Origin of the sequence: Nesiotobacter zosterae (assembly GCF_033843645.1) — a bacterium.
Classification (GTDB): Bacteria; Pseudomonadota; Alphaproteobacteria; order Rhizobiales; family Stappiaceae; genus Pseudovibrio; species Pseudovibrio zosterae.
In genome coordinates, this window is sequence record NZ_JAWXVZ010000004.1 from 285,330 (window position 1) to 399,952 (window position 114,623).

Below are 114,623 nucleotides of genomic sequence, written 5' to 3' on the forward strand. Positions count from 1 at the left end.
AATGCTGAGCTGTTACGAGCCGCCTCCGCTGAAGTGCGGGATAAGCTCGCCAGCTTCAAAGGTGTGAGCAATGTGCGCGACACATTCAACTCTGGCCAGCCGGAACTGCGCCTGCGCCTGAAGCCGGAAGCACGGCATCTCGGGTTCTCTTCGGAGCGCCTCGCCAGCCAGATTGGCTATGCCTTCGGCGGGGGTGAAGCACAGCGCATTCAACGGGGCACTTCAGAAGTGCGTGTGGTGGTGCGTTCCGTTCTGGAAGCCCGCAACACCATTGAGGACCTTCTGCAGCTGCGCCTCAAGAGTGCCGACGGCACATGGATTCCGCTGCAGGCTGTGGCAGATGTGGAAGCCCGCTACGTCAACAACGAAATCACCCGGCGCAATTCCTCTCAGGTCTCGCTGATCTCGGCGGATGTAAACCGTGAAGTGGTGCCCCCGGAAGAACTCGGGCAAGCGCTGTTCGGCGCGTTTGCTGAGGAGATCGAGGCCAAATATCCGGGCGTTGAACTGAAGCAAAGCGGTGAGCTGGAAGACATCGGAGAAATGAAAGGCGGGTTGCTGCGTGCCTTCATCATCGCCGGGCTTCTCATCTACATCTTGATTGCAGTGCCGCTGAAATCCTACTGGAAACCCTTGCTCATCATGTCGGTGGTGCCCTTTGGTTTCGTTGGTGCGGTCATTGGTCATGGCATCATGGACCTGCCGTTCTCGCTGCTGTCGTTCTTCGGTGTTCTGGCTCTGATCGGGGTGGTCGTGAATGACTCCCTAGTGATGATGACGTTCTATCTCCAATCCCGAGAGGAGGGCATGTCTCACAAGGATGCCACGTTCCGCTGTGGGGTAGACCGGTTTCAGGCAATCTTCCTGACCACAGCCACGACGGTGGTTGGCCTGATCCCGCTCATGAGCGAAACCTCAGAGCAAGCACGCTACCTTATCCCAGCGGCTGTTTCTTTGGCCTATGGCGAAATCTTTGCCACGCTGATCACCTTGATCCTGATCCCGGTTCTTCTTTCCATTGGAGAAGACATACGCCGCCTGATCTGGGGCAAGACCAAAGAGCCATCCTTTCCGGCTGTCGAGCCTGGAACACTGGAGACACCTTCAAGCGTTCCTCATGCGCAACATGAGCGCGCCGACCCCATAGACGCGTGAATCCCGTGCATCGCGCAGCAATATTTTGCAGTGCGATGCACAAATCTCAGGAAAACACAGAATATGAACTCTTGGCGTGTTGTGTCAGGACATATGCTACCCTAGGTGTTACGCTGGCGAATTAATTAGAGTTTTAGGAAATTATGAGCCTACACCGTCCAGTGACCAGCGTTATTCCAAAGTACCGGGCTTTTCTTGGCATCGATGATCAGATGCTTGAAACAGCTCGCTCGCTTTGGTCTGAACTTGAGCCGGCACTGGAACCGCTCCTCTCCGAATTCCACAACAAGACCGATAAAGTGCAGGGCCTCGGCGAACGCACCGCGGCCCGACGCCCGGCTTTGATCCGCAAACAAAAAGCACATATTGCCCTTCTCTTGAATGGAAAGCTGGACGAGGCCTATGTTGCTTCAACCATGCGTACGGCGCTGGCTCACCGAGAAGAGGGCCTGCCTCTGGCATGGTACATCAACTCCCACGTGGTGATCGGAGAGATGATCTGCAAACACGTTGCCGCTTGCCATGAGGGGGATCCGGTAAGGGCGAGGGCGGCTGAAGACGCCATTTGCAAGCTGGTCTCACTGGACATCGCTGTCGCTTCCTCCGCCTATGAAGCTGTGCTGCTGGATTAAACGAGGCACCTAGCGCACCAAAATCTTGTTGCTGAAGTTTTCCACATCTATGAATTGCGCAGATTTCAGCTCAAGTTGCGCACTCTACATGGCGCCATCCTAGTCAACTCAAGCGGCAACAGGTTCTATTCAAAGGCTTTTCTGAGAGCTACTTGATCAATTCTCCTATGAACCCACGAGAGTTTTCCCGCTGGCGTTGCTGATCAATGCATTAATTTAGAGTTCGCTTAAGCATGCATCATCCTTATCAGCTTGTTTCGTAGAGTTAGGTTTGCTAGTCAATTCTTAGTTGTGGCGTTGTTTATGTTAGCGAGAGATGGACCTTTACTCGGACCTAGACAGTATTGTTCCCGATTATCGTCGTTTCCTCGGCATTACTGAGGGCGATTTGACTGTTCTGTTGTCCATTTGGCCTCACATTGCGCCAGAGCTGGACGATGTTCTGGTGGCGTTTCACGACCGCACGAGTTTGATTGACGGTCTTGGCGATTACACCTACGCCGAACGCAGCGCTCTGATAGACAAGCAAAAAAGAAACATCACCATGCTGTTCACGAGCCGGCTTGGTGAAGACTATGTGCGCTCGACCATGCGCATGGCGATCAGCTATCGCGTGCGAGATTTGCCATTTGGTTGGTACATCGCAGGCTCCGCCGTATTTTCCGAACTGATCAGAGCAAAAATCCTCGGCGCAGCGGGGCTCGATAACGCGCTCAAGTTTCAAGCGCAGGAGGCCGTTCTGAAGCTCGTTGCGCTTGACACAGCACTGGCTGCGTCTGCTTACAACGCTGCCCTCCTGGACTAATCCCATCGCAAGCGCATAAAAAAGGCCCCCAAGAATGGGAGCCTTTTCACTTTATGGGCCATGTTGTGCGTCAGGCGGTACGGATCGCCTGCACAAAGTCGCTCACCGTATTCTGCAGGTTGGCGGACTTGGCAGAAAGGTCATTAGCGGCAGAAAGAACCCGCTGCGCGTTTTCTTCGGTCTCAGAAGCGCCTTGCGTCACCAGAACGGTGCTTTCGGACACTTCCTGCGTACCCTTGGCCGCTTCGCTGACGTTATGAGCGATTTCCTGCGTGGCTGCACCCTGCTGATCAACAGCTGCGGAAATTTCGGAGGAGATGGCGTTGATTTCGCTGATCACCGAACCAATTCCGCGGATTGCCGTTGCCGCTTCATTGGAGACAGTCTGCATGGAGTTGATCTGACCTGCGATCTCTTCCGTTGCCTTGGAGGTCTGGTCGGCGAGGGACTTCACTTCAGAAGCCACAACCGCAAACCCTTTACCCATTTCACCGGCACGGGCCGCCTCAATGGTGGCATTCAGCGCCAACAGGTTGGTCTGTTCAGCAATATCGCTGATGAGACCCACGATCTGACTGATGCGGTCCGTTGTTGTGACAAGGCTTTGAACGGTCCCGTCCGTTTGCGTCGCTGCACCAGCTGCGCGCTCTGCAATTTCGCGAGACTTGTTCACCTGGCGTGCAATCTCGGAGATCGACGCTGCCAGCTCTTCCGAGGCGGCTGCCACGGAACGCACGTTGGTTGAGGCTTCTTCAGAGGCCGCTGCCACTGTCGCGGCACTGCGAGCACTGGATTCAGCCGTCATGTTCAGGTGAGAGGCTGTGCCTTCCAGATCCCCGGAAGACCGGCCGATTGTTTCAAGCACTTCACTTACGCTGCCATCGAAATCCAGAATAAGCTGGTTCACGCGTTCGACACGGCGCTGCTTTGCAGCTTCTTCCTCAGCCTGCTGTGCAGCAAGCTGTTCTTTTTCAATTGCATTTTGCTTGAAGATCAGAACCGCATCAGCCATTGCGCCGATCTCATCCTTGCGTCCAACACCTGCGATCTCAACCGCGTTGTTGCCATGCGCAAGACTTCCCATGGCGCCGGTAATGTCGCGGATTGGCTTTGCAACCATCTTTGTCAAGAACACGCCGAGAACCACAACCATGACCAGAGCTGCCAGCACCACCGCGATCGAAGCAGAGATGCGGAACTGGGTGAGGTTAGCGTAGGCAACGTCACGGTCCATGGACAGCGCCACATACCAGTCAACCGGCAAGCCATCAATGGCGCGGAAGGTGACCAGCGAGGTGCCCTCGCCGTCCTCGACCTCAGAAATCTCATTGGAGATACGCGGCGCACCCTTAGGGTAAGCCTCATTCAATGTCTTGGCGATCAGGCGGCTATCGGAATGAACAAGGATTTTGCCAGAGTTTGAAACGAGGAAAGCGTGGCCCGCCCCGTTAAGGTCGGTCTGTTGCAACATGCTCACCAGACGGCCAATGTCAAAGTCAGCGCCTGCCACACCCATCAGTCCGCGGCTTCCGCGCACTGGGGAAGCGACGGAAATGATGAGTTCCTGAGAGGAAGCATCTACATAAGGATCCGTAAGGACCGCTGAACCCTTGCGAGCGGCATCCTTGTACCAAGGGCGCACGCGTGGATCGTAATCGGCGGGCATGTCTGAAGCCGGCCAGATGTGAAACTTCCCGGTTTCTTCACCGATATAGGAAGCCTGAAAGTTCTCCTCCATGAATCTGTGCTGGAGCACAGAACCCACATTCTCATTGGCAGGCACTTTTCCGGCGGTCTCGGCCACCGCATCAATCAGCATGATGCGGCCCTGAAGCCAGTTGTTAATGCTGTTCGCCGTTGTCTGCCCCACGTTATCCATGAAGCTTGACACTTCCTTTTTGATGGAACTGCTTTGCAACGCATCATTGTAGAGCGCGAAAGCGGCAAAAACGAAGAAAACGGCCGCGGCGGCAACCAATAGAGCTTTCGTCATGATGCTGTCGAGCAGCTTGACGGAAGCCGTTTGCTGAGAATGTGAAGATGTCATTTTAGGCCCGGATTTTCAGTGATCGAATTGCCCCTAGGGTAGCGATGCAAACCCTAACCAAACATTTATGGGTTATTTTTATTCACCATAATGGCAGGGGTTTTCCCGCATGTCGTGCGGGAAGTGGCCTGATAACCGTTAAAGTAAGCAATTTTGACATGAAAATGATAGAAAAAGTCGTTCCAGAACAGAAATTCTTCGGCGGCGCAAATCAAATTCGGGATTTACTGGTCGATTATTGCGAGGATTCGTTTCATCTTTCCAAGGGTAAGCATTGACCAAAAAGAAGGGCCCGCACCGTGATGCGAGCCCGAGACTTAAATCAAGTCATGTATAGCGTGAGTTAGGCAGAACGGATTGATTGGACGAAGTGTTCCACTGTTTCACGCAGCGTGTCGGACTTGCCGGAAAGGTCATGCGCCGCAGTCAGAACTCGTGACGCGTTGTGCTTGGTATCGGAGGCACCCTGCTTCACCAAGACAGTGCTTTCGGAGACTTCCTGGGTACCCTTCGCCGCTTCACTGACGTTATGTGCAATCTCCTGTGTGGCACTGCCCTGCTGGTCGACAGCTGCAGAGATTTCAGAAGAAATGGCATTGATCTCGTTAATGACGCTCCCGATGTCACGGATCGCTGTTGCCGCTTCATTGGAGACCGACTGCATGGAGTTGATCTGACCTGCGATTTCCTCGGTCGCCTTGGAGGTCTGATCGGCAAGCGACTTGACCTCGGAAGCCACGACCGCAAAGCCTTTACCCATTTCACCCGCGCGCGCGGCCTCGATCGTTGCGTTCAATGCAAGAAGGTTGGTTTGCTCTGCGATATCGCTGATCAAGCCAACGATCTGACTGATGCGGTCCGTCGTCGCCACAAGGCTTTGAACGGTGTTGTCTGTTTCAGCAGCCGCGCCGGATGCACGCTCTGCTATTTCGCGGGACTTGTTCACCTGACGGGCGATCTCGGAAATGGAAGCTGCCAGCTCCTCTGATGCCGCAGCGACCGAGCGCACATTTGTTGACGCTTCTTCAGAAGCTGCCGCAACAGTGGCCGCGTTCTCGCTTCCAGCGTCCGCCGTGGAGGTGAGGTGGGTTGCCGTGCTCTCAAGCTCGGAAGAGGAGGAGGTGATGGTCCCCAGAACATCGCCCACTGCTCGGTCAAACTCGCAGATCAGCTCGTCAACGCGCTCCATCCGGCGGCGTTTGGCTTCTTCCTCTTCAGCCTGCAGCAGGCGCATTTCTTCCTGCTCAATGGCATTTTGCTTGAAGATAAGCACTGCTGACGCCATTTCGCCGATCTCATCCTTGCGATCCGTACCAGACACATCAACACCGTGGTTACCCATGGCGAGGATGGACATGGCCTCGGTGATCTTGCGCAGCGGCTTGGCAACAATCTTGGTCAGACAGAAGCCCAGCACGACAATCATCAGCAACGCCGCAAGACCGGTGGCAATGGCTGCAGACATGCGGAAACGCGTCAGGTTTGCAAATGCCACATCCTTGTTCAAGGACAACGCGACATACCACTTGACCGGAAGGCCAGAAATTTCCCGGAAGGTAATCAGCGCGGTATGGTCGCCTTCAACAACCTCAGAAATCTTTGCGGAGATGGCAGGCGCGCCCTCCGGGTAGATATCCGTCAGGGATTTGTCCATGAACTCACGGTTGCTGTGAACCAAGACCTTGCCGGTTTCAGAAACAAGATAGGCATGGCCCGCACCGTTCAGGTTGGCCTGCTGGAGCATCTCAACGAGTTCGTTGATTGTAAAATCGCTGCCGACAACACCCGCAAGGCGGCCTTCATGGGTGCTTGGCGCGGCAACGGACAGTGTGAGTTCGCCATTTGCAGTCGCCACATAGGGTTCGGTTAGAACCGCTCCGCCTGCACGAACCGCATCCTTGTACCATGGGCGGGTGCGGGGATCGAAGCCATCCGGCACCGGGCCTTTCGGCCACATGTGAAATTGTCCATCCTGCGTGCCCATGTAAGAGAACTCGAAGTTCTCGGTCATGAAGTCACGCTTCAATGCGGTGACAGGATCCTCACCCTCTTCCAGGTTGGCGGCAATTTCAGCCACCGCCGAGGTCAACATGATGCGGCCTTGCAGCCAATTGTTGATGCTGTTTGCAGTGGTGTTGCCAACGCTGTCCAGATAGTTGGAAACTTCTTTGCTGATTGAATCGCTCTGCAACGCATCGTTGTAGTAGGCAAAGCCAGCGAAAACCACAAACACGGCACCAATTGCAACAATCAGTACCTTGGTCATGATGCTATTGAGTATGCTGATGGATGATCTCGCTGAAAGATGTGCTCGTGACATGGATCGAACTCGATTTCTTGTGTAACTGGTACAACCTAATATATCTATATGCCACCTATTGAAAGTATAGATTAGTTAATATTTCCAATATCCCCCAACTGTTCTTCACAATGCATAGTATTTTAAAATATAACTAACATTGATATATCCATAAGAACGTTAAATGATAGACCTAAAACTATATGTATAGACACTTATAAATGTCGTCATCTACGACAGTGACACACCCCAAAGCCCCTTAACGACCGAGTACCAACACCAAAAACACGAAGTGACACGTACGTGTGAGGACGGACCAAGCCCGAACGAGAACAATCAGCACTCTCGCACAATCACCTAAGCCTCTGACATTTCATCTCAAAAAACGTCATCAAAAGTTCACTTGAACCCTAGAGGTAAACGTTTACCTTCGCCCCTCGAGATTAACGAGGATGACTGTCCACCATGGCCGGTTCAACGACCATCAAAGATGTTGCACAACACGCAGGTGTTTCTGTTGCCACCGTCTCGCGTTTGCTGAATGGCAAAGGCAAAGGGCGTGTGAGCACTGAAGTTGCCGCTAAGGTGCATGCCGCAGTGGAAGCTCTTGGCTATCGGCCCTCTGCGGCCGGTCGGTCGTTAAAAACCCGCCAAACGCGCAATATCGGCATCCTAATTCCCTCGCTTTCCAACCCTGTCTTCGCTGAAATCTTCGCAGGGGTGAACGATCATGCCCGCCGTGAAGGCTACACCTTGCTCGCAACCGTTTCCGAGTATGACAGGGAGCTGGAGCTGGACGGCATACAGACATTCCTGAACCATCAGGTGGACGCCGCAATCCTGACCGTGACCAACCCGTCCCAATGCGAAGGCTTGGCGCTGTTGAAAGCCGCAAAAGTACCCTCAGTGCTGGTGTTCAATCAGGAAAACGATGCAACACGCGATGCCATGCCGCTGGTGACCGTTGACAATGAGCAGGTTGGCCGGGATGTGGCAAAGAAGCTGATCGCCTTGGGGCACAAGTCCATGGCCATGATCGCCGGTCACTTTTCCGCGTCAGACCGTAGCCGCGCACGCCGCATGGGCTTTGAGCGCGCACTGACGGAAGCAGGCTTGCCGCACCCAAAGGTGTGCGAAGTGGATTTCGTAAGCGCCGAAGTAGCCAGCGCGCTGGACAGTCTGCATGTGGGCTCCACCACTGGCCCGACCGCGCTGTTTTGCTCCAATGACCTTCTTGCCATTGCTGTGATGAAGGAGCTGCGCCGCCGCAGCGTCCGCGTTCCCGGCGATGTCTCTGTAATCGGGGTGGATGGCATTGCCATCGGCTCCCTCATGTCTCCCACTCTCGCATCCATAACCCAGCCGTCGCGAGAGATGGGTGAAAAGGCTGCTGCCCTCGTGCTCAGCCAGTTGAAAGGGGAGGCCTGTGCTGCAACGCAGTTGCTTGCCCACGACTATCAAGAGGGCGAGTCGGTGGGGCCGGCTGCAACCAAGTCCCCACCATCGTCCTCAGACCCATTGCAACCAAAAGCATGAACAGGGGTACTGTTATGTTTTCGAAGGTACTGAAGTCCGTCGCGCTCGGCGCAACTCTCATGGTTAGTGCGCCTTTCGCTTCAGCGCAAGCGGCAGACGCGATTTGCTACAATTGTCCTCCTCAATGGGCAGACTGGGCAGGCCAGCTGAAGAACATCGAGAAAGAACTCGGGTATGTTCTGCCACACGACAACAAGAACTCCGGCCAAACCCTTTCCCAGCTGCTGGCTGAAAAGGACAACCCGGTCGCAGACATTGCCTACTATGGCGTGTCATTTGGCATTCAGGCCGGTGAAAAGGGCGTCGTTGAGGCTTACAAGCCAGCGCATTTCGACGAAATTCCGGAAGGCCTGAAGGATCCGGAAGGCCGTTGGTTCACCATTCACTCTGGCACTCTGGGCTTCTTCGTGAACAAGGACGCTCTGGGCGGGGCACCAGTCCCAACCTCATGGGCCGATCTTCTCAAGGAAGAGTACCGCGGCATGGTGGGTTACCTTGACCCAACCTCCGCATTTGTCGGCTATGCTGGCGCAGTTGCCGTGAACCGCGCCATGGGCGGCGATTTCGACAACTGGCAGCCGGGCATCAACTGGTTCAAGGAACTGGGTGAAAACGACCCGATCGTTCCAAAGCAAACCTCCTATGCCCGCGTCCTGTCCGGCGAAATCCCGATCCTGCTGGACTACGACTTCAACGCCTACCGCGCAAAGTACACTGACGAAGCCAATGTTGAGTTCGTCATTCCAGCGGAAGGCACCGTTGTGGTTCCCTATGTGATGAGCTTGGTCAAGAACTCTCCGAACCCGGAAAAGGGCAAGGAAATCCTTGATTTCATCATGTCAGACAAGGGTCAGGCTGTTTGGGCAAACGCGTTCCTGCGCCCAGTGCGCGCCTCTGCAATGTCTGAGGAAGCGGCTGCCAAGTTCCTGCCAGAAGCAGAATACGCCCGCGCCAAGCCAGTGGACTACGCCAAAATGGCGACAGCCCAGGAAGCTTTTAAAGAGGCCTATCTGAACGAAGTACGCTAATCCGTACTTCGTCTCCCCCTTCAGGGTCTCCCACCCATCGGCTCTGAAGGGGCTTTCATAACGCGCTACAAACGCGCGCAGCCCATCCCAACTCTCTGGACCTATCCAATGAAACACTCCTCGCTTTCAATGGGGCTTTTGCTGCTTCCGGCGAGCATTCTGGTTCTGGCGTTCTTTGCGCTGCCCATGGTGCAACTGGTGATCACCGGTGCCAGCGGAGAAGAGGGGCTGGCCGCCTATTGGAGCATCCTGACCGTGCCGCGCCACCGCGAAGCGCTGATTGCAACGCTGGTGCTCTCCCTCGTGGTGACACTGACCGCGCTGGTCATTTCCACCATCGTGGGCGTGTTCTTGGTACGCAACAAGTTTCCAGGGTCCAATCTGCTTGTGTCCTTGCTGACCTTCCCGCTGGCGTTTCCCGGTGTCGTCATCGGCTTTCTCATCATCATGCTCGCGGGCCGTCAGGGCCTCATCGGCACGGTGAGCCAAGCGGTGACCGGCAGCAAGCTGGTGTTTGCCTACTCCATGACCGGCCTGTTCCTCGGCTATCTGTACTTCTCGATCCCACGGGTGATCTTGACCGTTATGGCGGCAGCCGAGAAGCTCGACATATCGCTGGAAGAAGCCGCGCGTTCTCTGGGCGCGAGCCAGTGGCGTGTCATCAAAGATGTGCTTCTGCCCGCTTTGAAACCCGGACTGATTGCTTCAGGCGCCATCTGCTTTGCCACTTCCGTTGGCGCGTTTGGCACGGCTTTCACACTTGCAACCAAAATCGATGTGCTGGCGATGACCATCTATACCGAGTTCACGCTTGGCGCGAACATGGCAAGTGCCGCCAGCCTTTCCGTTGTGCTCGGGCTGATCACGTGGGCCGCGTTGTTCATTGCGCGTTCGCTCTCCGGCAACAACGTTGCCGCAGCGGGGTAGGGACCATGCAACGCAAGACACTGTTTTATTCCGCGCTCGCGCTTACCCTTCTCACCGTGGCCTTTCTGGTGGTGCCGGTAATCATGTCCGTCATGGCGGGCCTGACAAAGAACTTCTTTCTCGGCATCAAAAGCGGCCTGACACTGGAATGGGTCGTGCAGGTCTGGGACCTCTATCAGGACACCATCTGGCGCTCCATGGGCATCGCGCTGGCATGCCTCATCATCACGCTGGTGGCAGGTGTTCCAGCCGCCTATGCATTGGCTCTTTCCAAAAGCCGTTGGGCGCGCATCTTTGAGGAAACGCTAATCCTGCCCGTTGCCATTCCCGGCCTTGCGATCGCACTGGCGCTGATTCAGACCTATGGCGGCTTTCGCGAATTCCGCATGAGCTGGGCGTTCATTCTGGTGGGCCATGTGCTTTACACCCTGCCGTTCATGGTACGCTCCGTGCTGGCAGTGCTGTCCTCCATTCCGCTCCATGAGTATGAGGAGGCCGCTGCAAGTTTGGGGGCAGCCAAACGCCGCCGCTTCTTTGACATTGTGGTACCCAATGCCATGCCGGGCATTTTGGCGGGCAGCTTGATGGTGGTGACACTGTCCATTGGCGAGTTCAACCTCTCGTGGATGCTTCACACGCCGCTGACCAAGACCTTGCCGGTGGGGCTGGCAGACTCCTATGCCTCCATGCGGCTGGAAGTGGCCAGCGCGTACACCCTTGTCTTCTTCATCATGATCGTGCCGCTCTTGATCGCCATGCAGAAATTTGGCGAGACGGGCCGCGCACGTAAGTCAGCCCGCCGCTGACGCTGAGTTTCAAAGGATCTTTTCATCATGACGATGACCCAGACTGGCTCCGGCAGCACCGAAATTTCCTTGATGAACTGCGCAAAGAGCTTTGGCGGCCAACAGGTCCTCAAGCCTGTTACGCTTACGATTGAGGCCGGTGAAACGCTGGTGTTGCTTGGCCCTTCCGGGTGCGGCAAGACCACATTGCTGCGCATCATTTCCGGCTTGGAAAGCCCGGATAACGGAAGCGCGGTGCTGTTCAACGGTGAGGATGTAACCCGTCTGCCAATCGAAAAGCGCCACGTGGGCATGGTGTTCCAATCCTACGCGCTGTTTCCCAACATGACCGTGCGCCAAAACGTGGGGTACGGCCTGACAACGGGGCAGGGCAACGAACGTCTTTCAAAAGCCGAGCGGGACACCCGTGTTGAGGACATGCTCAAGATGATGCGCATCCATGAGCTGGCGGACCGCTCCATTGATCAACTTTCAGGGGGACAGCGCCAGCGTGTGGCGCTTGCGCGCGCCATCGCGCCCCGTCCCCGTGTGTTGCTGCTGGATGAGCCACTGACCGCGCTGGATGCCACCTTGCGTGATGACCTGCGCATGGAAATCAACGCCCTTTTGCGCAGCCTCGGCATTACCGCCATCTACGTGACCCATGACCAAGCAGAGGCCATGGCCCTTGGCGACCGGATCGTGGTGATGAGCAAAGGCACCATCGAACAGATCGGCTCGCCGGAGGAAATCTACCACCAGCCCGTGAACATGTTCGTTGCAACCTTCATCGGCGCAACCAATGCGCTCTCCGGCAAGTGGACGCGAGAGGGATTTGTTCCAGATGGACAAGAGAAGCCTGTGGCCGCGCCGCGGTCTTCCGCGTTTGGCGGCAATACCCTTTGTTTCCGGCCGGAAACCATTGAGCGGATTGACGAGAGCCACAATGCAGAAGGCAGCCTGGAGGGCACCGTGAAAACGGCAGCATTCCTCGGTTCCTGCCACAGGGTTGTGGTGGAAATGCCCGGCGGGCAGCGCCTCACGCTTGAAGGGGCATGGGCGAGTGCGCCAGAGCCGGGTGACGTGTTCAAGTTCAAAATTGACGAGGGCGGTGTACTGCCCGTTTGGAGTACAAACCAATGATCATTGCGCAGCTTACCGACCTTCACATCAAGGCGGAGGGCCGTCTTGCCTACGGACACGTGGATACGCTCGGGGCACTGGCAAGGGCAGTCGACCATCTCAACGCCTTCCAACCGGCAATCGACCTTGTGGTTGTGAGTGGGGACTTGGGTGACTACGGCACGCGTGAAGAATATGCGGTCCTGCGCAAGGAGCTTGACCGTCTGTCGATGCCCTACCATGTGATCCCCGGCAATCATGACGACTACCGCGTCATGCGCGAGGCGTTTTCCGATCACGACTACCTGTCACAACAGGGCGCACTGACGTTCTCCATTGAGCGGGAAGGCCTTCGGATCATTGGCCTCGACAGCTCGGTTCCCGGCAAGTCCGAGGGTCACTTTGGTGCAGATAAACAGGCATGGCTGAAAGCCGAACTTAAGGCCCACGAAGACCAGCCGACACTGATCTTCATTCACCATCCGCCGTTTGAAACCGGCATCAAGCACATGGATCGCATCATGCTGCAAAATGCTGACGAGGACTTCTGGCCGCTGTTCCGCGATCAGGTGCAAGTGCTTCACATCGCGTGCGGGCACGTTCACCGCAACATCGATTCCATGAAGAACGGCATTCCGGTAAGCATCGGTTCATGTGTTGCGCATATCGTTACGCTGGATCTGGATCCTGAGGGCGCTTCCTCCTTCACCATGGATCCGCCAAGCCTGCGACTGTTTTATTGGAATAACGATACGCTGGTGTCTCATCAGAGTTTCATCGGCAACTTTTCCGGGCCTCACCCCTTTTTCGGCCCGGATGGTAAGCTGATCGACTGATCTGTCGACTGGCTGACCTCCAGAGAGGGGCGGGCGTAGCGCGCCCCTCGACCCTTGCTTTCCGAAAGCTAACGCAGCGCTTCCTCCCAAATTGGCTGTTGCAGCTTGAGTTCGGCCTCCATGAACTCACGGAAAACCCGAACACGTGCCGGGGTATGGCCCGTGCTTGTCTGCACTGCATAGATGTTCCAGTCGGGTAGCAGCTCGACCTCTGGCAGGACCACACGCAGCGCGCCCTGCTTTAGCGCCACATGCGCATGCCAAAGGGACAAGGCCGCAACACCGAAACCATCCAGCGCAGCGGCGGAAAACGCCTCTCCGATGTTTGACTTGAAACGTCCACTGACACGCACGTTCTCCTCACGCCCGTCCGGGTGACGGAACCGCCAACTGTTTTTGTAGCCATCCACCAAACACTCATGCACGCTCAAGTCTGCAGGAGTTGAAATCGGCAGGTGCTTTTCAAGATAACAGGGCGAGGCCACAAGAACGCGCCGACAGGGGGCAAGCTTTTTGGCGAGGAGCTGAGAGTCTCGAAGCACCCCGATACGCAAGGCCAGATCGAACCCGCCCTCAACCATGTCCAAGACCGTATCACTGAGGTTCAACTCCAGCTCAAGTTTCGGATGCAAGTCCATAAAGCGGCGCAGATGCGGCATGATATAGAGCCGTCCAAACGTTGCGGAGGAGGTGACCCGCAAGGTGCCGGAGACCTCCGCTTCGCCAGATAGCTCGGAATACGCTTCATCCATACTGGCGACGATATTCGTGGCGTGTCGCAAAAAGGCCTCGCCATCGGGCGTTAGCGAAACGGAACGCGTGCTTCGGTTCAAAAGGCGGGTGCCCAGAACATTCTCAAGCGCTTTTATACGCTGCGTCGCCGAGGTTGGAGAGAGCCGGAACTCCCGGCCCGCAGCACCAATCTGACCCAATGCCGCGATGCGCGTGAAGAGTTGAATAGATTTCAGATCGAAACTCATTATTTGGAATTTCCAAATTCTTTTTGCGCAACAAGCAATATTGTTTCGATTTTGCCAACCTCTTATGTTCCGGTCAACATCAATCGTGTGCTGCAAGCGAGGCAGTAAGTAATTGTCTCTAAAAGGCTTTGAGGCCTCGCTGTGGCCGCACACCAGAAAAAGGAATGACCTGTGACTGTTCCAGCCATCTCGCGCGAGGCCCTCATCGAAGCCATGACGTTTCGCCATGCAACCAAGGTTTTCGATCCGGCACGACACATTTCAGAGGAAGACTTCAACACCATTTTGGAGGCCGCACGGTTGTCTCCAAGTTCCTTCGGCTTCGAACCTTGGCAGATCCTTGTCATCGACACGCCTGAGCAACGTGAAAAGCTGCGGGAGTTCTCTTGGGGGGCGAATGGCAAGTTCAATGGTTCTACCGGTCAGCTTGGCACCGCAAGCCGCTTTATGGTGATCCTGACCCACACCGAAAAGCAAATGCGCCATGACAGTGACTACCTGCAGACTTTCATGCGTGATATCAAGCAGCTTCCAGAAGATGCTTTGGCGTTCCGCACGACCGCCTACAAGACGTTCCAGGTGAGCGACTTCAAGATTACATCGCCAGAACAAATCAGCGACTGGGCTGGAAAGCAGGCCTATATCGCCCTTGCCAACATGATGACTGCGGCTGCGCTGCTTGGTATCGACTCCTGCCCAATTGAAGGGTTTGACATGGACGAAGCAAACCGAGTGGCACGAGAAGACTATGGTGTAGACACCGACAAATACCGGGTTTGCGTGATGGCCGCCTTCGGATACCGCGCTTCCGAACCGTCCGTCGAAAAGACACGCCGCCCGATGGCGCAGATTGTGCGCACAATCTAACTCATTGGGATAAATATAATATCGGGACGGTATACATTCGCATTCACACGTAGGCCACTTCCCTTGCCCCAATAAGTTGCTGGTTTATCGTAGAGGGAGAGTCGTCTCCCTCCTTTTTAGTCGGCTTTGTTAGCTGGGATAAGAGCGCCAGCACTGTTTTCTGGGTTGCCTGTTTTGGAGGTCAGTAATGGGGCCCAAGCCAACGAAAGATGAATTATGTCGGAAAAAATCATTATTGTTGCCGAAATCATTTCCAAACCAGGTGAAATCGAAAACCTGAAGGCAGAAGTTCTCAAGCTCATCGAACCTTCGCGCGCGGAACCTGGCAACATTTCCTATGAACTTCATCGCGACCTAGAAGATGACAATAAGCTTGTCATGATCGAACAGTTCAAAGACGAAGAAGCTTTCCAAAAGCACGCAGCCTCTGAGCACTTCCAGTCGTTCGGTGAGAGTGCGAAGCCATACCTGGCGGGCGTGAACATCAAGAAGCTCAACCGCCTCGCATAAGCTCCCGGCTTCCAGAGAGCAGGAAACCTCCAGCCGCTAAACGGCGGCTCGGAGGTTTTGTTATTACCAGTTACTCCGCCACCTGCCCCTTGTGCAGCTTTAGCGGAAACAGAAAACATGTGGTTGTGGCGTGTGCGTAGAGCTTGCCATCCTCAACCCCATGCAGGTAGCCCTCGGCTGTTGCCATTTGCCGTCCTGAATGGATCACTTTGCCCTGAGCGCGCAATTTGCCAGTGCTCGGCAATATGGCGCGGGTGTAGTTGAGGTTCAGCTGTGCGGTGGTGTAGCCAATGCCTTTTGGCAGCGACGTGTGAACGGCAATACCCACGACCGTATCCAAGATGGTGGCGGCAAATCCGCCATGCACAAACCCCATTGGATTAAGCAGGAAGTCCGCAGGATAGGCCTCTACAATGGCACTGCCTTCTTCCAGCGCGAAGGGCAGGGACATGTTGACCGTCTGCGCAATGGGGGGCGGGGCGCCGATTTCGCCTGCGGCGAGGGCGCGCATGTACTCCAGCCCGCTCATGTTCATGGCCGCTTCAATGTTGAACTTGGCCACCGCGTATTCATAGCTGCGGCTCTTGGTTGTCAGCGTGTCGTTGTTGTCCATTGCATCCTCCTGTTTCGTGGAGGAACCTATGGACGGAACCGCAGCCAGACAATTGCGCCTTTAGACCGGTCACGCCGAGGGATCGCGCAAAGCCGTGCGAAGCTCCGCCTGTAGCAGCTCCACGAAGCTTTTTGCCGCAACCGAGACGTAACGCCCCGGCGGATGAATGGCCCAGATGCTCATGTTTGTTGTTACTGGGTACGTCGGGAGCACCTGTACCAAAGTGCCGGACGCCAACTCCTCGCGAATGCTCCATTTGGAGCGAAGAGCGATGCCAAGGCCATTGACGGCAGCAAACTTGTCGATTTCGGCGCTGTCTGTGCGCAGCGTTCCTGACACCAGGATGATCCTTGGTCCATCTGCGGTCTCCAGTGTCCATTTGTTCTGACCGGCAAAAACCATACAGTTGTGGTCCTTCAGGTCCTCGGGCGTTTGCGGTGCCCCATATCTTTCAAGATAAGCCGGAGAGGCCACCAACACGGAGACATTGTCACCCAGCTTGCGTCCGCGATAGCTGCTATCGGGAATGTTGCCAATGCGAATAGCGAGATCAACCCCCCTCGCAGCGTAGTCTTCCACGTGATCGGAAAGAGACAGGTCCAGCGCCGCTTTCGGATAACGGGTCAAGAACGCCTCGATAACAGCTGGCAGAAACAGGCGCCCGAAGAATGACGGCGCCGTAACCCGCAAAGATCCTGTTGGCTCCTGCGAGCGCGTTCCAACGCTGTGCCGGGCTTCCTCGTATGCCTCCAGCAGCACCTTTGCCCGTTCCAGAAACTGACGCCCCTCATCGGTGAGTGACAGGCTCCGCGTGGTTCTGGTGGCAAGCGTACAGGACAAAGTACGCTCCAGGCGCGCAAGACGCTCACTTGCCAGATTAGGCGTAATGCCAAGCGCCTCGCCCGCTGCGGAAACAGAGCCCAGCTCCGCTATGCGTTCAAAGAGTGCAACATCTTCGATTTTCATTTTCCGATAAATCCGATAAGTGTTTCCTCCACACTCCTGCTTTTTTTGATAAATGCAAGTGCTAGTGTGCAACCGACAAATCAGTCCTCACCGAGTAAGGAAAGACAAAGATGGCGACAACGGCAATCGTTTATCACAGCGGCTATGGCCATACCCAGCGTCAGGCAGAAGCAGTACGCGACGGCGCACAGAGCGTACCGGGCGCTGAGGTGCTGTTCTTCCATACAGACGAGTTCGAAGGTGAAGGCGCAGATGCGGCTTGGGCGGCACTTGATAAGGCTGACGCTATCATCTTTGGCGCGCCAACCTACATGGGCTCAGCCTCTGCGCAGATGAAAGTCTTCATGGACAAGACCTCCGGTGCATGGATGGAGCAGCGTTGGGCCAACAAGCTGGCCGCTGGCTTCACCAACTCCGGTTCAATGTCCGGCGACAAGCTCAACACCCTGATCGGTTTCTCGCTGCTGGCAGCTCAGCATGGCATGATCTGGGTGAACCTCAACCTGATGCCGGGCAACAACAGCTCTCAAGGCTCTGAAAGCGACCTGAACCGCGTTGGTGGTTTCATCGGTGCCATGGCGCAGTCCAACGTGGACCAAGGCGCAGATGCCATGAGCGAAGCGGATCTGGCCACAGCCAAGCACCTTGGCCAGCGCGTTGCCACAATGGCGGCGAAGCTTCGCTGAACCGGGTAGGTGGTTCCCCCCACTTGTTCGAGTGTGGGTACAGGACCGACATCTTGGATGACACGTGCATTCATGCATTGCCAAAGAGAAGGCCCGCGTTTCCGCGGGTCTTTGCTGTTTACCGCCAAGACCGATTTGAACCATCAGGATTTAAGCGATGACCAACAAGACAATTGAGCAGATGATGAGCCGCCGCTCCGTGCGCGCCTTTACTGGCGAAGCGGTCAAGCAGGACGATCTCAACCTGATCCTGAAAGCGGGCCAGCAGGCTCCAACCTCCATCAACGGCCAGCAAATCTCGCTTGTTGTGACGCAGGACAAGGAGACCATCAAAAAGATCGCTGAGATCGCAGGTGGCCAGCCGCAAGTTGCGGGCGCAGATGTGTTCATCACGGTTGTGATGGATTATGTAAGGCCGGGCTTTGCGACCTATCTGGCCGGCGAGGAAATTGTCATTGAGAAGTCCGCCGAAGGCCTGCTTGTGGGTGCCGTTGACGCTGGCATCATGACCAACGCCTTGCAAACAGCTGCCGAAAGCCTCGGCTATGGCTCCACTGCAATTGGCGGCATTCGCCGAGCACCGGAAGCCATGATTGAGCTGCTTGGCCTGCCTCAGCGCACTTTCCCGATCAACGGCCTGACGCTCGGCGTACCAGACAAGGCAAAGCTCTCCGGCGTGAAGCCGCGCGTTCCATTGGAGAGTTTCGCCATGTTTGAAAAGTATGACGCGCAGAAGGTCGCCGACGGCGTCAAGCGTTATGAGGCAACTTTGCAGGAATGGTGGAACGAACAAGGCCTGCCGGAAATGCCAAGCTATTCCGCCTCTACCGCGGGGTATTACAAGAGCATTTACTTCCCGAAAGTGGCGCCGGTTTTAAGGTCACAAGGCTTCGATATGGAGCGGCCTGAATGGATGCCTGAAAGCGACGTCTTCGACGGATAGTCCAATCCGCCGTCACCCTAAAAACAAAGCCCTCCGTCTCTGCAAAGAACGGAGGGCTTTCGGGTTCAGCTGGCCTCAACTTCCTCTTTGGCGGAGAGCGCGTTCAGCAAAGCAAGCACGTCCCCTGCGCTGAACTTGTCCTTGGCTTCTTCAAGAGCCGCACAGAGCGCTTTTTCGTAGTCAACCCTTGCCTCTGAAAGACGCTTGCGCCCCCGGTTCGTGAGAACAGTATAGATGCCGCGCTTGTCGTCAGGGCACAGGTCTCTCACCGTATAGCCATTGTTCTCAAGTCGCCCGACCAGACGGGTGACGGAACTCTGGTTCAATCCCAGAAGGCCAGCCAATTCTTGCATACGCAGTTCAGAATCCTTGGCGACCTCCAAGAACTTAAGGGCACGAAACTCCGAGAGTCCGATGTTGTGTTTGCGCTGCATATCCTTGGCGACAAAGCTTTCGACAAAATCAACCAGGTAAATCAACCGCTCCCATGCGGCACTCTGGAGGGACATGGTATTGCTCGCTTCCTGCGCATCGATTCATTTAGACTTTTTATATATGCACATGCAAATGAATAAGGAAAGAGGCAGAGCGCGTTGCGAAGAAATTACGAGGGTTCATCAATTCCCCAAACGCGCAATGCCGACCATAATATGACTTCGGAAAAACAAAGAGTTATGCGCCCAGCAGGCCAGAAACCATGACCGGGCGCAGAATTACTTTAAGCAGGTTCACCCGAACAGGCGTCCGTATCCCGTCACCGCTGGCTTTTCTGAAAGCGCGGAGAGCGTATCCCAGAACAGCACCTGGTTTGCAGAAGTCATGGTGACATTGAGGTTCTTTTCGACGGCATCGATAATCCCCACAGCGCGCTGGCCATTGCCAGCAACGAATACGGTATCGACATCGTTTTCTGCGACCACTTTGGCAACCCAATCATAAAGCCCGGCAGGGGTGATATGCGGCTGTCCGCTCGGCAAACCACAAGGCCCATGGTAAGCAACAGGAACGCCAGCCTTCTCAAAATAATCCGCCCCCTCTTGGGACAGCGCATCATCAAACCAGGGTGGATTGATCAAAGCCAACCGTTTGGTCCCAAGCTTCTGAAAGGCCTTGGCCGCAGCACTGCAGGTTGTTGTAGTGGGGATGCCGCGCAGAACCGGCTTCAAGCGCTCAAGCAACGCGACCTCGCCGTCCGGCCCGTGTTTGTAGGCAGAACTTGTAAAGGCAAGGCCGATGGCGTCCAGCGGGGAAGTGGCGAGGGACGCAACCGCCTCATCCAGATGCGGCGGCGCAGTGAAAGCTTCAACCGGCTGGTGAGCAATCTTCTCGTCCATGACACCACCGGCACGCATGGCAGAAAAGTGCACGCGCCCGCCGTGAATAGACACCTCGCCGCCCGCCATTGCGCCGAACTCGGCTTCAGGCCCCACATCCGCGTGAGGTACAATCACGCCAATGCGGGCAGGGGCGCTCCATCCATCAGCCTTCCATTGCTTTTCAAGTACAGCGTCCATCAGTGCAGACCTCCATTAGAACCGCATGAAGCTGGATTTTGCCAACCACATGCGGAAGGGTTCAAAACCATTTTCCACTTCGTGAAGTTGCGGGCGCATGGCCCAATGCTCTGTTGGCACAGCGAAAATTTCGTAGGAGCGCGAGTAGTTGAAACCACCTTGTGCAGCGCCGTCTCTGTCCACCGCATAGACAATGCGTGAGACACCGGAATAGAGCGCAGCCATGTAACACAGGGCACATGGCTCACCGGAGGCGATCAAGGTCAAACCACTCAGACTGGGGTGCTGACGGTGCTTGCACGCGTTTCGGATGGCCACAACCTCTGCATGAGCGGTCGGGTCATGGTCTTCGGAGACACGGTTGACGCCGCTGCCATAGACCTTGCCGTTTTGGTCGGCAATCAGCGCTGTGAACGGAATGCCACCCTTTTCGACATGCTCGATAGACATGTCCACCGCCTGCTGAACCAGACTGTTAATGACGTCGTGTTCTGTTTTTGAGGGCATGAGTACTGCGCTCCCTGATAGTCTTTCGGAATTGGTGGGAGGGGAGACAAGGCTGGCACCGGGCATTCACCCCCGCGGCGAACACATGACTGAAGCTCGCTAAGAACCTGTTCATGCGTTAACCGCGAGGACCAGTGCCCAAGAATGGCATCAAGCACCGAAACGACGCCAGCCTTCGATCCCGGTTGACTTAGCCGTTAAGCTGTTTGCTGTCTGCCAGCTTGAGCCAAACAACGCCGCCGATGATCACAGCAAGCCATACACCCTGGTAAAAGGTCAGGGTCTGGTCCAGCAGGATGCTGCCGAAGACCGCCGCACCGATGGCGCCGATACCTGCCCAAACGGCGTAGCCAATACCAACATCGATCTGCTTCAACGCCACACTCAGGAAGTAGAGCGTGAGCAGGAAGAAGATGACCGCAGAGATCGACCAGCTCAGCACCGTGAAGGCCTGGCTTCCGCCAACGCTCAAAGCGTACCCAATCTCAAAAAGGCCTGCGAGGAGCAGAGCCAGCCATGCCTTACCGTGACTTTCGGTTGCTTCATTGCGTTCTGTTGTTGCCGACATTTTAAATTCCTTCTCTTGAAACTTGAGGTTTGTGGGCTGAAAGCGGCCGCTTATGCCGCGCCCGTCAGACGCAGACCGACAACCCCGCCAACCACCAGGAGGATGCCTAGGGCTTTCTGCCAATTGAGACGCTGATTGAAGAACAAAGCGCCCAGGATCACGATCCCGACCCCGGATACGGAAGTCCAGATTGCGTAACCGACACCAACGTCGAAGGTGAGGAGCGCGAGGCTGAGGAAGAACGTGGCAATTGCACCAGCTACAAGAGTTGCCGCGGTCCATTTGACGTTTGTGAAACCTTTTGCATTACCTGCTGAAATCGCAACAGCGATTTCGAAGATCACTGCAACACCAAGATAAAACCAGCTCATGACATACCTTTCTATGCTTTTGACTGAGTGAGGGGAGTGGTTGAGTTTTGGGCAGTTGCCTTCAACAGCCCGGCTTCTTGAAGGGCAGCGCGCAGTTCGCCCTCCGACGGAACGCCTTGCAGGCGCCTGTCTCCGATGAAAATGGTTGGAACAGCCGAGATGTTTGCTTGCTCCTTGGCCTGTTCCAATGCCTTGCGATGGGTAAACGCATAGGTGCCCTTGTCGAGAGCTTCGCGCAGCTCCGCACCATCCAAGCCGACTTCTTCGCCTAGCCGAACAATGACTTCGATGTCGCCAATGTCCTGCTCTTCTTGAAAGAAGGCCCGCAAGAACCGATTGGAGTAGGCCTCGCCAAGGCCCTTTTCCTGCGCCAGCTGGAAACCCTCGAACGCTTTTTGCGTGCGTGGTTGAGGAGAAATTTGCGGAAGCTTGATCGGCACACCGAGTTCCTCAGCCATGGGGTAGACCGAGCGCTCCCATACGGTGGGCAGGTATGGATCCTCGACCCGGAGCGTTGGCACCGGATCGGGACGCAGCTCATAGGGCCGCCATTCGATAGGCACATCGTGACCGTCGATGACACGTCGAATGACCGTCTCAGCCAGGAGGCAATACGGGCACACATAGTCGGTGTAGACGACAATGCTGTTTGATGGGTCACCGGTGTTTTTGTTGTACATGCAAATATATCCTCAAAAAAATTTGTGATCAGGCAGCCCGGAACTCACGCTCCTTCGGCACTGATCCCTTGCCTGTCACCATCAAGGGGTGCTGGGACTGAACCAGACACACAAGTTCCGAGTGCTTGGGGTTAGAGAAACGTGTCGGCTCTCCAAGGTATTCCATGGACCGACCCTTGGTATGCGGCTGATGGACCGCATCGCTGAAACCGTCGAATTCGAGCGGTTCAATCTTGTAGAGCTTGCAAAGCAAGCTATTGAAAACAGGTGCAGTCTTCAGCCATTGACCGTCTACTTTCACCTCATTGTACCAATGCAGAAACACCTTGCCGCCGACCAATTTTTCCAGGCTTGGTGTGGTGATGTGGTTCTGAACCTTAGAGGCCACAACACGGCACGGCACACTGGCGGCACGGCAACATGCAGCATACAAAATGGCCTTGTGCAAACAGAAGCCACGCCCGGCATTGATGATGCCGGAGGCCTTCAAGCCGTCTTTGCTGATGTCCGTTCCAAACACCTCGTAGAAGATGCCATCGCGGATCTTGTAGTACAGCGTGACTGCCACGGACCGGTCGGAATGATCTTTCCGACCGAGTGCATGCTTCACGTAGTTCTGAACCCCAGGGTCGAGATAATCAAGAACCTCGCCGGGCTGGCACTCGACACCGAGAAAACTAAAGTCAGTGTCCAAACCAAAATGGTTCAGAGCAACGGACGGGTCTTGATTGGAGTGGATGTGCGACGTGCTCATGCTCTGATCCCCATCATGGCTGCAATTCGGGAGCGCTGAATGTCGTTTGTTCCGGAGTAAATCGGACCGGCCAGAGCATTGCACACCTCAGCGCCAAGTCCGTTTTCCGCCAGAAAGCCATAGCCACCGAACACATGGACCGCGTCAATGGCCGTGGACAGGGCGCTTTCGCTCACATAGACCTTTGCAATCGCAACATCGGTCGTCACGTCTTTGTTCTGGCTGACCTTTTCCGCTACGTGCAGGATCCAGTTGCGGCTCATTTCGTAGCGCATTTTCATCTCTACGATCTTGTTGGCCACAGACTGGAAGGCCCCGATGGACGTGCCAAATTGCTCGCGGGTGTTGGCATAGCGAACACACCGGTCAATTCGGCGCTTCATTTCGCCGACATTCATCATGAAGGAATAGAGGATCTCACGCTTCATGACATAGCTCAGGATCAGGAAACCTGCGCCTTCGCGGCCAATGAGATTGGCTGCCGGAATGCGGCAGTCATCCAGTGTCAGCTCGCTGAGGGGAGAAGAAATCAGACCAACCTTCTTCATGGTTGGCCCAACCTTCACGCCCTTAGTGGTTGTTGGCACAAGAAAAGCGGAAATGCCGCCTGCCTTGCTGTCACTGGTCTTGGCGTAAACCACGATCACGTCGGCGATCGGGCCGTTTGTTACGAATGCCTTGTGGCCATTCAAGACGTACTCATCTCCATGCTTGGCAGCCGTTGCCTGCATGGAAACAGCATCAGACCCGGCACCAGGCTCACTGATGGCGTGCGCACCGATCAACCGCCCGGCGGAAAGATCAGCCAGATAACGGGCCTTGAGATCCTCGCTACCGAACTGTTCCAGCGCTGAAATTGTGCTGGCCAGATGGGTCGCAACGGTGAAGTTGAGGCCGGAATCCTGAGAAACCTCTCCCAGTGTTTCGCAAAGGGTCAGCATGCCCTTCAAACGATCGTTAAGGGAAAAGGCTTGATCTACAGCCGCTTCGAAGAACCCGGCATCGGAGACTGCCTGCCACTTGGACCGGGGAAATTCTGTCTCGGACGGCGCGCCCTCATTGATTGAGGGGTCGAGCTTACGAAGAGCTGAAACCAGCTCTTCGAAGCGCGCAGAAGGATTAGTTGAGAGCATGACGCTCGCACTCCTTTTGGCTTAGTAGCGGGAGAACCCTTCTGGGTCGAGCTTATGTCGTTCATCGCCGTTCAACGGCGGGTTGAAGACACTCACGAGGTGCATGTCTTCGCCTTCGTTCGCGACGAGAATATGCGGGTCATGTTCATCGAGCGCATAGATGTCGCCAGGCTCGATGTTGAAGACAATACTGCGATCCTTGCTATAGACCTTGCCACTACCGGAAATGCAGTAGCAGGCTTCCAGATGACGCTCATACTGCAAGCGAGACTCTGAACCAGCATTTACAACAGTGTGGGCAACAGTGAAGCCCATGTTGTCCTTCTTAGTAATCAGACGGTGACTAGATCCATTACCCCAGTTAACGCCCTCAAGTTCATCTTTCTTGCGGTAGAACATTACTCTATCCTCCTAATAGATATCTGGTTAAAACTAGGCGACTGCTTTCTGTTCATGCTTCAGAATGAAGTCGTCTATGGCCTTCACACTCAAAAAATCCTCCGGTGCAAGGTCCATTTCGTTGATCGGCAGTGAGAAAGTCTCTCCCAGCCATGCAATCAGGCGTACCAACGCCAGACTGTCCAAAACACCCGAGGCCAACAGGTCATAGTCCTCAGGGATTTCATCGGCAGAGACATCTGTGGTCAGTTCGCTACAGATGAAGCTGCGAATTTCATGGGAATAAGTCATGAAGTTGTTTCTCCGGCTTCCTGGAAGAACCCGGCAAGTGACTTGCGGTCTGGCTTGCCTGTTGAGGTTCTCGCGAGTGGATCACTTGTAATTTTGTAAAGGGAAGGTATCGCTGAGCGTGGAATGTGCTCGGCACAATAGCTGCGCAGTGTAAGGCTGTTCAGCTTTGCACCAGGGGAGACCTGCACCACAGCAGCCAGCTTTGTGCCTGCAGCGGCGTCAGGTAGAGGGATCACGGCAGCCGCCTCCACATCCGGATGGGAGGTAAGGGCGATCTCGACATCGACAATGTTGGTGCGGACGCCGCGAACTTTCACAATAAAATCGCTACGGCCTTCAAGGTAAATCAGGCCATTTTTCTTCATGCGCACAAGATCTCCGGTCTTGTAGAACGTCTGAGCAACGCCCTCTACAACACGGGTCAGGAACGCATCTTCGGTTTTTACAGGATCTGTGTATCCTGTTGCCTGAAACGGCGTGGAAACAAGCAGTTCACCGCGTGCGATATCGTCTGACTCTGGCTCATCCGTCGGCTCGACCAGAATTTTCACATGAGGGAGCGGCATGCCAACCGGCATCATCTCAAGGTCTGTCAGCTCCTCAGCATTGCAAGAAAAGATCAGGCTGTCGTTGGTTTCGGTGGCCCCATAAACATTGCGGAAGATCGCCTCCGGAAACATATGGGCCAGCTGTAGGCGCTGTTCTTTGGAGAACTTCTCGCCGGTCATGATGACGTTCTTGACGAAGGGTGCCTTTAAAGCCGCGCTGCCATCTGTCTCCGCCAGCATTCGATAAAGCAGCGGGACACCTTCGATCAGTTCCGGCTCATGCTTGGAAACCAGCGCCCGCAGATACGCCCCATCTGCACCTTTTGCAGGATCGGCCAGGACCGAGCAGGCCCCAATGGAGAGCGGGGTCCAGATTTCAAGCAGGGCGAGATCGAAGTTCAGCGGAGCGTAGCTAAAGACCTTGCTGTTCTGCACTAAGGAGAACTGTTGTTTCGCCCAAGCGAAGAAACTCTTCAACGCGTTTGCGGGAAGCATCACACCTTTAGGTACGCCAGTGCTGCCCGAGGTGGTAAGTATCAAAGCGCAGTTGTCGGTGCTTTTGGTGAAGCCCTTGCCACGCACTTCCTTCAGAATCTCGATGGTTCCGTGCGCATCAACGCCGATCTGCGCGAAGATCGCTGCATCTTCAAAGACCTTGTCGCATGCTTTGTCACCAAGACCTGCGGGCACAATCATAACCGGATGGCCGTGGTGCCAGAGCGCCAGAATCAAGGCGAGTGAGCGGGCGCTTTTTTCTGCAAACAAAGCAACACGGGAGCCGGAGGGCAGCGGGAGGTTTTCGACCTGATGGCAGAAGGCACCATGCAACTCCAATAGGTCAAGATATCGTACCTCGCCCTCATCGGTATGCAACGCCACCGCTTCTCTAACCTTCTGAAACTCCTCCAAGAAACCTTGGCTCAATGTCTCGCAGACCATAGCACGTCGTTCTCTCTGTCTCGTGGGGCAACTCCTGCCCGATTGCTTGCGCATACAAGTATATTTGCTGACCCCTGTCAACATGCATGTGCAAGCATTTTTATGAACTTTCGATGGCAAGGCGTGCTCGAAATAAGGCCTAAAGCTGCGGGGTACACACAACAAGGCGGCAGGAACAGGCGCTAACCTATTGAAAATGCGTAATATGCGTTTTCACGCCCGCTAGGCATCCCTGAATTTTCGTAGAACTAATGATATGCGTGAATCTACGTGCCACCCAAATCTTGCATGCATTAGACACTTAAGCATCTGAATATACGTGTAACCACGCCGCGCGCATGTCTGAGAGCTATGCAAGGCGTGCGCCGAACCTTGGGAGAACGGCATAAAAAAGGGACCGCGCTCGTGTACTCGACACAAACACGGTCCCTGCTCAATTGGTAGGGGTAGCTTGGATCTCATGCTGTTACGGGAATCAAACCTCTGATTCTCGATTAGCAAGACGGCCGGAAGGGCAGGTGGCGTTGCCAATCACGCCCCTCAGGCCCATTGGGGCATTCGTTTTTCGGGCGACAGCCGCAATCTGAATACCAAAGCGGATCATAGTCCCGACGCTTCAACATTCGGTCCGGAGATCCGGAACGCAGGCGAGAAAGCGTGCCAATGAAGCTTGAAAAGCTGGCGTTACGAAACATAGCTCACAACCTCAAACTCGATTTCGTCATCATCATGAAAATAGAAGCGGCGCCCCGGCTCATAGTCCCCGTGATTGTGGGTTTTGATGCCATCAGCCAGAATGCGCTTTTCCGTTGCATCCAGGTCGTCAACCACGATGGCAACGTGGTTCAGGCCACCACGGGTGATGTAAGTGTCTTGTCCAGGCAGCTGATCCACACCGGGCTTTGCGTAGAGTGCGACGTAGCTGTTTTCATTGCCAACGTGCACCGCATAGCCTTTGTCTTTGGCAGGACCGGACCATCGCACATGCCAGCCAAACCATTTGGTCAGTCTTTCAGCGGTTGCATCCGGATTGGTGACGGTGAAGTTTACGTGTTCCAAAAAGCTTGTTGTCATCTCGTTTCCTCGGGGTTTGACAGCAGATGACATCCTGTTTAATTCCTCAAGTTAAGTTGAGGTCAAGGACTTTTTTGGGGGGTGCTGTGAAGACTGCAAGGAGCCCGGATCTGCTGACGATTGGCGAGTTGGCAGATAGAACCGGCCTGTCCGTTTCCGCCATCCGGTTTTACGAATCCAAGGGACTTGTGACGCCAGCGCGCAACGCAGGCGGTCAACGCCGTTTCATGCGCGCCGATATCCGGCGTCTATCGCTCGTGCTTGTTGCGCAGGAGTTCGGTTTTACGATTGCCGAGATCTGCGAACAGATGGCGGGTCTTCCCACAGGGCGCGCGCCCACAAAGAAGGACTGGAGCAAACTCAGCACGCAATTTCGACGCCACCTTGATGAACGCATTGCAAAAATGACCCGACTTCGCGACAAGCTCGACAGCTGCATTGGCTGCGGGTGTCTGTCGCTGCAGTCCTGTAAACTTTACAATGCGGGTGACGCTGCCGCCGCCTATGGTCGTGGCCCGCGCTACATCATTGGCGACAAGCCCATTGTCACAGAACGCAAGGATACAACCAAGGCATGACGAGCCTCTCTCAAAACCGGCGTATCATCCGCCCAGTTACGCTTCACGACTATGAAGAGGTCGTCGATCTCTATTTACAGCTGACGGAAGGCCGCCCCGTTGCTTCAGGAGCAGAAGGTCGTACCCACTTCGAAAAGCTGCTCGCGCATCCGGGAACGGTGATCTTCGGCGCGGAAGTTGATCGCCACATCCGATCCATGGCAACGCTGCATCTCTTGCCCAACATGACCTCCCTTGGCAGGCCTTACGCGCTGGTTGAGAACGTGGTCACTCATGAGGCATACCGCGGGATCGGACTGGGCAGGGCTGTCTTGGAAGCCTTGATCGCGGCCGCGTGGGCAGAAGGCGCCTACAAGATCATGTTGCTTACCGGCAAGCTGCGGACGGCCGTTCAGTTCTATGAAAAGATCGGATTTTCCGCTGACCAGAAGCACGGCATGGTTCTGCGCCGCGATTGAAGGAGTGGGGCCCACGTTAAAAGCCCGGTTCCATACATTAACAAGAACCGGGCTTGTAAGATTGCTTAAACCTGCAAGGCAGGCCGCAGACGCGAGAGCGCGTCCTCCATCATTTGCGGACTTGCGGCAGTAAGCAGCATGCCCTCAGACATGGTTGGACGATACCGCTCGCCCGTAATCAACTGCGCCGCGCCTCCCGCTTCTTCAACAATAAGCGCCCCCGCTGCGTGGTCCCATGGCTTCAGGTTGGCAGCCAGGCAGAAGCCAATTCGGCCTTGCGATACCAACCGATACTCGTGACAGGAACACCGCAGGGAGTTAAGGCGGTTGAACTCCGACAAACGGGCTCCGACGGCCAGACGCTGGTCAGGCGACAGCAGGTACAAGGGCACCATGCCAGTAAGAAGACCCGCCCCCTCAAGGCTGGAGATCTTTCTGGTATGACCCGCTGCTGTTTGAAACCGGCTGCCAGCACCTTTTTCCGCACAAATCCAGTCATCCAGAACTGGGTCATAGAGCAGGCCGAATACCGTCTCACCCTTGAACGTAACGGCGATAATAACGCCGAAGGTCGCAAGGCCATTGGCGTAATTCCAGGTCCCGTCAACGGGATCGACAATCACGCAAATGTCCTCACGGTCAATCAGGGAGAGCCGGGAAGGATCATCGGAGACCGCTTCCTCACCCACCACAGCAGCACTCGGCAACAGGCGGCCCACAGCCTCAGTCAGGCGCTCTTCAGAGCGTTTGTCAGCGATGGTCACCAGATCATCGGGCGCAGTCTTGCTGTCGATCTGCGTGGTTTCCAAGTTCCGAAAGCGCGGCATGATCTCTTCACGAGCGATCTGCCGCACTTCGTTGATCAGCGCTTCATAAAAGGCTGGTGTCAGCTTCATCAAGCTACTTTCGCCAGTTGGGAGCGGTAAGCCTGAAGGGCTTCCGGCTCGTCGGTTTGAATAACACTCACACCTGCGTCCATGAGACGGCCCCATACGGCTGCAGGTTCTTGCGCACCCAATGTGTCCGTCAGGCCGCAACAGGCAACACCATCCAGCGTGTTAACCCAGACAGCCAGTCCCGCCTCACGAAAGCGATCCGCCCGTGAGGCAATGGTGTTCAGGTCATCAAACTTGGTTTCAACGATGGAAGCACCCGTTTCAGCAAGCAAATCAATGAGTACGTCCACATTGTGCGCTTCAAAGCGTGTCATTGGCATGACCATGACCCCATTGGCCTGTTGCAGCTCCAGCAGGAGTGACGCTTGCTCGGCGGTCTGCACCTTCACCTTCAAGTCCACATGCTCGCTCATGCCATAGTCTGAGACGAGCCGGGACGCATCGGTAAGATCGCGGCCGATCTTCACGTCGATGTCGAGATAGACACGGTCCTTGGCCGCTTCCAGAGCTTCCCCAAGTGTCGGGATCAGGTGCTCCGTGAAGGGTTGATTTTCACCACCATCGCGCGCCTTGAGACGCAGCTCTTTCAGCTCCGCGATGGTCAGGCTTTCAGCAGGCACATCCTTGCCGGCCATACGCTCCAGAGTGTCATCGTGGCAAATGAACAGAACATCATCACGAGAGCGGCGCACGTCGATCTCCACGATTTCATAGCCTGCTTCAGCCGCGTTGAGGATCGACTGGACGGAGTTCTCTGGTGCGTTGTGCCACGCGCCCCGGTGGGCCACGATGGTTGGGGTAGCACGGACGCCGCGGATAAAGTCGCGATAAGGTTTCATCTGAATATCCTTTTGTTCTTGATTGGCTTAGTCGCTGCGCAGAGCGTCGCCCGTGGCGGCGTCGAAAAAGTGCAGCTTGTCTTCTGGGATGGTGATATGAACCCATTCACCACCGCGAATGGGTTCGCCCAATTGGGTTGCAAGGCGCAGGGTCTGACCGTTCTCCATCTCCACCACCATGGTGCTGTGGGAGCCAAGATCTTCCCTGTAGGCCACGTGCACTGGAATGCCGCTTTCCGTAACCTTGATGTGCTCCGGCCGAATGCCGACTGTCACATCTCCGCTGATTTCAGTTGCCGCAAGGCGCACACCACCCACGCTCACCGCACCGTTCGAGGCTTGAGCCTCAATAAGGTTCATAGGAGGGGAGCCTATGAACCCCGCGACAAAGGTATTGGCAGGCTTGTGGTAGATGTTGTGCGGGGTGTCAAACTGCTGAATGCGGCCGTGATTGAGGATCAGAATGCGGTCAGCCAGCGTCATGGCCTCAACCTGATCATGGGTTACGAAAACGCTGGTTGCGCCAATGCGGCGGTGCAGGGACGACAGTTCCATGCGCATGTCGTGACGCAACTTGGCATCCAGATTTGACAGCGGTTCATCGAACAGAAGCACCTGCGGTTCACGCACGATCGCGCGGGCAATCGCAACACGCTGGCGCTGTCCGCCGGAAAGCTCTGAAGGTCGGCGATCAAGGTAGTCACCCAGATTCACGACGTTTGCAGCCGCCTGAATCCGGCTGGTGCGCTCATCCTTTGGCACACCAGCAACCTTCAGCGCGTAGCCAATGTTGTCTGCTACGCTCATGTGCGGGTAGAGGGCATAGTTTTGGAAAACCATGGCAAGGCCACGGTCCTTGGGCGGGATGTCTTGCACCTCGCGCGACCCGATCATGATCTTGCCACCGGAGACTTTCTCAAGACCGGCGATCATGTTGAGCAAAGTGGACTTCCCACATCCGGACGGACCGAGAATTACCGTGAACTCGCCAGATGCAAGGTCGGCAGTGAGGCCCGGAATGACCGGCGTTTTGCTGTAGGTCTTTTGCAAATCGACCAGATGAATGCCTGCGGCATGGGCTAAAGCGGTCATGATTATTTCTCCGAGAGAACCAGCCCGCGCACAATGAGGCGCTGGGTCAGGGCGATCAGAACGAGCGGGATGGCGGTGACCATGATGGCGCCGGCCATTTGCAACGGGAAGTTGGGGATCTCGTCTTCTCCCATGCCGCTATCCAATGCGGTGAGGCCCACCACAGCGGTCTGCATGTCGGGAGAGGAGATGGAGACCAGTGGCCACATGTAGGCAACCCACCCACCAATAAAGAGATAGATGAACAGGCTGAGCAGCGGTCCCTTGCTGAGCGGCAAAAGAATGTCCACCATGAAGCGCAGAGGGCTCGCCCCATCCAGAGTGGCCGCCTTTGCGAGATCCACCGGAAGGGTCTTGAAGTACTGCACCATGATCAGCGTGCCAGTCCCTTGCGCCATCAGTGGGATCGCAGCACCGGCGTAGGTATTGAGCAGGTTGAGCTGCAAATCCAGTGGCGCTCCGAAAAGAGTTTCCCAGGCACCACCCAGATTGGCCACCGCGTTGATGGGCATGGCAACGTTGGCCGCGACCTGATAGGCCGGGATCACCATGAGATCGAGCGGCAGCATGATGGAGGCGAGCACCGCAGCATAAATGAAGATGCTGTAGCGCGGTGCAAAGAACACCACCGCGTAGGCCGTGGTGAATGCCAGAAAGCAACGCCCGAATGCGGAAACGAAAGCCACCACGAAACTGTTGAAGGTCTGCCGTGGCAGGAGCGTGAGTTCCCAGACTTGCTGGAGGTTTTCAAAAAAGTGGGTCCCAGGCACCAGCGAAAAGTTGTTGCGCAGGAAGTCGCCATAACTTTGCGTTGCCGTGATGACCACGAAGACAAGAGGTGCCAGAACAAAGGCACAGCCAGCCAGAAGAAGCAGTGTCGCCGTGGTGTTGATGGAGCGGGTATCTTCAATCATCTTTCGTACTTCACCCGTTTTTCGACGACCAGATACTGGAACGCGGTGACGGCAGCGACGACGATCATCAGCATCGCTGTTTGTGTGGCTGCACCGGACAGGTCGTAAGCTTTGAAACCATCCACGTAGATCTTGTAGACAAGCAGATTGGTGGCGCCGCCAGGGCCGCCTTGGCTCATTGTGTCGATCAGTGCGAACGAGCCAGACAGACTGTCAGCAATTTCCAGCACCACCACGATGAAGAGCTGCGGGGTTAGCAATGGCAGCTGAATGTCAAACAATCGCCGCCATGGACCCGCCCCATCAATGGCTGCCGCTTTGTGAAGCGTGTCTGGAATGGATTGCAGTCCGGTAAGCAGGATGATGAAGGTGAACGGGATCGCATTCCAGATGTTGGCGATGTAGATCATGATCCACGTATGCACCGGGTTGATGCGCGGGTTCCAAAACCCCGGAAACATCTCGTTCAGCGGCGCAAGAATGCCCATGAACGGGTTGAAGATGAACAGAAAGATGACACCGATGGAGGCAGCAGCAACGGCCTTCGGCCAGATCAGGACGTTGCGCGCCAACGGCGACATGCGAATGCCGCGATCGGCAGCAAGTGCAAGGACCAGAGCACAAATGATGGAGGTGGAGGACGCCACAACCATGTAGGTCAGCGTGCGCCAAAGCGATGTCCAGAATTCCGGATCGCTCAGGACACGCTCAAAGTTCTGCCAGCCCACGAACTGGGAGCCGCCACCAAAGGGGCGCTCCAAATGAAACGACCAGAAGAACGCCAGAAACACCGGCAGATAGAAGAAGAAAAACAACACCACAAGCTGCGGACTAGCCAGCCAGAGCGGAAGCCATTTGTTTCTGTAAAAGCGGTTTGACATGGAAGTCGGCCTTTAACGGGAAAAGGGGGCCGGATGCACCGGCCCGCCATGGTTCGCGTGATTGGGGAGTTAAGGCAGTTCAACGCCGCGGTAGGTCTGTTCGAAGCGACGCAGCAGGGCATCACCACGGGCCTTGGCTGCATCGAGGGCCGCCTGCATGGTCTGGCCGCCGTTAAAGGCCTTTTGGGTTTCTTCCATGAAGATGTCGCGGAACTGCACGTAGAAGCCAAGTCGCAGGCCACGGCTGTTCGCGTCACCCGGCTGGTTCAAGGAGCTCACGCCCATTTCAGCGGTTGCAAACTCTTTCATGTCCGCCTTGCCGCTTTCCTTAAGCTTGGTCAGCGCTGACTGGGTGACAGGCATGTAACCGGTCATGCGGGTGAACTCGATCTGCACGTCATCCTGGCGCAGGTAGTTCAGGAACGCTTTTGCAGCTTCCAGCTTTTCGCCTTCGTGGCCCTTCATGACCCACAAGGACGCGCCACCAATAAGGGTGTTGCGGCGCTCAACGCCTTCATACATTGGCGCCATTGCGATCTCGACCTTGTCGCCCAGAGCTTCAAAGGCAGAACGGTAAGAACCGGTAGAAGCTTCCATCATGGCGCATTCGCCCTGATTGAAGGCAACGTTGTACTTGCCTGCCTTGGTGTCCTGATTGAGCTTAAGGAGGCCTTCTTCGCGCCACTGGGCAAGGTTGTTCAGATGGTCAGCAACCGGGCCTTCGTTGAAGATGTATTCGGCATCCAGACCGCCGTAACCGTTGTTGTTGGAAGCAATTGGCGCACCGTGACGGGCAGAGAACTGCTCCAGAACGCGCCATGGATGCGCATCTGTGGTTACAGGGCATTCGTGACCGGCTTCCTTCAGCTTGCGCGCCGCTTCGACCATTGCCTCATAGGTGGCCGGCACTTCGGTAACACCAACTTCGCCCAGTTGCTCCATGTTGGCATAGAAGATCAGCGTGGAGCCGTTGTATGGCTGGGAGAACAGCTCACCCGCGGAGGTCTCGTAGTAGGAGCGTGCACCCGTCAGATAGTCGCCCCAATTGACGTCTGGCATGATGTCCTGAACTGGAACCACAGCATCTGAAAGCATCAGATCCAGCGTGCCCGCATCAAAGAACTGAATGAGAACCGGGTGCTTGCCAGAACGGTAGGCCGCGATCGCCTTCTGCATACCGGCTTCATAACCACCCTGACCGATGCAGTTTGCAGTGTGTTCTTCCTGAGACGCGTTGAACGCATCGCAAGCGGCCTGAATTGCAGTTTCTACAGAACCGGTGTTGCCGTACCAGAATTCGAACTGCGCAGCGTTAACCGCTGTGGCTGCAGTGGAAAGCATCAACGCGGATGCTGCGATCTTCAAGAGTTTCATTTGCGCCCCCAAATTGTTTGGACCAGAAGTGAATTGGCGCGGCAGTTATCACAGTTTCGGTGTGACAACATAATGACACATAAAGTGTGGTAATAAGCTCCAACTTAAGAAAACTCATGGGAAACAGGCGACAACCCGGAAAGATAAATCTTTCATGACGTCATTTCCACACCTATGCTGTGATAATGGTACATCTGTCCTACACTCCACGTCATTTGATTCGAGCCCCATTTCTAAGAGGGGGCCGCAATGCCGACGTCGCCTCTCGGAATGAGCGTCATCTGCTTTCGGAAATTCACCGCAAGCCGGGGCTGGCGCGGGCGGAGCTGATCAGCCACCTAGACCTGACCCAGCAATCGGTGCATCGGCTGGTCGAAACGTTGGCAGAGCGTGGCCTATTGAGGATCGGCGATCCGGTTCCACCAAAGGGGCGAGGGCAGCCGAGCCCGGCCGTGTTCCTCAATCCGGATTACGCCTACACCCTCGGTATCTCCGTGAACACGGACAAGGCGGGTGTCTGCCTTATGGACTTCGCCGGAGGCCATGACACCCTAACCATCGATATCGAAGGCCTGAACAGAGAACCTGCACTGGACCGAATAGAAGAGGCCGTCGCCAAGCTGATTACGTCCTCTGGTCGTTCGGAAGACAAACTCTTTGGTGTTGGCTTTGCAATTGCGGGCTATCACGTTACCGGGACACAGTATAATGCGCCGCTGCCTTTGCAGGATTGGTCCCTCATCGAGCTGGGCCCCTTGCTTTCCGGCCGCTTCAAAGCGCCGGTCTGGCTCGAAAATGGGGCTAACGCAGCTGCAATCTGCGAAAATCTCATGGGGGTGGGACGGCACATCTCCGACTTCGCCTACCTGTCATTCAACTATGGCTTCGGCGGCGGCGTCGTCGTCAACGGCAAACTCATGCGCGGCGCTCATGGCAACGCCGGTGAATTCAGCGGCATGTTCGATGATGAAAACAACTACAAACGGCCGGCACTTGAACTGCTGATCCGACGCCTGAATGAGAAGGGCGTCTCCATTACCTCTGTTGACCGATTGAAACGCGAGTTCAATCCAGATTGGCCAGGGGTTGCCGAGTGGATTGAGGAAGTGGTGCCGAACTACAACCTCATGATGAACGCCATCTGCGCCATTGTTGATCCGCAGGCCATCGTCTTTGGGGGCGAAATACCCCGCGCTTTGGCCGAGGCTTTCATCGCCCGAACCCAGTGGTTCAGTCGTCCCAGATATGGCGTGCCAAGGGTGGTAGCCAAACCGATCATCTCTGAAATAGAACGGGATGCATCAGCAATCGGCGCAGCGGCATTGCCGTTTACCTCGGAGTTTTTCCGCGGCAGTTAGATTATCGGCAACGCTGCCGCTCATTGCAGCGTGGATGGAGCTGTTTGGCTCCGCGAGCGGCAACGTTGCCTTCTCACGAGAAAGAAAACCGGGAGGAGGCCCGACGAGAATGGGCCTGGGACTTTAAGGTTTTCCTTCTCGTTTCCCTGATGCAGGTGTTTGACAGCAGCTCAAAGATCGCTTTCGCGCGCATGTACAGGCTCGACTTCCTCAGTCACCAAGGAAGCGCGCCCGCAGAACCCACGACGGCGGCGCATTCTGCGGCAATGACCGTTGTCCTCGTCCTCGATGAGCCCTGTTCCTTCGAGAATCTCGACCTCTCCACCCTCAATTTTGAGCGCAAGCCCCTCTGTCAACGCGGTCGCCACCGTCGTGCGCGCGTGCGAGACGAGGCGCGAAAAGGTCGGGCGGGAAATACCCATCAGCTCGGCGGCCGTTGCTTGCTCCAGACCTTCCGCATCAGCGAGCCTCAAGGCTTCCAAGCCATCTTCTGGCAGCACAACAGCTCTCAGCTCTCGCATCGGGATGCCTTGCGGCTTGTAAAAGCGGACGCGGGTTTCTTCCTGGATGCGGCGCATCTTTCTTGGACGTGGCATTGTTGGCACTCCGTGTAATGAACTTATGTTCACTATAATAACCAGACCCTGAGTCGCGCAAGGATAATGAACATAGGTTCATTACATAGGCCCGCGCGGCAGGAACTTGCCCTTGGCCCACGCGAGGACCTCCCCAGTCTCACTGCGAACTTCAGCAACAAGCAGGTGAAGATTACGGCGCTGCCCTTCACGTTTGGCGCGCACGCTAAGGTTGCCCTCAACGGGGACCGGCTTGACATAGCGCACTTGAAGCTCAGCGGTGACGGCCTCCACGCCCTCAAAAAAAAGCAGCTGCGCCATTGCACCGTCCAACAAGGTTGCAATCACACCGCCATGAACCTGACCGGCATAGCCTTGCACTTTGGTACTCGGCCTGAACGGGGCTGAGACGGTCCCGTCTGAACTGGCAGAAAAACGCAGCGCTAAACCGTTCTCGACATTTTGTCCGCACACGCAGCACCCGCTGTGGGAACTCGGTGTATTGATGAATGCAGGATGGGACATGGTGCACGCTCTCTTGATTTGTTTATCGGAGCGCTGGACACGAAAAAAGGGCCCAACGCTGGGTTAGGCCCTAACTTTAGATCGCAAGAGTCAAGCGTGCCATGATTTAGAACATATGTTCATAATTACCATAGACAGCAAGCGTGTATTGTTGGTTCAGTGCGCCACCCGAGAGCCACTAACTATGTCGGCGACATACGGATCACCCGCTCTGGGGAGTGGCGCGGAAAGTTGTATAAGCGTCAAGCTGCTGCGGCTTCCTCGCGCTTCATCTTCTGGTGCTCATCTTCAACAAGACCGATTTTCCAATAGCCCGAGATGTAAGTATCCTTAGCAGGAAGGCTTTTTTCTTTCAGCAAAAACTCTCGAAAACCCTTGATCACACTATGCTCACCCGCAATGCAGGTCTGGATCGGACCGTCGGGCCAGCTGATTGACTTCAGAAGATCAAGCTGCGCGGTTGACGGTTTGTGCGGATCCGTATTGATGAGCCAGCGAACATCGAAGCCTTCGGGAATATCAATCGCCTGCTTGTCGTCCTCCGACATCACTTCGAAAATGGCGATGCCTTTCGCGTCCCGTGGCATGGCTTCAAGAGCCGCCGCCGCAACGGGCAGGGCGCTCATGTCCGCCGCGACAATGTAGTAGCGGGCGTAAAACAGAGACATCTTCACGGGCCCCGGTCCCATCAACATGAGATAGTCGCCCGGCTTGGCAGCCTGCGCCCAACGTGTGGCCGGCCCTTCATCACCGTGGGCAACGAAATCGATATCAAGTTCCTGCGCTTCTTCACGAAAATGGCGGATGGTGTAGGTACGCACAGGGAAGGTGCCTTTCTTCGGCGGTCCCTCTTCAAAATGCGAGAGAAACTCCGCTTTGCTCCCCATGCCCTCTGGAAAAACAAGTTTGCAATTTGCCCCTTCCCGACCCTTCGGAAAGTCCTTGAGGCCGCCACCAATGAACGTGACGCGGATCATGTTCTTGGTCAGGTATCGAGCAGACTTGACCGTCAGCAAGCGGGGTCCACGTTTTTCAGAGGGCTGGGGCGCAGGCGCGCTGGGGGTTGGTGCCATTGTCGTGGCTCCTTTCTCCGGCATTGTTCTTTCGGTTTTCTGGAATATGCCTAATAAGTTGAATTTAAAACTCATGTTTATTCCCAAGTACGCAGAAACGCAATACCCCATAGAAAGTTAGCCCGTCCAAGTTGCAGCAGTGAATGTCCGTTGTCCTCTCTCTTAGGCCTTGGGGCGAAAGGGCTCGGGCTGGGTCTCTGCGCTCGCGCGGAAAAAAGAAAACCCGGCGGAAGACGCCTCCCGCCGGGTTTCAATCTTTTTCATTTGCGTCAGAGCCTAGAGGTCTTCACGGGCCAGCGCATGTGCAGGAATTGCTGAGGTTTCCATCTGCACCATGCCGTTGCCTTCTACATAGACCCAGTTGCGATCGATGCTGGTGGCCAGATATTTGTCCATGTCCGGATGTTCCACTTCGTCCTGCTTGAAACGCGGCAGAACCCAAGCTTTCATCAGGAGGTAGTAAAGCCCAAAGCCAACCGGGAAGCCCACCAGATAGGAGTAATCGATGAAGGCCACCGCCAGCACACCGCCTACAGCCCATGCAATCAGACCCGCCGGGTTCCAGCCGCCAAAGTAGCGGAATTGACCTTCTTCTTCAAAAAGATCCGGCACATTCAAGCGGCGGCGGCGGATGACAAAGTAATCGCAGATCATGATGCCGCCGAGCGAAGCCAGCATTCCGCCGTAGAAGCTGAGGTAGGTGAAGAGGTGATCAAGGATCAACCACGGCATGGCGATGGTGCCCACGATGGCCGCCAAAACCAGACCCATGAAGTAGTTGATCCACGGCGCGCCTGCGTTGATGAAGGTCAGCGCGGCCGGAATAAGGTTCGCACTGGTGTTGGTGGACCATTGCGCCAAGACGACCATCACCAGCAGCACCACAAGAGTGAAACCCGCCCCTTGGCTCTGGATCACGGCGATTGGGTTCCAATCTCCGGCAGCGATAAAGGAAATAGCGCCGATAAAGGCGATCCACACCTGCACCACAGGAAGCGCGAGAAACTGCGCGGCGAAGATGTTCTTGTTGCGCTTGAAGAAGTTCTTGGTACCGCTCTCAACCTTGATGAAGCGCGTGATGTTAGGGATATCGACCGCTAGGGACGACCAGAACGCCATGTTTGCCACCAAAAGCGCGACCACTGACATTTCCGCGTCACCCACGAACGTCCAGATGTCCTTGCCACTTGCCGTCGCCAGGTTGTCCAGCGTGAAGTACATCCATGCGGAGATTGCGAGGATGGCAGGCGCGGCAATCTTGGCCAGAAGCTCAACCGCGCGAATGCCCATGGCGGTGTTTGCCACCTGAAGCACCGCAAACCCGATGTACCACGGCACCCAGTTATCAAAGCCGGTCATGTGCGCAAAGATGCCGTTTAGAGCCAGCGCACCGAGGTAGGTCTGGATGCCGAACCAGATCGCCGCCACCACGCCGCGTGTGATGGAGGGGATGTGGGTGCCAACCGTACCAAACGGCGCACGCAAGTAAACCGCGAAGGAGATACCATGCTCTGTGCCGATGTCTGCGGTCATGGCCATGACAACACCGAGAAGCACATTGGCCGCGAAAATGGTGATCAGAACAGTGGAGAGCGGGAGGCCAGCTACGCCGCCTGCGCCAAGCTGGAAGGTGGCGATGATCACCGCCATGGAAATCCAGAGGCCGATGTATCCTTTGTTGGAAATGGCGCGTTGATTGAGCCAAACGGGAAGGATTGCCTGTTCAAGTAGGCGTGACTTGCCATACGAAGTCTCATTCAGAACTTCGGTTTGCGCCATAATTCTGTTCCTCAGCAGTATAAAATTGTCTAGTGCAGAGAATAAAATAGCCGGCACCAGTAATGCCTAAGCATTACTTGGATATGTGCACGAAAAAGCGCAGCACTGGCCATTGCCAGTAACTACACTAGACGCACATGTGGACCCGATCCGGCCCGACTAAATTTTGCTGCTGAAGTCAGCTCTTTAACCTGATCTTCAAAAACGCGCAAGTACCCACATGAGATATTTTAAAGAACTTGAACTTGGCTGTTCGCCCCGCGACAATCATCTACCGGCAAGCCAAAGAGAACGTTGGGGCAGATCTCATGGAACAGCCATGACCGAGGCGGCGCAGCTTAGCCACTTAACAAAGCCAAATAGCAAGTCAGCGCCTCGGGAGGGGAATCGAACCCGTTTTTACGTGCCGCTCAACCAGCCTCTTGAAAAGCAGGATCAAGTTTGATTTCTCCGCTTCTTACCCGCTCCACCACCACCCCTTCAGCCCAGGTTTTGAGCGCAGTGATAAGCGGCACAAGTTCCTCTCCCTTGGGTGTGAGGGTGTATTCAACCCGAAGCGGCATTTCATCATAGAGCTTGCGGGTCAGCAGACCGTCACTCTCAAGGTTTTTCAGCGACTGTGTCAGCATTTTTTTTGAGACGCCCTCGATCCGGCGATGCAAGGCACCAAAGCGCACAGGGCCCTCGGCCAAAGCCACGATGATGAGCATGGTCCATTTCTCGCCAATTCGGGTCAGAAGACCTCTGGACGGACAATGCGCCACAAAAGCGTCGGCTGCCGGATTTTCAGGTTCTTGCATGGTTACCCCAAGGTACCTAGTTGACTGTAGAGACTCAAGCTTCCACCTTGCAACCAATCTCTCATCAAGTAAAGAGGATGGCCTGATGACAACACCAGAGCGTATCGTGTTTTCGGTCGAAGGAGTGAAGGTGGTTGGGGATCTCCACCTTCCCGAAGGCAATGGTCCTTTTCCCTCTGTAGTCGTTGCGGGGCCCATGACATCCGTCAAGGAACAGGTCACCGGCACGTATGCCCGCGCTCTTGCCGCACACGGTTTTGCCGCGCTGGCAATCGATCACCGTCATTATGGTGAGAGCGGTGGGGAGCCCCGCCAATGGGAATACTATCCGCACAAACTGGCCGATCTCGTTGAAGCGGTGGCGTGGCTGAAAGCAGATGCACGCGTGAACGCAAACAGGATTGGGGCGGTTGGCATCTGTCTTGGTGCGGGCTACGCATTACAAGCTCTTGCAGGCCATCCGGATGTGAACGCCATCGCAGCGGTCGCAGGTTACTACCGGGATGTACCAGCCATGCAGGCGGCTGACCCAGAGGGTTTTGCCGCACGTGTGGCGCAGGGAAAAGCGGCGCGTGAGCATTATGAAAAGACCGGTGAGGTCGAACTCATCCCTGCCGTCGCACTGGAGGGAGACGCGGCAATGCTGCTTCAGTCAACCTATGACTACTATGCAGGCCGCGCCAAGCACCCAAACTACCGAAACGAGTTCGCCGTCATGTCGCGTGAGGCGTTCCTTCAGTTCGATGTGCAGTCGGCAGCGCCCAAGGTGAAACAGCCTTTCTTGATGCTGCATGGCCCAAATGCGCTCAATCCCTTGTGGGCAGAGAAGTTTTTCGACAACGTGCAGGCCCCAAAGGACCGGGCCTTCCTCACCTCAAAGGGACAGACGGACATCTATGATGACCCGAAGATCGTAGGCCCGGCCTCGGCGCACATCGCCCAATTTCTGGAGGAGAACCTATAGGGGCTGCACGTTTTCTGTAGAGACACCAAACGAAAACGGCGCGCTCGAAGGCGCGCCGGTTGGTCTTGTGCCGATTGTGGAGCTTACACCGCGTTACGCCAGCGCCTCTTTGAGGAGTTCAGCCACCGCAGCTGAAGACTGAGGGTTCTGACCGGTAATCAAGTTCCCGTCTCGCACCGCCTTGGGCGTCCAGTCATCAGAACGCTGGTGGATAGCGCCAAGTTCTATGAGCCGGGTTTCCAGCAAGAACGGTACATTCTTGGTCGCACCTGCGGCCTCTTCTTCGCTGTTGGTGAAGGCAGCCAATGTACGTCCCTTGACAAACGGCAGGCCGTTTTCGTCCCGCATTCCGCCAAACACCGCGGGCGCATGGCAGACACTGGACACCACTTTACCTGCCTTGTCGAACGCGAAGATCAAATCATGAAGCTTCTTGTTGAACGGCATGTCGAACACAGTGCCATGGCCGCCCGGCATATAGATCGCATCAAATTCCTCCGCAGAGAACGCCTCAAAGCTTGGCGTGTTCTCAAGCTTCGCAATCGCAGCCGCCCATGCTTCTTTTTGCTCTTCAGAAGGCGCACTGTTCGGATCCACTGGCACTTGCCCGCCAACGACAGATGAGACTGTTACATCGTGCCCCGCAGTTGTCAGCGCCATGTAGGGCACGGCAAATTCCTCCAGCCACAGGCCGGTTGGCGTACCATCAAGCATGAAAGGGTTGCTGGTCAGGACAAACAGGATTTTACTCATGGGGTATCTCCTTAAATAGGTGCGGGTGAGCGTGTTCTGTAAGTGGAGATAAGCCCGCCCTTTGTATTTCTCAAATTTATCCTAGTTATTCTAGATATTCATGATAGGAATATCTTATGCGATATGACCTGAACGCCATGAGAACATTCGTTACTCTGCTTGAGGAGCGCAGCGTGAGCCGTGCTGCGGAACGACTTGGGATCACGCAACCAGCGCTCAGCAACAGTTTGGCACGCCTGCGCGAGCTTCTTCAGGACCCCTTGTTCGTTCGCGAGCGTTATGGCATGCGGCCAACAGAGAAGGCGGAGACCATTGGTCCTGTCATCGCTGAGGCACTGCGCCAGATTGATGGCGTAGTACAAGCGCAGCAGGACTTCGACCCACTTAGCGCCCACCGGCATTTCGTTATCGCGGCCAACAGCTACGTCGAATTCATCCTGATACCCGACCTCATGGCCCGCCTCAGAGAGCTGGCACCACACATCTCGATCCGGGTCATTCCTTTCGGAGCCAGCATATCCGAAAGTGGCTTGATGTCCGGAGACACGGCCTTTGCCTTGGGACGGATGGTAGACCCGCCAGACAATCTGGTGGTGCACCGCTTGTTTGAGGATGGCCTCCATTGCGTTGTGCGGGCAGACCTGCCGGGCATAGGAGACAGGCTGACCAAGCAACACTATGAGAACCTCAAGCATGTGAACGTGTTGCCGCCCGGCACATTGAAGGCAGGGTTGTTTCAAGTGCTGGATCGGGAAGGTTTGCACCGCGACCTTGCGGCGTCCCTTACCCACTTTCTGTCCGTGCCAGATCTCATTGCGGCAACGGATTACTGCGCGACCCTGCCGGACCGGGTATGCGAGCGACTCAAGAGCGATCCGAGACTGAAGATTGTCGCCCCGCCGGTGGACCTTGGACGGTTTCCGGTCGAGCTGGCCTGGCACAGCCGCTACCGCAGCGATCCCGCCCACCGGTGGCTGCGCCGATTGATCACAAAAACCTTTGGAGAACTCTAAAATCGCGGTATTTGCACTGAGAGATATCTGCTGGTTTTTAGGGGGTAAAGCGGCTAGGACAAAGATATCTCAGAGATACTTCTCCCATTCTCGAGAAGCTCACGACTAAGAAGGGGCTGTCTATGAGCATTCTGTCGATCCAATCTCACGTGGCTTTTGGCCATGTTGGAAATGCCGCTGCGGTGTTCCCGCTCCAGCTGATGGGGCAAGACACCTGGCCAATTCATACGGTTCAGTTCTCCAACCACACGGGCTACGGCGCATGGACCGGACGCGTGTTTGATGGTGAAATGATCCGCGAACTCGTTGATGGCATTGAAGCGCGTGGAGCGCTGCCAAAATGTGATGCCATTCTCTCCGGTTACATGGGCGGCGCACCGATCGTGGAAGCGGTCGTTGACACCGTTTCGCGCGTGCGGGCCGTGAGCCCAGAAGCAATTTACTGCTGCGATCCCGTGATGGGGGATGTGGGCCGAGGCATCTTTGTTCAGGAAGGCATTCCTGACCTGATCATCAACAAAGCCATCCCGCAAGCCGATATCATCACGCCAAACCTGTTCGAGCTTGAACTGGCTTCAGGACGCACCGTGAAGACCTTGGCAGATGCTCTGGAAGCAGCCCACGCGCTGCGCGCACGCGGGCCAAAGGTTGTGGTTGTTTCGTCCCTGCTGGTTGAAGAAACCGCAGACGACAGCATCAACGTTCTGGTTGTTTCCGGCGAGGGTGCTTGGATGGTGAAGACACCAATCCTTCCATTGCCAATCGCGCCAAACGGCGCTGGCGACATGTTGAGCTCTCTGTTTTTGGGCAATACGTTGCGCGGCTACAGCCCGGATGAAGCGCTGAGCCGCACTGTGTCCGCGCTCTATCAGGTGCTCAAAACCACCTTGGAAGAAGGCACCCGCGAGCTGCAGATTGTCAAAACCGGCTTCAAGCTGCTTGAGCCCGACACCTTGTTCAAGGCTGAGAAGGTCGCCTGATCCAGCCAAACGGCACATGACGCAAGGCGGGCAGGGGAGCGCTTTCCTGCCCGCCTTTTTGTTAGTACTCTACGCCTTTGAAGTTGTAGTGCACCAACGGATCCGCGCCGGGCGACAGGGCCGCACTTGGGGTGTAGATCGTGCCATGGTGTGACGTGCGACGCTCAAGATCTTCGGCCAAGTTATGCGCAAACCGCGTGTCGGCGGCCTTTTCACCGCACACAGACAAAATCACTTTGTTCTTCCGGTAGCCCATATCCATGAGCATGCTCGCCACATGATGCGGCTGAAGGTTCGGGCCGGGCACTGACGCATTGGGCCGACCAATCTCATGGCCATCTCCGTAGCCAGCAAACGCAATGCACTGATCCATGTCAGTGGTCATTTGGGGCGGGCTCTCCATGGGAAGCCACTGTCCATTTTCCGGATCATAAATGGCGTAGCCCTTTTCGCTGTGCACCTTGTAGGAGTAAACGGCTTCAGCCCGCGGCTTGTGTGACATGCCAAGTGTTTCGGTCGCTGCACCAATAATGCTTGGGTCATTTGCAACTACCACAATAAAATTACCCATGGGGCCCTCCAGATTTTTGTTGGCATCTGGAGGGACGAAAAAAGGCACCCGCTTGTGACCGATGTCATGCCAGCAGGGTTAACCAGTCGTTCTCAATAGGGCCTTGACGTGATGAGAAAGGCTTCCACTACGAAGCAACAAAGCCTCTAGATCATTCAAATCGCAGCGGCATTTAAGCACAAACTTGTGACCAGCCTCCACACCGATTTTTAAAACCATACCGAGCAAACCTGCCGTACAGGGTCACGTCAATTACATAACCACTTGGAGGTTAGCCCCATGAAGTTTCTAAAGGTCACCGCAGCCGCCGCACTGCTTTCTGCTTCTGTTGCATCCACCGCCCTTGCTGCCAACATCGTTGACACTGCCAAGAGCGCTGGTCAGTTTAACACTCTGCTCGCCGCTGCAACGGCCGCCGGTCTGGTAGAAACCCTGTCCGGTCCGGGCCCCTTCACTGTGTTCGCCCCAACCGATGAAGCATTTGCCGCGTTGCCGGATGGCACCGTAGAAAGCCTGCTTCAGCCAGAAAACAAAGATCAGCTTGTCGCCGTGCTGACCTACCACGTCGTGGCGGGGAAGGTTATGTCCACTGATCTTCAGGACGATATGACCGCAACGACCGTGCAGGGTAGTGATATCACCATCGATTTGGACAACGGCCCAATGGTAAACGATGCAAAGGTCGTTTCCGCAGATATCGAAGCGGATAACGGTGTCATCCACGTCATCGACAAGGTGATCTTGCCGAAATAAAGGTCTGGCTCAATCCAGACCGATCCGGCCAGCCGCTAACAGCGGCTGGCTTTTTATGTTTTCGCCCCGGCCTCTACAACACTTCGACAAGGCCTTGGTTCAGTTAGACGAAAACCACCAACGGCCTCAATGCTGCAGGGCCGCAATCGCTAGGACTGCAGCTTCTCTTTGAAAAACGCCAATGTGCGCTTCCATGCCAACTCTGCTGCCTTCTCATCATAGCGCGCCTCAGAAGTGTCGTTGTTGAAGGCATGGTTGACGCCCTCATACATGTAAATGGTGAAGTCCTTGCCGTGATCGGTCAACGCACTGCGGAAGTCCTCAATGCCCGCGTTAATGCGGTCGTCGAGCCCTGCGTAGTGCAGCAAGAGCGCGGCGGAGATCTGCGGCACCAGTGTTGTGTCTGGTTGCCTACCATAATAGGAGACCGCTGCTTTGAGCTCCGGCGAAACCACGGCGAGATTGTTCACCAGATAGCCACCCCAGCAAAAACCAATAGCCCCAACCGCGCCGGTGCTGTCCGCTCTGATGCCGAGATAGGCCACGGCTTCCTCTGCATTTTGCAAGGTCTGCTGCGCATCAAGAGCACGGATCTTTTGCCGGGCTTCATCCTCGTCCTCCGGCGTGCCGCCAACAGGAGAGAGGAAGTCTACCGCCATTGCCATGTAGCCCGCGATCGCAAGGCGGCGGGCGACATCTCTTAAGTGCTCATTCAAACCCCGGTTTTCATGTATTACGAGAATGGCGGGCAGCTTGTCCGTGTTGCCTGCCGGGCGCACCAGATAGCCCTCAACCTTGCTGGTTGCCCCCTGAAAACGCACTGTTTCACTCGATATGCGACTGTCGTCCGGGGCAACGAGAGCAGCCTGAGCCCTGTTTGCCTGTAACAAAGGCACAATAGCTGCAGCAGCTGCGCTGGAACCGGCGAACTTGTTCAACCGCCTCAGGAAACCACGCCGATCCAAAGTAAGATGAGTGTACTCGTCATAAGCCTTTATCATCTCTTGAGTAATCACAGGGCGGTTGTTTGGTGAGGTCTTGGACATGACAGGCTCCGAGAAGGGCGCTTGGCGCACTCGTTTTCTTGGGAGCTTAATGGGTCATTCCGTTAGGTCAACGGATATGATCACGCTCCTGCTGCTGAGGTTAACAAGATCATCAGCAAAAGGCACCGGCACCGATTTTCCCCTCCCTAAGTGCCATTGGTTAATTACGCCTAGTGCCACGCTGCGGGCCATTTCACCCAGAGGTCGGCCCCTGTGAATCCGACTAATACTTGCATCAGGTTTATTCACGACTTGGTGCCATCACATGCTTTTCGACTTTACTTTAGTGACTGCTGTGCGCCTGCATGATGGGAACCCCTGGGTCGCAGAGCGGCTGCGCAGAATTGGCCGCTATTACACCGCTTTGCCGCCAGTCATTGTTGTAGATTTCGGTTCTGAAGAGCAGTTCGCTACAACGATCCAAGACATCTGCAAGGAGCATGATTTCCAATATGTTCATGTTCCAGATCATGGCGTCTTTTCTTTGGCGCAGGCTCGAAATGCTGCCGTCGAGCACGTAAAAACTCCCTTGATCTTTTTTACTGATCCGGACTTCTTTTTGTTCCGCAATAGCTTTGAACGCCTGCAAGGGCTTTCGAAGGATCTTCACCTTTGCGAAAACATGGACCGCATCATCAACTTGCCTGCCTATCATTTATCAAAGGCAACGACAGAGGCCTTTGATAAAGCCGAAGAAAGTGATGCATTCTTGAACAAACTGGCGTTCAACGGCCTCTTTGAAAAGTTCGGCGGTTCATTCGAGTTCATTGCACCCTATTCAAACATCTTTTTGATCCATAAGGACTACCTGAAGCTGGTGGGCGGATGGAACGCGGTCTTTCGTGGCCACGGCTCTGAAGACTTCGACTTTCTATTGCGTGCCATGCTGTTAACAGGCGACATCCCTCTTGCAAATGAACCGGGCTTTCATGGCTATGGTCCAACAAAGGGGCGTTTTTTCCATACGCGCGCTTACAGGGGATACCGCAGGATGCTTGAGGTCCTGAGCCTTCCCGCAGAATTCAGCGGCCTCAAGGCGTTTCACCTTTGGCACGATAGAAATAAATCAGATCAATGGTTTCGACAGAATGACTGGAAGCGCGACAACCTCACCCGTGTGATGGAACCTTACCTGCAGGATCGCCGAAAGCTCTTGGAGCAGGACTTCCTTCCCACCTCATACAAGCCCTCGGTGCTTTGCATCATCAAGGATCCAGCCCACTACGAGTACCACCTGCCGCTCAAAAGCGCTGGCTACAAGTTGATCACCATGGGTGACTTTAGTGACACAAACTTGAAATGGGCGACCAAGCTTATCAAGAGCCGCGCTATCGACGCGCTGGCAATCTACAATCCCTACATGAAAAGCCATTCGAGAGCCAAACCATTGTTTGACCTTGCAAAACAACTTGGCCTTGAAACGTTGGTAATCGAAAGAGGTGCGCTTCCAAGCACAATCTACTACGCTGACGACATTTGCTATGCATCAGAAGATTTCTCCAAGGCCCGCTTTAAAGCTTACGAAGCAACGCCGGAACACCTGAGTGGCGCGAAGCAGTACATGGCTCAACTTCGAAAGGGAGCAGACACTCTGGAGGCGAACGCAACTTATGCGGCGACCCTTTCCAAGTATCCGCCACGCACTTGGAAAGGAAAACCCACTTGCTTCATCCCACTTCAACTGGAAGACGACACTGCAGTTACGCTTTTCAACGAAGGTTTTGAGAGCTATCAGAGTTTCCTTGACCAACTGCCCCAGCTTTGCAATCGGCATAGAGATACAACATTTGTCATCAAGCCTCACCCCTTGTCGAAACAAAGCACTCGGTTCGAGGCGCCAAACGTCGTTTGGGCGGATCAGGAAGACAACATTCACTGCCTTCTCGAGCTGGCTCAGGCTGTGATCTGTTACAACTCGGGCGTAGGCTTGCTGGCGCTGTTACACGGCAAGCCCACCATCACTATCGGAAACGCCTTCTACAACCTTGTTCCAAACGCGCTCGTTGCATCTTCCACGCAACATGCATTCGAACTGGCGAGCAACAGACCTACGCCACCGCACCAGCCAGATCTCGAAAAACTGTGCGCATGGTTCCTGTACCAACGGTACAGCAGATTTACAGCAGAGGATGTGATCAAGGAAACCAGTTCAAGGAAGATCCATCACTACAAGCGTATCCGGGTAACAGAACTGGCACTCTCCGGAAGTCGGCACACTCTCCCGTGGCAGGGCGAGGCACCGAGCTATGAGGCCTTCAGCTATGGCGGCGCGCGCGTGGGTATGCTTCATGAGGAACCGCAGCCCTTTGGAAAGCGGAGGGCCGAAGCCTCCCTCAAGAGCGCCAAGCACAAAACCGAGTTGGCAGTGGTTTCTCTGTTCTGGAATGAGGCGCAAGTTGAAAAGTACCTGACCGACCGCAAGGCATTTTTCGAGCAAGGCTCAAACAGTCTCGCCAGCAGATTGTGCTCGGCGTACATCAAGCTCTTTCCAGGTTGACCCAAAAGCAAAAAGGCGCCCCGGATGAGGCGCCTTCTTAAAACTCAGCTCAGTAAACCCGAGGGGTCTTACTTGGCCATGCCCTTGATGCGTTCGATCAGGTCTGCAAGCTGATCAGACTTTGCAGCCAGCTCTTCGTGCATTGGCAGAACTGCTTCAATGAACGGACCCTTTTCAACTTCGATGAACTTCACACCCAGCTCGTCCTGAGCGATCTGCGCCATCTTCTTGGTCTGCTCGTTGTAGATGTCGCGGTGGTAAGCCATCATTTCCTTACCAGCTTCCTGCAGTGCTGCCTGCTGATCTTCAGGCAGAGTGTCCCAAACCTGAGAGGAGATCATCAGCACACCTGGGATCATGGTGTGTTCGTCCTGAGAGTAGACTTTAGCTACTTCACCGTGACGTACGTCAACCAGAGCCTGCGGGTTGTTTTCAGCACCATCTACGACGCCCTGCTGCAGTGCGGAGTACAGCTCACCAAATGCGATTGGCGTAGGTGCACCACCGAGCAGTTCAACCATCTGAATAGCGGATGGGGAAGGCTGCACGCGGATCTTCATGCCCTTCAGATCTGCAGGTGTTCTGATTTCCTTGTTCGCATAGAACGAACGGGAACCATCCACCATGAATGCCAGGCCGATGAAGCCCTTGTCCTTGGATGCCATGAAGATTTCATCGGCAACGTCAGACATCAGAACGTCAAAGTAGTGTGGCTCGGACTCGAAGATGTAAGGCAGGTTCATGACGCCGTATGTAGGCTCGAAAGCTTCCATTTCAGCAGCGTTGGAACGAGCCATGTCGAGAAGGCCGTTCTGCACCAGTTCAACGGACTCACGCTGAGTGCCGAGCTGGGCGTTAGGGAAGATGCGCATCTTCAGTGCGCCGTCGGTCTTTTCTTCGACCAGGTCAGCCATGTACTCGAGAGAAATGTGAGCAGGGTTCTCTGTAGGCAGGTTGTGGCTTACACGCAGCGTCTTTGCGTCAGCGGTAGTCGCGCCAACCATCACGACTGAGGTCAGAAGCGCGCCGAGAAGATGTGTCTTGCGGAACATTAAATATTTCTCCCGTTGTATTCGTGGCCATCTGGCTCAGGGTACAGACGATCACCCTCGTTTACCCCAAGTGAGAATCGACTGCATGGGAGGAGATATCAAACCTTTTGCCCCATTTGGTCAACCTATTTTGATGCGCCTTAGTGTTATCACCTAATATTTCAAGGTGGGTCTCGCATGCGGAAAAACTGAATAATTCACTACAAAATCAGCATTTTTCAGCGCATACGTTATCTGACTGCCTTACCATACAAGAAAGGCCAGTCATTAATATTGGACAACCACTTGATGAATGCGCGTGGAACTAGCGTCATGCACCCATCTCTTTCAAAAGGATATGTCCAAATTCTGCACGGGTTGTGACACCTGCAAATTTCTCTTCGATCTAGCTTAACAGAATGCCTCAGCTACTGACTAGCTTGGGAAGCTTTAGCATTGATGCGCTGAAGCAAGTCCGCCATCTGCTCGGACCGCCCAGCAAGCTCCTCATACATGGGCTGCACGGCCTCGATGAACGCCTCCTTGTTGACCGAAACAAACTCAACACCAAGCTCAGTCCTAGCTTCTTCGATCACCTTTTCCGTCTGCGCATTATATAAGTCGCGATGATAATCCATCATTTCGCGCGCAGCTTGCCTCAGCGCCTCTTGCTGATCTTCGGGCAACGTGTCCCAAACGCGCGTTGAGATCATCAACACACCCGGAATCATGGTGTGCTCATCCTGCGAATAGACTTTGGCAACCTCCCCATGGCGCACCTCAATCAGCGCCCGCGGGTTGTTCTCGGCACCGTCAACCAGTCCGGTTTGAAGGGCAGAATACAGCTCACCGAACGAGATCGGCGTAGGTGTCCCGCCCAACAGCTCGACCATCTGAATGGAAGAGGGCGCGGGTTGCACGCGAATCCGCATACCTTCAAGATCTTTCGGAGAGTTGATCGGGGTATTGGCATAAAATGAGCGGGAACCATCCACCATAAAGGCGAGGCCAATAAAGCCCTTCCCTCTTGATGCCTCAAGGATCCCATCGGCGATATCGCTTGTCAGCACATCATAATAGTGCTGTTCACTCTCAAAGACGTAAGGCAGGTTCATGACCGCGTATGCAGGTTCAAACGCTTCCATTTCTGCGGCGTTGGAGCGGGCCATATCAAGTAACCCCTCCTGCATCAACAAAACGGTTTCCTTCTGCGTACCAAGCTCCCCCTCTGGAAAAACCCGAATGCGCAGATCACCATCCGTGAGCTCCTTTACGCGATCAGCCAAAAATTCCAGGGAGACATGCGCAGGATTCGCCGTAGGCAAATTGTGGCTCAGCCGCAACAATTTGGTGTTGGCCGCCACTGAAGAGGCAACCAGACAACTTGAGATGACAAACGAGAGAAGAAAGGGGGTCGCTCGCATTCTTTTTGTTTCTCCCAAGGGGATTTTAGCGCACACACCAGATTTACGCGTTTTTTGCTTGATGATCCACCCAAACCTCACGCAAGGTATATCAGCTTTATACCAAACGGGGCGTATCGGCCAAAAGGGCAAATAGGTCGACCAAAATTGCAATCTAAGTGTTCTTGCGGGCTGCCTTTGGGGGGCAAAGTCGCTAGCATTGCGGCAATTCAGTCGAAGTTGAAGGGCAAATTCGACGACAATCCGGGCACTGGCGCGCAGGTTGAACCCTCCCGATAATTGGCGGACCAATTGTAGCGACACTGCTGAACCCTTCAGTGACAGATGGATGATCGAAATGAAATCACTATCGAATATTGTTAATCGCTTACTCAGCACAGTTACGGTTTTCGTTTTTGCTGTGCTTGTTGTTTGTGTTGTGTGGCAGGTTGTGTCGCGCTTTATCCTTGGTCAGCCCAGCACGGTGACCGATGAGATGGCGCGGTTCATGTTCATGTGGATTGGTTTGATTGGTGCGGCGTATACGCTTGGCCAGCGCCGCCACCTTGCCATTGACCTTTTGACCGGCTCTCTTGTCGGGCGCACCAAGCTGCTGTCCGACCTGTTCATCACCCTGGCCATTGCCGTGTTCGCCATCACCATCATGCTGTATGGCGGCTCCAATCTGGTCACAAAGACCCTCGCCACCGGCCAGCTGTCTCCGGCCCTGCGCATCCCCATGGGCTACATCTACGCAGCCATTCCGTTCTCCGGAGCCGTGATCCTGTTTTACTGCGTGGAATTCGCAATCGGTCTGATCAACGGCACCGGCACCGGGCCAAACGATCAACCCGTCGAAGACGCCGCTGAATAGCAGAGAGTTAGAGAGATCCCCATGGAACTGCAAAGCGCACTTATCCTGTTTGGCGTATTCGCCGTGCTGGTGACCTTCGGCGTGCCGATTTCCTTTGCCATCGGCTTGGCAACCGTCACCTGCATCACCGTTCTCATGTCCTTCGACCAAGCCGTGTTCGTGGTGGCACAGCGCATGGCCACCGGTCTGGACAGCTTCACCCTTCTGGCCATTCCGTTCTTCATTCTGGCTGGCAACGTCATGAACCGGGGCGGCATCGCAGCCCGCATGATCGAGCTTGCCAAGGTTCTGGGCGGCCGCCTGCCGGGCGCACTGGCCCACTGTAACGTGCTGGCCAACATGCTGTTTGGCGCCATCTCCGGTTCGGCCGTGGCATCGGCTGCTGCGGTCGGCGGCATCATGTCCCCGCTGCAGAAAAAGGAAGGCTACGACCCGGCTTATTCCGCAGCCGTCAACGCCGCTTCTTGCCCAACCGGCATGCTCATTCCGCCATCCTCCACCTTGATCGTCTACTCCCTGATCTCAGGCGGCACCTCTGTGGCCACCCTGTTTGTGGCGGGCTACATTCCCGGCATTCTCATGGGGCTTGGCGTGATGGTCGTGGCCGGCATCATTGCCGCCAAACGCGGCTATCCCATCATCCCCATGCCGCCCATGAAGGAAGTGCTCTACAAGACCCTCGACGCCATCTTGCCCCTGATGCTCATTGTCATCATCATGGGCGGCATCATCGGCGGCATCTTCACCGCAACGGAAGCCTCCGCGGTGGCCGTGGTCTACTCGCTCGTACTTGCGGTGTTCATCTACCGGGAAGTGAAAATCACCGATCTGCCAAGCGTGATCCTGGAATCGGCCATCACCTCTTCCATCGTGCTGCTGCTGATCGGCTGTTCCATCGGCATGTCCTGGGCCATGGCGTTCTCCGACATTCCTTACGCCATCGCCGATGCGCTGGCCAATGTCTCCCAGAACCCGCTGATCATCATGCTGGTCATCAACCTGTGCCTGCTGGTCATCGGCACCTTCATGGACATGACCCCAGCACTCTTGATCTTCACGCCAATCTTCCTGCCGGTGGCAACCGAGCTCGGCATGGACCCGGTCCACTTCGGCATCATGATGACCTACAACCTGTGTATCGGCATCATCACGCCGCCGGTGGGCAGCGCCCTGTTCATCTCATGCTCCGTGGGCAAGGTCGCCATCAAGGACATCATCAAGCCGATGCTCCCGTTCTACGTGGCCGTGATTTCAATCCTCATGCTCGTCACATTCGTCCCGGAAATCAGCCTGTTCCTGCCACGGGTAATCCTCGGATACGGAGGGTAAAAAAATGAAAGCACTGAAGCACTGGTCTCCTCTCTCCACCGATGGCAACCGCGTCGACCTTGAAGTCGACGGCCGCCACCTGTTCTCCATCTTTGTTCTGGAAGACGACGTTGTCCGCGTCCTGCTTCAGAACAACAAGGAACTGCGTCAGGGCCGCACCTGGTCCATTCAGCCCCACGGGACAACCGTTCCGTGGGAGGGACGGTCACGGCTTTCAACTGAAGGCTTCTCGCTTCCGCAGTTCAAACAGGAAGTGAGCGACGACAAACTGGTCATCGAAACCGCCAAACTTCGCGTCACTGTGGTGACACCGCTCGCACTGATCTGGGATGCGAAGGACGAAAACGGCGAGTGGATCAACATCGCAGCGGACCGTCCAACGCATGCATACATGCTTGGCCTGCGCGATAACAAAAACTCCCACTTCCTGCGCCGGCACAAGAGTGACCGGTACTACGGACTGGGAGAAAAAGCAGGCAATCTGCAACGGAACGGTCGTCGCTATGAAATGCGCAACCTCGACGCCATGGGGTATGACGCTGAGACAACAGATCCGCTCTACAAGCACCTGCCCTTCACCATAACCAAGAGTGAAAGCGGCATCGCCTACGGTGTGTTCTACGACAATCTGGCCACATGCTGGTTCGATCTCGGCAACGAGCTAGACAACTACCATGTCGCTTACCGCGCCTACCGCTGTGAAGACGGGGATCTGGACTACTACTTCACCCTCGGTCCGACCATTAAAGAGGTCACAAAGGCGCAAGTGCGTCTGACCGGTAAGACAGCATTCCCACCGAAGTGGTCTTTGGGCTATTCCGGCTCGACCATGTCTTACACCGACGCTCCCAATGCGCAGGAGCAACTTGAAGGCTTTATCGATCTGGTCGAAGAGCACGCTATTCCATGCGACAGCTTCCAGCTCTCCTCCGGCTATACTTCCATCGGCAACCTGCGCTACGTCTTCAACTGGAACTACGACAAGATCCCTGATCCAAAGGGAATGACCGACAAGTTCCTCAAGGCGGGCATAAATCTGGCGGCCAATATCAAGCCATGCCTGCTGACCAGCCATCCAGCCTACGAGGATCTGGCCAAGCGGGGCCTGTTCATCAAGGACAGTGAAGCCGACCAGCCCGAAATCTCTCTCTATTGGGACTCTGACGGCTCGCATCTGGACTTCACCAAACAGGAAACCATTGATTGGTGGAAACAGAACGTCACCGATCAATTGTTGGCGCGTGGCATTGGATCCACCTGGAACGACAACAACGAGTATGAAATCTGGGACTTCAAGGCGCAATGCGATGGATTTGGCGAACCAATAGACGTTGGCCTTATTCGCCCGCTGTTCTCCTTGCTCATGATGCGTGCATCAGAAGAAGCTCAGTTGGAGTTTGCGCCAGCAGAACGTCCATACCTGATCTCAAGAAGCGGGTGCCCAGGCCTTCAGCGCCACGTTCAAACGTGGACCGGCGACAACCGCACCGCCTGGAACAATCTGAAGTACAACGTGAAAATGGGCCTCGGCCTGTCCATGTCAGGCATCTACAACATCGGCCATGATGTTGGTGGCTTTTCTGGCGACCGCCCGGATCCGGAACTGTTTGTGCGCTGGGTTCAGAACGGTGTCATGCATCCGCGCTTCACCATTCACTCCTGGAACGACGACCATACGGTGAACGAAGCTTGGATGTATCCGGAAGTCACGCCGATGATCCGTGCGGCCATGCAGCTACGTCAGCAACTCCTGCCCTACTTCTACACCCTGCTATGGCGCGCCCACGTAAATGATGAACCCATGATCCGACCTACTTTGATGGATCATGAAGACGACACCAACACCTTTGCGGAGAATGATGACTTCATGCTCGGCGACGACATTCTGGTGGCTTCTGTCGTCGAAGAAAGAGCGCGCACCCGTGAAGTTTACCTGCCAAACAATGGTACTGGTTGGTATGAGTTTGACACTGGTATCTACCACGCCGGTGGTCAAACCATAACAGTTGACGCCCCTCTTGAGCGTCTGCCACTGTTTGTCCGCGCAGGAACGGTAATTCCGCTGGCAAACGCATTTGCCAAGAACACAACAGAATGCCACGTGGAAGAGCTGGCCGTATTCCCGTTCCAGGGAACTGGCACACGCACCACAACCGTCTTTGAAGACGATGGCATCAGCCATCAATGGGAACAGGGAGAGCACTCCACTCTCGAAATACATTTGACCGGAAAATCATCCGGCAATGAGCTCGTCGTGAAACGGTCGGGCACCCTCGAGCCCGGCGAACGACAGATCACAGTCAGTGTTGCAGGACTTGGCACCAATGGATTGGATATTCCCCTGTCAATGAACGGGGAAACTTTGCCAAGCGCATCCATGGCTTTTGCCCTCAGCGAATTTTAAAGGTTGATCACCAATGGGAACAGAATTCAAAGCTCTCGATTTGAACACGCTACCAAGCAGTGTCGAACGGCCAGCCTATGACCGCTCCAAGCTGAAGGCACGCGTTGCACACATTGGCTTTGGCGCCTTTGCCCGGGCTCACATTGCAATGCACCTGCATGAAACACTCGTTGCCAGTGGCGACGACTGGGGCATGCGAGTGATTGAACTGTTCGGCACACCGGACTTGTTCAACATGCTGGACGAAAATCAACGCCTCTACACACTTGTTGAGACCAGCGACGAAGGCAAATCCACCCGCCTTCTTGGCGCTGTGTGCGAAACTCAGCACGTTGCGCGGGATGGCATTCAGGCCATCATCGATGGTCTCGCAGAAGAAGACCTCAAAGTGATCTCAATGACGATCACGGAGAAAGGCTACTGCGTCAAGAATGAGCATCTGGACACGGACAACCCGATGATCCAGCATGACCTTGAAAACCTCAGCACCCCGAAGACCGCAATCGGCCTTATCGTTGCAGCTCTCGCTAAACGGCGCGAACTGGGAATTGGGGCAGTCACCGTGATGTCCTGCGATAACCTGCCCCACAACGGGCATTTGACCAGCATTGCCGTTCAGGAATTTGCAGCCAAAGTGGATCCGGACCTCGCCACCTGGGTGAAGGAAAACGTCTCCTTCCCGTCCACAATGGTCGACCGCATCGTACCGGCGCTGACAGATGAGTCCTGCGATATCGTCCGCGCAGAGCTAGGCGGTCAGGCTGACCCGAACTGCATCGTTTGCGAACCGTTCCGCCAGTGGGTCATTGAAGACAACTTCAAGGTTGGCCGCCCGAAATGGGAGCTGGCCGGAGCGCAGCTTGTTGCCGATGTTGAGCCGTTTGAAGAAATGAAGCTGCGTACGCTGAATGGATCGCACTCCTTCTTGGCCTACCTTGGCTTCCTCGCTGGTAAGGAAACCATTGCCGATTGCGCGGCAGATCCTGTGTTCTATGCAGAAGCTCGCAAACTCATGGTTGATGAACAGCGCCCAACCCTGAACGTACCGGGTGATGTGGACCTTGTTGCGTATGCAGACATGCTCTTGAAGCGTTACTCCAACTCTCAACTGAAGCACCGCACCTGGCAGATTGCAGCAGACGGCACCCAGAAAATGCCTCAGCGCTGGTTGAACTCAGTCCGCTATCACCTTCAGCATGGAACAGATCATCGCCACCTGATCCTCGGCATCGGCGGCTGGATGAACTACATCAAAGGCAAGCGGGGTGAGGAAACCTTTGAGGTCGTGGACCCAATGAAAGATGTCCTCGCCGAGATCGTGTCAAAATATGGCGACGATCGCGAAGCGTATGTGAATGCCCTTCTGGCACTGGATGCAGTCTTCCCGGCTGATCTTGTGGCCAACGAGCAGTTCACTCAATCTGTCCACGCAGCCTATGCTGAAGTAGCTGACAAGGGCGCAGGTCAAGCCGTCGCCGACCTTGCCAACTAGACAGGTCCCAATCATCAGGACCTCTGCGACCGGCCACGATTTGCTACAGGCGACAGATCGGGCCGGTCAGCTTCCTTCATCACACATTCAAGATGCAGGCCGCCGCCGTATCTTAAGAAAATAGAAGGCCAGATCGTTATGCAGCCATTCCTAGGAAAAGACTTCCTGCTTGAAACAGAAGCGGCTCAGAAGCTTTATCATGAATATGCGGCAGACATGCCGATCGTTGACTACCATAACCACCTCGACCCGAAGGCGATTGCCGAGAACCAGCAGTTTGAAGATATTGGCAGCACCTGGCTTGCAGGGGATCACTACAAGTGGCGTGCCATGCGTTGGGCCGGTGTGAATGAGCGCTTCATCACAGGAACCGAAACAACGTTTCGCGACAAGTTCAATGCCTATGCTGAGGTGATGCCAAAGTTTATTGGCAACCCGCTTTATCACTGGTCCCATTTGGAAATGTACCGCTACTTCGGCCTCGAAGGCACGGTTCTGTCTTCAAAGACGGCTGACCATGTTTGGGAGGCTTGTAACGCCAAATTGGCCAAGCCGGAGTTCGGCGCGCGCGGCCTTCTGGAAATGCAGAAGGTAGTCATGCTCGGCACCACGGACGACCCGGCTGACGACCTGCGTTATCACAAGCAGATCGCCGAGGACGCCAACATTTCCATGAAGGTGCGTCCAACCTTCCGCCCAGACAACGCATTCAAGATCAACAAGCCAGCTTTCCCGGGTTATATCGAACGCCTCGGCGGTGTTGTAGGTTTCGAAATCTCTTCCTACGAGAAGCTTCTTGAAGCACTCAAGCTGCGTCTTGATCATTTCGATGCGCACGGCTGCCGCGCCGCAGACCATGGCCTCGATTGCATGTTGTTCTCGCCAGTTCCAGGTTCCGCCGAGTTGGAGCGTATTTTCAAGCTCGGCCTCGATGCTGAGAGCCTGAACCTTGACGACATCACCGCATTCCAGTCTGCCGTGCAGGTGTTCCTTGGCAAGGAATACGCCAGACGCGGTTGGGTAATGCAGATCCACGTGGGGGCAACTCGCAACAATCGCACCCGCCTGTTCAGGGCACTTGGTCCAGATGTAGGCGTTGATGGCATCGATGACCGCGAGCTGGCAAATCCACTGAACCAGTTCCTTGACACACTGGATCAGGAAGACCTGCTGCCACGCACCGTCCTGTACAGCCTAGACCCAACCAAGAACGAAGTTGTCGTTACGACCGCAGGCAATTTCCAGGATGGCTCTATCGGCGGCAAGGTACAGGCAGGCACAGGCTGGTGGCACAATGACCAGCTCGACGGCATGGAACGCCAGATGACACAGCTGGCACAGATGGGTCTTCTCTCCCAGTTCTTGGGCATGTTGACTGACAGCCGCTCGTTCCTGTCTTTCCCGCGCCACGAATACTTCCGTCGTCTACTCTGTAAGATGGTGGGAGAATGGATGGCAAAGGGCCATATTCCTGCTGATTTTGATCTGGCAGGCGGCATCATTCAGGACATTTGCTACCGCAACGCAGCTAAGTGGTTCCTCGAAGATTAAGACTTGGATGCATTGGTAATAAGAAGCCCCGCAGAAATTCTGCGGGGCTTTGTTTTTCAAGAAGCATAAATCTTGTCAACGAGTGCGCCATGCTTATCAAGCACACCAGCGCGCCTTACTTTCATGGTCGCAGTTAGCTCGCCAGCATTGATTGACAGGCCATCTCGAATAATCTGGAAACCTCTGATCTGTTCCGCACGGCCCACAGAAGCATTTACCCGCTCAATCCCTTGACTGAGCGTCTCATGCAACTCTGGGGAGTCCAGGACCTTGTCAGAGGCAATTCCACGCGCCTCTGCAAACTCTGCGAGCGCCTGAGGATCCAACGACAGGAGTGCGCCCAAATAGTTTCGGTTGTTGCCAACAACGACAGAATACTCAATCAACGAGATACCACCGAGGAGCCCTTCAAGCTTGGCCGGGGCAATGTTCTTGCCACCTGACGTAACAATGATGTCTTTCTTGCGCCCTGTGATGAACAGATAACCATCACTATCGATATACCCAATGTCGCCGGTTCTCAGCCACCCATCATCAAAGACCTCATCGGTCGCCTCAGGATCGTGGGAGTAGCCCGTAAAATTTGCACCGCCCCGGCAAAGGATTTCACCATCCTCGGCGATCTTCACTTCCATGCCTTCGATTGGCTTGCCGACAGAACCTATGCGCGTGTTTTCCGGAGAATTGAAGGTTGTCGCACCGCAGGTCTCCGACATTCCGTAGACCACACGCAACACGACGCCAAGTCCCAGAAAGAACCGCTGAACCTCAACAGGAAGTGGCGCACCGCCGCTGATAATGATGTGCTGCTGATCAAATCCGATGGTGCGCTGAACCTTGTCTATAACCAATGCCTTCGCAATCTTTGCCTTGAAATCAAGCAGAGGCCCGGTTGCACGTCCCTCAATGCGGCGCTCGTACCATTCTCTCATGGTGCTCAACGACCACAATGCCAGCCTCTTCTTGAACCCTTCGGCCTGATCCAGACGCTCCTGGATCTTGACCATCATCTTCTCATAGACACGCGGGACGCCAAAGAAGATGGAGGGTCTGACTTCTCTAAGGTCTTCTGGCACCTGAGGGATTGAGCGCGCAAAGTACACCCGATAACCGTGATCGCTGTGCTGGATGATCGTACCCACCTGCTCCGCAACATGGGCCAACGGCAAATAGCAGAGATAGCGATCTTCATTTGTCATGCGCTGGACTGAGGTCAGGCCGTTTGACTCCTCCCGCAAGGCTCGGTGGCTAAGTTGCACAGCCTTGGGTTTTCCAGTGGTGCCTGACGTATAAATCTGCAGCGCGATATCTTCGGGCTCAATACGAGCGAGACGCCGCTGACGCTCTTCTTCCAGCTCCCCTAACGGGGCGCCGAGCTCCATGAAGCTCTGCCAGTCGAGCTCCAAGTCGGAAGCTGGTGAACCGTTAAGGCGCACTATTCGGCGCAGGTGCGGAAAGTCCTGCAAATGCTCCTCAAGTTGCGCCAGCTGCGCCTCATCTTCCACCACCAGAACCCGGCCCTCGCTGTGGCGCAGGATGTAGCGCACTTCATCGAGGGAAGCTGTCCAGTAGATGCCCGTGGGCGCGGCGCCAATCATCATCGCCGCGAGATCTGTAATCGCCCATTCCGGCCGGTTATAGCTCAGGATGCAAACCGTATCTCCGGGCCTAACCCCACTGGCAATCAGGGCTCTCGCCGCCTGACATACTTCTTCAGCATAGCCGGTCCAGCTTGTGGGTTCCCACACTTGGGTGCCGCGAACATAGTACGCAGGATCGGAGCCCAATCTTTTAGCTGTGTTCAGGAATGCTACCGGAATGGAGACAAAGCCATCCGTGGCGCTTGTCGCTGCGCCGTTCGGACGTGAGATGCTCATACATACTCTTTCTTTATTGTTTTAAAATGCTGATATTCCAGCTCATTGCCCTTCAAATGGGGTCAGCAGATGGCAAAGCCCATAAGCACTAACAAGTAATTTTATTCATTCTTAAGCAGCTGATCCCAACAGAGCCAGACCGGCCTGCGTTACATCTGACGAGGAGCCGTCAATCCGCGCTTCATAGCAGGCAACATTTTGTAGCTGCTGCACATAGCTACGTACTTCAGGCCCTTCGCCGGGGCTTAAGAAGGTGCCATCGGTTTTTTGAAGAAATGGACTGCTTTCCACCATCAGTGAATTGATAAGGCCAGGCCGAGCCAACGGATTGATGCGGCGAAGCTCAATATCCTGCTCACCCCCGTCCGTTCTTGTCGACATGACCAAAGCCGTCAGCGGCACTTCACTGGTCGACGTGACCAAAAGCTCGTGGGCTTTATCTGCTGTCCGGTTCTTTTTCTTTGCCTTTTTGTGCTTGTTCTCGCCATCCATCGAAGGCGTGATGCAGCAGGAATCCGCCGCCTGCGCAAGCGCCCGCAGACCTGGTTTCCCTGTAAGCAACATGCTGTGCTCTGTCATCAGCTGGGCGCGTGGATCTGCGAGCATGGCCTTGATCAGATTGTTTGCCCCAGACCAGTCCGGGCCAGCAATTGCCAAGGCTCGATCTCCAATCCGAATACAGGTCGCATCGCAAATAACGCCGCCGTCGAGCAAAAAGGCGTTTGCGAACTGCTGGCACACAAACTTCTCAATGTCATCCAGATGCGCCGAACAAGCACCACGGACAACACAAGACTTGCGGTTTTGCAGAAAGAAAAGGCCGCTGGAGCCGTCCAAGATCACTCGCGTCTTCCTGAAATCGCGAAAACGCAGGCTCTCCTGTTGCGTCTGATCCCATCGCCGAAGGGAGAACGGCAGTTCAGGCGCCTCGCCTTCAAAGATGACAATCTCCTGAAGCTCGTCAAGCGACGTGATTGAAGGATCAATCAGATTACGCAGCCGAACCTTTAGCTCATCAAGAACGGACTGGTTGTTTGATAGAAGCTTGAAAGACTTGCCCGATCGGCTGACGATCAACACCTCCTCAAGGAGTTGCTTGTTTTCAACCATGAGCTTACGGATATCGCGCAGTTTCATCATTGCGCTTCCACCTTTTTTCAATCTATCTCGAGATTAAATCGAGATTGAACTGCGTAAGTCGCCCCTATAGCAAGCTATCATCGAGATTCCTAGCAGGCTATCGAAGAGCGTTGCAAAATGGAGTTTCGCCGAGCGCTACCTGCCACATCAGAAATTGCTAGAGCGCTGTAATAGAGCTAAAACGGCACCAAGCCACCATCTAAGCCTAGGAAATACATGCAGATTACCCGCCAGCTGACGATCCCGGATCCAGTCCGCATCAGCCGCTACCAGCGCCTTCCCGAGCTAGGCCCAAACCTGCTGTTCTTCAGCGGAGGCACTGCTCTGAATGGTATTTCCCGTGTTTTAAAGCACTTTACCCACAACAGTGCACACCTGATCACGCCGTTTGACAGCGGAGGCAGCTCGGCCACACTGCGTCAAGCCTTTGACATGCCGGCGATTGGTGATGTGCGCAGCCGCCTCATGGCATTGGCAGATGAAAGCTTGCTGGGACATCCTGAAGTCTATCAGCTGTTCTCACACCGCTTTCCGAAAACCGCCACGCAGAACACCTTACGCCATGAGTTGGCTGGACTGGTCGGCGGAAGTCATCCGCTCATCACCGCCATTCCCATGCCCATGCGCGGCCTCATTCAAAACCAACTGCAATACTTTGCAGTCGCTATGCCAGCAGATTTCGACCTGCATGGCGCAAGCATCGGAAACCTGATCCTTGCAGGCGGGTACTTGAACAACAACCGTGAGCTTGATCCCATTCTTTTCCTTTTCTCCAAGCTCGTGAATACGTTAGGCCACGTCACGGTTACCACAAATGAGAAACTTCATCTGGCAGCCCGCCTTTCCGACCACTCGGTCGTCGTAGGACAGCACGCGATGACTGGTAAAGAGGTAGAGCCCCTTACCAGCCGCATTGAGGAGATTTTTCTCACGACCTCGCTTGAAAGCACCGATCCAGTCGACGTGCCGTTCCCACTGCGACGGCAAGCTCTGGTCCGTCAAGCTGATCTCATCTGCTACCCACCCGGCAGCTTTTACAGCTCCCTCATGGCGAACCTCTTACCGAAAGGTGTCGGGCGCACCATAGCGGAAAACGGCAACCCAAAGGTCTACATCCCGAGCCTTGGAACCGACCCGGAGCTAAACGGGATCTCCGCCAATGAAGCTCTCTTGCGCCTGATCGATCAGTTAAAACGTGACGCGGGCGCTGATACGCCGACAAAGCAACTTCTGAACTTCGTATTGGCAGACGAAAGCTTTGCAGCGAACTTTGACTTGGACTTGATGGAGAAGCACGAACTGAAACTTATCAGCGCACCGTTGACCTCTCAGTCGAACGCATCCAAGTACGATCCGCAAAAACTCGTAGATTTCCTTCTCTCTCTGACATAACGATACGGCAATCTACATATAATCTTTAGTTGCACAAAACTTGACCAACCAAAGGCGGAGCATAACAATCGGCGACTCAACTGACTGAATCGGAAAGCTTCAATTGCCAAACTGACCTATCCCTTTTCTCAAAACAACCTATCCCATTGCCATACCCACTTTCACTTAGGCGCTGACATTTGTGAAAAAAGCCCATAAAAATTATTAGCTTCCGCCCTCTAATCAATTCGACATTTCTTAAATGACTAATTTTTGGTCACTTCAGCGCCGAAAGACACTTTAGTTTCCAATCCCTTGAGATATCACAGAATCCACTCGTAGCTACGCGCAACCGACGCAGTATTTTCATCCATTGTGAACGGATAGCTTCGATTTCTCGCCCAACGGAACTTCCAAGAAAACAAACGCCTTGACGGTAATCCGAGGACTAAGCTTACGTATTCGTAAGAATGTACTTGTCCACGGCAAGATGAATTGGAAAACCATGTCCAGGCTTAAATTTCCCACCGCATTCACGATTTTGTTCGGGCTAATCATTGCCGTCGCAGTCGCCACGTGGGTTGTTCCCGCGGGGCAGTATGACCGAGTGATGAACGACGCATTAGGCAAGGAAGTACCGGTCCCCGGGACTTACCAAACAGTTGAGTCTAACCCGCAGGGTATTGTTGATGTATTCATGGCACCCATTGCAGGTTTGTATGACCCAGTTTCCTACAGCGCTAACGCAATTGACGTTGCGGTTTTCGTACTGGTTATTGGCGGATTCCTTATGGTTGTCACCAGAACCGGAGCCATTGATGCAGGTATTGCTCGCGTGATGTCCGCCCTCAAGGGCCGCGAAAACTTGATGATACCAATTTTGATGGCATTCTTCGCTGCAGGTGGCACCATCTACGGAATGGCCGAGGAGAGCCTTGCTTTCTACGCCCTAATCATCCCTGTTATGATCCGGGCGGGCTATGACTCAGTGACAGGCGTTGCAGTAATCATGCTTGGTGCCGGCATCGGAACCTTAGGCTCTACTATCAATCCATTTGCCACTGTAATCGCTTCCAATGCGGCAGGTGTACCGTTTACGGATGGTATCGTATTGCGCTTCATCATCTTGGCTGCTGGCTGGGCAATGTGTGTAGCCTGGGTCATGCGCTACGCTGCCAAGGTGAAAGCAAACCCCGATGCATCCGTAGTAGCGGATCTGCGCGAAGAACATCGCCAGCACTTCCTGCAAAACTCCAACATTGACGAAATTCCGGAATTCACCCGCACCCACGCAATCATCATGACTGTGTTTGCGCTTGTTTTTGCTGCCCTGATTTACGGCGTGGCAGCGCTAGGCTGGTGGATGGGCGAGATGTCCGCTCTGTTTCTGGCAGCCTCCATTCTGGTGGGCATTATTGCTCGCATGGGAGAAGCGGAGTTCGTCGACAATTTCATTGATGGTGCCCGGGATCTCCTTGGCGTCGCATTGATTATCGGTGTGGCCCGCGGAATCGTGGTGATCATGGACGCAGGTTCCATCACAGACACGATCCTGTTCTGGTCTGAGCAGGCTGTCAGCGGCCTCAGCCAAATCGCATTCATCAATGTAATGTTCTGGCTAGAGTTGGTGCTGTCTTTCTTCGTGCCCTCCTCTTCAGGTCTCGCTGTGTTGTCCATGCCCATCATGGCACCTTTGGCCAGCTTCTCAGATGTGTCAGCCTCCCTCGTGGTCACGGCGTTCCAGTCTGCGAGCGGCCTGCTCAACCTGATCAACCCTACCTTTGCAGTCGTGATGGGTGGTCTGGCCATTGGCCGTGTCCCCTACGACAAGTGGCTGCGGTTTGCCATCCCACTCGTCCTCTTGCTCTTCGTCATGATCAGCATTGCTCTAAGTGTAAGCGTGTAGGACGGCACCGCCCCAAGAAACCAAAAGCAACAAGGGTATGGCCTATGAAACTCTCCGGAATAAGAACCATTTTAGACCGAAGCATCAATGACTGGACCGTACCACACGAACAACTTCCTCTGACCCACTGTGCGGTCAGAGGAGCCACCACCGGGCAGATGTGGCCTGAAACCTGGACGCAGATCCATGGCAGCTATCAACTGGCCAGTTCCCCAGTGCAATCCACGTCAACGCCAGCAACCCCTTCAAGCTATGGAGTGTAAATGATGTCCAAGTTCGGCGTACATTCAGAGGTCGGTAAGCTTCGAGAAGTAATGGTCTGTCGCCCGGGCCTTGCCCACATGCGCCTGACACCCGGCAACTGCCACGAGCTTCTGTTCGATGACGTGCTCTGGGTCAGAGAGGCCCAAAAGCACCACTACGATTTTCGCCTTCGCATGGAAGAGCGCGGCGTCAATGTCCTCGAAATGCATACATTGCTTGAGGAAACCCTCAATGACCACGATGCCCGCAGGTGGATACTGGACCGCAGGATCACGCCCACCCGCGTTGGAGCAGGCATGGCCGAAGACCTGCACAGCTGGTTGATGGAACAACCCTCCAAGTTTCTGGCGGAACACTTGATCGGCGGCATCACAAGGGGAGAGCTGGGCTTCGAACCAAAGGGCGTTTTTGGCCGCTCACTAGAGCCCCAGGACTTCGTTATTCCGCCATTACCAAACACCTTGTTTACCCGTGACACCTCCTGCTGGATTTACAACGGCGTCACAGTAAATCCCATGTACTGGCCCGCCCGGCGCAATGAAACCCTCCTCACAACGGCGATCTATCGCTTCCATTCTCATTTCAAGGGCAAGGTGAACATCTGGTGGGGCAATCCGGACCAAGATTTCCACGAGAGCACCGTGGAAGGCGGCGACGTGATGCCAATCGGGAACGGCGTGGTCCTGATCGGCATGGGAGAACGCACCACACCACAAGCGGTGGGCCAAGTCGCACGGTCTTTGTTCGACAACAAGGCAGCAGAGCGTGTGATCGCCTGTCAGATGCCGAAGAGCCGCGCTGCCATGCACCTCGACACGGTCTTCACTCTGATCGACCGGGATAAAGCCACCGCCTATCAGTCTGTCTGTGATGAAATCAAATGCTACTCAATTCGACCAGAAGGCAAGAATGGCTATGTCGATTATCGCCAAGAGAAGGGCCATCTGTTTGATGTTGTTGGAGATGCACTAGGAATTAAGAAACTAACTGTGGTCACGACAGGTGGTAACGCGTACGATCAAGAACGAGAACAATGGGATGACGGCAACAATGTTGTGTGTATCGAGCCGGGCGTTGTTGTTGGTTACCGACGCAACACCCACACAAATTCGAAGCTTCAGCGGGCCGGTGTCGAAGTTATCGGCATTGAAGGCTCTGAACTTGGCCGCGGCCGCGGGGGCGGGCACTGCATGACCTGCCCAATCATTCGCGACCCTATCAGCATGTAGTCATCAGAAAGATTAATCGAGTAATACGGAGAGCAAAAGCATGGCTTTCAACCTCAAAGGCCGGAGCTACCTTAAAATCAAGGACTTCACACAGCGCGAAATGCTGTACCTCCTCGATCTGGCCCGAGACCTCAAGCGCGCCAAATACACGGGCAATGAAGTGCAGCGCATGAAGGGCAAGAATATCTGTCTGATCTTCGAAAAGACTTCCACCCGAACCCGCTGCGCGTTTGAAGTTGCCGCACACGATCAGGGGGCCAATGTTACCTATCTTGATCCATCAGGATCTCAGATCGGTCACAAGGAGTCCATGAAGGACACCGCTCGAGTTCTGGGGCGTATGTATGACGCCATTCAATTCCGTGGCAAGTCTCAAACAGCAGTTGAAGAGCTGGCAGAGTTTGCTGGTGTGCCGGTCTATAATGGTTTGACCGATGAGTGGCACCCAACCCAGATGTTGGCTGACTTCTTGACCATGATGGAGCACACCGAGAAGCCCAGGAGTGAAATCTCCTACGCCTATCTTGGCGACGCCCGCAACAACATGGGGCACTCCCTGCTTATGCTGGGTGCGTTGATGGGCTGCGATGTCCGGATCGTGGCTCCCAAAGAGCTGCAACCAGATCCATCCATCGTGGAGTTTGCTCGTCAGACCGCTGAAAAATACGGCTCCCGTGTGATGGTCACTGATGACGTAAAAACTGGCACGGAAGGCGTGGATTTCATCCACACTGACGTGTGGCTTTCCATGGGAGAGTCTGCCGAGATATGGGAAAGCCGCATCAGGCTGCTGAGAGACTACCAAGTCAACAAGGCAGTCATAGAAGGCACAGGCAATCCGTACACAAAGTTCATGCATTGCCTACCTGCGTTCCACAACCGCGAAACCAAGGTTGGTGAGGAGATTTTCCAGAAGTTCGGCCTTCCGGCAATGGAAGTCACCGAGGAAGTTTTCGAGTCTGATCGCAATATCGCTTTCGAACAAGCCGAAAACCGCATGCACACCATCAAGGCCGTTATGGTCGCCACGATTGGAAGCTAAAAATGCGTATTGTCATAGCGCTTGGCGGAAATGCATTGCTTCGCAGAGGCGAAGCAATGACCGCCGAAAACCAGAGAAAAAACGCGCGTATCGCAGCTGAGGCACTTGCTCCATTGAACAACGGCCATGAACTGGTCGTCACCCATGGCAACGGTCCTCAGGTAGGCCTCTTGGCCCTGCAAGGCGCTGCCTACAAGGATGTCGAGACTTACCCTCTCGACGTCTTGGGTGCCGAAACGGTGGGGATGATTGGCTACATGATCGAACAGGAGCTTGGCAACGTGCTTCCTTTCGAAAAGCCGTTTGCCACCATCCTGACTCAGGTTGAGGTTGATCCCAAAGATCCTGCCTTTCAGGACCCAACGAAGTACATTGGGCCGATCTATTCCAAAGAAGAAGCCGACAAACTGGCCGCTGAAAAAGGCTGGGCTCTTAAACAAGATGGTGATAGCTGGCGCCGTGTCGTCCCCTCTCCACTGCCAAAACGAATTTTCGAGCTGCGCCCGATTAAATGGATGTTGGAACGGGGCGTGCTGGTGATTGCAGCGGGCGGCGGCGGCATTCCGACCATGTACGATGAAAACAACAAGCTCATTGGCGTGGAGTGCGTCATCGACAAGGATCGAGCTTCCGGTCTGCTTGCCAAGGAGATTGATGCCGATGCCTTTGTCATGGCGACAGATGCAGACGCTGTCTACCTCGACTGGGGAACGCCCGAACAGCGCGCCATAAAGTCTGCAACTCCGGAAGAACTAGACAAGTATGGATTTGCTGCGGGGTCGATGGGACCCAAGGTAGAAGCCGCCCAGACTTTTGTTCGCCTCACTGGGAAAAAAGCCGTCATCTGTACGTTGAACCAAGTGGCGCAAGCCATCGCGGGAGAGGCAGGAACCACCGTGGCCAACGATGCTGGCCCCATGAAGTTCCACTGATAGATTTGAGGTCCCGACCTCTTCGCGAGGTTGGGGCCTTCCAAATCAAGTCTCCCCAAAACAGCTCGGACCTCCGATGAAGCTACTCCCGGCATCACCGGAACCTCTTCATCTTTGGCTCAAGCGTATCGAGGGCTATCGAGAATTTTGACACAAGCTATACTGGCAAATATGAAGCGCACCGTCAGAGACCTGAAGCATTGGTCTGCTTGTGCATGAACTACAACCTCACGTCTATCGCTTACCTCATGGAATGGTAGACAAAGCCGCGCGTCGGTATGGGAGATAAGAGATGGATGGTTTGCTCTGGATTCCGATGAGCGAGGGCGCAGTTGATAAGCTGGCACCCATCATGCAGCACGCCTACCCACACCTTCCGGATGAGACGGTCGCCTTTCATGAGAAACGGGCTCTATATCCCAACGGATGCTTCGTTCTCGTTCGCGAGCAAGAGCCAGACGTCGTTCTGGGATACGTGATTGCGCATCCATGGCGTCTCAACGACATTCCGCCGCTCAATGAAACTTTCGGCAAGCTGCCCGGCGGAAGTGATGTGCTGTATCTCCACGACGTTGCGCTTCTTGCGCAGGTGCAAGGCGTTGGTGCCGCGCACGCCATTCTTCATAAGCTCGACAGCCTCGCCGCAGAAGAAGGCTTCAAGCAGATCGCCATTACGGCAATCCCCCAAGCGATCTCCTACTGGCAGAAAAAAGGCTTCGAAGAGGTACATGTCCCTCAGTTGGAAGAAAAGCTTCTGAAGTACGGCATGGGCTCCAAATACATGCTTCATACAGTAAATGGAGAGGCACCTGCGGAAGAAGCCGACTAGATAACCGTGGCACGCTCCTTCACAGGCTCCATACAAACGAAAGTCGACGTTTGCGCGACGTGTGGCATCGCGGAGATCTTCTCACCAAGCACTTGCCGATAACTTGCAATATCCTTGGTGCGGACCTTGAGCAGATAGTCGAAGCTGCTGGCGATCATATGGCATTGTTCGATTTCCTTGATACCACGCGCCGCTCGATTAAATGCTTCAAGCGACTGCGAGCGCGTATCGCTTAGCTTGACCTGCACAAACGCGATGTGGCCCGCCGACACCTTGCTCGGATCAATCTCTGCACGATAGCCCAGAATATACCCCTTTTCTTCAAGTCGCTTCATCCGCAACTGGCAAGGGGTCTTGGACAACCCGACCCGCTTTGCCAGCTCCGTAACGGTGATACGCCCGTCATCTTGAAGCACCGTAAGGATTTTCCGATCAAAGCTATCCAATTCGCCCAAAACACTCTCCCAGACTCACCGAAAGACCTAGTGATAGCACGTAATCTGGTCTAATTTCTTCTAATCATACAAATTCGAGGAGATACGACCAAGAGCCTTTTGATAGTATGCAAGCAAATACAAAGTCGATCATGAATTGGAGAGTATGATGGTCGCAACAATGCAGAAGCAAAACATCCGCACCGCCATTCGAAACGCTTATCTGGCAGATGAAGAAACCTGCGTGAGGGCGCTCGCAGCCTCCATCAAGCTGGATGAGACAGAGCGTCAAGCCATATCGCTGGAAGCAACAAGGCTCGTGCGCGAATTGCGGAGTACCACCTCACCAACCATGATGGAGAGCTTCCTCGGTCAGTATGGCCTGTCCACACAGGAAGGTATCGCGCTCATGTGTCTTGCAGAAGCATTGTTGCGTGTGCCAGACACAGACACCATTGATGAGCTGATCGCAGATAAAATCACACCCAGCAAATGGGGTGAACATCTGGGGCGCTCGACCTCGTCTCTCGTAAACGCCTCAACATGGGCCTTGCTGCTTACAGGCAAGGTGCTGTCTTCAGACAATCAAGGCATAGCTGGCGCGCTCCATGGCATGGTAAAGCGGCTCGGCGAACCGGTTGTACGAAAAGCCGTTTCGCAGGCGATGAAAGAACTTGGTCGCCAGTTTGTTCTTGGCCGTTCAATTGAAGAAGCCCGCAAAAACGCCCGAACCTATGAAGACAAGGGCTTCACTTATTCCTATGACATGCTAGGTGAAGCAGCTCTGACTGAAGAGGATGCAAAGCGCTATCACAAGGCCTACGCCGACGCCATTGGAGAGATCGCAAAGGCTTGCACCTCCTCAGAAATCCGCGAAAACCCCGGCATTTCAGTCAAGCTCTCAGCCCTTCATCCGCGATATGAGTTTGCCAAGAAAACGCGCGTTCTGCAGGAGCTAGTGCCCCGAACTTTGTCGCTTGCCAAACTCGCGCGCGATGCGGGTATGGGCTTTAACATCGATGCAGAAGAAGCAGATCGGTTGGACCTATCCCTTGATGTAATTGAGCAAGTGCTATCAGATCCAGCACTTGAAGGCTGGGATGGCTTCGGCGTCGTGGTGCAGGCCTTCGGACAACGCTGCGGTCTCGTGATCGATTGGCTCTACGAGCTCGCTACAAAACATGACCGTAAGATCATGGTGCGACTGGTGAAAGGAGCCTATTGGGATTCGGAGATCAAGCGCGCGCAAACGATGGGTCTTGAGGGCTTCCCGGTCTTCACTCGCAAGAACAACACCGACATATCCTACGCTGCTTGCGCACAAAAGCTGCTCGCAATGACGGATCGGATTTACCCGCAGTTTGCAACCCACAACGCCCATAGCGTGGCCACCATTTTGGAAATGTCCAAGGCCTTGCCAAAGTCGTCCTTCGAGTTTCAACGGCTACATGGAATGGGTGAGGCGCTCCACGACATTACCATGCAGGCGCACGACACCCGCTGCCGCATCTATGCTCCCGTCGGTGCGCACAAAGACCTGCTGGCATATCTGGTTCGCCGCCTCCTGGAGAACGGTGCAAACTCGTCCTTCGTCAATCAGATCCGCAATGAGGCCATCTCGCCAGAAACCATTGCAGAGGACCCGATTGAGCACTTCGAAACCACCAGTTTGCCTATATACAATGATCGCATCGCCACTGCTCCGCGCCTTTTTGGCCCGCACCGCAAGAACTCACGTGGTTGGGACCTCAGTGATCCTTTGGCAATGGATGAATACCTCATTGAACTTAATGACTTCAAAGACAAACGATGGACCTGTGAGCCCCTTATCGCTGCGCCAGTAGAAGGAACCAGCCCCAAGGACATTCTGAACCCCGCCGACCTCACAGATGTGGTGGGCACCGTTCGCAACGCTTCAGCCAACGATATCTCCAAGGCTCTCACAGCCGCAGAAGCCGGAGCGCAAGAGTGGGCTGCCTTGCCCGTTGCCAAGCGTGCAGAATTGCTCAACAAAACCGCAAACCTCTATGAAGAACATGCCTATGAAATCTTTGCCGTTCTGACCCGTGAAGCAGGCAAGAGCTACATGGACGCAATCAACGAATTGCGAGAAGCAGTAGATTTTGCCCGCTACTACGCCCAGGAAGCACTGCGCCTTGAGGAAGAGCGAGGCAAGATCGCGGCTCGTGGGATCATCTCCTGCATCTCTCCATGGAACTTCCCGCTTGCGATTTTCTCAGGGCAAGTTTTCGCGGCTCTTGCCGCCGGTAATGCGGTCCTAGCAAAACCGGCAGCACCCACACCTCTGATTGCCGCAGTGGGTGTACGCCTCATGCATGAGGCAGGCATTCCGAAGGCAGCCGTTCAGCTGCTCCCGGGTGGTGGCTCCGATGTTGGAGCCGCACTCACAAAGGACCCACGCATCTCGGGTGTTTCCTTCACTGGCTCCACGGCAACGGCGCAAACCATCAACAAAGCCATGGCGCAAAACCTGTCTCCAGCCGCACCACTGATTGCTGAAACCGGCGGCCTTAATGCGATGATCGTCGATTCAACCGCACTTCCTGAACAAGCCATCCGAGACATCATCACCTCAAGCTTCCAGAGCGCTGGCCAACGTTGTTCCGCACTGCGCATGCTTTATGTTCAAGAGGATGTCGCAGACCGCTTCCTCACCATGCTGTTCGGTGCTATGGATGAACTGGAACTTGGAAACCCTTGGTCTTTGAGTGTTGACGTTGGGCCTGTCATAGACGTTCCGTCGCAGAATAAAATTGAAGCGCACTGCGCCAAGTGGGCCGAGAAAGGCCGCGTTCTGAAGACCCTGAAGAAACCTGAGGGCGGATACTTTGTCTCCCCAACGGTTATCAAGCTTACAGGCATTGAAGAGCTGGAAGAAGAAATCTTCGGCCCGGTTCTGCATGTGGCTACCTTCAAGGCCGATCAGGTCGATAAAGTCATCAACGACATCAACGGAAAGGGCTTCGGCCTCACCTTCGGCCTTCACACCAGAATTGATAGCCGCGTTCAGCACATTGTGGACCGGGTAAAAACAGGCAACATTTATGTGAACCGCAACCAGATTGGTGCCATTGTGGGCTCTCAGCCCTTCGGTGGCGAAGGCCTGTCGGGAACCGGTCCTAAAGCTGGCGGACCACACTATGTGGCACGCCTCGTTGAGCCAAAACTTGCAGCAATCCGGCTTAGAGAGGAGTTACCGATTGTTGGCAGCGCCTCTCTGCAACAAATGCTGAATGAGATTGGTCAAAGAACCTGGACCGATCCGGACCGCTTCAACAAACTTGCGGCTGCATTTCCTGCACATCGTGAGCTGATTGATGAAGCCGAAATGACCCAAGTCTTCATCATGCCGGGGCCAACGGGTGAAACCAACAAACTCTCCAGCGCGCCGCGTGGCACTATCCTGTGTCTGGGCCCTGATCGAGAAGCCTTGGAAGAACAGGCCATCTGCGCCCTCGCGTCAGGCAATGCGGTCGTATTGGTAGGTGAGTTGGCATCAGAGCTTTCAGCAGAGCTAACAAGACTTGGTGCGCCCTCGGCTGCACTCGATGGCCACCTCTCTGCGGCATCGCTTAGCAAAGTGGAGCACGTTCACGCTGTAGCCAGCTTCGCAGAGCTTGCTGAACTCAAGGAGATGCGCAATGCCCTTGCCGAGCGCGACGGTGCCCTGCTCCCGCTGATCTGTGAGCGCGGTCAACCCGAACGCTACGCCCTTGAGAGGCACTTGTGCGTTGATACCACAGCGGCAGGAGGCAACGCTTCACTACTCGCTGCGGCTGAAAGCTAATTCACGCCCCCGTTTTCTGGAAATGGCGCCTAACGAGGTGCCATTTCTTTATGGCCACACTTTCACTTGAAGCTCCACCCTACCAAGTATGAGTGGTATCCCTTAGCTCTTCTGCTAGGCTGCGAAACCAACACAAGGTGCAATCCTAGGACACACTGCGCCTCGACAGAAACCACCTCATCTTCTCTAGGGACAAGAAATGGCTGATTATTCAAGGTTCATGCGACAGGCCAACCTCATTGGCGGCGAATGGGTAAGTGCCGACGATGGCGCTACAATCGCAGTAGAAAATCCAGCAACCGGCGAAGTGATTGGTCATGTCCCCAAGTGTGGTGCCGCAGAGACGTATCGCGCCATTGCAGCTGCCCAGCGCGCGTTTGAGAGCTACCGCGAAACCACAGCCAATGAACGTTCAGTCATGCTGCGCCATCTGCATGATGCGCTGATGGATCATCAGCAATCCCTTGCAGAGCTATTGACGACAGAACAAGGCAAACCTCTCGCAGAGGCGAAGGGCGAGATCGCCATCGGCGCCGCCTATGTCCTTTGGTACGCAGAAGAGATCCGCCGAACCTATGGCGAGATTGTTCCCTCTCCTGTCCAAGATCGCCGTCTGCTGGTAACAAAGCACCCAACAGGTGTGGTGGGGGCCATCACTCCCTGGAACTTCCCAAGCTCCATGCTCGCGCGCAAGCTTGGTCCAACACTGGCCGCGGGCTGCACGGTGGTGGTCAAGCCGGCCACAGTAACCCCATACTCTGCGCTTGCATGGGGTGTTTTGGCGGAAGATGCTGGCTTCCCCGCTGGTGCAGTCAACATTCTCACCGGCTCGGCTCGCGAGATTGGTGGCGAGATCATGTCCAACCCACTGGTGAAAAAGGTCACCTTCACCGGCTCTACGGAGGTGGGAAAGACCCTTATTCGTCAGTCCGCTGACACGGTGAAGAAGATTTCCATGGAGCTGGGAGGCAACGCACCATTCATTGTCTTTGATGATGCGGATGTAGATCGGGCAGTTGAAGGGGCGATTGCGTCCAAGTTCCGCAATTCAGGCCAAACCTGTGTTTGCACCAACCGCTTCTATGTTCAAGAAGGCATTTATGACGCCTTCCTTGCCAAACTGAAGGCGGCAACGGAGGCATTAAAGGTTGGCAACGGGCTTGAAGACGGCACACAACAAGGCCCGCTCATAGACACAGCTGCCATTTCCAAGATGGAAGACCTGATGAAAGATGCCGAGGCAAAAGGTGGCAGAGTGGTAACGGGTGGCAAGCGCCATGCTCTTGGAGGCCAGTTCTATGCGCCTACCATCATTGCGGAGGCGAACGACATCATGCAACTCACCAGGGAAGAAATCTTCGGCCCGATTGCACCGATTTTCAAATTCAACACGGAAGAAGAGGTTATCGCTAGAGCTAATGACACAGAGTTCGGACTTGCAGCCTACGCCTATACTCAGGATCTTGGCCGCGCCTTCCGTCTTAATGAAAAGCTTGAGTACGGTCTGATCGGGATCAACGAGGGGATCATCACCACGGTTGAAGCGCCATTCGGCGGTCTGAAAGAAAGCGGCCTTGGCAAAGAGGGCGGACATCAGGGAATTGATGACTATCTGGACACCAAATATACCGCCATCGGTGGCTTGAACCTCTAACAGAAACAGGGGCGCCCTCCCGACGTCCCCCAGCCTCTCCTCCCCATCCGGGGAGTTTTCCTAGACGATAACGTTGCTATCCGAGTTACCGTCGTCGACGGCCACAGTAACGCTACCCGGAGTGCCTCCGCCAAAGGCGTCAATGGTGACCACATTGATGAAGTTTGCTCCATTTGTGTTGCCATCAACATCAACGCTCAGCTGACCAGTTGAGCTGTCAAAGTTCACATAATCGCTGACACTGCCAGACACATCGAAGAGACCTGTCAGATCGACCACATCGCCTTCGCCTGAGTTATAGTCAGCGATAGTGTCCATGGCATCAACCGTCGAAATCACGAAGGTATCTGCGCCAGATCCACCTTCAAGCAAGTCGGAGCCTGCGCCGCCCTCCAGCCGGTCATTTCCCGCATCGCCACGCAGTACATCGGAGAAGTCCGAGCCAACAGCAAAGTCGTCTCCTGACCCTAGCTGGCCCTCAAACCCACGCGATGCCTGCGACAGGTCCAGCAGGTCCTGCCCACCTGAAAGCTCAAAGGCATCAATGCCTTGGTAATCCCGTGTACCATCCACAATCACAACATCGTTGTCATCAGTACCCGAAGCTACGTCGTAGACATTGGAAGTGCCATCCGCATCAGCAAGCAGATCTCCGGTCACCCCCGTTGTCACCTCAGCATCCGTACCACTATCCGTCAGTTGGATTGTATTGAGGTTGCTTACATTGATGGAACCGGTTGCCGCTGTCATTGCAGGCACACCAGCGTCATCCGTCACGTCAAAGGTTAGTGGCAATGCACCGGTATAACCTTCGTTGACGGTAACTTCCCAAGTACCCGGCGTGGTGCCTGCCTTGATTGAACCATCCGAAGATGTCAGCTGCACGTTTGAGACCGACAAGTTGTTGCCATCGGGATCCGTGGCTGTAGAAAGAAGATCCGCTTCCGTGATGATGAACATCTCTTGTCCGGGCTCGTCCAGCACCACAGACGGCACATCTGGCTGGGCATTCACATTGAAGCCGAAGTTGAAGATAGAGCCCTTCCCTTCGCTGCTGGTACCCTGCGCCTGCGCCGTGATGTCTCCGAAGAAGTCAGAGGGCAACGTCACCGCAAGGGCGGTAAGAGCCGCGATGAATGTCGCCTCATTCGCGAAGCTGGACCGGGAGACCGTCAAGGTATCCCCGTTCAACGAGCCGGAGTTGAAGCTCGCCCCTGCTGGCAGGCCGGAGAAGACAATCTCCACTTGGTCCAGCGTTTCCTGATCAGGACCGACAGCGTCGGTAATCCCGGCCATTACATCAATTGGGACAACGGTTGGAGAGCCGTCCTGCGCCGCATCCGAAACGGCCACGCTCAGGCTCACGTCCGCAGAGGGCTCCACGCTGATGGTTGAGTTCGAACTCTCAGACCCCTCAGAGGTTGTCACAGTGGTTACCATCTGAATAGGCGAGTTCACACCTGGCGCAGTTCCCGTGGAATAGTCTTGCGGGAAGGTGAGCGAGAGGGCATTGGCCTCCGCAACCGAGCCGGTCCATTCAAGCCCCGCAACATCCAGCGCACCGCCATTGGCCGTTGTGCCCGTGGGCAATCGATCGAACGTAATGGAGACTGTGTCTGGTGTGTTCGCATCGCCCTCCGAACCATCTGCATCCGTTATGGCTGCAGTAATGCCGAGAGCAATGGTCACACCAGCACCATCCGCGTCTTCGGTGCCGCTCACGTCTTGTGTCACAAGGTCAATGTCTTCCTCAGGGGTAATCGTCACCACAAGATCAGCCACCGCAGATTCCTCTGTGGCGTTCGCGGCAGTCTGGTCTGCAACCGTTGGCTCCGATGATACTGAGACAACTTTCAACGTCACCTGACCGGAGTTGTCCGGTCCGGGCAAGAACTCCACGTCGCCAATATCAGCGGCGGGAATCCTCGCCTCTGAAGGCCCGGTTGCCACAGCAACACCATTAACGAGGATCTGAGCGCCATTTGGAACGTCACGAATGACGTACTCGGCAATCACCTCATGAGGATCGGTGACAGCACCGGAGATGCTCAAAGCCACCGCCGTATCCTCGGTTGTTGAGGCATCAGAAACTTCCACTGTCGGCACGTCCGCATCTGGAACCACCTTGAACAGGAAGTCTGCTTCACCAGAGTTTGTATCACCGTTGCTCAGCTCCAGCGTATTCACATGCAAGGTCAAACGAACTTGATCCGGCAAATTTGGGTCGAGCGCATCTGGTGTCCGCGCATGTTGGTCGGCAAGTCCGATTTTCAATCCAGCAAATTCTGCAGGCGTCAACGTATAGCTGCGCAGCCCGTCAGGCCCCAGGCCATTGTCGATACCTGCAGATACAGTGAGATAATCGGGGACACCTAGCAGTGTTACGCTGTAGACCTCAGACCCATCCTGATCCGGCGTCATGGCAGTCACCACGGAAGACAACATGGAATCCATGTCTTCCAGCGTCTCCACCACTGGCAGCAGGTCGCCGTTGTCTGTGTCCGTCGGCAAGTTCGGATCAAAGTCGATCTGCCCTGCATCTGCAACCGCCTCAACGTGAATGGTTCCAGTGCGTGTGGTGGATGCGGTATCCCCGTTCGGCTCCACGGAAGTCGCCGTGATACTGATGGGGAAGTCGCCGTGCAGTTCAGCCGTGGGCTTGAAGAACAGCCCATTCAAATCCGCAAGCGGCACATCATAGGTCAACACGCCACCGGCATTGCTGCTCGGCGTCAGCGGGTTGCCAGCACTATCTGCAATCACACCATCTGTAGTGTTGATCTGGATTTGCGCTGTGGTGCCCAGCGTTTCGCCCGGATCAACCAATGCGACAGTAGCGCTTATGGAGATCAAAGTGTCCTCATTGCCGCTAGTCCCGTGCACTGTCACTTTGGGTGCATCGGCAACTGGCTCAACATAGACGTCGGTCGTCTGTGCAACACTATTTGAGAAGCCGCATTTCACGTTGAGCGACAACGAGGTGTGAGAGATTTCATCAACCCCGTCAAACGGCGTATTTGCGCTGGAAACATGTTCCGGCAATTGCAGCGAGAACACGGTAGCATCAGTTACGGCGTCTGTATTGATCACGAACGTGCCGGTCACTGGATTATACACCACTGCCGCCGGATCACTGGCCGTCAGTGTCGCGCCATTCGGAGTTCCATCCAGCGTGATGGAAGTCTCTCCAGGCAAGCTGCCCCAGTCTCCGCCATAATTGTTCAGCTGCAGAGTAAAGGTAAGTGCTTGATCTTCCACACCAGAGAGCGGAGACATGCCATCCACAGCATCCACCAGGGTCACATCCGGCACCGGTGGCAAGTTGTTGATGTCACAGCCATCACCGCCACCTCCAGAGGTTACGTCTTCAACGTGGACGTAGAAGTCGGCCTCGGCCACGGCAACACCATGAAGCAGCGCCGCATCGCCAAGCGAAATGCCGCCCGGAATGCTCTCATCATTTTCAACGACGATTGCTGTAAGAGTGAACTTGTAGTCTGTGTCTGCATTGACGTTAGACGGCACGAACTCCAGGTTGCCGATGTCAGCAGCCGAAACAATCACTGCACCAGAGCCGGTATCAATGCCATTCTGGAATGTGACAGAAGGTGTGCCGGTGCTGATGCCACCGCCACTTGGTACATCCGCAAGAGCATCGCCAGTTATGACGAAGTAGAGGTTCTCAGAGCCGTCATAGTTGATCCCGTCAGGCAGGATTTCGGTCATCATCCCGCCGAGGCGCGTTGCATTTCCCGCTGCCCCGCCCTTTGCCGTATCAAGCAGGAAGGCACCACTATCATCGCCGACATAAGCTTCGGCCTCTCCGCCCGCTGGCACGGTAATCGTCGGCGTGTCTGCAACGCCCTTCACGTTGAAGGTAAGTGTTCCCGTTTCCGTCTTTGTTGGGCCAGTCGGATCAGTCGCCTCACGCACCTCATAGGAGATACCAAGAGTGAAGTCCTCGTTGCTGTCCTTAGGCGGCACAACCACGAAGTTACCAATCTGATCTGACGGGATGATCAACTCGCCGTCGCCGTTCAGAAAGATCTCCGTTGAAGCCCCACCAGACGGATCATCCAGGAAGAACCGCGCCTCCTCGCCTACCGAGTTGGGTATTCCGGTCCCAAGCGTGATGACAACGTCGCCCGTCAGTTCTTCTGGAGACTGGTCGCTTTTGTCAATCAAGTTGCCATCAAGGTTCGGGTTGAACCGTTGATCTTCCTTGATGTTGAAGGTCTGATTTGGATTGCCACCATCAACAGACGGTGTCACTTCGATGATCAACGGCGTGTCCGCATTCTGCCCAGCCTCGCCGTCATTAAACTCGCGGGTGGTCACACGCGCTTCAATGGTTGTGGACCCGTCCGCACTGCGAACTGGAAGACCTGTTGCAGGATCAGCGGTCAAGACTCCTGAAAAATGGGTGGGAACACCAGAAAGAACTGCCGTTTGCCACTGGCCACTCTCAAGTGTCCAAGAGGTTGTGCCGTTTGTATTATCAACGGATGTGAGCTTGGCCGGAACAAGGTTCCCGCCAGCGTCGGTGTAAAAGACCACCATTCCCTTTGGAATACCATTTATAACAACGGCTTCAATTGTTTCCGATCCATCCATATCTGGATTTGTTGGAGCGAGCGGTATCGGCATAAAGCCACCGGCAGCATCCACTGTGTTCTCCGCCACCGGTGGCGGATCCGGCAACACCGAAGGATCGTTCACTGCCTCCACATCAATATCGACAGTTACAGATACTTGCCGCACATCCTGCACGCTGCCGGCAGTATTGCGGGAGTCAACGACAGTCATCTCAACGCCGATGTCACCAAAGAACCCGCTGCTGTCCTGCCCAGGCAAAGCATCAGCTGCATCAGCGTCTCGATCATCGTGGGCGAGCGGTGTTAGCGTTAGGGTCCCGTTGAATGAGGTTACCCCATCGACAAATGTCAAAATGAGATTGCCCGTGGTTTCATCATAAAACGCCTGCTGGATCTTGGAGGCTTCAGGACCCAAAATGCTCGGATCAACAATGCCATTTGATTGATATGGAAACCAACCATTGGGAATGCAGACCACAGTGATGACGGAGATTTCTTCCGAACCATCCGTATCTGGCGTACTTGCAGCGATCTGCAGATCTACACTGGAGTCCTCGTTAATCTCCACTATTGGTGTCTTGTCTCCAGGTTGCACCACAACATTGGAATCCGGGTCATTTTCCGGAGTGGTCACAAACCCATCTGACGGCGGCACAAGTGTCACCGTCAATTCAGCTTCCGCTTTTGGCTGCACGGTTACTTGTGTACTGAACGGCTCCACCAAGGTGTTGTCGGATGTATCGTATTCGTTATCGCCGCTTTGAGTGACCGGGGTATCCGTCTCCTTGACCTCAACAGTACCTGAGATGTCAAAAACACCACTGAAATTCTGCGGATAGGAAATACGAAGGTTCTGCACAAACCCTTGGAACTGGGCGTCAGAAACCCCGTCAGGCTGCGTTATCTCATAGGTTGCCGAGGTCGAATTGCTGCTGATCAAGGCGATATCGCCTCGGTTTGATGAAGCGCTAGAGAACAGGGAAACGTCGTTGCCAAGATTGAAGCTATCGCTTGCGGTCTCAGCCAACGCAATAGTTACGGCTATGGTGCCATAGCTCTCAGAGCCATCTGTATCCCCAAGGCGCAAACGATTGAAGCGCAAGCGCGACTGACCGACCGAGTTGAGATCCTCATTGGTTCTTTGATCGCTCACGCGAATGTCGGGATCATCAATCACCGCATCGACGTCAACCTCCACCGTATCACTAGCTGTTTCAGAGTCGGAGGGAAGGCCACTTGCGGTATCAATCGACGTCACCGTCGCCGTCATATCACCGCCCATCAACGTACTGACATCCAGATCCGTATCGCCAGAAGGCTTCATGGTCAGACTACCCGACCAAGTCTGAAGGCCCGGCTTCAAGGTGATGGTCAGATCTCCCGTTGCACTTTTGTAAGTGGCGCTCTGAACATCGCTGCCACCAGAGACAAAAGCGCCGGAAGCAACGGCATCGCCATTTGAGAGGGCGACCCAGCCGTCCGGTACGTTTGAGATAACAATGGTACTGAGGTTTTCAGATCCATCTTGATCAGGCGTTTGCGCACTGATGCTCACGGTGAACGGCGTATCTTCCTTGGCAATCACCACATCACCAGCGGTATCGACAGCTGTCACGCTCATGGTGATTGTTGGCTCGGCAATCGGCAACACATTCACCTTGAATGTAGCCGTATCACTGCCTTCATTCGAGTTGGCAGTCACTTCCCCGCCAATTACACCGGAAAAGTGCTCCGGCAGATCCGTGATGGTGAGTGCGGTATACTCCGCAAGCGTTCCTGTCCATACGCCCGTGTTTCCATCGTAGCTGCCAGCATTAAAGCTTGCTGTATTGGGCAAACCAGAGAATGTGATAGAGACCGGTTCAACCAACTGCTCGGAAAAGTCGCTATCCGTAATGGCAAGACCCAGATTCAAGGCGATCGGTCCACTGTCCTCATCGACAGTCTTGTCCTGCGCAGTGATGGCGATATCTTCCGTTGCTGCGATATCAATTGTGGAGTTGACAGTAACTTGGCCTTCTGGTGTCGCCACGGTGGTGGAGACTGCGATGACCGTCTCTGCCGTTCCAACAGGAGAACTTTCGGTTGAGAAGTCTTCAGGGAAGGTGAGCGCCAGCTGGTTGGCCTCGGCCACACTGCCGGTCCAGCTCAGCCCTGCCACATCCAGCGTGCCCCCATTGGCTGTGGTGCCGTCGGGCAGCCGGTCAAAGGTGATCGTGACCGTGTCAGGCGTATTGGCATCGCCTTCCGACAAGTCGGCATCGGTAATGGCAGCGGCAAGGCCAAGGTCGACCGTAACCCCTGCCCCATCACCATCTTCCGTGCCAGTTACATCTTGCGCGGACAACTCGATATCCGGCTCGAAGTTGACCAGAATGCCGAACGGTGCAGAAGCCGTCCCGCCTTCATCCGTGTTGGCAGTAAACGTGCCGCTGATCGAGGTCTGCGGGTTCTCGGTCGAGAAGTCCGCTGGCAGCGACAGCACCAGATTGGCAAGGCCGCTGGCTGGCCCAGTGTAGGTCAGCGTACCGCCGGAGATGTTGGCGGTAGAGAATGTTGTGCCGCCATCGGTTGAGAACTGCGCCCCATCGGGCAGATCGGTGATCTCGAAACTGACGGTGGTCAGGCTTTCAGAGCCATCGGCATCGGTTGCCTGAGCCGTAAAGTAATCCCCCAGCGAGACAAGCAGCGGGGCTGTGCCCGTGTCGGTCTCACTCAGAACAATGGTGGGCGCGCCGGAGGACTGATCGACCTGATCCGTATAGCCAACCGCAACATCACCTTCAAAGGTGAGCGACAAGGTGATGGGCTCGGTTGGGCCGGTCCCCTCATTGGAGGTGGCCGTTACCGTGCCTTGCAACACCGGGCCCGGGTTCTGGGTGGAAAAGTCAATCGGCAAGGTGATCTCAAGCGCGGCAAACTCTGCGGGTGTGCCGGTGAAGGTGAAATCACCATTCCCATCAAGCGAACCTGCGGACACACTTGTCCCCGGAGGCAGGTCTGAGAACGTGACGGTGATGCTCTCGATCACCTCCGAGCCATCTCCATCGCTCTGGGTGACGCTGATGTAGTCAACCGGTTTGAACGGAACCGGGGCGTCGGTCTCGGAAAGCGCAATCGGCTGCACATCGATATCAATGTCAGAAGCTTCCTTGACAGTGATGGTAGAGGTCACCGTCTCCTTGCCTTCCGGCGTGGTCACCGTTGTGGTCACCATGATCGGATCCGTGCCCCCCGACCCGCTCTCGGTTGAGAAGTCTTCAGGGAAGGTGAGCGCCAGCTGGTTGGCTTCAGCCACACTGCCGGTCCAGCTCAGCCCTGCCACATCCAGCGTGCCCCCATTGGCCGTGGTGCCATCGGGCAGCCGGTCAAAGGTGATCGTGACCGTGTCGGGCGTATTGGCATCTCCCTCCGACAGGTCCGCATCGGTGATGGCGGAAGAAATCCCCAAATCAACGGTCACACCAACGCCATCACCATCTTCCGTGCCAGTTACATCTTGCGCGGACAACTCGATATCCGGCTCGAAGTTGACCAGAATGCCGAACGGCGCAGAAGCCGTCCCGCCCTCATCCGTTTTGGCTGTAAACGTGCCACTGATCGAAGTCTGCGGGTTCTCGGTCGAGAAGTCCGCTGGCAGCGACAGCACCAGATTGGCAAGGCCGCTGGCAGGGCCTATATAGGTCAGCGTGCCGCCGGAGATGTTAGCCGTAGAGAACGTTGTGCCGCCATCGGTTGAGAACTGCGCCCCATCGGGCAGATCGGTGATCTCGAAGCTGACGGTGGTCAGGCTTTCAGAGCCATCGGCATCCGTGGCTTGCGCCGTAAAGTAGTCGCCCAACGAGACAAGCAGCGGGTCAGTGCCCGTGTCGGTCTCACTCAGAACAATGGTGGGCGCGCCGGAGGACTGATCGACCTGATCCGTATAGCCAACCGCAACATCACCTTCAAAATCAACGGCAAGCGTCACAGGTGTGACCGTGAAGCCTTCATTGCTCGTCGCGGTCAGACTACCCTTCAAGTCCGGACCTGGGTTTTGCGTTGAAAAGTCAGTCGGCAGCGTGATCTCAAGCGCGGCAAACTCTGCGGGCGTGCCAGTAAAGGTCAATGTACCAGAGCTATCAATCACGCCTGCGGAGGCCGTCGTGCCCGAGGGCAAATCATTCAGCACCAATGTCAGGCTCTGAACTTCCTCTGATCCATCCGCATCGCTGACGGTGATCTGAATGAAATCTGCAGGCTTGACCGCTAGTGGCGCGTCTGTTTCCGTAGCCCTGATTGTATTGGCCGTTACATCGATGTCCTGCGTTGGGGCAATGGTAATGGCGAAATCAGAACTCTCGCTACCCTCCGGTGTGGTTACAGTGCTGGTCACAGCAATGGGCGTTTCAGGTGTGCCATCCGGCGAACTCTCGGTCGAGAAATCCGGCGGGAATGTCAAACTTAACGCATTGGCTTCGTTTACCGATCCAGTCCAAGTCAGATTGCCAACATCAAGTGTACCGGCATTGGCAGTTGTTCCAGCAGGAAGTCGGTCAAAGGTCAAGACAACCGTATTTGGGGTATCATTGTCTCCTTCAGATCCATCCTGATCAGAAATGTCCGCGGTGATCGCCAGCGCAATCGTCACACCCACATCACCCGGTCCATCAGCATCCTCAACACCGCTCACGTCCTTGGTAGACAGATCAATGTCCTCGGACGCCTGAATCTTGATTGTCGAGTTTACTGTTTCTTGACCTTCGGGCGTCGTTACCGTTGTGGTTACCTTGATAGGCTCTCCCGGTGCAAAGTCCCCTTTGACCAGCTGAACACTATCAATAAAGCCACCATAAGTATCATTCTCGCTGGCAAGCTCCCTGAACTCAAGACGATCGAGACCAGCTTCACCTGTCACCTTGAAAGTATGCGTGACCCATTCCGGTCCCTGCGCTTCCAACGTCGCGATCTTCTGATTGTTCCAGTAGACCTCTATGGTTTCAGTTCCGCCACGACGCGCCGCAATATCGACGCTAAGCAGGTATGTCTCACCGGTTTCCGCAGACACATCCTGAAAGAGCGTGTCCACTGCGCGCTCAGCATCAAGCTCTGCATACTGCTCACCCTCTGAAGCCACGCGCCCCTGATAGCGATCCTGAATTTCGATACGTGTACCGCCCCAACCAGGTACGCTGTTTCCACTCGGATACGATCCCCAATAGCCCTGTGGCAGATCGGGGTCTTCAAAACTGCCATTGACGATTAGATTGCTACCAGTGGGCGTAAAGACTTCGCTCTCGGTTGAGAAGTCTTTGGGGAAGGTGAGCGCCAGCTGATTGGCCTCGGCCACACTGCCGGTCCAGCTCAGCCCTGCCACATCCAGCGTGCCCACATTGGCTGTGGTGCCATCGGGCAGCCGGTCAAAGGTGATGGTCACCGTGTCAGGCGTATTGGCATCTCCTTCCGACAAGTCCGCATCGGTGATGGCGGCAGAAATGCCCAAATCTACGGTCACACCAACGCCGTCGCCATCTTCCGGCTCGCAAACGTCTGGTGCAGATAGGATGATATCTGGCTCGAAGTTGACCAGAATGCCGAACGGCGCAGAAGCCGTCCCGCCCTCATCCGTTTTGGCTGTAAACGTGCCACTGATCGAAGTCTGCGGGTTCTCGGTCGAGAAGTCCGCTGGCAGCGACAGCACCAGATTGGCAAGGCCGCTGGCAGGACCTGTATAGGTCAGCGTGCCGCCGGAGATGTTGGCGGTAGAGAATGTTGTGCCGCCATCGGTTGAGAACTGCGCCCCATCGGGCAGATCGGTGATCTCGAAGCTGACGGTGGTCAGGCTTTCAGAGCCATCGGCATCCGTTGCCTGAGCCGTAAAGTAATCCCCCAACGAGACAAGCAGCGGGTCTGTGCCCGTGTCGGTCTCACTCAGAACGATGGTGGGCGCACCTGAGGACTGATCAACCTGATCCGTATAGCCAACCGCAACATCACCTTCAAAGGTGAGCGACAAGGTGATGGGCTCGGTTGGGCCGGTCCCCTCATTGGAGGAGGCCGTTACCGTGCCTTGCAACACCGGGCCCGGGTTCTGGGTGGAAAAGTCAGTCGGCAAGGTGATCTCAAGCGCGGCAAACTCTGCGGGCGTGCCGGTGAAGGTGAAATTACCATTCCCATCCAGCGAACCTGCGGACACACTTGTCCCCGGAGGCAGGTCTGAGAACGTGACGGTGATGCTCTCGATCACCTCCGAGCCATCGGCATCGCTCTGGGTGACGCTGATGTAGTCAACCGGTTTGAACGGAACCGGGGCGTCGGTCTCGGAAAGCGCAATCGGCTGCACATCGATATCAATGTCAGAAGCTTCCTTGACAGTGATGGTAGAGGTCACCGTCTCCTTGCCTTCCGGCGTGGTCACCGTTGTGGTCACCAAGATCGGATCCGTGCCCCCCGACCCGCTCTCGGTTGAGAAGTCTTCAGGGAAGGTGAGCGCCAGCTGGTTGGCTTCAGCCACACTGCCGGTCCAACTCAGCCCTGCCACGTCCAGCGTGCCCCCATTGGCCGTGGTGCCATCGGGCAGCCGGTCAAAGGTGATCGTGACCGTGTCAGGCGTGTTGGCATCGCCTTCCGACAGGTCCGCATCGGTGATGGCAGCGGCAAGGCCAAGGTCGACCGTAACCCCTGCCCCATCACCATCTTCCGTGCCAGTTACATCTTGCGCGGACAACTCGATATCCGGCTCGAAGTTGACCAGAATGCCGAACGGCGCAGAAGCCGTCCCGCCCTCATCCGTGTTGGCTGTAAACGTGCCGCTGATCGAGGTCTGCGGGTTCTCGGTCGAGAAGTCCGCTGGCAGCGACAGCACCAGATTGGCAAGGCCGCTGGCAGGCCCGGTATAGGTCAGCGTGCCGCCGGAGATGTTGGCGGTAGAGAATGTAGTGCCGCCATCGGTTGAGAACTGCGCCCCATCGGGCAGATCGGTGATCTCGAAACTGACGGTGGTCAGGCTTTCAGAGCCATCGGCATCGGTTGCCTGAGCCGTAAAGTAATCCCCCAGCGAGACAAGCAGCGGGTCTGTGCCCGTGTCGGTCTCACTCAGAACAATGGTGGGCGCGCCGGAGGACTGATCGACCTGATCCGTATAGCCAACCGCAACATCGCCTTCAAAGGCGAGCGACAAGGTGATGGGTTCGGTTGGGCCGGTCCCCTCATTGGAGGAGGCCGTTACCGTGCCTTGCAACACCGGGCCCGGGTTCTGGGTGGAAAAGTCAGTCGGCAGCGTGATCTCAAGCGCGGCAAACTCTGCGGGCGTGCCGGTGAAGGTGAAATCACCATTCCCATCAAGCGAGCCTGCGGACACACTTGTCCCTGGAGGCAGGTCTGAGAACGTGACGGTGATGCTCTCGATCACCTCAGAGCCATCGGCATCGCTCTGGGTGACGTTGATGGAGTCCGCCGGTTTAAACGGCACCGGAGCATCAGTTTCTGCAAGCGCAATCGGCTGGGTGTCGATATCAATGTCAGAAGCTTCCTTGACAGTGATGGTAGAGGTCACTGTCTCCTTGCCTTCCGGCGTTGTGACCATGGTGGTCACCAAGATCGGGTCCGTGCCCCCCGACCCGCTCTCGGTTGAGAAGTCTTCAGGGAAGGTGAGCGCCAGCTGGTTGGCCTCGGTCACACTGCCGGTCCAGCTCAGCCCTGCCACATCCAGCGTGCCCCCATTGGCCGTGGTGCCATCGGGCAGCCGGTCAAAGGTGATCGTGACCGTGTCAGGCGTATTGGCATCTCCCTCCGACAGGTCCGCATCGGTGATCGCAGCGGCAATGCCAAGGTCGACCGTAACCCCTGCCCCATCACCATCTTCCGTGCCAGTTACATCTTGCGCGGACAACTCGATATCCGGCTCGAAGTTGACCAGAATGCCGAACGGCGCAGAAGCCGTCCCGCCTTCATCCGTGTTGGCGGTAAATGTGCCACTGATCGAAGTCTGCGGGTTCTCGGTCGAGAAGTCCGCTGGCAGCGACAGCACCAGATTGGCAAGGCCGCTGGCTGGCCCGGTATAGGTCAGCGTGCCGCCGGAGATGTTGGCGGTGGAGAATGTTGCGCCGCCATCTGTTGAGAACTGCGCCCCATCGGGCAGATCGGTGATCTCGAAACTGACGGTGGTCAGGCTTTCAGAGCCATCGGCATCCGTTGCCTGGGCCGTAAAGTAATCCCCCAGCGAGATGAGCAGCGGATCCGTTCCCGTGTCCGTCTCACCCAGAACAATGGTGGGCGCACCGGAGGACTGATCGACCTGATCCGTATAGCCAACCGCAACATCGCCTTCAAAGGCGAGCGACAAGGTGATGGGCTCGGTTGGACCGGTCCCCTCATTGGAGGAGGCCGTTACCGTGCCTTGCAACACCGGGCCCGGGTTCTGGGTGGAAAAGTCAGTCGGCAGCGTGATCTCAAGCGCGGCAAACTCTGCGGGCGTGCCGGTGAAGGTGAAATCACCATTCCCATCAAGCGAGCCTGCGGACACACTTGTCCCTGGAGGCAGGTCTGAGAACGTGACGGTGATGCTCTCGATCACCTCCGAGCCGTCGGCATCGCTCTGGGTGACGCTGATGTAGTCAACCGGTTTGAACGGAACCGGGGCGTCGGTTTCGGAAAGCGCAATCGGCTGGGTGTCGATTTCGATATCAGGGGTTGGGTCAATGACAATATCGAAATTGCCACTTTCACTTGCCCCGTCACCTGTGACTGTAACTTCGGCCTCGATTGTACCGGAGTAGTCCGGCGGGAAATAAACCTCAAGTTCATTTGCCTCTGTAAGCGACCCAGTCCACACCCCACCCGGTGCAAGCGTTCCGCCGTTCACAGTGGCACCAGCCGGCATGTCCACAAATACGATTGTGACAGATGCACCGCCACGGCTCACAGATAGATTAAGCCCTAGATTGACGGTGGCGCCGCTATCCCCTGGCCCATCCTGATCCTCGAAGGCCCCCACCACAGATGGGAACCCAGAGCCGTCGTCAAATCCGAGAAAAATGTCTGGCGGATCCAAGTCGTCTCCGTCCGCCAGCTCCCGGTCTTCTATTTCGGGAAAAGCCAACTCGGTTGGCGGCAGGAGCGGGGAAATGGGAAAGCCCGGACTAATCTCTGGAATTACAAGGCTGAAATTACCACCGGACGATGCTTCCGTGGCCTGCTCCTCTACAGCAATAGCGCCAGTTTCCACGTTTCCATCGGCATCTTCGGAGGGAGGCAACAGCACCACGTTGATGGGCGTCTCACCAACAAAAAACTGTGGTTGCCCCAAGGCGCCGTCTTTCAAAATAAGCACAGTCCCGTCCGGTTGACGGAACAAGAGATCGTCACCAAGCCGAATGCCGTCAGCAATCGAAGCTGTTAGGGGCACACGAAAAACACCGTTCTCCGGCAGGACCCAATCTCTAGGGCTCTGATCATCTCCCTGAAGCTGCACAGTCTGGCCGCTCGGAAACTGTATAATCTGAAGACGAGCAGCAGCATCTAGACCACCACCTAAAGTAGATCCTGAAAGTTGGGATGTTTGCGAGGTCTCTTGGCCTGCTTGGGCTGAATTTCGTTCCACCATATTCTTCTTCTTTTCGTGAAATCACTATTCATTTTTCTATATGATAGAAACATAAACCAAAAACGAACAACAGACACAATAGTATAAACTTTCATGGTTAACATATTTTAATTATTAACTATAGGTAATTTGGAATTGAAGGCCATTTCAATACTCTAAAGACGAAGCGCCTTCCTCTTAGTAACAAGCGCGCTCAGACATCCAAAATCACTCATGCCGAGGCTTCCCCTCCCCCTGCACACTCTAAAAAATGAGAATAGTTGTTAAAATGTTTCCACAAAGGCTAAAGTATATATGGCATTACCTGAGGTAACTGATCGTATTGTAAAGTCACACAGATGTTTGCACTGTGTTTGGTACCTTTACGACTTGCCCGCCCTCTCATGATGGCGGGCTTTTTTCTTATATGCGGCATATGCATTTTAGGTAATTACATGGAACGGCGCTCAGGCAGCCGCCCGTCGTCATACTGACACATTTGAAGCAAACTGCCCTGAGCACCCATCATTACCCACCAAAGGTCTGAGTTGGCAGTATGTCAGTTCCCCGCCAAACTTGAGCCAACTTGGTTCTGGGAGGAACGCACCATGGCACTCATTACACCGCTCTCCGCATGGCGTGAGGAGGAGCATGCGCTGTTTGCAGACAGCGTCGGCAAGTTCTTTGATAGCGAATTAGTTCCAAATATTGAGAGATGGAACGCAGAAGGCATCGTAGAGCGCAGCTTTTGGAACAAAGCTGGCGAAGCAGGCATAATGGGTGGCGCCATTCCTGAAGCCTATGGAGGCTTTGGCGGCGGTATCGCCTTCGACGCCATCACCGTCTATGAGCAGGCAGCCCGCAGTGATTTTGGCTGGGGTTTCGGCATTCAATCCATCGTCATGCACTATGTTGTCGCCTATGGAACCGAAGAGCAGAAGAAACGCTGGCTGCCGAAATTGGTCAGCGGCGAGATGGTGGGCGCCATTGCCATGACCGAACCCGGGGCCGGGTCAGACTTACAAGCTGTCCGCACTACAGCTGAAAAAGACGGCAACGGTTATCTGATCAATGGCTCCAAGATCTTCATAACCAATGGCCAATCTGCAGACCTGATTGTCATCGTCGCAAAGACAGACAAGTCTCAAGGGGCGCGTGGTGTCTCATTGATCTGCCTGGAAACGGAGGGGGCCGAAGGGTTTCGTAAAGGGCGCAATCTCAAGAAGCTGGGCATGAAAAGCAACGATACAGCCGAGCTGTTTTTTGAAGATGTGAAAGTCCCTGCCGATCACTTGTTGGGCCCAGAAGAAGGCCAAGGCTTCTATCAGCTCATGAAGCAACTTCCATGGGAGCGCCTCATGATCGGCATTACGGCCCTTGGCGCCATTGACTTCGCTTTGGCGGAGACGATCCGCTATGTGCAAGACCGCAAGGTGTTCGGCAAACGCGTCATGGATATGCAAAACACCCGCTTCAAGCTTGCTGAAATGAAAACAAAGGCAGAGATGCTTCGCGCTTTCATAAACAACGGGCTTACCCTTCTAGAGCAAGGCAAGCTGGATGCGGCCAGCGCGTCCATGGCCAAATATTGGGGCTCAGAAATTCAAAATGAAATCATCAGCGAATGCCTTCAGCTGCATGGTGGCTATGGATACATGATGGAGTACCCGATCGCGCGAATGTATGCCGATGCGCGTGTTCAAATGATCTATGGCGGCTCCAACGAAATCATGAAGGAGCTTATCGCGAGGTCCATGGATGAGTAAGCTTGCGGCACAAGGCGCGGGCCCACTGGCCGGAGTTCGTGTCGTGGAGATCGCGGGACTGGGACCAACGCCCTATGCTGCCATGATCCTTGCGGATATGGGGGCAGAGGTCACTCGAATTGAAAGGCCTGGGGCAACACACCTTGTCCCACAATCACCCGACTTCTTGAACCGATCGCGTGACTTCGTGGAACTGGACTTGAAGGAACCCGAAGCACTGCACCTTGCAAAGGAACTGATCGCAAAAGCCGATGTGCTCATTGAGGGCTTAAGGCCGGGTGTGATGGAGAAAAATGGCCTCGGCCCAGAAGTTGCCCTCGCGCTGAATCCGAGGATTATCTATGGCCGCATGACAGGTTGGGGACAGAGCGGCCCACTTGCCAAAACTGCGGGCCACGATATCAATTACATTGCGCTGACCGGCGCATTGCATGCCATTGGCTCTGAAGATGCCCCCACTGTTCCTCTAAACCTCCTCGGAGACTTTGGCGGCGGGAGCCTATTTCTGGTCACAGGCATTCTGGCCGCCCTATTCCACGCGGCCAGAACTGGCGAAGGCCAGGTGGTTGACGCCGCGATTACAGACGGCACCCTACATCTGCTCACCCTTCAGCATTCGCTCATGCATTCTGGGCTTTGGCGAGATAGGCGAGCTACAAACATTCTGGATGGAACCGCCCCGTTTTACACCACCTATGAATGCGCAGATGGCGAGTACATTGCCGTAGGCTGTCTGGAGCCTCACTTTTACGCCCTGTTCATTGAAGGGCTTGGCCTCGACATCAATGAACTCCCCCCTCAGATGAATTCCAAAGAATGGCCAAAGCTGCGCCAACACTTCGCCCAGCGCATCAAGGCACACAGCAGGGACCATTGGGAGCGGGTTTTTGCAGGAACGGATGCATGCGTCACACCTGTCCTGTCATTAACCGAAGCCAAGGCCCATCCTCACAATAAAGAGAGGCGCGCTTTTGCAGAGATAGATGATATCGAGCAACCGGCCCCTGCTCCACGACTTTCAAAGACGCAAAGCTCAATAAGGGGCAATGCACCGGAGCAACCTGTATCGGCGGAGAAGGTCCTTGCACGCTGGAGCCAACCGCCAGCGGCAAGCACTATGTCAGCCAGAACAATGAGTGCTGACTGACGCCTGTGATGCTACATTTCATCGAAATCGATCAGAACGTCCTTGGTTAACGGACGCGCTTGGCAGGTCAAAACAAAGCCCGCCTCCACTTCCCAGGGCTCAAGCGAGTAATTGTTTGCCATCTCCACTTCACCTTTCACCACCTTGGCACGACAGGTGCAGCACATTCCGCCTTTACAGGAGAACGGCAACTCCAGACCTTGCCGGTGAGCGGCGTCAATCACACTCAGGTCAGTTTCGTTCATTGTGAAAGAACGCTGCGCGCCATCCAGGATGACCGCAATTTCAACGCCACCTTCGGCGACGCTATTAGCCTTGGCGGAGGGAGACTTGGCAGTGGTGCTGCCATCAGCGGGGGTAAACAGCTCGAAACGTATCTTGTCTGGGGAGACGCCATGCCCCTCTAGAAGCTTTCGTCCGGTTTCGATCATGTCTCCTGGACCGCAAAGATAAAAGGCATCCGTATTTTCAAGATCCACCAGATTTCGCTCGATGAACTGCCGAATGCGTTCCCCATCCAAGCGGCCATGGAGCAAGTCAATGTCCTGCCCTTCTCGGCTCAAAACATGGGTAAGGGTGAAGCGCCCCAGATAACGGTCCTTCAGATCTTCCAGTTCTTCGCGGAACAGAACACTTGCACTTTCTTTGTTACCATAAAACAACGTGAAGCTGCTTTCAGGCTCGCGCTGCAAACTAGTCTTGATAATGGATAAAATCGGCGTAATGCCTGAACCAGCAGCAAAAGCCACATAGTTCCGGCCCTCTGCGCCATCCACTTCGGCAGTAAACCGCCCCTCAGGTGCCATCACCTCAAGGCTCATGCCCGCCTTCAACTGGTCATTGGCGAAGGTTGAGAACGTACCGCCTTCCACTTTCTTCACCGCAACGCGGATCTCATCGTCGTCAAGGCCAGAACAAATGGAATAGCTGCGGCGCGTGTCTTCCCCATCAACGACCGTGCGCAAGGTCAGGTATTGACCGGGCTTGAAGGTGTATTCGTCCTTCAGCGCCTTCGGAATATCGAAAAGGATGGAAACGGCCTCTGGGGTCTCTCTTCGCACATCCTTAACATTAAGCGTATGAAACCGGGACATGGCCCCTCCTCCCTCACAAACACTTGAAATAGTCAAAGGGTTCCAAGCACTTGGTGCAGCGATAAAGCGCCTTGCACGGTGTGGAACCAAACTCGCTCACCCGCTCCGTTTCGTTGGCACCGCAATGCGGGCATTGAACCGCCGTCTCACCGAACAACGCTCTCTTGGAGTTGGAGCGCTTTTCTGGAGGGGCAATCCCATAGGCCCTCAGCTTGTCGCGCCCTTCTTCGGTGAGCCAATCAGTCGTCCACGGTGGACTAAGCACGGTCTCCACCCGCGCTGCTGCAAACCCTGCTTCCTGAAGAGCCTTGAGAACTTCATGTTCGATCATGCGCGTTGCAGGGCAACCGGAGTAAGTTGGCGTAACAAGAGCGACCGGCGCTCCATCCGCTTCAACACGAACCTCCCGCAAGATGCCCAGATCGGCAACAGTGACAACAGGAACTTCTGGATCCGGAACTTGCGCCGCAGCCTCCCAGGCTTTGCGACGAATAGCCTCCCGGTCCATTGCAACAACACGTCCCATGGCACTCACCAAGTCATGCCAGGATAGGTACGCTGCATGTATTGCAGCTCGGCCAAGATATGCCCCAGATGTTCAGTGTGTTCGCCGGAACGCCCACCTGTCTGCATCCAATTGACCTTTGGCATTTCAAGACCGGCGTCCGTCAGGATGCTGTTCACTTCTGCTTCCCACTGCGGACGCAAGGCCGCGAGATCAACACCAACACCCGCCTCCGCCATTTCCGTGGCAAGGGCGTCCATCTCAAATAACTCGCCTGTATAAATGGCGAACTCATCCAGCGCATCCACCATTCGTTCCCGGCTTTCGGCCGTACCTTGCCCAAGACGGATCACCCATTCGGCCGAGTGGCGAACGTGATAATCCACTTCCTTGACCGCTTTGGCTGCGATGGCTCGAATAGTTTCATCGCTGGACTTGAGCAGGCCGTTCCAAAGCAGATCCATGAACACGGAATAAAAGAATTGGCGCGTGATAGTATGCGCGAAGTCACCATTGGGACGCTCGACGATCAACGCATTCACGTAATCGTTCTCATAACGCAAGAATGCTAGCTGATCTTCATCGCGGCCCAGCCCTTCGACCTCACCGGCGTAGGTGTAGAGTGAGCGCGCCTGGCCCAATAGGTCTAGCGCAATGTTTGCCAGCGCCAGATCCTCTTCCAGCGTAGGCGCATGACCACACCATTCGCCAAGACGCTGCGACAAGATTTGCTGATCATCTCCCAGACGCAGCAGGTAATTCAACAAGGACTTTTTATCTACCATGCTGCACCTCACATATTCCCGACTTCCTCGGGGATCTCGTAGAAGGTTGGGTGTCGATAGATCTTCGATGCTGTTGGCTCGAACATCATGTCCTTGTCTACCGGATCAGATGCGACGATCTGGTCTGAGCGAACCACCCAAAGGCTTTGCCCTTCTCCCCTGCGCGTATAGACATCGCGGGCCGCCTGCAGAGCCATTTCCGCATCCGCTGCATGAATTGACCCTGCATGTTTATGGCTGAGGCCATTCCGTGCACGGATGAAAACCTCCCAAAGTGGCGTTGGCTTTTCTGACATGAAATCATCTCCCAGTTATTATTCAGCTGCGGTCTTGGCAGCCTCAGCTGCAGCAGCCCGTTTCTCGGCAAAAGCGAGAGCTGCCTCGCGCACCCAAGCGCCCTCCCGGTGCGCTTTGCGGCGGGCCTTCATTCGGTCCCGGTTACAAATCCCATCGCCTTTCACGACACGCCAGAACTCATCCCAATCGATATCGCTGTAGTCGTAGCCTTGCTTTTCCTCATTCCACTTGAGGTTAGGATCTGGCACCTTCAGCCCAAGATAGCCGGCCTGCGGCACCGTCGCGTTCACGAACTTGTCGCGCAAACTGTCGTTGGAGAACCGCTTGATCTTCCAGTGCATGGACTGATCTGAATGGGTGGATTCACTATCATGCGGCCCGAACATCATAAGGGCCGGCCACCAAATTCGATTGATCGCCTCTTGCGCCAGCTGCTTTTGCTCATCTGTGCCACGGCACAGCGTAAGCAGGATCTCGTAGCCCTGCCGCTGATGAAAGCTCTCTTCTTTACAAATCCGGATCATGGCACGCGAATACGGCCCATAGGAGCACCGACACAACGCGATCTGGTTCATGATTGCCGCACCATCGACAAGCCAGCCGATTGCACCGATATCCGCCCACGTTAGGGCTGGATAGTTGAAAATCGACGAGTATTTGGCAGCTCCTGTGAGCAGCTGATCAGTCAGCTCTTCACGGCTTACACCCAGAGTTTCGGCTGCCGAGTAAAGGTAAAGGCCGTGCCCACCCTCATCCTGCACTTTCGCCAACAACGCGGCTTTCCGCCGCAAAGTTGGGGCTCGCGTAATCCAGTTCCCCTCAGGCAACATGCCGACGATCTCGGAATGAGCGTGCTGAGAAATCTGACGGATCAGTGTTCGTCGATAACCCTCTGGCATCGGATCATTAGGTTCGATCTTCTGCTCGGCATCTATGCGTTTCTGAAAAGCTTCCAGAAACGCTTCGTCCTCAACAGTCGAGCCATCGGCTCCAATCAGACCTTGCGAATACATGGCGTCCCTCCCGCTTGTACCAAGCTCATAGGGATAATCATGTATTACAAAAACCAGACGGTCAATTAATTTTTCGCAACATATTAACTTTCAAGGACGCGAAATCGATTTCCTGCGCGGTCACTCGCATTTGCCAAAGTGCCGTTGGGGCCTTCAGCAACAGTAGAGAGCCACTCATCACTTGAAACAGCGAGCGCCGAATAGCAATTGGCAACCAGACGACGCGCCTCGTCGCCTATCCACTTGTCTCCGATAACATCTGCGGGGAGCATGGGATCTCGCAGCACCAAACGCCTGAAGTCATGGATCAGCAAGGTTCGTGCTGCCATAGCGGAAAGTGGTGTGAGCTGTTCACCGGCTTTCAGTGTTTCATGGAGCGGACCATACACATCCATAAAGCGGCTGTAGTCCTCCTCCAGCTCATCAAGACTCCAGGCAACAACACCCAAAGCTTCTGCGTTGGAGGGCGCTTCAAGGCGGCTTGTGAAGATGAAATCCCCCTGTTCGAGAGTGGGAACTGGCAAGCCCTCAGACACTTCCGGGCGGATGAACACTGTTGGTGCCACAGCTCCGAAGCCACAAGCCTTCAGCTGTCTCCGCCTTGCATCCCGCCCCTCACCGGCAGCCTCCGAAACGATCAGGATCGTCCACGAACCTTCCCACTTTCGGTCAAGCGGCGCGTAGATGCGTATGCTGGCCCGTTCGAACTCAGCACGCCCCGCCTCAGCCAATCGATAAAAGCTTTTGCGCCCGGAGCGCTCTCGGGACACCCAACCATCCTGCGCAAGGCGCGACATGGCAGCACGTACAGAACCCGCTTCGATTTGAAGCCTCTCGCAGATCTCAAGCAGCGAACCCAGCCAAACCTCGCCGCCACGCGGCAGCACAGCATCACCAAAAATGGTGATGATAATAGACCAAACCCGAAGGCGTTCGCGGCGATGCAGATGGGAAATCAGGTCCTCAAGGACAGGCTCAACGGGCAGCTCAGGCATACTCAGAGGCATCTCCGACCGGGCAGACAATGGACGGCCACGGCTCAAATCATGGATTCGTTTGGAGCAGCCTAGAGGGAACGTGCACCTGCAACAATAATCTGCGTAACAATTACAGCGTAGTCTTCACGACTTACAGGACCATTCGGCCGGAACCACATGTAGTGCCAGTTCAACATTCCGAACAGCGACATGGTCACAGGCTTCAACAGCACGTCATCTGCATCGGCAAACCGCGGATTGATCCCGCGAATGGCATCGGCAAACACCACTACAAGACGTCGCTCAAGCGCCTTGATGCTCTCCTGTTCCTCCGGACCAAGAAACTTCAGTGCATTGAGCTGCACCTTGTGCTCGTTGTCGGCATCCTGATAGCCGAGCAGCAAAGCAATGCAGAGTCCCTTGAGGCGCTCCTCTGCGCCAGCCGTCGGCGCATCTGCCTCCTCAACGCGCTCGCACAAGTCTTCAAGGTGCCCTCTGATCACATCGTAAAGGAGGGCATCCTTGTTCTTGTAGTAGTGGTAGAGCAAGGCCTTGGACATCCCGCAAGCCGCAGCGAGTGAAGACATTGATGATCGGTCATAACCTTCTGCAGCAAACATGCTCGCAGCGGTAGTCAGGATCAATTCACGCTTCTGGTCGTAGTCAACCGCTTTGGTACGGGCCACTGGCTTCCATCCTTTTTCTGGAGATTGGCGACTTGCTAGCCGGTCAGGCGTTTATCGTCAACACGTTTGGCCTTTCCTACCGACCGTTCCATTGCACCTGGATCAAGCACCCTCACCTTCACAGAGATGCCGATCACGCTCTTCACATGGTGCCCAAGCTCCCGCACGCTTTGTTCGCGCGCCTCAGCTCCCGCAGAGTCAGGAAGCGCTTCGCAGAAGACGATCATCGTGTCCATTCGCCCATCACGTACCAGTTCAATGCGGTAGTGCGGAGAAAGCCCGGAGCACTTTAGAACCTGCTCTTCAATCTGCGTTGGGAACACGTTCACCCCCCGCACAATCATCATGTCGTCAGAACGCCCGGTCACTTTCTCCATACGGCGCATGGAGCGAGCTGTACCAGGCAGCAAGCGCGTCAGGTCACGCGTACGATAGCGAATGATCGGAAATGCTTCTTTGGTGAGGGAGGTAAACACAAGCTCACCTTTTTCTCCGTCTGGCAGCACTTGACCCGTCTCAGGGTCAATCACCTCGGGATAGAAATGGTCCTCCCAAATATGAAGACCGTCTTTAGTCTCGACACATTCGTTTGCGACCCCCGGCCCCATAACCTCAGAGAGACCGTAGATGTCGACAGCGTGCATGTCGAACGCATCCTCGATCTCCTTCCGCATGGCATTTGTCCATGGCTCGGCCCCAAAGATGCCTACCTTCATTGAGCTTTCACGGGGGTCTATACCGGCATGCCGAAACTCATCCAGAATGGAAAGCATGTAGGACGGTGTTACCATGATGATGTCAGGACGGAAGTCCTGCATCAAGGTTACCTGACGCTCTGTCATCCCCCCGGAAACCGGCACAACGGTGCAGCCCAGCGCCTCAGCTCCATAATGTGCTCCAAGCCCGCCCGTGAACAGTCCATACCCGTAGGCCACATGCACCATGTCCCCAGCACGCCCACCGGAAGCGCGAATTGAACGCGCCACAACGGATGCCCAGGTATCAATGTCCTTTCGAGTATATCCGACCACGGTTGGCCTGCCCGTCGTGCCAGAAGAGGCATGCACGCGTGCCAATTTTTCTTTTGGCACGGAGAACATCCCGAATGGGTAGTTCTCACGAAGGTCCGACTTCACCGTGAACGGGAACTTTGCAAGATCAGAGAGCTGCAGCAAATCCTCCGGATGCACACCCGCATCGTTAAAAGACTTCCGATAAAATGGCGAGTTGTTATAGGCATGCGCCAGAGACCATTTCAGACGCTCCAGTTGAACGGACGCAATTTCATCACGGGATGCGGTTTCTATCGGCTCCAGATCACCTGGCCTTGGGGACAGGTCTAACATCGTGTTTCCTCCTCATCACGGCCCGGCGGCATCCTTGCCCTCCCATGCCAGGCACTGTTTTCTTTGTTCTTGAAACCGTTCAGACGCGCTCAAGCATCAAGGCAATGCCCTGCCCTACGCCAATGCACATGGTGCACAGCGCTCGGCGCGCACCGCGCAGGTGCATCTCTGTAGCTGCAGTCAGAGCCAGTCGCGCACCAGACATGCCAAGCGGATGGCCCAACGCAATGGCACCACCATTTGGGTTCACGTGTTCCGCATCGTCTGGCAAGCCAAGGCGCCTCAGCGTCGCCAAAGCCTGAGCGGCAAAAGCTTCATTCAACTCAATCAGGTCTACATCTGAAATGGAACGCCCGAGGCGCGTGAGCAGCTTTTCAGTAGCCGGGGCTGGGCCTATACCCATGATACGAGGTTCAACACCGGCAGTTGCCAACCCGGAAATCCGCGCCAAGGGCTTCAAGCCATAACGCTCCACCGCCGCCTCAGATGCCACGATCACCGCCGCCGCGCCATCGTTTACCCCAGAAGCATTGCCCGCTGTAACAGAGCCACCCATACGAAACGGCGTTGGTAGCGAAGCAAGTTTCTCAATCGTTGTTTCTCTTGGGTGCTCATCCCTATCAACAACGATGGGCGCTCCTTTGCGTTGAGGAATTTCTATCGCTGTGATTTCCTGCCTCAAGCGTCCGGACGCCTGAGCTGCCGAAGCGCGCTGCTGGCTTCTAAAAGCGAACGCGTCCTGATCTGCACGGCTGATGTTAAAATCCTCGGCGACGTTCTCAGCAGTCTCCGGCATGGAGTCGATGCCATATTGGGTCTGCATGAGCTTGTTCACGAACCGCCACCCAATGGTGGTGTCATACACTTCGTTTGCGCGAGAATAGGCGGTTTCAGCTTTCGGCATAACAAAGGGCGCACGAGACATGCTCTCCACCCCACCGGCCAGCATGACGTCAGCTTCACCCGCCTTGATAGAGCGCGCTGCCAACCCAATTGCGTCCATACCAGATCCGCAAAGGCGATTAATCGTTGTACCGGGAACAGAGATCGGCAACCCGGCAAGTAATGCCCCCATGCGGGCGACATTTCTGTTGTCCTCGCCCGCCTGATTGGCACACCCCATAATGACGTCTTCGACGGCTTCACCCGGGAGGCCGGAAGCCTTCTCCATCACAGCGCGTATCACACGGGCCAGCATGTCATCAGGGCGAATAGGCGCCAATGCGCCCCCATATCTGCCAATCGCGGTGCGAGTGCCTTCGCATATGTATGCGTGAATGGTCATGCCTCTGGTCCCTCTGGTAAATGTGTGCCGCGCACTTGCCTCGAATGACCGCGAAACTCCGCAATCAAACTGCCGTCCTCTTTGGTAACCCGGATGTCGTAGATGCCATTGCGGCCAAAACGGGTCACTTCCTCGGCCGTGGCGACCAGCATGTCGCCTTCAAATGCAGGGGCGACAAAAGTAATCGAGCAATGTTGCGCAACAACGCGGGGGTTGTAGCTGTTGCAGGCGAAGGCGAAGGCACTGTCCGCAAGCGCGAAAATGAACCCACCATGGGCAGTAGCATGCCCATTGCACATCGCTTTGGTCACTTGCATGGAGATCCGCGCATGCCCGGCGGCCACATGCTCCAGTGACATACCCAACTGCTGCGACGCTTCATCATCCGCCCACATGGACTGGGCACAAGCGCCAGCCAGTTCGTCAGGCGTCATGTCGCTCGGCCGTTTACCTAACTCAGCGGACATGTCATTCCCTCCCGGAAAAGTTCGGGGCGCGCTTTTGCAAGAAGGCGCTCACACCCTCAGCGTAATCCGCGGATCGCCCCAGTCGGCGCTGGTAGTCGCGCTCCAAATCAAGCTGTTCATCCAGCGAGTTGGTCGCCGCCGCCTGCACCGCCATTTTGGTCATGGCCAATCCAAGCGTTGGCCCAACCGCAAAACTTTCCACCATGGCGAGGGCCTCATCCATCAGGTTCTCATCCTCAACAGCACGCCAGATGAGCCCCCACTGCTCTGCGGTCTCCGCCATCAACGGCGCCCCAGTCAGCATCAGAGCCTTTGACCGAGCCTCTCCAATGAGCTGTGTCATTGTCCAGGTCCCGCCGGAATCAGGCACAAGACCGATTTTTGAGAACGCTTGGATAAAGCGGGCGGATTTCGCTGCCAGAACCACATCGCACGCAAGAGCAATGTTTGCGCCGGCACCGGCTGCGACGCCATTTACGGCGCACACGACAGGTTTTTGAAGCGAACGGATCAGCCGAATGAGAGGATTGTAGAAGGTCTCCAGCGTCTCTCCCAAATCAACGCCATCCTCCATCTTTGTCGGGTCTCGATCGCCGAGGTCTTGTCCTGCGCAGAAACCGCGACCAGCGCCTGTCAACAAAACCGCTCTGACGGCACCGTCCTCTCCCGCCTCTTTCATGGCGACGAAAAGTGCCCGATGCTGTTCATCGTTGAAGGCGTTCAACTTGTCTGGCCGGTTCAGGGTTATCACCGTGAAACCCTGCTTCTTTTCGACCAGTACCGGTTCCTCTGCCATTGCCTGTCCCTCCCGAGTCTTAATCGCAACACCGCGGAAACACTTAGCTTTCGCTATTCAAATCGTTCGTTTTTTGCAATCAATATAAAATTATCTTGCATAATCCGTCCGGTCGGTCAATCATAACCGAAGAACGTGAGACAAATAATTTTGATCCATCGCTGCTACTCATTGCAATTTTTACGAGCGGTCGGATCGTATGGGAGAGATAGATGAGTGAGTATTTCAAGACCCATCAGGAAACCCTGACCGCCGCCTGTGACGCGCTGCGCAAACGTGACTTCTGGTCGGCCTATCCGGAATCACCGAGCCCTCGCGTTTATGGGGAGACTGCAAAGGACGACGGAGAAGTTGCCTTCAAGGACCTCTTGGGAAAAACCTTTTCAATTGAGGGACATCCGGGCACAGACACAGTTGGCAAAGAGGTGTCCCCCTATGGTCTGGCGTTAGATATCAAGTACCCGTCGGCCACCGTTGACGAGTTGATCCTGGCCTCGAAGGCCGCAGGAAAAGCTTGGCGTAAAGCCACAATCGAAGCGCGAGTTGGCGTCTGCCTTGAAATCCTGCACCGCATCAATCGTCGCTCTTTCGAGATGGCCAATGCAGTGATGCATACAACCGGCCAAGCTTTCATGATGGCGTTTCAAGCGGGAGGCCCGCACGCGCAGGACCGTGGTCTGGAAGCGGTTGCCTACGCCTTCGATGAAATGACGAAGACACCGGGCTCGGCAACTTGGACCAAACCGCAGGGCAAACACGACCCGATTGTCATGGAAAAATCCTTCCGGGTAATACCAAGAGGCATTGCGCTCACCATTGGCTGTGCGACTTTCCCAACCTGGAATGGCTACCCAGGCATCTTTGCCAGCCTTGCAACTGGCAACACGGTCATTGTCAAGCCACATCCGATGGCAATCCTGCCGCTAGCGCTTACAATCAAGATCGGCCGCGAGGTTTTGGCAGAGGCAGGCTTCGACCCGAACGTGCTGCTGCTGGCTGCAGATGAGCCCGGCGCAGAAAAAACCAAGGACTTGGTTACCAACGCGGACATCAACATCATCGACTTCACAGGCTCCAACGCGTTTGGCAAGTGGGTTCGCGACAACGCCCCGGAAAACACGCAGGTCTACACCGAGGAAGCCGGCGTCAACTCCATCGTTGTGTCCTCGACAGATAACTTCAAGGGTATGTGCTCCAACATCGGCTTCTCCCTCTCTCTGTACAGTGGTCAGATGTGCACAGCGCCGCAGGCGATTTGGGTGCCACGAGACGGAATTGAAACGGATCAGGGACACAAGTCCTTTGAGCAGGTAGCTGAAGGCATCAAGATCTCCGTCGACAAGCTGCTGGGCGATCCCGCCCGTGCTGCCGGAATTTGCGGTGCCATTGTTAATCCCGCAACGCTGGAGCGCGTCAAGCAAAGCGAAGGTTTGGGTGAGGTGGTACGTCCATCCACCAGCATAGAGGGTCTTGAAGAGGCGCGCACAGCAACGCCGATGATCCTCAAGGTCGATGCAGCTCACTCTGAGGCCCATCTGGAAGAACGGTTTGGCCCAATCAGCTTCGTTGTTGCGGTCGACGACACCCAAGATGGAATTGAGCGTGCAGCCAATGCTGCAAAGACAAAAGGCGCCATCACCGCCGGCATCTACGCCACCGACGAAAGCGTTCTTGATGAAGCCGCAGACGCGTTTGCCGATGCGGGCGTCGGCTTGTCCTGCAACCTGACAGGTAGCGTTTTCGTCAACCAGAATGCGGCTTTCAGCGACTATCACGTGAGCGGGGCCAATCCTGCGGGGAATGCCTGTCTCACAGATTCCGCATTCGTGGCCAATCGCTTCCGCATCACTGCGGTACGCCGCCACAAGGCTGCCTAACGCAGCAGGAACGACATCACCCCTCGCCGTCTAGGCGAGGGTCCATTGGAATTCATGTTAGTTTTGGGAGGAATGACATGAAACTGAAAGAGGTCTTCAAGACGACCACGCTGGCCGCAGCAACCGCTGCTATGACCACACTCGCAACCCCAGCCTTCGCCGAGATCCTGATCGGCTCAACCCTTGCCATCACCGGACGCGCTTCGTTCTTGGGCGATCCGGAGGCCAAGACACTTGCCATGCTGGTGGACGAGGTAAACGCAGCAGGCGGTGTCAACGGCGAACCAATCAAGCTGATCCAGTATGATGATGGCGGTGACCCCAACAAGGCCCGGACCTTTGCAACTCGGTTGGTAGAAGATGACGAAGTTGTCGCCGTCATTGGCGGCACCACCTCTGGCGCCACCATGGCCATGATCCCGATTTTCGAGGAAAACGAGATCCCATTTATTTCTCTTGCAGGTGCTGTCGCAATTATTGACCCTGTAAAGAAATGGGTTTTCAAGACCCCGCACACAGATCGCATGGCCTGCGAAAAAATCTTTACCGACATGCAGGCCAACGGCATCAGTAAGATTGGCATGATTTCCGGTACCGGCGGCTTTGGCAAGTCCATGCGCGGCCAATGCCTTGATGTTGCAGGTAATTACCAAATCGAAGTGGTAGCCGATGAAACCTATGGCCCGTCAGATTCCGACATGACACCGCAGCTGACGAACATCAAGAACGCAGAAGGCATTCAGGCCGTGGTCAATCCCGGATTTGGTCAAGGCCCGGCCATTGTAACGCGCAACTATCGCCAGCTCGGCATTGACCTGCCGCTCTACCAGTCACACGGTGTCGCATCCAAGAGCTTCATTGAACTGGCGGGCGACGCTGCAGAGGGCGTTCGTCTGCCAGCGGCCGCTCTGCTCGTCGCATCGGATCTCGCAGATGATGATCCACAAAAGCCGGTCGTCACCGGATACATCGAAGCTTATGAAGCCGCGACCGGTGAACCAGTATCCACCTTCGGCGGGCATGCATACGACGCCTTCAAAATGCTTGTTGCCGCAATGGAGACTGCAGGCTCTTCTGATCCTGAAGCGGTCCGGGACGCCTTGGAGAACACCCGTGGCTTCGTTGGCACTGGCGGCGTGGTCAACATGTCCGCAGAAGACCACCTTGGCCTTGATCTTTCCGCATTCAAGATGCTGGAGATCCGCGATGGCAACTGGACCATCGTTGAGTAAATGCGCAAGCAGCGGAGGGTTTCGGCCTTCCGCCGCTCGCTGCGACGCATGAATGCTTCGGTAAATTCAAAACTTTGAAAAGGCTTGGGCGACATGTCCGAATTGCTGCAGTTCGTGTTCTCAGGGCTGACGGTCGGCGCAGTTTATGCGCTCGTCGCTCTCGGCTTCACGATCATCTACAACGCCTCTGAGGTTGTGAACTTCTCACAAGGGGAGTTCGTGATGCTTGGTGGAATGTTGACCGTCTTCATTTTTGAGGCAGGCCTGCCCCTGTGGGGCGCTGCCTTTCTCGCCATCTTCATCACTGCACTCGTTGGAGTTTTCTTGAACAAGCTGGCCATCGAGCCAGCTCGCGGTGCATCCGTCGTTAACTTGATTATCATCACAATCGGCGCATCCATCTTCCTGCGCGGCCTCGCTCAGATCATTTTCGATAAGCAGCTGCACCGCTATCCATCCTTCTCAGGGGATGACCCGCTCCACATTGCGGGCGCAACGCTGCTTCCCCAGAGCATCTGGGTCATGTTTGGTGCCGCCTTTGTTTTTGCGGGCCTCTATGCCTTCTTCACAAGAACCCTCACCGGCAAAGCCATCCTTGCAACGGCCAACAACCGCCTCGCCGCGCGTCTGGTGGGCATCAATACCAATTTCATCATGGCACTAAGCTTCGGCCTGTCCGCTGCAGTTGGGGCTACAGCGGGGGTTCTTGTCACCCCGATCACGCTCACCAGCTACGACATCGGCGTTATGCTGGCTTTGAAAGGTTTCGCGGCTGCCATGCTCGGCGGCATGGGCAATCCCTTCGGAGCGCTGGTCGGAGGCTTGCTCATTGGCCTCATTGAGGCAACGACAGCCGGGTACCTGACCTCAGAGTACAAGGACGCAGCTGCCTTTATTGTGATCCTGCTAACCTTATTCGTCATGCCGCAAGGCCTGTTCGGTGCAAAATCCATGGAGCGGGTGGAAACATGACAGCCTATCTGCCACCGCGGGTGCGTGCACTCATCATTCTGACGATCCTGATCGCACTGGCACCCATGTTGTTCCCCTCATCGTTCTACTATCGGGTGGGCACACTCATCTTCATCAACTCCATCGCTGTCATAGGCCTCGTCATCCTCATCGGTTATGCGGGCCAGATCAGCTTGGGTCACGCCGGGTTTTCAGGAATAGGGGCATATGCCTGCGCCTTGGGGCCAGTCCATTTAGGCCTCCACCCCTTCGCAAGCCTTTTTCTAGGTGCTGTTGTTTCAGCATTGCTTGCGTGGTTTGTCGGCCGCCCCATCTTGCGCCTCAAAGGGCATTATCTGGCAGTCGCGACACTCGGGCTTGGAATGCTCATATCCATGGTCCTGACCAACGAAACTCAACTCACCGGCGGACCTGATGGCATGGCCGTTGAAGGCCTCGGTCTGGCCAAGGCTGTCAGAGAAACGCTCGGTTTCAAGGTAAAGACCTCAGTTGTATGGTACTGGTTCGGAGGGGGGATGCTGCTCATTGGGGCATGGCTCGCCTTGAACCTTTACAACAGCCCTACCGGTCGTGTGCTACGTTCTCTACACGACTCCGAGATTGCCGCCAAAACCGTTGGCGCGGATGTGGCCAGATACAAACTTGTCGCTTTCGTGATCTCGGCAGCATACGCCTCTGTAGCAGGTTCCCTTTTGGCGCTGTTCAATCGGTTCATCACCCCAGATATTGCAAGCTTCCTGCATTCCGTAGAGCTGGTCACCATGACGGTCTTAGGCGGCGCGGGTTCGGTGCTGGGTGGCATCGCCGGGGCAACCTTGCTCACCGCCCTGCCGCAAGTGCTCACCATGTTCCATGAGTACGAGCATGTCATGCTTGGGTTGATCATGATGCTGGTCATGATCTTCATGCGCGACGGCCTGTTGCCCACCCTGCGCAAACTCATGCTCCGGAGGGCAATTCCATGACCCTTTTGAGCGTTAGAGGCCTTGGCATCGATTTTGGCGGCATAACCGCTGTAAACGCGCTCGACTTCGACGTGCAGCCCGGCGAAATCGTCTCCATCATCGGTCCAAATGGCGCAGGCAAGACCACCCTGTTCAACATGATCTCCGGCATCTACCAGCCCAGCCGAGGGCACGTCGTGCTGGAAGGTCGGGACGTCACGGACATGGAGCCGCACAAGCTGGCCGAACGAGGCATGTCGCGCACCTTCCAGAACCTCCAGAGCTTTGATCAGATGACCGCCCTGGAGAACGTTATGGTCGGATGTCACATGTCGGAGCGCAGCCCCATCTGGGCGGATCTTCTGCGCCTACCCTCCAGCAGTCGGCGCAACCGGCAAACACAAGAAAAAGCCATGGCGCTGCTGGAACGCGTTCACTTGGTAAAGGCAGCACACATGGAAGCATCTTCCTTGTCATACGGTGCCCTCAAGCGCATCGACATTGCACGTGCGTTGGCTTGCGACCCGAGAATCTTGTTGCTGGACGAGCCCGCAGCCGGATGTAACGCCGTGGAAACGGAAGAGATCGACGAGCTGATCGCTGAGATAGCCAAGGAAGGTGTCGCGATTTTACTGGTTGAGCACGACATGAAACTGGTGATGAAAATCTCCGACCACGTCATCGCGCTCAACTACGGAGAAAAACTCGCAGAAGGTAAGCCTTCGGAAATCAGCCGTGACCCAAAGGTGGTGGAGGCTTATCTTGGTAGCCACGGAGGAAAGGAGGCCGCTCATGCTCTCGGTTGAAGGCCTTCGTTCCAAGTATGGCCGCATCGAGGTGTTGCACGGCATCACACTCGAGGTTCACTCTGGCGAGATCGTTACCCTTGTCGGAGCCAATGGCGCGGGCAAGACCACGCTGCTCCGGTGTTTGTCCGGCGTGCAACCGGTTTCCCAAGGTACAATTCATTTTCGGGGGGAGAACCTGACGGGCACAGCGCCTCATACCCGCGTTTGTCAGGGCCTGCTGCAATCGCCTGAGGGACGTCAGATATTCACCAATCTGTCGGTTGAAGAAAACCTGCGCCTTGGGGCCTATCGTTACCGCGATGAGCGGGTTGAGAAAGACATGCAGGAAGCCTACGCGTTGTTTCCGATCCTGAAGGAAAAACGCAACTTGCCTGCAGGTGGCCTTTCCGGTGGGCAACAGCAGATGCTTGCCATTGCGCGCGCTTTGATGGGCCGCCCCATTTGTCTGCTTCTGGATGAGCCAAGCCTCGGCCTCGCGCCCATCCTCGTCGATCAGATCCTCGATACTGTAAAAAGCCTCAAGGAAATGGGTGTCACCGTCTTCGTGGTGGAGCAAAACGCCTTTGCCGCCTTGTCCATCGCGGACCGGGGCTACGTGATGGAAACCGGCCAGATCATCATGGCGGCTCCAGCACAGGACCTCCTTGCAGATGACCGTGTTCGCGAGGCGTATCTGGGTGTCTAATTCAATGAAGGAAGCAATGTCTGTAACCGTTGAGATCAAAGACGCAATCGCTGTGGTGCGCGTCAACAACCCACCTGTCAACGCCCTGTCCCATGCTGTCAGACAAGGCCTTCTCGCCGCGGTGCACAAGGTTGAGACAGCAGAAAACGTAAAGGCGGCCCTGCTCATCTGCGAAGGCCGAACGTTCATTGCTGGCGCAGATGTGCGCGAATTCAACAAGCCTGCCCAAGAGCCAAGTTTGCCACAGGTGATTGATGCCATTGAAGCCTGCCCCAAACCCTGGGTCGCTGCCATTCACGGCAGCGCTCTGGGAGGTGGATTTGAAGTGGCTCTTGGCTGCCATTACCGCATCGCGGACCGCAGCGCCAAAGTTGGCCTTCCGGAAGTTACTCTTGGCCTCATTCCAGGCGCTGGAGGCACTGTCCGCCTTCCACGCCTCACCCCCATCTCTACCGCCTTGGAAATGATTACCACTGGAAAACCAGTCGCAGCCGAACAGGCCAAGGCCTTGGGCATTCTAGACGCCCTCATCACGGGCGATCTTCTTGAAACGGCACAGGCTTTCACCCGGGGGATTATCGAACACCCTCGCCCTCTTGCCACTCGAGACCGGACACTGCCGCAGGCCGCGCCGCCCCCTCAGTTCTGGGAAAGCGCATCGGCGGTGCTGACGAAGAAGGCCAAAGGACAAAAGTCACCTCTGGTTGCCTTGGAAGCAGTGAAAAACGCTGTGGAGCTAACTTTTGAAGAGAGCTACGCCAGAGAACGGGAATTGTTTCTGCAACTGCGCACCTCAGATCAGGCCAAAGCCCTGCGTCACGTCTTTTTTGCAGAACGCGCCTCTTCCAAGCTTGAGGGGCTCGCCGACATCCGCCCCCGCCCGGTTGAGAAGGTTGCTATCATTGGCGGCGGCACCATGGGAGCAGGCATTGCCCTTTGCTTCATAAATGCGGGTTTCGAAGTCACGCTGGTAGAAAGAGACCAGCCCAGCCTCGAAGCCGGTGCTGACCGCATAAGAGGCCTCCTTCAGGCAAGTGCAAAACGCGGCCTCATTACTGAAGAAGCTGCCGAAGAAAAAATCAGCAGTCTGCACCAAACCACCGACTACACCGATCTGGCAGAGATAGACCTCGCAATCGAGGCTGTATTTGAAAACATGGCCATCAAGAAACAGGTGTTCCAGGCACTGGACCAAGCATTGAAGCCAAATGCCATTTTGGCGACCAACACCTCCTATCTGGATGTCAACGAAATCGCCCGTACCACGGATCGCCCAAGTGATGTGATCGGCCTGCACTTTTTCAGCCCCGCGCATATCATGAAGCTGCTGGAAATCGTCGAGGCTGCGCCTACCGCCCCAGATGTGCTCGCCACAGGTTTTGCGCTGGCCAAACGTCTGGGCAAAATTGGCATTCGCTCGGGTGTGTGCGACGGGTTCATAGGCAACCGCATTCTGAAGGTCTACCGCAAACATTCCGAACGACTGCTTTTGGAGGGCGCCACACCCCACCAGGTTGACAGCGCCATGCGCGCCTTTGGCCTCGCAATGGGTCCATTCGAAATGCAAGATCTTGCAGGCCTCGATATTGCTGCCGCACAGCGCACCGCTGCCCGGGAGCAGGGACAGGATGTGTTCGCCCCTATCTCAGACCGGCTGTGTGCCCTTGAGCGCTTCGGCCAGAAGCGCAGCAAGGGCTGGTATGTCTATCAAGAGGGGGCACGCGCGCCCATTGAAGATGAGGAGGTCAACGCCCTTATCCGAGAGATCGCAAACGAGTTGGGCACCCCGCAGCAAAGCCGCTCAGAACAGCAAATTCAGCAAGCAATACTGCTGCCCATGATCAATGAGGCTTGCTTTATTCTCGAAGAAGGCATTGCCGCCCGTCCGCTTGACATCGACTTGGTGGAGATCCACGGCTACGGCTTCCCCCGCTGGCGCGGCGGCTTGATGCATTATGCGGATACCATCGGCACCAAAACCATCCTAAAGGCGCTTCAGACCATGGACGGCGTTGAACCAAGCCCTCTGCTTGAACGTCTGGCAACCACCAGCAGGTCCTTCGCCGATCTCGACTAGCACGCCTTACGCCGAACGCCTGACCCATACCGTTTGCGCGGTGTGGGGTAGCCACGACAAAACGCGGCACCTTGCGCCATTGCTAAGGCTTTAAAATTCTTCAGTTTTTTAGGAGGAAAAAGCTGGCTGGGGTGGTAGGATTCGAACCTACGATACACGGTACCAAAAACCGTTGCCTTACCACTTGGCTACACCCCATCGCTGTGTGGCGCTTTGTATAGCCATCTCGTTTTGATTAGGCAAGCTCTGCCATTTCATTCTTTGTGAGAAACTCGCAATTGGTCCACAGCAGAAATACGCATGGCTCATGCCTGCCCTTGCCTGCCTCCACCATCAGAATCTACCGAGCTGCCGCAATCGGTCAGCGGTCTTAGGCAGCTTATCTGTCACTTTCGCGTTCTTGACGCAAAAAAACGTTTTCATACAATGTAGATAGAAATCGAAAGAAAGATGTCGGAGTGTGGCGCAGTCTGGTAGCGCACCTCGTTCGGGACGAGGGGGTCGGAGGTTCGAATCCTCTCACTCCGACCACTTATGCCAACAAAAGGCAACCGGCACCGTATAGTTGCATGACTTAACCGCCTGAACCGCCCCGCGTCACTTGCTTGAGCAGTCCCTCGTAAGCATCAAACACCCGCTCTGCCGAAAACGCCCGAGCTCTGTCCGTCAGGTCTTCGGCAGGCTTGCGGTACTTGCTGAGGTCAACGATTGCCTTTGAAAGCGCGGAAGCATCCCCTTCAGGAAACAAGCGGGCAGCATCCGCGTCCCTGAGCAACTCCTCGTGAACGGGATGGTTTTCCGGTGCCACAACTGGCGTACCCAGCGCCATGGCCCAGGCCAGATTTCGGTCAAACCCATCCCCCGCTCTGGGCAAGACGAACACATTGGCCGCTCTCAGAAACCGCTCTTTATCTGACACTTCGTCATGTACGCCCACAATGTCTTCCAGTGCCAGATTTAAGGCTGCCTGTTTCAAGGCCTCCAGCTCGCCGCCATCGCCCAAAAGATAGCCACGCACTTCCACCGCATAGCGTGCCACCGCCAGTGCTTGCAAGAAGATGTCATAGCCTTGCTTGTGGTGCAGTGGCCCCGTGGCCAAAACCACGGCACTATGTCCAGGCTGGAACCACGGTTCGTCTATGGGGTGCTCTGACCTCTCAAAAATATCAAATGGCACCATTGGATTATGGATAACTCGTACTGCGCCTTCAGTCAGCCAATCGCAGAGCGCCATCAACTCGCTGATCGAGTTGAACACGCACACAATGCAGTCCGCATCCTTGTAGCTATAGGGCACAGCCAGAAGTGCTGTTTCCCGTCGCTCATCCTCGGAAAGGGTCGCATCCATGGAAAAGCCACGGTGTTCCACCGCAACCACAGGCACAGCGGGGCTACTGCGCAACTTGCCAGCAGCTATCGCTGTCGTATTGGCTCTTGCGCCATGGGAGACCACCACATCTGGCCGATCTTGCTCAAACAACCGCACCAAATCGCCCACCGCTACCGAGGCCTTCCCTCTGGAGAAGGCGGTGACATTCACCCGTGCATCCAACGCGGCAGAAGGGTGCAGTGCACCAGTAAGGCTTACCAGCGTCACCTCATGGCCCCGGTCCACCAGAGCTGAACTCAAATCAGCTGCTGTTGCTTCAATCTCGTCCCCTTCGAACGCTTCCACTACCATGCAAATCTTCATGAAGGGGCTCCACTTACCTAAAGTTGCGACCGTGGGAGCATAGGAATCCCTTTAAAACCCAGCAATTCCCGGTCTATGGCGGATAAGATCTAACCATTGTAAAGTTACCAATGGTCAGCCCGGTTCAGGGTCAGCGCAAACAAGCTCTGCCGAATGAAAACAGCGCATTTTTCCTAACTTAACCCAAGATTTCATCTTTCTTTCGCGCAACACAATGCCTATGCTCCCGCCAAAATTTCGAGAAACATCAAGGACCACGTGCTGATCATGAACAGCCAAGCCAACTTTGTGTTGACCCTATCCTGCGGAGATAGGAAGGGGATCGTTGCTGCCGTTGCCAATTGCATCGCCTCTCAAGGCTGCAACATCTGCGAAAGCGCCCAATATGGCGATCCGGAAACATTGCGCTTCTTCATGCGCGTTTCCTTTGCCGCACCGGAGGGCATGACCCGCGAACAGTTTGTCGAAGGGTTCCGCCCGGTCGCAACCGCCTATGATTTCGACTGGGAAGTCCATGATCTTTCTCGCAAGCCGCGCGTTCTCATCATGGTTTCCAAGATGGGTCACTGCCTGAACGATCTGCTCTATCGCAACGGCACCGGCCAGCTGCGTATGGATCTGGTGGGCGTTGCCTCCAACCACGAAACATGGCGTTCCCGCGTAGAGCACGAAAAACTGCCGTTTCACTATTTGCCTGTCACCAAAGACACCAAAAAGGAACAGGAAGCGCAGATCCTGGAGTTGGTGGAGCGCGAGAAAATCGATCTGGTGATCCTTGCACGCTACATGCAGATCTTGTCTGATGATCTTTCGCAGGCACTCGCCGGCAAGGTGATCAACATTCACCACTCCTTCCTGCCAAGCTTCATTGGGGCCCGCCCGTACCACCGTGCTCATGCGCGCGGTGTAAAGATGGTCGGCGCAACCGCCCACTACGTTACCGCGGATCTCGACGAAGGCCCGATCATCGAGCAGGACGTATCCCGCGTTGAGCACGCGCACACCGTGGAAGAACTCATTGCGCAAGGCCGCGACACCGAGAGTCAGGTTCTTGCCCGCGCAGTTAAATACCATCTGGATCACCGCATCCTTCTGAACGGTGACCGCACAGTGATCTTTAAATAGGAGGCTCCATGAGCGACGCGACAATCATCGACGGCAAAGCCACAGCCGCCTCCGTAACCGACGAAATCAGCGCCCGTGCAGCCCGTCTTGTTGAGGCGACCGGCGTCAAGCCAGGCCTAGCGGTCGTGCTGGTCGGCGAAGACCCTGCCAGTCAGGTCTATGTAAAAAGCAAAGGCAAGATGGCGCAAAAGTGCGGCTTCCATTCCGTACAGCACACCCTGCCAGCCGACGCGTCTGAGATCGACATTCTGTCTCTGGTTACCGAGCTTAACAACGACCCGGAAATCCATGGCATTCTGGTACAGTTGCCACTGCCAAAACACGTGGATGAAGGCAAGGTCTTGCAGCTCATCAAACCTGAAAAGGATGTCGACGGCTTCCACCCAGTAAACGTCGGCCTTCTGGGCGCAGGCCAGACTGAAAAAGCGCTTGTACCATGCACTCCGGCAGGTTCCGTACTGCTGGCCAAGCGCGCAGCGGGTGGTAATCTCTCCGGCATGAACGCAGTTGTGGTGGGTCGCTCGAACATCGTCGGCAAGCCGGTGGCACAGCTGCTGCTTCAAGAAAACTGCACTGTAACCATCGCCCATTCCCGAACCAAGGATCTGGAGGGCGTTATTGGTGGTGCAGATCTATTGGTCGCAGCCGTTGGCCGCCCAGAAATGATCAAGGGTGACTGGATCAAGAAAGGCGCCATTGTCATCGACGTCGGCATCAACCGCATCCCTGCCCCTGAGAAGGGAGAGGGCAAAACACGCCTCGTTGGAGATGTGGACTTTGCAAGCGCCAGCAAGGTTGCGGGCAGCATCACGCCGGTACCGGGTGGCGTAGGCCCAATGACCATCGCCATGCTAATGGCCAACACGCTCACAGCAGCGCGCCGCCAGCAAAATCTCCCGGACGAAGCCCCACTGTTCTAAGAGGGGAAGCCATGAACGACATAAGCCCGGATGCAAAATCCGGGCTCAGACTGCTGACAAAGTGATTGAAAGTCCTCGCTTTATGCGGGGACTTTTGATTCAATGGGGTATGTTGAAGAAACCCTCCCCCCAGCAGACCGCTTTTGAGATGGTCAGTCTCGAGA

The 114,623-nt window shown here is 55.3% G+C and carries 94 protein-coding genes and 2 tRNA genes (1 of these 96 only partly in view); 46 read left to right on the plus strand and 50 right to left on the minus strand.

Features of this window, described 5'->3' with window-relative positions; all coding sequences use genetic code 11:
- From Q3Y58_RS07795 to Q3Y58_RS07805, 3 genes are all read left to right on the plus strand, one after another.
- Positions 1 to 1,155 carry the final stretch of an efflux RND transporter permease subunit gene (locus Q3Y58_RS07795; protein ID WP_319621804.1) on the plus strand. The gene continues 2,043 nt to the left of window position 1, outside the view, so only the last 1,155 of its 3,198 coding nucleotides appear in the window; the start codon falls outside the window, past its left edge; its stop codon occupies positions 1,153 to 1,155.
- Positions 1,156 to 1,298: 143 nt separating this feature from the next.
- Positions 1,299 to 1,787, plus strand: coding sequence for a protoglobin domain-containing protein (locus Q3Y58_RS07800; RefSeq protein ID WP_319621805.1), 489 nt, complete (start codon positions 1,299 to 1,301; stop codon positions 1,785 to 1,787).
- A gap of 316 nt (positions 1,788 to 2,103) precedes the next feature.
- Positions 2,104 to 2,592: a protoglobin family protein gene (locus Q3Y58_RS07805; protein ID WP_274218987.1), complete on the plus strand. Its 489-nt coding sequence runs from the start codon at positions 2,104 to 2,106 to the stop codon at positions 2,590 to 2,592.
- Between the two features lie 70 nt (positions 2,593 to 2,662).
- Here Q3Y58_RS07805 and Q3Y58_RS07810 read toward each other — a convergent pair whose 3' ends face one another.
- Together Q3Y58_RS07810 and Q3Y58_RS07815 are read right to left on the minus strand one after the other, a co-directional pair.
- Positions 2,663 to 4,639 carry a methyl-accepting chemotaxis protein gene (locus Q3Y58_RS07810; RefSeq protein ID WP_319621806.1) on the minus strand — a complete coding sequence of 659 codons (1,977 nt, stop codon included), beginning with the start codon at positions 4,637 to 4,639 and terminating at the stop codon, positions 2,663 to 2,665.
- Between the two features lie 343 nt (positions 4,640 to 4,982).
- Positions 4,983 to 6,905 (minus strand): methyl-accepting chemotaxis protein, encoded by a 1,923-nt coding sequence (locus Q3Y58_RS07815; protein WP_319621807.1) that lies wholly within the window; start codon positions 6,903 to 6,905, stop codon positions 4,983 to 4,985.
- A gap of 498 nt (positions 6,906 to 7,403) precedes the next feature.
- Here Q3Y58_RS07815 and Q3Y58_RS07820 point away from each other — a divergent pair, with 498 nt between their 5' ends.
- The 6 genes from Q3Y58_RS07820 to Q3Y58_RS07845 all read left to right on the plus strand — a co-directional run bounded on the left by Q3Y58_RS07820 (position 7,404) and on the right by Q3Y58_RS07845 (position 13,172).
- Positions 7,404 to 8,474, plus strand: coding sequence for a LacI family DNA-binding transcriptional regulator (locus Q3Y58_RS07820; protein WP_319621808.1), 1,071 nt, complete (start codon positions 7,404 to 7,406; stop codon positions 8,472 to 8,474).
- Positions 8,475 to 8,488: 14 nt separating this feature from the next.
- Complete coding sequence (locus Q3Y58_RS07825; protein WP_413697797.1) at positions 8,489 to 9,502, plus strand: ABC transporter substrate-binding protein; 1,014 nt, start codon at positions 8,489 to 8,491, stop codon at positions 9,500 to 9,502.
- A 108-nt stretch (positions 9,503 to 9,610) separates the two neighbouring features.
- Positions 9,611 to 10,429 (plus strand): ABC transporter permease, encoded by an 819-nt coding sequence (locus Q3Y58_RS07830; protein ID WP_319621809.1) that lies wholly within the window; start codon positions 9,611 to 9,613, stop codon positions 10,427 to 10,429.
- A 5-nt stretch (positions 10,430 to 10,434) separates the two neighbouring features.
- Positions 10,435 to 11,235 carry an ABC transporter permease gene (locus Q3Y58_RS07835; protein WP_274218982.1) on the plus strand — a complete coding sequence of 267 codons (801 nt, stop codon included), beginning with the start codon at positions 10,435 to 10,437 and terminating at the stop codon, positions 11,233 to 11,235.
- Positions 11,236 to 11,262: 27 nt separating this feature from the next.
- Positions 11,263 to 12,357, plus strand: coding sequence for an ABC transporter ATP-binding protein (locus Q3Y58_RS07840; RefSeq protein WP_413697798.1), 1,095 nt, complete (start codon positions 11,263 to 11,265; stop codon positions 12,355 to 12,357).
- Positions 12,354 to 13,172: a phosphodiesterase gene (locus Q3Y58_RS07845; RefSeq protein WP_319621810.1), complete on the plus strand. Its 819-nt coding sequence runs from the start codon at positions 12,354 to 12,356 to the stop codon at positions 13,170 to 13,172. Before Q3Y58_RS07840 ends, Q3Y58_RS07845 begins: the two co-directional genes overlap by 4 nt.
- 68 nt (positions 13,173 to 13,240) lie before the next feature.
- On the opposite strand, the gene Q3Y58_RS07850 is transcribed toward Q3Y58_RS07845, so the two are convergent.
- A complete protein-coding gene (locus Q3Y58_RS07850; RefSeq protein ID WP_319621811.1) occupies positions 13,241 to 14,152 on the minus strand; it encodes a LysR family transcriptional regulator in 912 nt (303 codons plus the stop codon).
- Positions 14,153 to 14,323: 171 nt separating this feature from the next.
- Between Q3Y58_RS07850 and Q3Y58_RS07855 the strand changes: the two genes are divergently transcribed.
- Together Q3Y58_RS07855 and Q3Y58_RS07860 are read left to right on the plus strand one after the other, a co-directional pair.
- The gene (locus Q3Y58_RS07855) at positions 14,324 to 15,019 is read left to right on the plus strand and encodes an NAD(P)H-dependent oxidoreductase (RefSeq protein WP_319621812.1); all 696 of its coding nucleotides are present in this window, start codon (positions 14,324 to 14,326) and stop codon (positions 15,017 to 15,019) included.
- 216 nt (positions 15,020 to 15,235) lie between these two features.
- Positions 15,236 to 15,529, plus strand: a complete 294-nt coding sequence (locus Q3Y58_RS07860) for a putative quinol monooxygenase (protein WP_319621813.1) — start codon at positions 15,236 to 15,238, stop codon at positions 15,527 to 15,529.
- A gap of 70 nt (positions 15,530 to 15,599) precedes the next feature.
- Here the strand turns inward: Q3Y58_RS07860 and Q3Y58_RS07865 are convergent, their stop codons facing one another.
- Entirely contained in the window at positions 15,600 to 16,142 is a 543-nt protein-coding gene (locus tag Q3Y58_RS07865) for a PaaI family thioesterase (protein ID WP_319621814.1), read from the minus strand.
- Between the two features lie 69 nt (positions 16,143 to 16,211).
- Positions 16,212 to 17,108, minus strand: coding sequence for a LysR family transcriptional regulator (locus Q3Y58_RS07870; RefSeq protein WP_319621815.1), 897 nt, complete (start codon positions 17,106 to 17,108; stop codon positions 16,212 to 16,214).
- Between the two features lie 110 nt (positions 17,109 to 17,218).
- On the opposite strand from Q3Y58_RS07870, the gene Q3Y58_RS07875 reads away from it, so the two are divergent.
- Positions 17,219 to 17,794 (plus strand): flavodoxin family protein, encoded by a 576-nt coding sequence (locus Q3Y58_RS07875; RefSeq protein ID WP_319621816.1) that lies wholly within the window; start codon positions 17,219 to 17,221, stop codon positions 17,792 to 17,794.
- Positions 17,795 to 17,951: 157 nt separating this feature from the next.
- On the plus strand, positions 17,952 to 18,737 hold the full coding sequence (locus Q3Y58_RS07880; protein WP_274218974.1) for a nitroreductase family protein: 786 nt from the start codon (positions 17,952 to 17,954) through the stop codon (positions 18,735 to 18,737).
- 65 nt (positions 18,738 to 18,802) lie between these two features.
- Here Q3Y58_RS07880 and Q3Y58_RS07885 read toward each other — a convergent pair whose 3' ends face one another.
- From Q3Y58_RS07885 to Q3Y58_RS07940, 12 genes are all read right to left on the minus strand, one after another.
- Positions 18,803 to 19,246, minus strand: coding sequence for a MarR family winged helix-turn-helix transcriptional regulator (locus Q3Y58_RS07885; protein WP_319621817.1), 444 nt, complete (start codon positions 19,244 to 19,246; stop codon positions 18,803 to 18,805).
- A 219-nt stretch (positions 19,247 to 19,465) separates the two neighbouring features.
- Positions 19,466 to 20,251: a maleate cis-trans isomerase family protein gene (locus Q3Y58_RS07890; protein ID WP_319621818.1), complete on the minus strand. Its 786-nt coding sequence runs from the start codon at positions 20,249 to 20,251 to the stop codon at positions 19,466 to 19,468.
- 15 nt (positions 20,252 to 20,266) lie between these two features.
- Positions 20,267 to 20,758, minus strand: coding sequence for a nucleoside deaminase (locus Q3Y58_RS07895; RefSeq protein ID WP_319621819.1), 492 nt, complete (start codon positions 20,756 to 20,758; stop codon positions 20,267 to 20,269).
- A gap of 190 nt (positions 20,759 to 20,948) precedes the next feature.
- Positions 20,949 to 21,326, minus strand: coding sequence for a DMT family transporter (locus Q3Y58_RS07900; protein WP_319621820.1), 378 nt, complete (start codon positions 21,324 to 21,326; stop codon positions 20,949 to 20,951).
- Between the two features lie 50 nt (positions 21,327 to 21,376).
- The gene (locus Q3Y58_RS07905; RefSeq protein WP_274218969.1) at positions 21,377 to 21,697 is read right to left on the minus strand and encodes a DMT family transporter; all 321 of its coding nucleotides are present in this window, start codon (positions 21,695 to 21,697) and stop codon (positions 21,377 to 21,379) included.
- 11 nt (positions 21,698 to 21,708) lie between these two features.
- The gene (locus tag Q3Y58_RS07910; protein WP_274218968.1) at positions 21,709 to 22,377 is read right to left on the minus strand and encodes a DsbA family oxidoreductase; all 669 of its coding nucleotides are present in this window, start codon (positions 22,375 to 22,377) and stop codon (positions 21,709 to 21,711) included.
- A gap of 28 nt (positions 22,378 to 22,405) precedes the next feature.
- Positions 22,406 to 23,131 carry a transglutaminase-like domain-containing protein gene (locus tag Q3Y58_RS07915; protein WP_208974991.1) on the minus strand — a complete coding sequence of 242 codons (726 nt, stop codon included), beginning with the start codon at positions 23,129 to 23,131 and terminating at the stop codon, positions 22,406 to 22,408.
- Positions 23,128 to 24,264, minus strand: coding sequence for an acyl-CoA dehydrogenase family protein (locus Q3Y58_RS07920; protein ID WP_319621821.1), 1,137 nt, complete (start codon positions 24,262 to 24,264; stop codon positions 23,128 to 23,130). Before Q3Y58_RS07920 ends, Q3Y58_RS07915 begins: the two co-directional genes overlap by 4 nt.
- 21 nt (positions 24,265 to 24,285) lie before the next feature.
- Positions 24,286 to 24,663 (minus strand): ectoine synthase, encoded by a 378-nt coding sequence (locus Q3Y58_RS07925; RefSeq protein WP_274218966.1) that lies wholly within the window; start codon positions 24,661 to 24,663, stop codon positions 24,286 to 24,288.
- Between the two features lie 33 nt (positions 24,664 to 24,696).
- Complete coding sequence (locus Q3Y58_RS07930) at positions 24,697 to 24,954, minus strand: acyl carrier protein (protein ID WP_274218965.1); 258 nt, start codon at positions 24,952 to 24,954, stop codon at positions 24,697 to 24,699.
- Positions 24,951 to 26,441 carry an AMP-binding protein gene (locus tag Q3Y58_RS07935; RefSeq protein ID WP_319621822.1) on the minus strand — a complete coding sequence of 497 codons (1,491 nt, stop codon included), beginning with the start codon at positions 26,439 to 26,441 and terminating at the stop codon, positions 24,951 to 24,953. The genes Q3Y58_RS07930 and Q3Y58_RS07935 overlap by 4 nt, the downstream gene beginning before the upstream one ends.
- Before the next feature lie 684 nt (positions 26,442 to 27,125).
- On the minus strand, positions 27,126 to 27,515 hold the full coding sequence (locus Q3Y58_RS07940) for a VOC family protein (RefSeq protein WP_319621823.1): 390 nt from the start codon (positions 27,513 to 27,515) through the stop codon (positions 27,126 to 27,128).
- Between the two features lie 86 nt (positions 27,516 to 27,601).
- Between Q3Y58_RS07940 and soxR the strand changes: the two genes are divergently transcribed.
- Positions 27,602 to 28,093: a redox-sensitive transcriptional activator SoxR gene (gene soxR, locus Q3Y58_RS07945; protein WP_319621825.1), complete on the plus strand. Its 492-nt coding sequence runs from the start codon at positions 27,602 to 27,604 to the stop codon at positions 28,091 to 28,093.
- Positions 28,090 to 28,551, plus strand: coding sequence for a GNAT family N-acetyltransferase (locus Q3Y58_RS07950; RefSeq protein WP_319621827.1), 462 nt, complete (start codon positions 28,090 to 28,092; stop codon positions 28,549 to 28,551). The genes soxR and Q3Y58_RS07950 overlap by 4 nt, the downstream gene beginning before the upstream one ends.
- Positions 28,552 to 28,616: 65 nt before the next feature.
- On the opposite strand, the gene Q3Y58_RS07955 is transcribed toward Q3Y58_RS07950, so the two are convergent.
- The 6 genes from Q3Y58_RS07955 to Q3Y58_RS07980 form a co-directional block, all read right to left on the minus strand.
- Positions 28,617 to 29,447 (minus strand): inositol monophosphatase family protein, encoded by an 831-nt coding sequence (locus Q3Y58_RS07955; protein WP_319621828.1) that lies wholly within the window; start codon positions 29,445 to 29,447, stop codon positions 28,617 to 28,619.
- Positions 29,447 to 30,286, minus strand: a complete 840-nt coding sequence (locus tag Q3Y58_RS07960) for a glycerophosphodiester phosphodiesterase family protein (protein WP_319621829.1) — start codon at positions 30,284 to 30,286, stop codon at positions 29,447 to 29,449. The genes Q3Y58_RS07955 and Q3Y58_RS07960 overlap by 1 nt, the downstream gene beginning before the upstream one ends.
- Before the next feature lie 27 nt (positions 30,287 to 30,313).
- Positions 30,314 to 31,378, minus strand: coding sequence for an ABC transporter ATP-binding protein (locus Q3Y58_RS07965; protein ID WP_319621830.1), 1,065 nt, complete (start codon positions 31,376 to 31,378; stop codon positions 30,314 to 30,316).
- A 2-nt stretch (positions 31,379 to 31,380) separates the two neighbouring features.
- Positions 31,381 to 32,292 (minus strand): carbohydrate ABC transporter permease, encoded by a 912-nt coding sequence (locus Q3Y58_RS07970; protein ID WP_274218958.1) that lies wholly within the window; start codon positions 32,290 to 32,292, stop codon positions 31,381 to 31,383.
- On the minus strand, positions 32,289 to 33,173 hold the full coding sequence (locus Q3Y58_RS07975; RefSeq protein WP_319621831.1) for a carbohydrate ABC transporter permease: 885 nt from the start codon (positions 33,171 to 33,173) through the stop codon (positions 32,289 to 32,291). The genes Q3Y58_RS07970 and Q3Y58_RS07975 overlap by 4 nt, the downstream gene beginning before the upstream one ends.
- Before the next feature lie 69 nt (positions 33,174 to 33,242).
- A complete protein-coding gene (locus tag Q3Y58_RS07980; RefSeq protein WP_319621832.1) occupies positions 33,243 to 34,547 on the minus strand; it encodes an extracellular solute-binding protein in 1,305 nt (434 codons plus the stop codon).
- A 185-nt stretch (positions 34,548 to 34,732) separates the two neighbouring features.
- On the opposite strand from Q3Y58_RS07980, the gene Q3Y58_RS07985 reads away from it, so the two are divergent.
- Positions 34,733 to 35,905 (plus strand): ROK family transcriptional regulator, encoded by a 1,173-nt coding sequence (locus tag Q3Y58_RS07985; protein WP_319621833.1) that lies wholly within the window; start codon positions 34,733 to 34,735, stop codon positions 35,903 to 35,905.
- A gap of 170 nt (positions 35,906 to 36,075) precedes the next feature.
- Here Q3Y58_RS07985 and Q3Y58_RS07990 read toward each other — a convergent pair whose 3' ends face one another.
- From Q3Y58_RS07990 to Q3Y58_RS08010, 5 genes are all read right to left on the minus strand, one after another.
- Positions 36,076 to 36,501: a DUF134 domain-containing protein gene (locus Q3Y58_RS07990; protein WP_274218955.1), complete on the minus strand. Its 426-nt coding sequence runs from the start codon at positions 36,499 to 36,501 to the stop codon at positions 36,076 to 36,078.
- Between the two features lie 81 nt (positions 36,502 to 36,582).
- Positions 36,583 to 37,005 carry a PaaI family thioesterase gene (locus tag Q3Y58_RS07995; protein ID WP_319621834.1) on the minus strand — a complete coding sequence of 141 codons (423 nt, stop codon included), beginning with the start codon at positions 37,003 to 37,005 and terminating at the stop codon, positions 36,583 to 36,585.
- 242 nt (positions 37,006 to 37,247) lie between these two features.
- The gene (locus Q3Y58_RS08000) at positions 37,248 to 38,078 is read right to left on the minus strand and encodes a siderophore-interacting protein (RefSeq protein WP_319621835.1); all 831 of its coding nucleotides are present in this window, start codon (positions 38,076 to 38,078) and stop codon (positions 37,248 to 37,250) included.
- 276 nt (positions 38,079 to 38,354) lie between these two features.
- On the minus strand, positions 38,355 to 39,857 hold the full coding sequence (locus tag Q3Y58_RS08005; RefSeq protein ID WP_319621836.1) for an NCS1 family transporter: 1,503 nt from the start codon (positions 39,855 to 39,857) through the stop codon (positions 38,355 to 38,357).
- Positions 39,858 to 40,267: 410 nt separating this feature from the next.
- Positions 40,268 to 40,657 carry a winged helix-turn-helix transcriptional regulator gene (locus Q3Y58_RS08010; protein ID WP_319621837.1) on the minus strand — a complete coding sequence of 130 codons (390 nt, stop codon included), beginning with the start codon at positions 40,655 to 40,657 and terminating at the stop codon, positions 40,268 to 40,270.
- Between the two features lie 85 nt (positions 40,658 to 40,742).
- Here Q3Y58_RS08010 and Q3Y58_RS08015 point away from each other — a divergent pair, with 85 nt between their 5' ends.
- Positions 40,743 to 41,621 (plus strand): alpha/beta hydrolase, encoded by an 879-nt coding sequence (locus Q3Y58_RS08015; RefSeq protein ID WP_319621838.1) that lies wholly within the window; start codon positions 40,743 to 40,745, stop codon positions 41,619 to 41,621.
- Between the two features lie 93 nt (positions 41,622 to 41,714).
- Here the strand turns inward: Q3Y58_RS08015 and Q3Y58_RS08020 are convergent, their stop codons facing one another.
- Positions 41,715 to 42,374, minus strand: a complete 660-nt coding sequence (locus tag Q3Y58_RS08020; RefSeq protein ID WP_319621839.1) for a type 1 glutamine amidotransferase domain-containing protein — start codon at positions 42,372 to 42,374, stop codon at positions 41,715 to 41,717.
- A gap of 116 nt (positions 42,375 to 42,490) precedes the next feature.
- Here Q3Y58_RS08020 and Q3Y58_RS08025 point away from each other — a divergent pair, with 116 nt between their 5' ends.
- Positions 42,491 to 43,387, plus strand: a complete 897-nt coding sequence (locus Q3Y58_RS08025) for a LysR family transcriptional regulator (RefSeq protein WP_319621840.1) — start codon at positions 42,491 to 42,493, stop codon at positions 43,385 to 43,387.
- Between the two features lie 122 nt (positions 43,388 to 43,509).
- Entirely contained in the window at positions 43,510 to 44,367 is an 858-nt protein-coding gene (gene pdxY, locus Q3Y58_RS08030; protein ID WP_274218947.1) for a pyridoxal kinase PdxY, read from the plus strand.
- A gap of 61 nt (positions 44,368 to 44,428) precedes the next feature.
- On the opposite strand, the gene Q3Y58_RS08035 is transcribed toward pdxY, so the two are convergent.
- Positions 44,429 to 44,938, minus strand: coding sequence for a hypothetical protein (locus Q3Y58_RS08035; RefSeq protein WP_274218946.1), 510 nt, complete (start codon positions 44,936 to 44,938; stop codon positions 44,429 to 44,431).
- A gap of 279 nt (positions 44,939 to 45,217) precedes the next feature.
- On the opposite strand from Q3Y58_RS08035, the gene Q3Y58_RS08040 reads away from it, so the two are divergent.
- The gene (locus tag Q3Y58_RS08040) at positions 45,218 to 45,691 is read left to right on the plus strand and encodes a fasciclin domain-containing protein (protein WP_319621841.1); all 474 of its coding nucleotides are present in this window, start codon (positions 45,218 to 45,220) and stop codon (positions 45,689 to 45,691) included.
- A 149-nt stretch (positions 45,692 to 45,840) separates the two neighbouring features.
- Here Q3Y58_RS08040 and Q3Y58_RS08045 read toward each other — a convergent pair whose 3' ends face one another.
- Positions 45,841 to 46,737, minus strand: coding sequence for a dienelactone hydrolase family protein (locus tag Q3Y58_RS08045; protein WP_319621842.1), 897 nt, complete (start codon positions 46,735 to 46,737; stop codon positions 45,841 to 45,843).
- A gap of 265 nt (positions 46,738 to 47,002) precedes the next feature.
- Between Q3Y58_RS08045 and Q3Y58_RS08050 the strand changes: the two genes are divergently transcribed.
- Entirely contained in the window at positions 47,003 to 49,234 is a 2,232-nt protein-coding gene (locus tag Q3Y58_RS08050; RefSeq protein ID WP_319621844.1) for a capsular polysaccharide export protein, LipB/KpsS family, read from the plus strand.
- Between the two features lie 68 nt (positions 49,235 to 49,302).
- Here Q3Y58_RS08050 and Q3Y58_RS08055 read toward each other — a convergent pair whose 3' ends face one another.
- Together Q3Y58_RS08055 and Q3Y58_RS08060 are read right to left on the minus strand one after the other, a co-directional pair.
- Positions 49,303 to 50,286, minus strand: a complete 984-nt coding sequence (locus Q3Y58_RS08055; protein ID WP_274218941.1) for a TRAP transporter substrate-binding protein — start codon at positions 50,284 to 50,286, stop codon at positions 49,303 to 49,305.
- Positions 50,287 to 50,693: 407 nt separating this feature from the next.
- Positions 50,694 to 51,992 (minus strand): TRAP transporter substrate-binding protein, encoded by a 1,299-nt coding sequence (locus Q3Y58_RS08060; RefSeq protein ID WP_319621845.1) that lies wholly within the window; start codon positions 51,990 to 51,992, stop codon positions 50,694 to 50,696.
- A gap of 34 nt (positions 51,993 to 52,026) precedes the next feature.
- Here Q3Y58_RS08060 and Q3Y58_RS08065 point away from each other — a divergent pair, with 34 nt between their 5' ends.
- From Q3Y58_RS08065 to uxaC, 5 genes are all read left to right on the plus strand, one after another.
- Positions 52,027 to 52,542: a TRAP transporter small permease gene (locus Q3Y58_RS08065; RefSeq protein WP_274218939.1), complete on the plus strand. Its 516-nt coding sequence runs from the start codon at positions 52,027 to 52,029 to the stop codon at positions 52,540 to 52,542.
- A 21-nt stretch (positions 52,543 to 52,563) separates the two neighbouring features.
- Entirely contained in the window at positions 52,564 to 53,871 is a 1,308-nt protein-coding gene (locus Q3Y58_RS08070; protein WP_274218938.1) for a TRAP transporter large permease, read from the plus strand.
- A 4-nt stretch (positions 53,872 to 53,875) separates the two neighbouring features.
- The gene (locus Q3Y58_RS08075; RefSeq protein WP_319621846.1) at positions 53,876 to 56,275 is read left to right on the plus strand and encodes a glycoside hydrolase family 31 protein; all 2,400 of its coding nucleotides are present in this window, start codon (positions 53,876 to 53,878) and stop codon (positions 56,273 to 56,275) included.
- A 13-nt stretch (positions 56,276 to 56,288) separates the two neighbouring features.
- A complete protein-coding gene (locus Q3Y58_RS08080; protein WP_319621848.1) occupies positions 56,289 to 57,767 on the plus strand; it encodes a mannitol dehydrogenase family protein in 1,479 nt (492 codons plus the stop codon).
- A 138-nt stretch (positions 57,768 to 57,905) separates the two neighbouring features.
- On the plus strand, positions 57,906 to 59,318 hold the full coding sequence (uxaC, locus tag Q3Y58_RS08085) for a glucuronate isomerase (protein ID WP_319621849.1): 1,413 nt from the start codon (positions 57,906 to 57,908) through the stop codon (positions 59,316 to 59,318).
- A gap of 56 nt (positions 59,319 to 59,374) precedes the next feature.
- Here uxaC and Q3Y58_RS08090 read toward each other — a convergent pair whose 3' ends face one another.
- On the minus strand, positions 59,375 to 61,195 hold the full coding sequence (locus Q3Y58_RS08090) for an AMP-dependent synthetase/ligase (protein ID WP_319621850.1): 1,821 nt from the start codon (positions 61,193 to 61,195) through the stop codon (positions 59,375 to 59,377).
- Positions 61,196 to 61,306: 111 nt separating this feature from the next.
- Positions 61,307 to 62,335 carry a hypothetical protein gene (locus Q3Y58_RS08095; protein WP_319621851.1) on the minus strand — a complete coding sequence of 343 codons (1,029 nt, stop codon included), beginning with the start codon at positions 62,333 to 62,335 and terminating at the stop codon, positions 61,307 to 61,309.
- A 216-nt stretch (positions 62,336 to 62,551) separates the two neighbouring features.
- On the opposite strand from Q3Y58_RS08095, the gene Q3Y58_RS08100 reads away from it, so the two are divergent.
- The 6 genes from Q3Y58_RS08100 (at position 62,552) to Q3Y58_RS08125 (ending at position 69,908) form a co-directional block, all read left to right on the plus strand.
- Positions 62,552 to 63,727 (plus strand): GAK system CofD-like protein, encoded by a 1,176-nt coding sequence (locus tag Q3Y58_RS08100; protein WP_319621852.1) that lies wholly within the window; start codon positions 62,552 to 62,554, stop codon positions 63,725 to 63,727.
- A 484-nt stretch (positions 63,728 to 64,211) separates the two neighbouring features.
- The gene (locus Q3Y58_RS08105; protein ID WP_274218931.1) at positions 64,212 to 65,612 is read left to right on the plus strand and encodes a YfcC family protein; all 1,401 of its coding nucleotides are present in this window, start codon (positions 64,212 to 64,214) and stop codon (positions 65,610 to 65,612) included.
- Between the two features lie 266 nt (positions 65,613 to 65,878).
- Positions 65,879 to 67,105, plus strand: coding sequence for an arginine deiminase (arcA, locus tag Q3Y58_RS08110; RefSeq protein ID WP_319621882.1), 1,227 nt, complete (start codon positions 65,879 to 65,881; stop codon positions 67,103 to 67,105).
- Between the two features lie 40 nt (positions 67,106 to 67,145).
- Positions 67,146 to 68,147: an ornithine carbamoyltransferase gene (gene argF / locus Q3Y58_RS08115; RefSeq protein WP_274218930.1), complete on the plus strand. Its 1,002-nt coding sequence runs from the start codon at positions 67,146 to 67,148 to the stop codon at positions 68,145 to 68,147.
- Positions 68,148 to 68,149: 2 nt separating this feature from the next.
- On the plus strand, positions 68,150 to 69,079 hold the full coding sequence (arcC, locus tag Q3Y58_RS08120) for a carbamate kinase (protein ID WP_319621853.1): 930 nt from the start codon (positions 68,150 to 68,152) through the stop codon (positions 69,077 to 69,079).
- 292 nt (positions 69,080 to 69,371) lie between these two features.
- Positions 69,372 to 69,908 (plus strand): GNAT family N-acetyltransferase, encoded by a 537-nt coding sequence (locus tag Q3Y58_RS08125; protein WP_319621854.1) that lies wholly within the window; start codon positions 69,372 to 69,374, stop codon positions 69,906 to 69,908.
- Here the strand turns inward: Q3Y58_RS08125 and Q3Y58_RS08130 are convergent.
- Positions 69,905 to 70,363 (minus strand): Lrp/AsnC family transcriptional regulator, encoded by a 459-nt coding sequence (locus Q3Y58_RS08130; RefSeq protein ID WP_274218927.1) that lies wholly within the window; start codon positions 70,361 to 70,363, stop codon positions 69,905 to 69,907. The two genes, Q3Y58_RS08125 and Q3Y58_RS08130, sit on opposite strands and share 4 nt — an antisense overlap.
- A 145-nt stretch (positions 70,364 to 70,508) precedes the next feature.
- On the opposite strand from Q3Y58_RS08130, the gene putA reads away from it, so the two are divergent.
- Positions 70,509 to 74,150 (plus strand): bifunctional proline dehydrogenase/L-glutamate gamma-semialdehyde dehydrogenase PutA, encoded by a 3,642-nt coding sequence (putA, locus tag Q3Y58_RS08135; protein WP_461668047.1) that lies wholly within the window; start codon positions 70,509 to 70,511, stop codon positions 74,148 to 74,150.
- Between the two features lie 199 nt (positions 74,151 to 74,349).
- Positions 74,350 to 75,804 carry an NAD-dependent succinate-semialdehyde dehydrogenase gene (locus tag Q3Y58_RS08140; RefSeq protein WP_319621856.1) on the plus strand — a complete coding sequence of 485 codons (1,455 nt, stop codon included), beginning with the start codon at positions 74,350 to 74,352 and terminating at the stop codon, positions 75,802 to 75,804.
- A 60-nt stretch (positions 75,805 to 75,864) separates the two neighbouring features.
- Here Q3Y58_RS08140 and Q3Y58_RS08145 read toward each other — a convergent pair whose 3' ends face one another.
- Positions 75,865 to 89,982, minus strand: coding sequence for a cadherin-like domain-containing protein (locus tag Q3Y58_RS08145; RefSeq protein WP_319621857.1), 14,118 nt, complete (start codon positions 89,980 to 89,982; stop codon positions 75,865 to 75,867).
- Between the two features lie 587 nt (positions 89,983 to 90,569).
- Here Q3Y58_RS08145 and Q3Y58_RS08150 point away from each other — a divergent pair.
- Positions 90,570 to 91,727 (plus strand): acyl-CoA dehydrogenase family protein, encoded by a 1,158-nt coding sequence (locus Q3Y58_RS08150; protein WP_319621858.1) that lies wholly within the window; start codon positions 90,570 to 90,572, stop codon positions 91,725 to 91,727.
- Positions 91,720 to 92,874, plus strand: coding sequence for a CaiB/BaiF CoA transferase family protein (locus Q3Y58_RS08155; protein WP_319621859.1), 1,155 nt, complete (start codon positions 91,720 to 91,722; stop codon positions 92,872 to 92,874). Before Q3Y58_RS08150 ends, Q3Y58_RS08155 begins: the two co-directional genes overlap by 8 nt.
- Positions 92,875 to 92,885: 11 nt before the next feature.
- Here the strand turns inward: Q3Y58_RS08155 and paaE are convergent, their stop codons facing one another.
- The 11 genes from paaE to paaG all read right to left on the minus strand — a co-directional run bounded on the left by paaE (position 92,886) and on the right by paaG (position 102,125).
- Positions 92,886 to 93,968, minus strand: a complete 1,083-nt coding sequence (paaE, locus tag Q3Y58_RS08160) for a 1,2-phenylacetyl-CoA epoxidase subunit PaaE (protein ID WP_319621860.1) — start codon at positions 93,966 to 93,968, stop codon at positions 92,886 to 92,888.
- Between the two features lie 13 nt (positions 93,969 to 93,981).
- Complete coding sequence (gene paaD, locus Q3Y58_RS08165) at positions 93,982 to 94,494, minus strand: 1,2-phenylacetyl-CoA epoxidase subunit PaaD (protein ID WP_319621861.1); 513 nt, start codon at positions 94,492 to 94,494, stop codon at positions 93,982 to 93,984.
- A 5-nt stretch (positions 94,495 to 94,499) separates the two neighbouring features.
- On the minus strand, positions 94,500 to 95,258 hold the full coding sequence (gene paaC, locus Q3Y58_RS08170; RefSeq protein ID WP_319621863.1) for a 1,2-phenylacetyl-CoA epoxidase subunit PaaC: 759 nt from the start codon (positions 95,256 to 95,258) through the stop codon (positions 94,500 to 94,502).
- Positions 95,259 to 95,266: 8 nt separating this feature from the next.
- Positions 95,267 to 95,554: a 1,2-phenylacetyl-CoA epoxidase subunit PaaB gene (paaB, locus tag Q3Y58_RS08175; protein WP_274218918.1), complete on the minus strand. Its 288-nt coding sequence runs from the start codon at positions 95,552 to 95,554 to the stop codon at positions 95,267 to 95,269.
- An 18-nt stretch (positions 95,555 to 95,572) separates the two neighbouring features.
- On the minus strand, positions 95,573 to 96,568 hold the full coding sequence (paaA, locus tag Q3Y58_RS08180) for a 1,2-phenylacetyl-CoA epoxidase subunit PaaA (protein ID WP_319621864.1): 996 nt from the start codon (positions 96,566 to 96,568) through the stop codon (positions 95,573 to 95,575).
- Positions 96,569 to 96,651: 83 nt separating this feature from the next.
- Positions 96,652 to 97,563, minus strand: a complete 912-nt coding sequence (gene paaX / locus Q3Y58_RS08185; RefSeq protein WP_319621865.1) for a phenylacetic acid degradation operon negative regulatory protein PaaX — start codon at positions 97,561 to 97,563, stop codon at positions 96,652 to 96,654.
- Between the two features lie 71 nt (positions 97,564 to 97,634).
- Positions 97,635 to 98,231 (minus strand): TetR/AcrR family transcriptional regulator, encoded by a 597-nt coding sequence (locus Q3Y58_RS08190; protein WP_319621866.1) that lies wholly within the window; start codon positions 98,229 to 98,231, stop codon positions 97,635 to 97,637.
- 35 nt (positions 98,232 to 98,266) lie between these two features.
- Positions 98,267 to 99,577 (minus strand): phenylacetate--CoA ligase PaaK, encoded by a 1,311-nt coding sequence (gene paaK, locus Q3Y58_RS08195; protein WP_319621867.1) that lies wholly within the window; start codon positions 99,575 to 99,577, stop codon positions 98,267 to 98,269.
- 79 nt (positions 99,578 to 99,656) lie between these two features.
- Positions 99,657 to 100,862, minus strand: coding sequence for a 3-oxoadipyl-CoA thiolase (gene pcaF, locus Q3Y58_RS08200; protein WP_319621868.1), 1,206 nt, complete (start codon positions 100,860 to 100,862; stop codon positions 99,657 to 99,659).
- On the minus strand, positions 100,859 to 101,329 hold the full coding sequence (paaI, locus tag Q3Y58_RS08205) for a hydroxyphenylacetyl-CoA thioesterase PaaI (RefSeq protein WP_319621869.1): 471 nt from the start codon (positions 101,327 to 101,329) through the stop codon (positions 100,859 to 100,861). Before paaI ends, pcaF begins: the two co-directional genes overlap by 4 nt.
- A 1-nt stretch (position 101,330) precedes the next feature.
- Positions 101,331 to 102,125, minus strand: a complete 795-nt coding sequence (gene paaG / locus Q3Y58_RS08210) for a 2-(1,2-epoxy-1,2-dihydrophenyl)acetyl-CoA isomerase PaaG (RefSeq protein ID WP_319621870.1) — start codon at positions 102,123 to 102,125, stop codon at positions 101,331 to 101,333.
- A 212-nt stretch (positions 102,126 to 102,337) separates the two neighbouring features.
- Here paaG and paaN point away from each other — a divergent pair, with 212 nt between their 5' ends.
- From paaN to Q3Y58_RS08245, 7 genes are all read left to right on the plus strand, one after another.
- Positions 102,338 to 104,002, plus strand: a complete 1,665-nt coding sequence (gene paaN / locus Q3Y58_RS08215; RefSeq protein WP_319621871.1) for a phenylacetic acid degradation protein PaaN — start codon at positions 102,338 to 102,340, stop codon at positions 104,000 to 104,002.
- A gap of 77 nt (positions 104,003 to 104,079) precedes the next feature.
- Complete coding sequence (locus Q3Y58_RS08220; protein WP_413697799.1) at positions 104,080 to 105,234, plus strand: ABC transporter substrate-binding protein; 1,155 nt, start codon at positions 104,080 to 104,082, stop codon at positions 105,232 to 105,234.
- Positions 105,235 to 105,327: 93 nt separating this feature from the next.
- Positions 105,328 to 106,206, plus strand: a complete 879-nt coding sequence (locus Q3Y58_RS08225) for a branched-chain amino acid ABC transporter permease (protein WP_319621872.1) — start codon at positions 105,328 to 105,330, stop codon at positions 106,204 to 106,206.
- Positions 106,203 to 107,171: a branched-chain amino acid ABC transporter permease gene (locus Q3Y58_RS08230; protein WP_319621873.1), complete on the plus strand. Its 969-nt coding sequence runs from the start codon at positions 106,203 to 106,205 to the stop codon at positions 107,169 to 107,171. Before Q3Y58_RS08225 ends, Q3Y58_RS08230 begins: the two co-directional genes overlap by 4 nt.
- Positions 107,168 to 107,956 carry an ABC transporter ATP-binding protein gene (locus tag Q3Y58_RS08235; RefSeq protein WP_319621874.1) on the plus strand — a complete coding sequence of 263 codons (789 nt, stop codon included), beginning with the start codon at positions 107,168 to 107,170 and terminating at the stop codon, positions 107,954 to 107,956. Before Q3Y58_RS08230 ends, Q3Y58_RS08235 begins: the two co-directional genes overlap by 4 nt.
- Positions 107,943 to 108,644, plus strand: a complete 702-nt coding sequence (locus Q3Y58_RS08240) for an ABC transporter ATP-binding protein (protein ID WP_319621876.1) — start codon at positions 107,943 to 107,945, stop codon at positions 108,642 to 108,644. Before Q3Y58_RS08235 ends, Q3Y58_RS08240 begins: the two co-directional genes overlap by 14 nt.
- Positions 108,645 to 108,660: 16 nt before the next feature.
- Complete coding sequence (locus Q3Y58_RS08245) at positions 108,661 to 110,721, plus strand: FAD-dependent oxidoreductase (protein WP_319621877.1); 2,061 nt, start codon at positions 108,661 to 108,663, stop codon at positions 110,719 to 110,721.
- 123 nt (positions 110,722 to 110,844) lie between these two features.
- Here Q3Y58_RS08245 and Q3Y58_RS08250 read toward each other — a convergent pair.
- Positions 110,845 to 110,919: transfer RNA gene (locus Q3Y58_RS08250), tRNA-Gln, on the minus strand.
- 256 nt (positions 110,920 to 111,175) lie between these two features.
- Between Q3Y58_RS08250 and Q3Y58_RS08255 the strand changes: the two genes are divergently transcribed.
- Positions 111,176 to 111,252, plus strand: a tRNA-Pro gene (locus Q3Y58_RS08255).
- 43 nt (positions 111,253 to 111,295) lie between these two features.
- Here the strand turns inward: Q3Y58_RS08255 and Q3Y58_RS08260 are convergent.
- Positions 111,296 to 112,414, minus strand: coding sequence for a glycosyltransferase (locus tag Q3Y58_RS08260; protein ID WP_319621878.1), 1,119 nt, complete (start codon positions 112,412 to 112,414; stop codon positions 111,296 to 111,298).
- Positions 112,415 to 112,681: 267 nt separating this feature from the next.
- Here Q3Y58_RS08260 and purU point away from each other — a divergent pair, with 267 nt between their 5' ends.
- Positions 112,682 to 113,539 (plus strand): formyltetrahydrofolate deformylase, encoded by an 858-nt coding sequence (gene purU, locus Q3Y58_RS08265; RefSeq protein ID WP_274218903.1) that lies wholly within the window; start codon positions 112,682 to 112,684, stop codon positions 113,537 to 113,539.
- Positions 113,540 to 113,547: 8 nt separating this feature from the next.
- On the plus strand, positions 113,548 to 114,459 hold the full coding sequence (folD, locus tag Q3Y58_RS08270) for a bifunctional methylenetetrahydrofolate dehydrogenase/methenyltetrahydrofolate cyclohydrolase FolD (RefSeq protein ID WP_319621879.1): 912 nt from the start codon (positions 113,548 to 113,550) through the stop codon (positions 114,457 to 114,459).
- Positions 114,460 to 114,623 lie beyond the last annotated feature (164 nt).

Excerpts from the sequence above, each read along its gene's own strand:
- Q3Y58_RS07800 (WP_319621805.1), top strand. The coding sequence starts at position 1,299 with ATGAGCCTACACCGTCCAGTGACCAGCGTTATTCCAAAGTACCGGGCT.
- Q3Y58_RS07805 (WP_274218987.1), top strand. The coding sequence starts at position 2,104 with ATGGACCTTTACTCGGACCTAGACAGTATTGTTCCCGATTATCGTCGT.
- Q3Y58_RS07810 (WP_319621806.1), bottom strand. The coding sequence starts at position 4,639 with ATGACATCTTCACATTCTCAGCAAACGGCTTCCGTCAAGCTGCTCGAC.
- Q3Y58_RS07815 (WP_319621807.1), bottom strand. The coding sequence starts at position 6,905 with ATGACCAAGGTACTGATTGTTGCAATTGGTGCCGTGTTTGTGGTTTTC.
- Q3Y58_RS07820 (WP_319621808.1), top strand. The coding sequence starts at position 7,404 with ATGGCCGGTTCAACGACCATCAAAGATGTTGCACAACACGCAGGTGTT.
- Q3Y58_RS07825 (WP_413697797.1), top strand. The coding sequence starts at position 8,489 with ATGTTTTCGAAGGTACTGAAGTCCGTCGCGCTCGGCGCAACTCTCATG.
- Q3Y58_RS07830 (WP_319621809.1), top strand. The coding sequence starts at position 9,611 with ATGAAACACTCCTCGCTTTCAATGGGGCTTTTGCTGCTTCCGGCGAGC.
- Q3Y58_RS07835 (WP_274218982.1), top strand. The coding sequence starts at position 10,435 with ATGCAACGCAAGACACTGTTTTATTCCGCGCTCGCGCTTACCCTTCTC.
- Q3Y58_RS07840 (WP_413697798.1), top strand. The coding sequence starts at position 11,263 with ATGACGATGACCCAGACTGGCTCCGGCAGCACCGAAATTTCCTTGATG.
- Q3Y58_RS07845 (WP_319621810.1), top strand. The coding sequence starts at position 12,354 with ATGATCATTGCGCAGCTTACCGACCTTCACATCAAGGCGGAGGGCCGT.
- Q3Y58_RS07850 (WP_319621811.1), bottom strand. The coding sequence starts at position 14,152 with ATGAGTTTCGATCTGAAATCTATTCAACTCTTCACGCGCATCGCGGCA.
- Q3Y58_RS07860 (WP_319621813.1), top strand. The coding sequence starts at position 15,236 with ATGTCGGAAAAAATCATTATTGTTGCCGAAATCATTTCCAAACCAGGT.
- Q3Y58_RS07865 (WP_319621814.1), bottom strand. The coding sequence starts at position 16,142 with ATGGACAACAACGACACGCTGACAACCAAGAGCCGCAGCTATGAATAC.
- Q3Y58_RS07870 (WP_319621815.1), bottom strand. The coding sequence starts at position 17,108 with ATGAAAATCGAAGATGTTGCACTCTTTGAACGCATAGCGGAGCTGGGC.
- Q3Y58_RS07875 (WP_319621816.1), top strand. The coding sequence starts at position 17,219 with ATGGCGACAACGGCAATCGTTTATCACAGCGGCTATGGCCATACCCAG.
- Q3Y58_RS07880 (WP_274218974.1), top strand. The coding sequence starts at position 17,952 with ATGACCAACAAGACAATTGAGCAGATGATGAGCCGCCGCTCCGTGCGC.
- Q3Y58_RS07885 (WP_319621817.1), bottom strand. The coding sequence starts at position 19,246 with ATGTCCCTCCAGAGTGCCGCATGGGAGCGGTTGATTTACCTGGTTGAT.
- Q3Y58_RS07890 (WP_319621818.1), bottom strand. The coding sequence starts at position 20,251 with ATGGACGCTGTACTTGAAAAGCAATGGAAGGCTGATGGATGGAGCGCC.
- Q3Y58_RS07895 (WP_319621819.1), bottom strand. The coding sequence starts at position 20,758 with ATGCCCTCAAAAACAGAACACGACGTCATTAACAGTCTGGTTCAGCAG.
- Q3Y58_RS07900 (WP_319621820.1), bottom strand. The coding sequence starts at position 21,326 with ATGTCGGCAACAACAGAACGCAATGAAGCAACCGAAAGTCACGGTAAG.
- Q3Y58_RS07905 (WP_274218969.1), bottom strand. The coding sequence starts at position 21,697 with ATGAGCTGGTTTTATCTTGGTGTTGCAGTGATCTTCGAAATCGCTGTT.
- Q3Y58_RS07910 (WP_274218968.1), bottom strand. The coding sequence starts at position 22,377 with ATGTACAACAAAAACACCGGTGACCCATCAAACAGCATTGTCGTCTAC.
- Q3Y58_RS07915 (WP_208974991.1), bottom strand. The coding sequence starts at position 23,131 with ATGAGCACGTCGCACATCCACTCCAATCAAGACCCGTCCGTTGCTCTG.
- Q3Y58_RS07920 (WP_319621821.1), bottom strand. The coding sequence starts at position 24,264 with ATGCTCTCAACTAATCCTTCTGCGCGCTTCGAAGAGCTGGTTTCAGCT.
- Q3Y58_RS07925 (WP_274218966.1), bottom strand. The coding sequence starts at position 24,663 with ATGTTCTACCGCAAGAAAGATGAACTTGAGGGCGTTAACTGGGGTAAT.
- Q3Y58_RS07930 (WP_274218965.1), bottom strand. The coding sequence starts at position 24,954 with ATGACTTATTCCCATGAAATTCGCAGCTTCATCTGTAGCGAACTGACC.
- Q3Y58_RS07935 (WP_319621822.1), bottom strand. The coding sequence starts at position 26,441 with ATGGTCTGCGAGACATTGAGCCAAGGTTTCTTGGAGGAGTTTCAGAAG.
- Q3Y58_RS07940 (WP_319621823.1), bottom strand. The coding sequence starts at position 27,515 with ATGACAACAAGCTTTTTGGAACACGTAAACTTCACCGTCACCAATCCG.
- Q3Y58_RS07950 (WP_319621827.1), top strand. The coding sequence starts at position 28,090 with ATGACGAGCCTCTCTCAAAACCGGCGTATCATCCGCCCAGTTACGCTT.
- Q3Y58_RS07955 (WP_319621828.1), bottom strand. The coding sequence starts at position 29,447 with ATGAAGCTGACACCAGCCTTTTATGAAGCGCTGATCAACGAAGTGCGG.
- Q3Y58_RS07960 (WP_319621829.1), bottom strand. The coding sequence starts at position 30,286 with ATGAAACCTTATCGCGACTTTATCCGCGGCGTCCGTGCTACCCCAACC.
- Q3Y58_RS07965 (WP_319621830.1), bottom strand. The coding sequence starts at position 31,378 with ATGACCGCTTTAGCCCATGCCGCAGGCATTCATCTGGTCGATTTGCAA.
- Q3Y58_RS07970 (WP_274218958.1), bottom strand. The coding sequence starts at position 32,292 with ATGATTGAAGATACCCGCTCCATCAACACCACGGCGACACTGCTTCTT.
- Q3Y58_RS07975 (WP_319621831.1), bottom strand. The coding sequence starts at position 33,173 with ATGTCAAACCGCTTTTACAGAAACAAATGGCTTCCGCTCTGGCTGGCT.
- Q3Y58_RS07980 (WP_319621832.1), bottom strand. The coding sequence starts at position 34,547 with ATGAAACTCTTGAAGATCGCAGCATCCGCGTTGATGCTTTCCACTGCA.
- Q3Y58_RS07985 (WP_319621833.1), top strand. The coding sequence starts at position 34,733 with ATGGTACATCTGTCCTACACTCCACGTCATTTGATTCGAGCCCCATTT.
- Q3Y58_RS07990 (WP_274218955.1), bottom strand. The coding sequence starts at position 36,501 with ATGCCACGTCCAAGAAAGATGCGCCGCATCCAGGAAGAAACCCGCGTC.
- Q3Y58_RS07995 (WP_319621834.1), bottom strand. The coding sequence starts at position 37,005 with ATGTCCCATCCTGCATTCATCAATACACCGAGTTCCCACAGCGGGTGC.
- Q3Y58_RS08000 (WP_319621835.1), bottom strand. The coding sequence starts at position 38,078 with ATGGCACCAACCCCCAGCGCGCCTGCGCCCCAGCCCTCTGAAAAACGT.
- Q3Y58_RS08005 (WP_319621836.1), bottom strand. The coding sequence starts at position 39,857 with ATGGCGCAAACCGAAGTTCTGAATGAGACTTCGTATGGCAAGTCACGC.
- Q3Y58_RS08010 (WP_319621837.1), bottom strand. The coding sequence starts at position 40,657 with ATGCAAGAACCTGAAAATCCGGCAGCCGACGCTTTTGTGGCGCATTGT.
- Q3Y58_RS08015 (WP_319621838.1), top strand. The coding sequence starts at position 40,743 with ATGACAACACCAGAGCGTATCGTGTTTTCGGTCGAAGGAGTGAAGGTG.
- Q3Y58_RS08020 (WP_319621839.1), bottom strand. The coding sequence starts at position 42,374 with ATGAGTAAAATCCTGTTTGTCCTGACCAGCAACCCTTTCATGCTTGAT.
- Q3Y58_RS08025 (WP_319621840.1), top strand. The coding sequence starts at position 42,491 with ATGCGATATGACCTGAACGCCATGAGAACATTCGTTACTCTGCTTGAG.
- pdxY (WP_274218947.1), top strand. The coding sequence starts at position 43,510 with ATGAGCATTCTGTCGATCCAATCTCACGTGGCTTTTGGCCATGTTGGA.
- Q3Y58_RS08035 (WP_274218946.1), bottom strand. The coding sequence starts at position 44,938 with ATGGGTAATTTTATTGTGGTAGTTGCAAATGACCCAAGCATTATTGGT.
- Q3Y58_RS08040 (WP_319621841.1), top strand. The coding sequence starts at position 45,218 with ATGAAGTTTCTAAAGGTCACCGCAGCCGCCGCACTGCTTTCTGCTTCT.
- Q3Y58_RS08045 (WP_319621842.1), bottom strand. The coding sequence starts at position 46,737 with ATGTCCAAGACCTCACCAAACAACCGCCCTGTGATTACTCAAGAGATG.
- Q3Y58_RS08050 (WP_319621844.1), top strand. The coding sequence starts at position 47,003 with ATGCTTTTCGACTTTACTTTAGTGACTGCTGTGCGCCTGCATGATGGG.
- Q3Y58_RS08055 (WP_274218941.1), bottom strand. The coding sequence starts at position 50,286 with ATGTTCCGCAAGACACATCTTCTCGGCGCGCTTCTGACCTCAGTCGTG.
- Q3Y58_RS08065 (WP_274218939.1), top strand. The coding sequence starts at position 52,027 with ATGAAATCACTATCGAATATTGTTAATCGCTTACTCAGCACAGTTACG.
- Q3Y58_RS08070 (WP_274218938.1), top strand. The coding sequence starts at position 52,564 with ATGGAACTGCAAAGCGCACTTATCCTGTTTGGCGTATTCGCCGTGCTG.
- Q3Y58_RS08075 (WP_319621846.1), top strand. The coding sequence starts at position 53,876 with ATGAAAGCACTGAAGCACTGGTCTCCTCTCTCCACCGATGGCAACCGC.
- Q3Y58_RS08080 (WP_319621848.1), top strand. The coding sequence starts at position 56,289 with ATGGGAACAGAATTCAAAGCTCTCGATTTGAACACGCTACCAAGCAGT.
- uxaC (WP_319621849.1), top strand. The coding sequence starts at position 57,906 with ATGCAGCCATTCCTAGGAAAAGACTTCCTGCTTGAAACAGAAGCGGCT.
- Q3Y58_RS08090 (WP_319621850.1), bottom strand. The coding sequence starts at position 61,195 with ATGAGCATCTCACGTCCGAACGGCGCAGCGACAAGCGCCACGGATGGC.
- Q3Y58_RS08095 (WP_319621851.1), bottom strand. The coding sequence starts at position 62,335 with ATGATGAAACTGCGCGATATCCGTAAGCTCATGGTTGAAAACAAGCAA.
- Q3Y58_RS08100 (WP_319621852.1), top strand. The coding sequence starts at position 62,552 with ATGCAGATTACCCGCCAGCTGACGATCCCGGATCCAGTCCGCATCAGC.
- Q3Y58_RS08105 (WP_274218931.1), top strand. The coding sequence starts at position 64,212 with ATGTCCAGGCTTAAATTTCCCACCGCATTCACGATTTTGTTCGGGCTA.
- arcA (WP_319621882.1), top strand. The coding sequence starts at position 65,879 with ATGTCCAAGTTCGGCGTACATTCAGAGGTCGGTAAGCTTCGAGAAGTA.
- argF (WP_274218930.1), top strand. The coding sequence starts at position 67,146 with ATGGCTTTCAACCTCAAAGGCCGGAGCTACCTTAAAATCAAGGACTTC.
- arcC (WP_319621853.1), top strand. The coding sequence starts at position 68,150 with ATGCGTATTGTCATAGCGCTTGGCGGAAATGCATTGCTTCGCAGAGGC.
- Q3Y58_RS08125 (WP_319621854.1), top strand. The coding sequence starts at position 69,372 with ATGGATGGTTTGCTCTGGATTCCGATGAGCGAGGGCGCAGTTGATAAG.
- putA (WP_461668047.1), top strand. The coding sequence starts at position 70,509 with ATGATGGTCGCAACAATGCAGAAGCAAAACATCCGCACCGCCATTCGA.
- Q3Y58_RS08140 (WP_319621856.1), top strand. The coding sequence starts at position 74,350 with ATGGCTGATTATTCAAGGTTCATGCGACAGGCCAACCTCATTGGCGGC.
- Q3Y58_RS08145 (WP_319621857.1), bottom strand. The coding sequence starts at position 89,982 with ATGGTGGAACGAAATTCAGCCCAAGCAGGCCAAGAGACCTCGCAAACA.
- Q3Y58_RS08150 (WP_319621858.1), top strand. The coding sequence starts at position 90,570 with ATGGCACTCATTACACCGCTCTCCGCATGGCGTGAGGAGGAGCATGCG.
- Q3Y58_RS08155 (WP_319621859.1), top strand. The coding sequence starts at position 91,720 with ATGAGTAAGCTTGCGGCACAAGGCGCGGGCCCACTGGCCGGAGTTCGT.
- paaE (WP_319621860.1), bottom strand. The coding sequence starts at position 93,968 with ATGTCCCGGTTTCATACGCTTAATGTTAAGGATGTGCGAAGAGAGACC.
- paaD (WP_319621861.1), bottom strand. The coding sequence starts at position 94,494 with ATGGGACGTGTTGTTGCAATGGACCGGGAGGCTATTCGTCGCAAAGCC.
- paaC (WP_319621863.1), bottom strand. The coding sequence starts at position 95,258 with ATGGTAGATAAAAAGTCCTTGTTGAATTACCTGCTGCGTCTGGGAGAT.
- paaB (WP_274218918.1), bottom strand. The coding sequence starts at position 95,554 with ATGTCAGAAAAGCCAACGCCACTTTGGGAGGTTTTCATCCGTGCACGG.
- paaA (WP_319621864.1), bottom strand. The coding sequence starts at position 96,568 with ATGTATTCGCAAGGTCTGATTGGAGCCGATGGCTCGACTGTTGAGGAC.
- paaX (WP_319621865.1), bottom strand. The coding sequence starts at position 97,563 with ATGCCTGAGCTGCCCGTTGAGCCTGTCCTTGAGGACCTGATTTCCCAT.
- paaK (WP_319621867.1), bottom strand. The coding sequence starts at position 99,577 with ATGTTAGACCTGTCCCCAAGGCCAGGTGATCTGGAGCCGATAGAAACC.
- pcaF (WP_319621868.1), bottom strand. The coding sequence starts at position 100,862 with ATGACCATTCACGCATACATATGCGAAGGCACTCGCACCGCGATTGGC.
- paaI (WP_319621869.1), bottom strand. The coding sequence starts at position 101,329 with ATGTCCGCTGAGTTAGGTAAACGGCCGAGCGACATGACGCCTGACGAA.
- paaG (WP_319621870.1), bottom strand. The coding sequence starts at position 102,125 with ATGGCAGAGGAACCGGTACTGGTCGAAAAGAAGCAGGGTTTCACGGTG.
- paaN (WP_319621871.1), top strand. The coding sequence starts at position 102,338 with ATGAGTGAGTATTTCAAGACCCATCAGGAAACCCTGACCGCCGCCTGT.
- Q3Y58_RS08220 (WP_413697799.1), top strand. The coding sequence starts at position 104,080 with ATGAAACTGAAAGAGGTCTTCAAGACGACCACGCTGGCCGCAGCAACC.
- Q3Y58_RS08225 (WP_319621872.1), top strand. The coding sequence starts at position 105,328 with ATGTCCGAATTGCTGCAGTTCGTGTTCTCAGGGCTGACGGTCGGCGCA.
- Q3Y58_RS08230 (WP_319621873.1), top strand. The coding sequence starts at position 106,203 with ATGACAGCCTATCTGCCACCGCGGGTGCGTGCACTCATCATTCTGACG.
- Q3Y58_RS08235 (WP_319621874.1), top strand. The coding sequence starts at position 107,168 with ATGACCCTTTTGAGCGTTAGAGGCCTTGGCATCGATTTTGGCGGCATA.
- Q3Y58_RS08240 (WP_319621876.1), top strand. The coding sequence starts at position 107,943 with ATGCTCTCGGTTGAAGGCCTTCGTTCCAAGTATGGCCGCATCGAGGTG.
- Q3Y58_RS08245 (WP_319621877.1), top strand. The coding sequence starts at position 108,661 with ATGTCTGTAACCGTTGAGATCAAAGACGCAATCGCTGTGGTGCGCGTC.
- Q3Y58_RS08260 (WP_319621878.1), bottom strand. The coding sequence starts at position 112,414 with ATGAAGATTTGCATGGTAGTGGAAGCGTTCGAAGGGGACGAGATTGAA.
- purU (WP_274218903.1), top strand. The coding sequence starts at position 112,682 with ATGAACAGCCAAGCCAACTTTGTGTTGACCCTATCCTGCGGAGATAGG.
- folD (WP_319621879.1), top strand. The coding sequence starts at position 113,548 with ATGAGCGACGCGACAATCATCGACGGCAAAGCCACAGCCGCCTCCGTA.